Raw genomic sequence first — 110956 nt, 5'->3', positions numbered from 1 at the left:
ACCCCTTATCCTCCATATCGATCTCGGTGAGCGCTGATAGCCTTACTTTGCATCTGAACCTTTCTGGATCCTCTTTCGCTTTCTTCACAGCGGTGTTAAAATCCGCAGGAATAAGCCCAGCTTCCTCCTTAAACTTCCTCACTACAGCTTCATCGCTTGCTAAGTCACCGTAGCCAAGATCTTTCAGCACTTCAGCTGATATAGCGTCCGCCTCAGCGCCCCCCCTGTACAGCGCAACAACAGCTTCTCTCAGAGGGTAAGTATGTATCGGCGTGATTTGAGTGTTGCCGTGTCCCGATTCAATGACTACGCAGGATATTTCCTTCTCGGCTATTGCGACGGCCAAAGGCTGTGGTATCACGGTGAAAGCCTTAATGAGCCCCGTCTCCCGATCAATCCTACTGTGTATGCTGAGTAGTTTTTCGCTCATGTACTCCGGCGCTATCGCGGAGAGGGCGGCTGTGACGTAAAAGCCGTCAAAACCCTCTTTTTCTTTTAATTCCCTGAACTGCTCGAATCCTTTCTTAGTGAGCTCCGTTATAACTGCCCAGCCTCGTTCGTCGTCCCTCTTGACCTCACCGTCCGTAAGAGGGTAGACGAGATTGCGTGCTACTGCGCTCTTAGCTCCTAGGAACTTCTTCACCTCATCGCCCACTACGAGCTGCTTCTCAACACCGTACATCTTCAAGAGGTGGCTCTCTTCGAGGAACAGTCCGACGCTTTCCATTATGCGGGGTCTCCGCTCCATCAACGGTCCGTACTTGAAGTAGCGGGTACCGTAGTCTTCGCCGTACGCGGATAACGCCCTTCTCGGATCGAGCGTTGCCCCCGCCATGCCAGACCTATAATTACAATGGGGGGAGTATTTAAAGCGGATTGCATGAGATATAGGTGAAAGTAATCCTAGAGGCCTCCACCAACGATAAATCGCAACTGTGCTATTCTATCCATAACCTCGATGAATTCCCTTTCCAGCTTCACCCTAAGTTCTTCAAACTGTTCCTCTCCTATCTCACCGCGCTCGCGTCTTTTTATGAGGGATTCCAACTCTTTCTCAAGCTCAGCACGCCTCTTTTCAAGTGCTTTTAGCGCGTCACGTGGATCCTTAAAATCGGATAGAGAGATTCCCACGCAGCAAGAAGGAGACCCAATGTTAATAAACTTGCTGGCGGGCGGAATCGTTTAAAAATACCTGCTCGTATATCCTCACGCGTTATGTCAAACCTACGCATTGCTGTGAAAAGGTTGGACGGTTCAACTGTAGTAGAAGCCGAAGTTTACCGTGATTGGGCCCCACTTAACTTTGAGATCATATCCGCGATTCTCCCAGCCAAAGCTAGAGCCTATACTCTCGACTCGTACGCTGTATACTTCACATTGGGGGTCAGAGTCCTTCTCGAAGACCTCTACGTATCGGCCAAGCAAGGCGATGTCATCGTAATACCCTACACAAACAGCATCGCCGTGGTGTTAAACGACGTGGAGAAGATACGTTTCAAGTCGACCTTAATCGGTAAAGTCACCAGCCCTCTCGATAACCTCAAGGGTTTGAAGAAGGGTGAACCGGTCGTCATTGATAAACTTCCACCGAGGGCAAGGGTGTCTCAATGATCAGCGAGAAGGCCGTGTGCATAAAACTAAAGGAAATATCGGACTTGGCCAGGTTAGCCTCAGCTTTGGTGACGATGACCAGCTCCGTGTACCTCATCCACTTTAGCCATAACGGTAAGCACTACTACGGTCTTTTCGCTACTTTCAGAGATTACTACAGGTACTATGGAATACCCATCCTCTACTACGTGGAGCGGGACGAGCCACTAAAAGGCAAGTACCTGGCAATCAAGGTTGATGAAAATGGGGAGAGAGTTGAGAGCCTGACAGGGGTTAGAGCCGGATGGATATGCGTCCCTATCGTATCGCTTGATCGAAAACCGGATTTCATCGACATAGAGGTGTGAGCAGTGAGCTTCTTTGAGCATATACTATTCCTCAACTCGGTTGCATGTTTAATACTTACGACCGCTATCGTAGTAGCATTCAAGGATCGCAAGTTAAAGCAGCAACTTAGGGCATTGAGAATACTCGTCAGTTACATTACAATGACGCTCCTACTGAATCTATACATGGTGAGTATCAGTGGAACAACCATTCAGCAGATCTCATTAGTTCTTGCCGGCGCAACAGTTGTCCTACTCTGGGTAACTGTTTATAAACTTTGGGCTAAAGGGGAATAATACTCTTTGGCCCCCAAATAATGAATTAAAATAAATGTTTTGATTGGCTCTGGTTACTTCTTAGAGCTTTCTTTCGAGCACTATCTCTATCGTTGACACGATTCTTTCCTTGCCCGGTTCGCCGACTTTTTCACTGCCTATCTTGATAGCTGAGATATCGACCTGCCCCGCAAGGAACCGCGTTCTCACAATTTCGGCCGCATCAACAGCCTTCGATATTGCCCTTCCTCTGGCTTTTAGGGAGACGCGCTTAGCTCCCTGGTTGAACTGTATCACGGTCGCTAGTACGTAGTTCATTACCGACTTCTGCCCTATCAAGATGCTGCCTTCTTCGGCCATTCACCAGCACCTCTGGTTTTTGGCAGGCCCCTCCTCTACCCCATTCTTTTATCCTTTACGGAGCAGAATGAGTCGTACAAAATAAAAACCATTTTATGCTTTATTAGTTTTTTAATGTTAGAAGTTATTCTATTTTCACTTTAACTCCCGATGGTTTCTTACCCTTTTCCGCCTTCTCAACGGTTATTGTTAATACACCATTCTTGTAGCTAGCTTTCGCCGTTTCTGGACGAATCTTGGTAGGTAGTTTAACCGATTTGAAGTATTTTCGTTCACCTCTTTCAGCAGAGATTCTGATCTCCGTCTCAGTGGCCTCTACGGATATATCCTCTTTCTCTACTCCCGGAATGTCTACGATTACGCGTACAGTATCTTCTTCCTCTATCACATCCGTGAAGGGCTCGATGGCTTCCGCTATGCGGGGCCGGATGCCTGGTCTAATGTTTCCCCACTCCCTGACGCGTGGGACTCCGTCGGGGCCTATCGTAACGGAAAAGCCGTAGTAGTAAGGTCCGATCACCCTTCTTCCGCTCTTGAAGGTTTCGAAGCTCTCCTTCATCATCTCGTCTATTAGCCTGTCCATCTCCTCGAATAACCTTCTTGTCCTACGTAACCATTCATCAAATTCCGACATACCGCTCTTGCTGAAGAGTAGCCCAGCTTTAAATACTTTTTTTAAATGCAGAGAGAACACATTTAAGCGGTCAAGAGCCGAAGATTCGTGGCGGAAAGCTCGAGCGTACGCTTTAAGGCGATTGTGACAAATATCTCGATAGTGGACACGCCATGGGGGGAGAGAGTAGTCAAGGTGGATTTGACGGAGGAGCGAGAAACCCCAGGAGCTATAGTAGCGACAACAGATCAATCCGAAATTGCGCGAGAGCTGGCCCCTATCGTTTCTCAGATACTTCGCGCTATGCCGTTCTTTGGCGCGGCTGGAAAAGCGCGATTACCGCGTCTCTCCCTCTACTTGACGGAGGAGGAATGGGATCGCTTGATAGATCGACCCACGATAGGCGATCTAATGGAAGTAGAGATAGCTAAGGGAACGCTTAGGATCAGAAAGGAACCTACCTGATTTCAAGATAGCTAAGGGGGATGTCCTGGTAATCTCCGCTTAAGGTCCACCTCCTAATTACCATCGGTAGAAGCTTTAGCTTAAGCTCCATTGCGGCGATCTCGATAGGGTCTTTTAGCCCTAACTCTTCCACTGGAACTAGCGGCGGCGCCCCCAGTGACAACTGTAGAGCTCTCGCGCCTATAATTCGGGCTTTCTCATACCTAGTGAGCCAGGGGGGTCCTATCCGGATCGAAAAACCCGTTGACACATTCGGCGCGGGTAAAAAGGGGGTATAAAAACCTTAATAATTTACAATGATGGAGGGGATCTAATCAAAGCTGCTGCTAGTTTCTGATTCCTCCTCCTTCCCTTCCTTCCCTTTCTTCTCTTCGCCCTTCTTCTCTTTTGGCGGAGCAGCTGCGATGATGTCGTCAATCCTCAGGATCATTACCGCTGCTTCGGTAGCCGACTTTACAACCTGCTTCTTTACCAGCGCTGGTTCTATAACGTTCAGTTTGAACATGTCCGCGATCCTTCCGTTTAACACATCAACACCGACCCATTTCTCTCCTTCACTGTGTCGTTTCTTAAGCTCTGTAATTACGTCAACCGGTTCCATGCCTGCCGTCTGAGCCAGTATAGCGGGGATTACTTCAAGAGCCTCCGCATACTTGAGTACAGCTAGCTGCTCTTTACTAGGTAGCTTGCGAGCGAATTCTGCCAACCTGAGAGCTAGTTCAATTTCCACCGCTCCACCTCCAGCAACTATCTTGGGTTCCCTGATTACGTTCCTAACAACGCTTAAAGCATCGTGCACAGCTCGCTCAGCTTCATCTACAATATGCTCAGCGCCCCCTCTGACTAGGATGCTGACGGCTTTGGGGTTGGGGCAGCCTTCGACGAATACCATCTTCTCGTCAGCCACCTTCCTCTCCTCAACCAGCTCCGCATAGCCCAGCACGTCGGGGCTAATATCGTCAACGTTAGTCACGATTTTGCCTCCGGTGGCTCGCGCCAGCTTCTCCATATCGCTCTTCTTCACCCTCCTAACCGCTAGGATGCCAGCCTTCGCCAAGTAGTACTGAGCCAGATCGTCAATACCCTTCTGGCAAATCACCACATTCGCACCAGCAGCCTTAATCTTCTCCACCATACTCCTGAGTATTGTTGCTTCCTGCTCAAGGAACTGCCTCAGCTGGTCGGGACTCGTAACGTTAATTTTTGCCGTCCATTCCGGCTTTTCAACCTCGAGGGGGGCGTCAATAAGGGCTATCCTCGCTTTTTCGACACGCTTGGGCATGGCCGGGTGGACGACTTCCTTGTCGAGAACAATGCCTTTGATGAGAGTAGTCTCCATGAGGGACTCACCCTTCTTCTTTTCGACCTTTACGTTGTCTAACGACAGGTCGTACTTGCCGTCCTTCTCCTCCACAACCTGAAGGGCAGCATCAACAACGAGGTCGGCCAAGAAGTCGCGGTACTCAGCGACGATCTTGCTGCTCAATGCTGTGGATGCGATGTTCTTCAGCGTCTGCCTGTCGAACGGATGAGTGGTCTCACTGATTTCATCGATTACTTTCAAAGCGTACTCCATCGCCTTCTCGAAGCCCTCCACAATGATCGCGGGGTGAATCTCTTGGTCGAGTAGCTCACTGGCCCTTACAAGTAGCTGACCGGCTAGGACGACTACTGACGTAGTACCGTCGCCCACTTCATCGTCCTGCGCTTTAGCTACTTCCACGAGCATTTTTGCAGCAGGGTGCTGAACCTCCATTTCCTTCAGGATGGTCGCACCATCACCAGTTATCGTAGCGTTGCCGAAGGAGTCGATCAGCAGCTTGTCCATCCCCCTCGGCCCCAGCGATGTTGCAAGGGCTTCAGCTATAACCCGGGCTGCGTATATGTTGCTTCTTCTAGCGTCACGTCCTGTCGTTCTCTGCGAACCCTCTTTGAGGATAAGGACAGGTATCGCCTGACTCATATCACTTCGGAGCTCCCTTTTGCACTTCTATAAAAATATTTCGCTTACCGGGATACTCTACTGCACTTAGGGTTTCTCAAGAGCTGGCCTTGCCATCAAGTAAGCATCTTCGCCATCAAGGTAGTAACCTTTAATGACTTTCACAGGCGTGAAACCGAGCTTTTTGTACAAATTAATTGCGGGCGTATTAGATACCCTTACTTCAAGGTAATACTCATCAACGGAGTAGTACTTACGTAGCGCTTCCATGGCTTTTAACATCAAACTCGTCCCTATACCCTTCCGTCTCATTTCAGGAATCACAGCGATCGAAATAATATGGCCCTGCCTCCCCGAGCCGCTCTTCGTATAGAGCTTTCCCGTCTCTACACGGCACATGATGTAGCCGACAATCCTTCCCTTATGCTCCGCTACAAGGAAGGCGCGAGGGAAGTTTTCGTAATGAAGTTTAAAAAAGAATTGAGGGTAATTCTCGGGTAGATTTTCACGGTTAATTTTCATGACCTCGTCAAGATCCTTGGGAGTGAACTCCCTTAACACGAACTCCTCTTGCATGTCCCTCCACCCGATCACTCGAGTATCAGAGCATCTATTTCCTTCAACGTGTCGTAGAGTTTATTTATCGCTTCCTTTACCTCTTCCTCTTTACGAGCCCCAGTACACACAACTTTTCCGCTTGAAAAGATAAGGAGTACCACTTTCGGATCGTCCATACGATAGATTAGGCCGGGAAACTGTTCAGGCTCGTACATGCTGTTTTCAAGAAGGTTCGCCGCCTTCTCCAGATCAACGAGGGCCTTCAGGTTCGCGCTAGCGACTATGTTCTGGATTTCGATGATCGGTTCACCTTTAACGTCTATCTCATAGCTCTTCAGAAGCGATATGATGGCATTGACGGCTTTGCGTACCTCCTTCTCGGACTTAGCACCTGTGCACACCATCTTTCCGCTAGAGAAAACGAGAGTCGCTGTCTTCGGCTTATTGATCCTAAGTACTAGCCCTGGAAACTGCTCCGGAGAGTACTCGGCGTTAGGGACCCGCTCAGCAATCTTCTCGAGGTTTAAGCGTTGGTTCAAAGTGACAGAAGCTACTACATTCTCGATACGGTATGTCGGCTTTGACTCTTTGCCTCTTTCAGCCACGGCTTTAAAAGCCTTAAATACCCTCTATAAGCTTATCGTGTGACATCGTATTTGCTCACCGTTTTTACGCGTAGGCGTTGTAGCAGGCTCCTTTAGAACCCTCTCAACCCCAGTAGAAGCCTCTCAAAGGCGAGCCTCACGACGCCGATGTAAGGTATCACAACGTCCACACGCCCTTTAACCCTCTGCGCTGGAACGGGTTCCGCGTCAGGCACAAGGTTTGCATCACCCTTCGTAATAAACTCCGTCCCACGCAGGGTTTCTTGCACCTTTATTACGCGGTGGACGATTAAGCCGCTCGTAGGGCTTACGTAAACGATTACATCGCCCACGCTGGGAGCCTTAGCACCATTGACTACTATCAAGTCACCTAATCTAAGCGCCGGCTCCATGCTGTAACTGGCAACCACAGCTAGTGGAACATCTGTTGAAAATACGCGAGGAGCTACAATAAAGGCTAGAATCAAAGTCACGGCTACCAGGACGATCGTTTCTACTGCCTCTCGGACCACTCTTCGAGTTCTCACGGGAACACACCTGAGCTAGCCGCCTTAAATCTCTCTACCGCCAAGCTGCGCCACTAAATCGTTCAGTGCGTTTTTAGCCTCTTCAGTGCTTAAAGCTGGGTAAAGTACAGCGGCAGCTAAGATTCTATCTATTTTTCGGTCATGCCACACTCTACCGAGGAAGACCCTTCTACCTTTTCTCGTTAAAGCGAAGCTCACTCCACTGAACGTTATTACGCTTTCCGATTCCTCGGTGAATTTAACCTTGGGAGGCTGTTGCCTAAAGTTCTTTATAGCATCTTTCATGATCTCTTTTTCGAACCATTCTTTTAACCCCTTCTTATACCTCCCGAGCGTGAAGCTCGCTAGTCCACTGTAGCCTGCCAGCAAGTACTTCTCCTGTTCCGAATCGGTAAAAAGGCAGTAAGTAGCGGTTGAAGCAAACTTTGCGGAAACCAGTCCGAATGCTTGCGGCAGGTAGAGATCGAATAGCAGCGTGGACCAGAGAGCCCGCTCGCTAGGAGAATCGTAATGGCATCTCACAGTATAAAGTATGCTGCGAAACAGGCCTTCGTCGCCTCCACTTCGGGGGGTGAAGGTGAGTGATACGGCGCGCTCACTCTTCTCACAGTACCACACTGCAGCCATCATCGGTGCACCCCCTATCCGGAATGCCCAGAGAAGGATGCGATGCCCCTTCACACTTACTTCATCCTTGCTCACGTGCTTGAGCTCAGCCTCGATGCCTTCCTTCTTTCTCAGCTCTTCAATCTTCTTCTCCCAACTCTTCCTGTAGGCGTCGAGGAGCTCCTCTGCACTCTTCGCTTTCTCGAAGGGAACCTTCTCCAACGAAACCTCAAGCCGTACGGAATAAGCACTATCGGCAAGGCGGAAGACTTGGACAGATCGAGAACCGCCCTGAGCCGCTATATCCCACTCGGTTGGTACCATCAACTCAAAATGCCACCAGCCTACTCTCTTCATTTTCACTCCAGTGGATTGAGCCACGAGGCCTTAACCTACACTGACCTTTTTATAGCTGTGTTACTTCGTTCATCCGAGAGAAGGGTTCATTTACCCCCGCTCACGGTAGAACAGAAACCGCTGTTGCAGACGCATGAAGTAACCATGAAGCATGCGAACCGTTGCTTCCTTCAGACCGCGAATCCTCGCAATAGCCAAATAGCATATTAGAGCTAAAAGCACGTAACGTATACAATATTTTACTGCATAGTTAAGATGTTTAGTCTAAACCGGATACATATAAACAATCTCTGTGAGTGTAAGAAAAGTTTTTAGCCCTACCCTAGCGACGCTTCATGGACGTGTATGCCGATTAGAGACCCTGAGAAGCTGCAGTTAGCTCTCGATAGCAACTTCAGGGTTAAGATATGCAGAAAATGTGGAGCGAGAAACGCTTGGACAGCAGAGCGCTGTAGGCGTTGTAAGAGCAAAAACCTCCGACCTAAACGGTACAAGAAGTAGGCTTAATCTTTATCTTTTCTTTTAAGTTGTTTAAGTTGTTATTTCATATTCTCTTTGGCGTAAACGTAAATCCCGTCTAGAATGCCGGGACCGCCTTCGCGCCCGTGGGGGCTCATTCTCCGCTTACCCCTCAATTTAGTGGCTTCACGAATGTTAGCGGCTGTCTGAGCGACAGCCTCCTTATCGATACCCTCTATCACCACATCATCCCTCTCAACCCTGACTTTAACACCAGGCTCAATCCTAGTCATTATCTTACCACGGCCGCCCATAAAATTCTCTATTACAACTAAATGGTTCTTTTCATCAACTTTTACGTTCATTGGAAAATGGGAAAAAACTATCTTCATTCTATACCTGAAACCCCGCTGAACGCCTATAATCATGTTCTCGATTTTCGATGCGAGCGTGTTCACGATAGAATAAGTCTTTTTATCTGCGTTGAATGCCTCGATTACCAAGCCTTCCTCGCTTAAACTTAGGTGTAAGCTTCGAGCATGCGAAAAGTCTTTCTCGATAGACCCGAGAGGCCCTTCGACAACTACCTTTTTCCCTAGCAGCTTCACCCTCACATCCGGAGGTACCTTTACAACCCTTCTCACGTATACTTCCCTCGCCACAGTTACCACCCTTTGCTGCCAGATCAGCAAGCGCGAAATCTCCCCTACGCAAGCTTTTTAAAGCTGGCGCCATAATCATAGACGAGCAAAGGGGTAATGAGCGACATACTAGAAGACCTGTTAAAGGGGGTCATAAAGGAGGGAGAGCTCATTAAAATACGTCTTGAACGAAGAAAAGGAGGAAGCAAGCAGGTCACAGTTATCGAGGGAATCGATGAGAAGGTCTTCAACCACCGTGAGCTGGTTTCAAAACTGAAGGCTAAACTAGCTTGCGGCGGAACCGCAAAGGACGGGCGAATCGAGCTACAAGGAGACCATAGGTACAAAGTAAGAGATATCCTAATTGAAATGGGCTTTTCACAGCCCAATATAATTGTGGAAGAGTAAAGCAGGTGGATAATATTCAATTTATTTTAATTTTAAATATTCCTAAGCGATGTTCCCTCGTACCAATTGATAAAGCCTAGATATTCGCTCAATACCGTTAATTTCCTCTATTACTTCCGCCACCGGAGGGGGGACTAGATCCTTCCACTCCTTACCCTCAGCGATCGCTATCCTTATCCGTGTACCTTCAAACCGCTCTCTATCGAAAAAGGGAATGCTGATAACGCGATAACCTGCTTCCTCAAACAAAAGGCGGGTTAACGGTTCATTGCTGTAAACGTTAGTGAATCGAGGGCAGCAGGAGACAACTGTTTGAACCCACAGAGCGTGCTGGCCGTTGGTATCGGGTACTCCGCAAACTATAGTTCGACTCCACAGGCCTTGGTCCTTTAAGACCCGCGATATCATCTCTATTCGCTCGCCAAGGGTGAAGGGATTTCTGAAGCTGTGCGAGTACTGGGCGCTACCTACAGCTACTACAACCTCCTTTTCTCTCTCCAATATCCATTTTAAGGCGTAGAGGTGCCCGTAGTGAAAGGGCTGGAAGCGACCTATGAAAAGGCCTCTCTCAACCAATCTTCACCACCTCTTCGTATAGATCGCGGAGAACCGTCATATAATCTACTTCTCCCCGCTCAACCTTATCCATAAGCTCCTCAACGATTCGAGTCCTTTCAACAGAGATAAGATCCCCAAAGTTCTCGCTTAAATAGCTGTAAACCTTCAAACCGAGATCGGTCGGAACAAGCTTGTGCCTCTTCGTTTCTATCACGTACCTCCTATCGATTAGTGTTGCAATGATCTTAGCATACGTCGAAGGCCTACCGATCCCTTCCTCTTTCATCCTGGCTACTAAGTCGGCCTGACTGTAGAGCCTCAAGGTCGGTAACCTGCGGTGCTTTAAGCCGACCACCCTATATGTACCAGGCACGAGTTTAGCGAGCTTGAACGGCTGGTATATACGTGCGAACCCTGGATCCACAATTTCGACGTAAGTGGTCATCTCCTTTGTGAGAGGTCCAAGCGTAACCCTCAATCGTTCAATCTTTGCGGTACACTCAGGCATCTGGCTCGCAATGAAGCGCCTGAATATTAGATCGTAGAGCCTGTAGTGCTGCTGGGTTAACGGCCTAGCCAGCTGTATTATTCCTTGACTCACGAAAGCCCTCAATGTTTCAGCGTCGATGGGTCTCGTAGGCCTGATGCACTCGTGAGCCCCAGGTGCCCCCCAAGAGCGGGGTGTAAACAATGCCTCGCCAAAGCGTTCAACGATGTAGGACTTCGCTATGCCAATTCCAAGCGCTGAGACATGAGTACTGTCCGTTCTGTGATAAGTGATGAGACCCATCTCGAAGAGATCCTGTGCCAGTCTCATCACTTCTTCAGCTGATAAGTTGAGGACTGCTACAGCCTCCTTTAGCATAGCATCCGTCGAGAATGGGGGTGGAGGATGCAGCTTGGAGCTTTCTACGCTCAACCGCTCGATTGTAACCGTACTTTCCTTTAGTTCTTTAGCCAGCTTGCGGGCTTCGCGCCCACTAACACCGCTCTCAAAAACCAGCGTCAGGCCGTTATCGAGTTTCACCCGGAAAACTGTCATTACACTTTCTCTGACCCTCTTGTACTGCTCAATCACCCACCCTAGCACAGGTGTCTGAACCCTCCCCGCTGAGAGCCAGTGCATACCGAAGCGGTCCCATAGTTTCCGGCTCAGAGTGAAACCCAGCCAGCGATCCTCGATGCGGCGTATCAGCTGCGCCTCAACCCTCTTCATATCTATACTTCTCGGATTCTTCAAAGCCTCCTCGAATGCCCTTCTCGTGATCTCGTGGAACTCGATTCGCATTAACGAGCGCGTATAGGGCGCGAGTAGAGTATAGAGGTCCCAGGCAATCTTCTCCCCTTCAGTGTCAGGATCCGTAGCTAGGAGGACCAGGTCAACTTCGCCTGCAACCCTCTGCAGCGCTTTCACAACTTCAGCTTGATCAACAACCGTACTCTTCCCACAGCGTGGACACGCACCGCTTTTCGAGTCAGTAAATTGCGTACCGCAGGAGAGGCAACGTTTAATTGTCGTGTACACCGGGATAAAAGCTCCATCAACTCTGACCCCGTAAAAACCCTCGTCGGTGACTAGATCAAGCACATGACCCTTAGTCGCAGCCACTAACAGCTGCAAGTTTCCCGCACTAACCTCATGTACCACTATTCTTCCAACCCTCCTGCGCGAGGGTCTACCGAAGAACGAAGCTATCGTCCTAGCCTTGGTTGGAGACTCGACGACGACGAGCGCTGTTTTAGCAAGTTCCGCAATTTCCCCCTTCACCTTGCCTTCCTTGAGACGCCGGATCATCTCGCGATCCCCATCTATTTCTTTGAGAATGCTGGCTAAGTCAAGGTCTTCAAATCGCGACCACTTCGCATCCTCCACGTACCAGCTTGTCTGCCTAATTAACGCCTTAAGCAAGCTCTCATCACTAGTTACAATTACGGAGAGCCCCTTCGAAATCCCTCCTGCGTACATCCTCGACGTTCTCCCTGAAGCTTGCAAGTACGTGGGAGCATCGGGGAGAATGATGTACGGTTTACCGTTCACCATCTTTATCGACGCTAGGGAACTAGATTGAAGCTCCTTGAGCAACTCCTCACGCGAGAGAAGTTCCCTCAGCAAGCTTCTGAGCTCTAATAGGCGCTCGTAAAGAAATCCAAGAAAACCTTCAGGTTTCCTATCGTTAGCTAAAGATTCAGTAAGCAATCTATATGAAGCTTGATCCAGGTTCAAAGTGTACCTTCTGATTACAGAGGTGAGTTTATCGAGAGTATTCGCTTCCGGGCCACGTAGAACACTCCTTAAAACCTGTGCCAATTGCAGCAGCCTTAGAGGACTCGCTTCATCGATCCCAGCAGCGAAGCGGAAGTGGGGGACTTCGACGAAAATCGCGTAGCGTATCACGTGCGGTAGATCTATTCCCCGCACAAGAACGCCGTAGTAAGTGGCAAAGCCAATGAGAATGTCTATTTCTCCACGCTCGAAATTTTCAAGCTCCTTCTTACTTCTCGAAGTTAAAGCTTTAGCCCGCAGCCCCTTGCTCTCGAGAAGCTTAATCAATTCGTTAATCTGTTCTTCGGAAGTACCCGGTTGCACGTAAATCAGGCCACCTTTGCCCAGGACACCAGCTATCTCGGCAACCTTCGCGTAGAGCGTTTTTTCATTACTTACGAGCGAGTAGCTATCAACAACGTTACGAAGGAGTTCAGCTCCCGAGCCAATTTCAAAGTCGAGAAGCTCTTTGAACAGCTTCACTCTAAGGCCTCGAGGTCTTCCCGTGGCCGTTGATACGACTAGGATACCGTGCTTTGTTTGGGCTAGCATCTCTCTTAGCCTTGCCCGAGCTTTCTCCAGCTCACTTGCGCTACCCTCTGATCTTCTAGCCGTAGCTATTTTAGCGATCTTAAGAGCCTCGTTTATTGCTTGCTCGCTGAACCCTAACAACGCGAGCACTTTCTCAACGTTCTTTGAGGATTTAATGATCGCGTCGACATCATCCACGAAAATGAAATCGAATGTGGAATTCTTTATTAATTCGAAATTTTTAGATAAAAATTGAGAAGTAGTTATTAGTATATCATAATCACTCTGCTCGATCTTCTTCAAGGTATCATTTCTAGATTTACCACTACGCGACGTGTAGGCGAGCACCCTGACGTTCAACCCAAGCTTGCTGGAGTAGTCCTGGAGCCTATCGAATGTCTGTTTGACCAGTACACTTGTCGGCAAGATAAGGTAGCATCTCTTCCCTTTCGAAGCCAGATATAGTGACATCACGATCCCAAACACACTTTTCCCAATGCCCGTCGGAGCCAAAATGACAAAGGAGAGCCCTCGTAATACACGGCGGGCCCACATCTTTTGCGCGCTCCATGGCCTGCTCCCAACAGCGTTTTCGAAAAACGTCTCGAAATCGTAAACCTCTGCTTCCTCCTCCAGAATCCTCTTGAGCCCTTTACACCGTCCTAAAAGTGAAAGAGCTTCGCAAACAGTTTTCAACAGCACGAACCTGGAGGGTTTGTCTGCGCCGACTACGCCTAAAGGAGGCTCTGGAAGGCAAACCTCGCAGGGAAGACCCGCTGCCAGCCTCTCGTCGCTTATCGCGCCCCCGCAGTTAGGGCACTGTTCCCTGATAAGCATTCGAGCCATCAAACTCGGATGCGCTGACGACATCTTGGGGTTAAAAGAATTTTGCTAAAACGAAAGAGGAAAAGAGATATCGACCAGTGTGGGTTTACGCTAAGCCAGCGAGCTTCAGTAGCCGGTTCCAGTTCTCCTCGATGTCACGCTTCAGCTGTTCAAGTACCCACTTGTTTTCGGGAAGTAGGAGGTGCGAAAACCTTCCCTGGAGTTTCAAGTACTCTTCTAAAGGCTTGGGATTCTTCACGAGCACATTAATTCTGTAAGTTCCATCCTCATACTCGTACAGAGGCCATACGCGCGTCTGAACGGCTAACCTAGCAATCTCGATCGACCGGGCCGGGTCAGATCGCCAACCAGTGGGGCATGGAGTGTAGTAGTGCAGTACCGTGGGTCCTTCAATCGATGCCGCCTTCACTATTTTATTATACATGTCTACAGGGTAAGCGGGGTTGAGTGTTGCAGCATACCTGATGCCGTGGGCAATGGCTACACCTATAAGATCCTTCTTCTTTTCCAGCTTACCGGGTATCACCTTACCTGCCGGTGTTGTAGTAGTAGCAGCTCCCCGCGGCGTAGCACCGCTTCTCTGAATCCCCGTATTCATGTAGGCTTCATTATCGTAGCATATGTAAATCAGATCATGCCCCCTTTCCAACGCACCGCTGAGAGCTTGGAACCCTATGTCGAACGTACCACCATCTCCAGCGAAGACCACCACTTTGGGCCTTTTTACACCCCGCTTCTTCTCGAACGCTCTAAAGGCTGCTTCGATGCCAGAAGCTGTAGCTGCCGCGTTCTCGAAAGCGCTGTGGACCCATGGCACCCTCCAGCTCGTGTAGGGGTAGATTGTCGTTGCTACTTCTAAGCACCCTGTTGCCGTTACGACAACCTTCGGGTCGGGTACTGCTTTTAGAGCTGTTCTAACAAGTTGTGGTATCCCGCATCCTGCGCACAGCCTGTGACCGGGAGCGAAAAGCTCCTCACGTGGGAACTCCCGTAGCGCCTTAACCTGACCGCTCATCCTATCTCACCCCGAGCCAAACCTCCCTTTCTATAACCTTTCCTGTTTTAGCAACGTCCTGAGCGAGCTTAAATGCTTCCCTAACGTGCTCCGGCATTAGATCCCTCCCGCCCAATCCGTAGATAGCGTTAATGAGGAGGGGCCTTTCAGCCTCGTTAATGAACGCGGCCGCGACATCCATGAACAACTGCGCTCCTGGACTGCCGAAGCTGTAACTTCTATCCATTACTACCACTGCTTTCACCCCGCTTAGAGCTTCGACTAGCTCTCTAGCTGGGAACGGTCTATAGAGAGTCAAACTGACGACTCCAACCCTCTCGCCCTTTTCTCGCAGCTGGCGTGCAACGTAACGAGCCGTACCAGCTGAAGAGCCTAGAACTACTACTGCAACCTCAGCGTCCTCCATCCCGAAGGACTTAACGGGTGCGTACTTCCTCCCGCTAATTTTCTCGTACTCCTTGAAGACTTCAAGAATCGTCGGGTATGCATTCTTGAAAGCTTCAGCTTGCACCTTCTTAAACTCAAAGTAATAATCGAAAAGAACGAGCGGATTGAAAGTTATCGGTTTCGCGGGGTCTATGTGGAACACTGGGTCCTTCGGAGGCAGAAATTCCCTAACAGCCTCGTCGCTTAAGACGTATAGTGGCTCGAGGCCGTGACTGAGGATGAACCCATCCAAGTTGATGATCGAGGGGAAGAGAACCCGCTTGTCCTCGGAGACGCGGAAAGCCATGAGCGTCAGATCGTATGCTTCCTGGACGTTCTCAGCGAAGAACTGTATCCACCCTGTGTCACGGCAAGCGTAGGCATCGTCATGGCTGCAATGAATGTTGATCGGGGCCGAGAGAGCCCTATTAGCGAGAGCCATGACTATCGTTGTCCTGAGAGCGGAAGCGATCCAGAGCATCTCCCACATCAACGCTAAGCCTTGCGAACTAGACGCTGTAAACACGCGCGCCCCCGCGATTGAGGCACCGATGCACGCAGACAGTGCAGAGTGCTCGCTTTCAACAGGTACGTACGACGCATTCAATTCTCCGTTGTTAACGTAGTCGGCTAGCCTCTCAACAATTATGGTTTGGGGCGTAATCGGGTAGGCCGCTATCACATCAACGTCAGCCTGCTTTACAGCGTAGGCAACTGCCTCGTTACCCGTCATACCCGTTCGGCGCTGTTTCCCTACGATTACTGCTTGGGCCATTACATCACCCCTCCTCTACCATCGTGATAGCTTTTACGGGACACTCGTGAGCGCAGATACCACAACCTTTGCAATAGTTGTAATCGATCTCAACGCTATCGTCCTCCCTTCTAATTATCGCTGGTTCCGGACAGTAGAACCAGCAGAGCAGACACTTGATGCACTTGTTCGAGTCGAGTATGGGCTTAAGCGCCCGCCAGTTGCCAGTTTTGTATCGAATCGAGCTACCCCCCTCCGTTATCACGGGTGCTCCAGGCAGTTCCCTCCAGCTCAACAATCTGCTACTCAACGCGCTTCACCCCCTCAAAACACCTTTTAATAGCTTCGATGTTTCTCGCCGCTATCACAGGCTCTTTAAACCTGTCCTTTACGATCTCTAGGATGCTGTCGAGCCCAACGATGCCGGACGCCTTCACAAACGCACCCAACATGGGAGTGTTATAAAGGGGGCGCCCAAATATCTCCAGTGCAACACTGTAAGCGTCCACCGTCCAAACAGCTAGGTTAAGACTCTTAGCTCTCCTCAAGAGTTCCTCTTCCACCTTTTTCGCGTTCAGAACGAGGAGTGCTCCCTCTTTAACCCCCTCTAACACAATTTCGGGATTAAGTTGAAGTGTGGGGTCGATGACAACAACCGCATCAGGCCTGTATATTCCAAAATGCTGCTCAATGACTTCGTCGGAAATCCGAGTGAAAGCTCTGACCGGTGCTCCGCGCCTTTCCGGCCCGAACTCTGGCGCATGGTACGCGAACTTCCCCTCAAGGATTGCAGCCCGAGCCAGAATATCACTTGCAGTCACAACGCCTTGCCCTCCGCGCCCGTGCCACCTTACTTCGTACAGCACGTGTTCACCGCGTGCTTCCTCACCCCATCCCTTAAAACATTGCGTCCATAGGTCAGAGCCATACCTTTAATAATCTGCATCTGCATCTTCCTTGCGAGGAATATGGAGAGACAAACAATTCAGGAAATAGCAGACCTGATAGCTCAAACTCAGAAGGAGGTTGAAAAACTGTTTAGAGACGTCTGGGCTCGATTATCTGCCGAAGGGCTAAAGTTTGGGGTTTGGGAACCACCGGTAGACGTTGTAGAGCGCGGCGACGAATTAGTTGTGCTGGTCGATGTCCCTGGCTTTTCAAAGGAAAACATAAGAGTAAAAGTCACGGAAACTACTGTAGAGATATTCGCACAACGAACTACTGAGATCCCGATGGAGGGGAGATACATCATACGTCAACGAGTTGGAGACTCAATATACAAGAAGGTTGAACTCCCGGTAAAGGTTAGGCCAGAACAAGCAAAGGCGAAGCTAGAGAACGGCGTTCTCGAAGTACGAATCCCGAAAAGCGAGGTTGCTAAAGAGATACAGGTGCTTGTAGAGTAGAAAGTGGCTAGCGGAGAGCCAGCATACAGGAGGACCGCTGTCGGTGGTACTTTTTCGCTCTTTCACTCTGGACATAGGCACTTGATTAAAGCCGCTCTCGAGGTTAGCGACGAAGTAGTCATAGGAGTCGTCAGCGACGAATTCGCTTCGCAGCGTAGGAAGAACCACCCGGTTGAGCCCTACGAAGTTAGAGCTCTCAGAGTGCTGAGGTACTGTTTAAGGAAAGCCAGGGTGGGGCAACGGATCACGGTACTTCCATTAGACGATGCCGAAGGGCCGGCAGGCAGCGATCCCTCGATAGAAGCAATAGTAGTTACCGAAGAAACCCTAATTGGTGCACTCAAAATCAACCGCTCTAGGATAGCTAAAAAAATGAAACCCCTAATCATAAAAGTTGTTGAACCGATACTTGGAGATGATGGAAAACCAATATCTAGTACTAAACTTTGGAGTTATTATTATCAGAATCTTTATTAGTTATCTTAGAAAATTTGCTAAATAGTATCTTTTTGGAAATGATCTTCAAGAGGGCGTACCATAGTGCGACCCATCCTCCGAAAACTACTACCCCGAGGAGGGATCGAAGCCAACTAATTTCGATGAGGTAGAGTATCGAGTTTATGAGCACCAGCGTTGGAATGGAAGATGCCCAAATGGCAATGGCTAGCAAGCTCAAGAGCAGTATAGATTTCATCTCAATCACCTTGGTATCAGGAGGGAGGAGAAAGCTGCTAGAGCGCAGCTCACAGCACTTAAGGCGATCAACCTCCTTACGATTGCCCTTTCATCCAGGGGTCCATCTATAGCGAGGATCAGCCGTGTGAGAGAGATCGGGGCTTCCAAGTCACTGGACGCCGCTAGCCTGTAGTCGGGCAGTATCTTCACGGGTCTCCCCTTCATTTCACGATGCTCCTTAAAACCTCCGACAGAGATTATCACCAACGCCCCATTAAGAATGTGAGGGGTGAGCGCGATCGCAGCTATGAACTCGAGATGAATCAGAGCTGCCACAGCACCGATGTACGCGCCCACAAACAGGCTACCCGAGTCGCCGTTCAGGATTCGAGCCGGCCACTTATTGTAAGGTAGGTAGCCGAGCAAGGCCCCGATAAGGGGGGCGAGGAGGACGACTCCTTCAACGTTACCAACCACCAGCGAAGCGAAAGCCATTGTAGTAGCTGTAAGAAACGTGGTCGCGGGCATAACACCGTTAAAAACGTCAAGCATGTTCACTACGTTCGCTGGCCCAGCAGCCACAAGAGGCAGAAGCAACCAGTAGATGATAGTCAGCCTAAGGCGCCCGAGAAGTGGTACTAGGGGGCGCCCAAGCTGGACGACGTCTGGCCAAAGGATGTAAGCGGCTGCCAAAGGGACTGCCGTTAACAGAGATAGAAGCATCTTAACCTTGCCCCCTAAAACCTTGAAGTCGTCGATGAGGCCCAGTAGGAATGCTGTACTGGAGGAAGCGAGAAGAACGCAAACTCTGACAGTGCTCCCCCATTGTAAGAGTGCAAAAGCGATCAGAAAGGGGATGACGGAGGCAAAAAGCGCCACCCCCCCGGAATAGGGTACTTTCGGCTGCTCCCTCTTGTGGACGTCTGTTCTAAGGTGGCCGAGCTTCTTCATCACCCTAGCAGTAAGTGGTGTTAGGACTAAGGCGGTAAACGCGGCTGCCATCACTGTAAATGTAACCTGGGCCTCGATCACTCTAGCTCACCCAGTACAGCTGCCGCTATTATAGGGAACACTATCGTTGCATCCGCTGGAACAGTAACGTGCCGAGCTTCAGGCTTGAGCTTACCCCAACTTATCGCCTCCCTCGTCCGCGCACCGCTCAAGCTTCCATCAAACTCGGTCGCTGTAGTGATGTAGATAGCGTAGTCGAGGCCTCCTTTGAATTGAGCCCACCATATTACGTGGTGCTTGCTGATCCCCCCGCCCAGCACTATTGCACCGATCTTCTCGGATTCCATGACAAGGTCGGAGATCCTCGATAAATCGCCGAGAACATCTAGCTCCAGGGAGAAACCTCTGCTCCGACCTGTTTCACGGAAGGTGAAAAACGCTGTCCCGAAAGCCGAGTCCACAAGGCCGGGTGAGAAAACAGGCACACCCCTCTCTGCCGCAGCTGCCAGAACCGAGTTCGCATCTCCGAGCCGCTTACCGATCTCTTGCGCTAACTCGCTCGGCGTCCACCTGCTCTTCACCCTCACAAGGTCTTCGAGCATTCGATGCGTAAATTCTTCCACAACTGGCCCGTACTTATCTCTTGGCACTAAAACGTTCCCCAGCCTATGGATCCCTAGCTCCTGTAGCATGTGGTCGTCAAGCTCGAAGTCCCCACGATAATAACTGCCTAACGATCGGGCTATGTCGTGATCAAACGTTCCCCCGGTCGTTACTATTGCATCTACAAACCCCTCCCTTACCAGTGCCGCAAGCACGCCACGCAACCCGGTAGCCATCAGATTAGCCGTAAAAGCCAGGAAAACAGTACACTCCTCATCTTGGATCATTTCCCGCATGATCTCGGCGGCCCTGGCTACAAGCTGTGAACTAAAACCTCCCATCTGATCGTAAAGTTTCACCAGTTTATGGGCGAGAGGCGCTATGCTCTTCAAATCCTCCCTGCCAATATCGACCACCGCGTTTTTGAGTAAAAAGTTCCTCTCCTCCATTCACCCTCTGTACGCCGGTGCTAGTGCTGTTGTTAAAATGTTGTTGTTGACGCTCCTACGCGGAAACCACAAGTTGCAACGGAACCTTTTTCCTAATAAGGTTAAGCGGTCTTCCCTGCTTTCAACCTCTTCGCGTAGCTGAAAGGTAAGCCTCTGGAACGACGTACAGATAGAGGCGGTGCGACCTCCCCCCGTCGCGGAAGTCCTCCACCCTTCTTGGCTTCCAGCCGGTGACTTCAAAGTCGTGCGACACAATGCGTGCCCCCAGTTTGGCTTCCCTCTCCAGCTTAGGTCTTAACCTTTCGTTGACTGAAGTGAGAAGGTACATGAAGATCACGTCTGCGGGTGGAAGCTTTAGGTCGAAGAAGTTGCCATGGACAACTAGTACCTTATCTTTTACACCCTCCTTCGCAGCATTGTACGCGGCTCTATTGGCTAGATTGTCTCGAAGCTCGATTCCTACAGCCCTTGCCCCGAACTCCTTTGCCGCTACGATGAGGACACGCCCGTCCCCGCACCCGAGATCCAGAAGCAACTCGCCCGGCTTTAACTCGGCCATCCTCAGCATTTCTCTAATGACTTCGATAGGAGTCGGCACGAAAGGTACAGTTATACTGTAGCTCACAGGTTGCTCCTATAGTAGGGGGTAAAAAATTTCGTTACGGCACGCTGAGGTTTAAATCGCTCTCACCCTCTAAACTTGCGCATTCATCACTGGCCCATGAGTTATAGGTTGGCGCCGGGGCCGGGATTCGAACCCGGGCGCCCCGAAAGGGGCAACGGGTTAGCAACCCGTCGCCATGGACCAGGCTAGGCGACCCCGGCTCAAGCTGTGAGCTAGCACACTACTTTAAGCTTTTCGCGGTTGCGTGTCGAAGTCTAAATAGCATCTCAAGTGGCTAGTAAAGCGCGCAACAACGCGCAGTTAGTCACACTAGCTTTGAAGACTCTGAGGGGTGCGCGCTTGTTCGTATTTCGCTCGAACGCTCTCGTCTCTCCAGCTGCGTATTTCTGGCTGCTCCCTTCTGGGCCTACACACTGCCCACCCCTCCCGCGGCATGAAGAGAGCTAAAGGGGAAAAGGAAACAAAGAGGGGGATAAACGTTCCAGCCCCCATCACTCAGCTGTCGCGGCTACGTAGGCCTTCAGCCACGCCCCCCGGCACCAGCCCGGTTAGCATGAACGCCTCCAGCGCCTCAGCTATGCTGCTCAAACTCACTTTAAGCTCCTCCGTGCAACCGGGCAACGTGGAGAACCTGTGGCCGCACGCGCCGATGTACAGCTTCTCCCCCTTCGCCTCGAGGTGGCAGTAGTCCTCCAGCAGCCTCCCCCCACTTCCCTTCTCCATCCCGCGAAACTGGGAACCTCCTTGAAGCTCTCAAGGGGAAAGCCGTACCACTTCTCAGCCCTTGAGGGGCTTCCGCTTCAACCCCTTCAGTTCCCCAAAATCCTCTCCCCCCTTCAGCCTCGACCACTAGGCCTCCCACCCAGCCACCCCTGCAGCTCCGGGGGCTCCCAGAGTTGAAGATGCAAGAACGGCTCTAGGCCCCCGGGTTACGAGCCAGGCTGCAGCTCACAGCTGCTCCACCGCGGTTCAGCCGCGGGATGAGGTCACCCTGTGCGGGGCTGAGCCGGTGACCAGGGCCCCGGTGAGAGGGGCTCGAGCCGGTCCGATGAGGCCCAAAGGCTTAAGCACGAACCCCACCGTGAAGAATAAAATATGCAGTAGAAGAGTACCCCCATAGGGCCCGTGGCCTAGCATGGAAAGGCGCTGGCCTGCGGAGCCAGAGTGCGGGTATAGCCCCCGCATGGAGAACCCGGGTTCAAGTCCCGGCGGGCCCGCCATGCTTTTTGACTGGGTACCTGCGCACATAACCGCACCGTAGGCAGGTGACTATGATCCGTGTACCGCCGCAACCCCTTTTGACGCGCACCCTAGATGTAACGCCGGGCACGAGTGGTATGTTGCACCCCCTACAGTATTTTCTTCTCAAATCTTTTGGAATGCGAATACGAGCTTTTGATGCAATTTTTAGAGCCAATTCAACATACCTTCTAGCCAGTTGCTCGTCCTTCTTAACGATTTCATCCGCCATTTTGAGTAGGATTGCAATCCTTTGCCTCGCGATACCCCTTACTAACTGCCTATCCACAGAGTGCCGGCGCAATCAACTTAAATAACCCGTTGCTATACCTCGCTTGAGGAGCCGGGGTGGCCGAGTGGTCTAAGGCGGCGGGCTGCAGTGGGTGTCGTCTCGTCGTTACCCGCTAAGTGCGTACGCACGCGGAGTGTCACCCGGGTTCGAATCCCGGCCCCGGCTCCACATCATTATACTGAAGCATACTCCCTCGAGCGGGCTGGAGTTCATACGCCTCCCCATGGTGGCTGCCACTCGCCTTAACGCCCTTTTTGACGCGAACTCTGCACAAAGGGTGTAGGCTTACGACAGACATCCTGCTTCCACGCTGTTTCAAGGGTTCAGGTTTTGCTACTGCTGAAGAGGGGCTCCATGCGCTACGGCTCTCCATCACATTCTATGGGGTGGTTCGATTCCGAGGATACGCATACCGTTTTCCAGCGTGATTGCTACCATGTACGTTAAGGCTAGCCGCGCTTCAGCCTTCTCTCTAGGTTCCGCCTTCAAGATTGGAACCTCATCGTAGTACTTGTTGAAAGCTGAGGCTAGCTCGTTGAGGTACTGAGGCACGAGCTCAATCTTTAACTCGTCAGCAGCCTTTGCAACTACCTCCGGGAAGTAGCCAATGAGAAAGAGGAGTTTCCTCTCTTCCTCGCCGAAAGGCGCTCCATTCACAGCGGGTTTCAAGTCGCCGGCTTTCCTCAGCACGGAGCGTGCCCTCACATAGGCGTACTGGACGAAGGGCCCACTGTTCCGCTCGAAGTCAAGGACCCTCTCCCAAGTGAACGTCAGCGGCCGAGAGGGGGCTACGCTTAAGATTGCAAACTTCACTGCTCCGATTCCAACTCGCTCCGCTACCTCCTCGTCGACCTCGACACCCCTCTTAACGAGCTCCTCTCTCGCTCTTCTGACCGCTTCATCAATCAGCTCGTCCGCCGTTATGTACCTTCCCCTCCTGCCCGACATCTTAACACCGGGAAGATTTACCATCTCGTAGGCGAAGTGCAAAGTGTTCTCCGCCTCCCTTACGTACCCCATGCTGTAGAGTGCTAGCCTGACATGGGCTTGCTCTAAGCTCTGCTCAGCACCCACTACGTTTATCACTTTGTCAACCCCCCTCTTATACTTCCAGATAGTGTAAGCAATATCGCGCGTAGCGTAAAGCGTTGTTCCATCTGAACGGACAAGAGTCATCGACGAGATTGCAAAGCTTGGCGAAAGGCCGAGCCTGCGCCTCACCTCCGCATCCTCTGCCAGCCTATCAGCTTGGAAAACCAGCGCCCCTCCCTTCTCCACGACGAAGCCGGTAGCCCTCAGCTTAGCTATCACATCTCGCACGAGACCGTTCCAAGTCGTGACTTCGCTCTCCCAGTCCCAGCTGTCATAGGAGATGCCGAGCCTCTGAAGCGTCTGCCTGAAGCCCTCAAGACAAAGCTCCACGGTCTCCCTGACAAGCTTGACCGCCCACTCTTCGCCTGCTTCATACGCCCTGTTTATGTCATTGATGCGCTTAAGGGCGTCCTCCCTCTTTACGGCTTCAGCAATCAGCGTGAAGAGTTCCTCATCCTTTTCCATCAATTCTTTAGCCACCCACAACCAATCCGATAACTCGCCATCGATCCTCGCCCGCTCCTCCTCACCAACCTTCTCCCTCCGCGCCTGCAGTTCACGCACGTTAATTATCGCGTTCGTTATGGCGTAGATCAACCCAATGAAGTGATCCGGCTTCATAGCTCTCTTAACATGCCGAACCTTCTCGTAACCGTAAGCAGCGTAAGCAACCTGCAGGCCTACATCATCTATGTAGAAGTGAACCTCCACATCGTGACCTCTGGCTCGTAACAGGCGTGCCAGCGCATCACCAACTATGCAGTTCCTGAGGTGTCCAATGTGTAGAGGATGAACAGGGTTGGCGCTGGTGTGCTCGACTATGATACGGCTGGGGCTTGGGTGGGGTTTGTACCCGTACCTGCTCCCCAGGGACGATACTACCCGCCAGACGAACTGCCCGTAGGATGAGGGATCGATTTCAATGTTAACGTAACCCCCCTCTGCTTTTGCAGCCTTAACGTACTCCACGCCGCTAGATAAGTTACCAGCCAGTTTCTCGGCTAAGTCCCTAGCGCCCACGTCGCTCCGAGCTATCCGATAGACGTTGATCGTCAGATCCCCGCGCTCCGGAGGTGCTCTCTCAACTTGCACCTCTGCAACAACCCCCTCTCCCTCTAACGCGGCTTTAGCTGCTCTCGCAATCCGCTCCACCAGCACTTCGTGAGCGCTATACCTCACACAACCCCGTCGCGCCAAACCTTAAATAGTGTGCCAAACCGGCATTATAGGGCCCGTGGCCTAGCCTGGAAAGGCGCCGAAGCTGAAGAAGCTGCGCAAGCCTTCTAAGCCGGAGAGCGGGCTTGCCAACCCGCACGGAGAACCCGGGTTCGAGTCCCGGCGGGCCCGCCACGAGCTCGGCTTCTGAATTTCCTCCTCAAAAGAGATGAAAGCTCTTCCCAACCACAAGGGTCCAGTGGTTAAGCGAAAGCACCTATGCTGTTAAATCTGCTTTGTACGGTATTATTTTAGCGTTTTACGAATAATAGAAAAAACTAGAACTATATTTTCTTTAAACCTATTCATTGATAGACTTAACATATTGCAGTGATAATACAAGTGTATTACAACGAATCGTACTACAGTTTAACTCATCATCATATGATTCTTAACTTAATGATAAATGAAGAAAACTTACTTTTAGCTAACTATTTTCAGAAAAACAAGGAGAAGTTTGAAAGTGAAGTGCTCGGCGTAGCAGCGCAAAAACAAACACGACAGGATGAACGACTGTTCCACCCTGAAAAATGGAGCCCCGGCCGGGAATCGAACCCGGGTCCTCCGCCTTACTGGATAGCCGGTCTTACACTTTACCAGAGCGGCGCTCTACCAGGCTGAGCTACCGGGGCCGTTTACGGCTCCACCAGCTCGAGGTTTATAGCTTTAACGGGGGCTCAACCTTTATCTTTAGCGTAACTTACGACTTGTGGTCATGCTTCCTGAGAGGTATCGTCTTGAGAAGGGCCTTTATAGAGTGGAGGGTCCCGCTAGGGTCAAAGTGATTGAGGGTTCCGGTTTTTACGCTCTCGGTCAGGTGTTCAGTGTAGGAAGGGAGCTCGTAGTCCCCAGAGGCTATACGATTTGCATCGAAGTAGGCGAGTGGTGTACCGTAGAGATGTCTGGTGGGAGGCTAAGTCAGGCTAAACCAGATGAGGAGGTAGTTGACAAATGGAGGATGCTAGCTCAAAGCATCGCAGCACCCGGCCGAGTACTAGTTGTCGGCGAAGTCGATAGCGGAAAAACTACGTTTTCCACGTACCTGCTTAACACAGCCATCGCAAAAGGGTTGAGCGTAGCGGTAATAGACGCCGATGTGGGCCAGAATGACATCGGTTGGCCTGGTACGATAGCTTTAGCTTTACCCGAGAAGCCTGTCTCCTGGCTGGGGGAACTGGAGCCGAAGGCTTTCTACTTCATCGGAACCAACACTCCAGTGGGATGCGAGGATGCAGTGATAGTTGGTTTAACGAAGCTACTACGCGAGGCATCGGGAAGGGACCTAGTGATAGTAAACACGGATGGGTGGGTTGGCGATAAGCGTGCTTTAGCTTTCAAATGCAGAATCGTGGAGGTGGTTGAACCAACGACTCTTATAGTCATGGAGGGGACCGGCGCATCCGAGCCTATCGCTCGAATCTTTGAAGGAACAGGCATTCGGGTTGTGCGGGCACCTACCCCAGCTGCTGCTCCTGGAAAGGAGAGAGAGCTGCGCAAGTTGAGGAGAGAGCTGTCATACTTAAGTCTGATAAAGGAGTCTGCTGTTAAAACTATTAGCCTCGAGAAGGTTCGCCTCTGGGCTACGTACACGTTTAACGGTCGGCGTGACGAGAAACTAAGCTTGATGCTTTCAACTCTTCTCAGCTTCGAGGTGAACGCTGAAGTTTGTGGAAACGTAGTTGTTTTAACGACAATTGGAGAGAAAGAGTACAAAAGGTTACTGGAGCTCAAAGACCAGGTTTCCAAACTTACAAACCGAGATGTCCTTGTATCTCATCTAGGTGGATTAAAAGGATACCTAGTTGGCATTGCTAACGAAAGGCTTGAACACGTAGGTATCGGAATTATAGAGGAAGTTGATCCAACGAATAAGATAGTGAAAGTACGGACACCTTTCGACGTGAATGAAGCTAAGATACTACTGCTGGGTAAAATCCGATTATCTGAGGATGGCGTTGAACGGGAAAGAGGTATGCCACCGATCGCTTAAAGCTTGAGGGTTCGTAAAGGACTTACCACCGATCAGCTCAAAAGCCGAGTTTTGAGAGTTTTAAAGGTTTAAAAGACCCAGTTGAGGGGCGTCACGTGAGTGAGAATCTAGTAGATGCACTCATCGGTACTATGCTGGAGATCGCAGAGCAGATTTTGAAGGTTGCTCGCGCCGTTGATAGGCAACAGGTGCTTAAAATGCTCGAGATACTCTTGGAGGCGAAAAATTCAGGTGCTAAGGTCTTAATCGTAGGCGCCGGTCGTTCCGGCCTCGTAGGGAAGGCCTTCGCTATGAGGCTGATGCACCTCGGCTTTAACGTCTACGTGCTGGGCGAGACCATCACACCAGCCGTCTCGAAAGGAGACCTCGTTATAGCTATCTCCGGCTCAGGCACGACGCAGATAGTAGTAAGCGTTGCTGAAGCCGCTAAAAAGATGGGGGCCTACGTGCTCGCAGTCACCTCCTTCCCGGATTCCCCCCTGGCTAAAGTGAGTGATCATGTTGTCAGAATTCCGGGCAGGACTAAGGTATCAAAGGAGGTCGATTATTTCGCAAGGCAAGTACTCGGGATCTACGAACCCTTAGCACCGTTAGGAACTCTCTTCGAAGATGCCGCGATGGTCTTCTTCGACGGCGTCGTAGTAGCTCTCATGCGAGCCCTAGGAGTCAACGAAGATTACCTAATGGCTCGTCATGCCAATATTGAGGTGCCATGATAATAAAAAAATAAAATTGAAAATAAAAAATAAAAGAGTTATATTAACGTGGGCTTAAAGCTTGCCGAATTTCATCCTCAGTAGCCTTCTTTACGATGTACCATTCAGCGCGTCCTTTCACTCGCTCATGCTTAATAAAACCGGCATTCTCCAGGACCATGAGTGTATGATGGAGGAGAGAGTAACTGCTGGCAATTCCACGCTCGTATACGACCTTAAGAAGCTCGGGTGTAACTACCCTCCCGCCCATCTCTTCTAGCACCTTATAGATCTTTACAGCTCTCTCGATTACCTGCGGACTCCTCGGTCTTGGCACTTTACCACCACGCTTATGGAGCGGTTAGAAATATATAAAGTTTTTGTTCCCGCTACACTACGCAAAACCTCTTAGCGTAATCAGTGAGATTTTAAGCCCATACATTTATTGGAGATACTTGCCTTAATGTGTAGTAATGCACTTTAGATGAGGAACCTCTCCAGCTCGTTTAATGCCTCCTCTAGGCTGCTTACAACTGCCATAGAGTACCCGAAGCTCTCTATGTACGATCTAATGTCGGGCTCTAGGGCTCTCTCATCTAGTATCGCAACAGCCGCTCTGTCAAGCTCAGATCTAACGCTTCTACCAATCGCTTGTGCCGTTTTTACGGCGGCAGGCACCATATACACTAACCTCCAGGCTGTTTCGTTACTCTTTACCTTATGTTTAAGACTTTCTAATAGCTTCCTATTCAAAACATTTGGTTCAGGAACTGGTAACCCCGCTATCACCACCAGTTTTATCTTGCTTAGCCCACCGCTCTTAAGCTCAATACCCTCTACAAGCTTACCCCAAGCAACTGCTATTACTAGCATCTTGCTGAACCTACGGGCAGCTTCTTCAACTTCGTGCAACTTAGTTTCCTCGCGCTCAACGAGCAGAGGTCGAGCTTTAACATAAGGTCTTAAAGCCTTAGCCATATCGTATGACGGTACAACTACGAAGCATAGACCTTCGGAGAGTTTCTGGTAAAGGCCGTCAATGTACCCAGCCATCGCTTGGTACGTAGCTTCTCCACGCTCGATGTACCTGGAGGAAATCCCTTTCACCACCACTAAACCTATGTTCGCAGCCCAGGGAGACTGTAGCCTCATCTCGTCTACGCGCCAGTCCTCAAGGCCCAGCAAGTTGACGATGTACTCCCTTGGTGGCATTGTCCCACTCATCAACACTGAGCTTCGAACGTTCGAGAAGACGGGTGCCGAACCTCTGAGGAGGGATGTGCAAAGCGCGGCGAGCTTAACTTCACCGCCGTCGAATTTCGCGGTCAACGTGTAGTCAGAGCCACCTCCTTCAATCAATCGAAGAAATGCTGCAACTCTCCTTAAGGCACTCGCACGACTTAACTGCCTCTCTACCAGCTGAGCAAGCCTGAAAAGCTCGCTTGAGTTGGGGGCTACCCCCATCAAGTCTGCCGGATCCACCTCGTACTCCAATACGTTCACCTTCGCGATATTGCGTAGCTTTCTTAAGAGTGAGAGAAGTGCGTAGAGATCTTTTTCCACGTCCCTTCTCCCTAGGACACGGGCCGCCTCCCTCTTAGCCGCTCGCAACGTTCGTTCGCTCAGCTCTCTGCTGAGGATGCTCGCTAGCGAGTGTGGTAGGTTGTGAGCTTCGTCCACGATGAGGCTTACGCTGTGGAGATCAACACCCATTTCTCCTAGAAAGACTCTGCGGATTTCCGGGTCGAAAACATAGTTGTACGCGGCGACAACCAGGTCCGCCTTGCGGAGCATGCTGCGGGCGATTTCGTACGGGCAAGCCTTCAACTCGTTAGCTACTCGCACTAAGGTATCGTGGTCTAGTATGCTCACAGAGTAAGAGGCATCCCTTGCAGCGCTGTAGTAGGGGCAGAGGCCCTCTCGCACAAGCTCTGAGCAAAAGTTGAGGAACTCATCGTAAGGCAGCAGCTTGGCCCCCCTAATAAAGCACAGATCGCGCTTATTCTGGAGGAAAACAGCTGTTACCTTCATGCGTTCAGAGAGCAGAAGGAGCTCTCTTCTCGGGGCTTGGAATTGGGCTTTCGCTCTCACTGTGTAAACAACCTTCACTCCTAGCCGCGTAGCAGAAGCAAGAGCACCTGTAAGAACAGCAGCAGTCTTCCCCGCGCCAGTGGGGTAGCTTATCAGAAGATGCCTACCCTCTTCTACGCTAGCATAGACTGCCTTCGCTATTTCAGGCTGCCCGCGTCTCCAAGCAGGATAGGGCCAGATCTCGCCGAGCTCCACTAATCTATCCTTATACGAGTCTCCTCTTTAATTACTCGCAGGACAAACATTGTGCGAGTTGATTCTACACCTTCAACTCTGCCGATCTCATCGAGCACCTTAGTTAGTTCCTCCTTACTGCCAACCCGCACCTTGAGTATTGTGTAGTACTCACCCGTTACATCGTAAATGCTGTAGACGTCCGGCATCGCCTTAAGCTTTTCTAGAACACTCTCGTACCTTCTGGGATCAACCGTTAACGCGATTATAGCGACAACATCCTTACCAACTTTTTCAGGATCCACAATTGCTTGGAACCGTTTTATAACTCCTTGCTTCACCAGCTTACGAATCCTTAAATGCACCGTTGCTTCACTGATACCGAGCTCCTTCGAAATCTTTGAGTAAGGGGTCTTCGCGTTTTCTTGGAGTATCCTGAGGAGGCCTCTATCTATCTCATCCAATACTACCTGCTTCCGATCTTCAGACATGCAAATCTGCAAACATTATATGGCATTGTTAAAAAAACTTTACTGTCTCTCTCACTCAACCGCTTGTAAGAATTTTAGAGCACCATCAACAGTAGGTTGTAAGCGATAGCTTGAGCTGCTGAGGAGATCAGAAAAGCAGTAATCCCCCCCACCACAGCTTTACGAAGAGGCGTGTAACCCCGGCTCACAGCTGCAGACGTGACTACGATGCTCCACACCGTGAAAAAAGCCGTGTGGGCTAGCAGGGCCGTCTGAAGCTCCCGCATGCTGGCTAAACCCAGTGAAGCCATACTTAAGATACGATTCAATGTAAGCGCGTCGAGCTGGAGAATGATCTCTATGCGACTCAAGTCCTTCAAGTACCAGGCTTGGATGATAGCTTTCGTGAGATACTCATAGAATTTAACGCTGAGGATATAGCCCGAAAGTAGAGTGGAAGAGGCTGGAGGGCCTTCCACGATCTTCAATGCCACCCATACTCCGAGAGACCAACAGAACCACGACGCAATACCGAAACCTAGGGAGAGCACATTTAAGGCAGCAAAGTGTTCTTCGCTGGGAGGCCCAACTCTCCTGAGGCTGGATGTAACATTCACGGCTGTTATTCTGATAGTGCTGTCAAATTGTTCAACGAATGGAGTTACAGGGTTTCCTCTCGCAGCATATATGAAGACTTTTGAGAGAAGTGTAGCGTTTTGAAGGGAGAAAGCAAAGACCAGAAGAAGCATGCAGAGGAGTGGCCCGAATCCGTCGGGTCGCGCCACGATCCTACCAAACGTGCTGAAAGGATCCAGGCCTGCCCCGAAGACTCTTCGCAACACCTCTTTAACGCCGACTCCTTCAACACTCATGTGGTACTCTACCGCGAAATAAAGATAAAGCGCTCGCCCCCGATGCTCCGTGCAAAAATCTCAAGTTGCGATAGCAATAGCTGTGATGGTGCTGGCAGCAGTTTGCACCTTTAGTATCTATCAGTTGGCATGCTACGTAACTGGTAGATGCCCAGGGACCCGTGACTTCTACGTAACGTATGCAACCCTCGCTCTGTCGAGTCTGTACTTCTTAGCTATCGTATACGTTTTACTCGCTAAGGTTAAGCCTCAGAAAAGGTAACCTCGAATTTTCCAAGCGGCTTTATTTCGAAGTACTCTATCTCAGCTTTCACAGGCACAAAGACTCCATCTTTGATGTAGTAGTAGAGCACAACTCGACCAGCCTTATCGGAGACCCCTTGCTCGTTCGTCTTTTCTATCAGCATACGAGCAAGTTTTACCCAATTGTTCTTCGACTGTTCCCTAGCATCACCCTTAACCTTCGAATATAGTGAAGCGTAGAACCACCTCCGCACTTTACTAATCGCTCCACGAACGGTCGGGGTGAGAGTTGTTCTAAATACTTGAATCTGTTCAGCCATCTCGACCGCTATCCACGGAGATAGATATATTCTTAGCGCACGGAGATTACCTTCAAATACTATCACTCTTCATCGCAACACTCACCAAGTGTCGGTGAAAGTCCTGAGGTTCTGTCGCCCTAACTCTACCTTCTATCTTCCTCGACCAGACCTCCTTCGTCCCCTGCTGCGCCCCATCGCTACCTCACTGCTTGAGAGTCGAGCTGGAAAAGGAAGTAGATAATGGAATGAAAGAGCGCGCTGCTTCCTCTCACTTGGTTGTCGCGGCTACGTAGGCCTTCAGCTAGTTCTCCTCTGCTGGACTAGTGCTGTGCGCCCCTCTCCGGCCTGCGTGAGCGCAATGCCCCCCGGCACCAGCCCGGTTAGCATGAACGCCTCCAGCGCCTCAGCTATGCTGCTCAAACTCACCTTAAGCTCCTCCGTGCAGCCCCCCAACAGCGCAAATAACATGCCGCCGCACGGCGATGAGAGCGTGAGCCCCAACCGATGCACCGGCGGCTGCGTCCGAAGAGCGAGCAGAGCGTTCTAGGCGGCCGACCCCACAACCTGCCCCGGCTCGCGGCCAATAGGTCGTGGAGTGGGCTCCTCGAGGACGAAGCCAATGAGGGGGGAAATGCGCACCCGGCGCGGATCACCAGGGCTTGTTTTTCAGCCTGAGCTTGTAGGCAATCACGTTCGTTGCCAGATGTATTGGCGGGGTTATTAGAAATAGAATGACCGCAACCGAGGCTTCGATGTAACCGTAAAAGAGGCTGTAGAGTGCCAACGCTACAGCGAGGAATGCAAGCTGATCAAGTAGAGGAGCTGGAGCTCCGCTGGGCAGACCCAACCTCCGCTTAATGAAGGATCCCATAGCGTCGCCTAGCATAGTACCGAACGATAGTGGGACCGCCTCACCAACGCTGAGCAGACCATACAGCGATAGAAGATAGCCCGCTAGAAGGCCGGCAGAGACTCCAGCGATGAACCCTTCAATGCTCTTGCTATCGCCGAGAAGCCTTCGTCCATCTACAAAATGCAACCCGAAGTCTAGAGGGTGTGTGCGGCGTAGGAGTTTAGCCACGATAACTGGAGTTGCGTTGGCCACGTAGCATGGAAGCGCTAGAGCTATGATGCGCTCCACACACCCCACGCGCGCTTAACGCATTTAACGATAACGCGGTCAGGTGAAGAAGGGTAGGTTTATACGTGTAGAAAAGCTGTACTCCACGTGCTAGATCCATTCGAGGAATTTCTGAGGAGAGAGTCCGGCAAAGTCAGAGCTAGGAGAATAGGTTCCGCTACATTCATCGAGGAGGAGCGCCCAGAACGAAGGTACCACTTGCCGACAGACTTCATCGACGCGCTCTTCCTGAGGTCGGAGCCAGGCGAGCACATTACGGTGGAGAAAAGTTTGATACGGGAGATGAGATACCGACTAGAAGAATTGGAAAATGAAGTGAGACGTTTAAGAATTAGAAAACGTACTTTAGAAATTGCATTAATAGCAGCGCTGATTGCGCTCATTTTAAGTTTCATTCGTTAACCTACCTGAGCGCCGAAAGATTTTACTAGCGACGCACACTTAATAGCGCTATGGGCGACCTACAGGCGAGTGTCAAAAGGCTTGAGGAAGAGGTGAAGAACAGATTCGTGGGTAATGACGATGCGATCAGGGTGCTCACACTGAACCTGCTGCATGAGAGATCCACCGCCCTCATTAGAGCGCCAAGGGGGAGGGGCAAGTCCACCCTAATGCTGCTTTTCCTTAAAGGTTTGTTCGGTGAGGATTTCATCGTGCTCTCCGGTGCATCTGAGATCAAGCGGGGTGAAGTAGTGGCGCGGCTTCACATACCATCCCTCGAGAAAGAGGGGGTTGAGCGCGTCATTTGGTCCGCTTTTGTGCGCGCTAAGGGTAAGGGAATCGATGAGGTGAACAGGCTCAACCCTTACACTGCCTCAAACATCTACCACCTGCTTCAGTTCGGCGAGGTATGGGCTTACGGACAACGCTACGTCCTTGGTGACTTCGTGCTTTTGGCCAATGAGAACCCCGCTGATCCGACCACCTTCATCCATCCTCCGCCATTTTACGACAGGTTCGACGTGTGCGTCAACTTATCTTCGCTCCCCCTAAGTGACAAGTTTAGACTGCAGAAGCTAGTCGAGTCTTACGGTTCTCTCGTCGACACGATGCCCCAGGTAATAGACTTTGAAACGTTGAGAGAGGCTCGGCGCGAGGTAAAGGAGGTCGAGGTCGACGTCGATCTCTTGGCTACGGTCAATGTACTCATAAGAGATCTACAGGTGTGCATTAGAGGCAGGGATGTGAGCCGAGTCAAACCCCCAGCACTCTGCGAAGGCTGTCACTTCGTCCACGGGATCTGCAGCTCGATAAGAGAAGGCCCTAGCGAGAGAGCGACGCTTGTCCTGTACAACCTTCTTAAGGCTAAAGCCTGGATGGACGGAAAAGTCACAGAGGATGACGTATACCGACTCGCTCCCTACGTCCTCATCCACCGGATGGAGCTTGTTAAGCAAGAGAGAGCACCGGAGGAGTTGGTAAAGCTCTTGCGAAGGCAGAGGGAGCTTAACGAGGAGAGGCGGGCAAGAAAGCAGTGGGCGATACTCAGCAACCTCTACAAATCCTTCAATAAGGAGCTGTACAGGCTGGCTGGCGAGATCGCGGTTGAGGATCTCGTTTTCGCGGAGGAAATTATGAAGCTGGAGCAAAACTGGGTTTCATCCGGCCTCCTGCAGTATGATCAAACTCTCACTGCAAGGTTGATGCCTGATGCTACGCGCTAGCGATATCCGCGATCTCTTTGAAAGAGCCCGATCGGAGATGTACGTAACCCCCTCCCACGTAGTTATCAACGTTGGCAACCGTCGCCCCGGTATACGGGTCAAAGAGGGTGTCTTCGAAATTGATGTCCCGCGGAGTTTACTAGACGACCCTGAGGGGGGACCTATACTGCTCTGGTACTTTAGGCATGACCTAGCCCACTTGCACTACTTCCCGTACAATCTTAGGACCGTTCAAATGCTAGCTAGAGCGGCTTACGAGGAGGTCAGAAGCTGGGCACACGCGCACAACGCTGTTCGATTACTGGCCGACCTTCAGATAGACCTCTTTTACCTTCCTCTCAAATTCAGACAGCTGCCCTTCCACTTAACGTACGAGTTCTCATCGAAACCGAGGGGAATCGAGCTTCTGAGGTACGCCGCTTGCAAGCACGTATACAAGGAATTCATCCCCAATCATAGGATGGACAGAGACGTCGCTTTCTACGGCTCGTTGCTCGCCGAGATCGTTCTCAGCCCACGCTCTTACATCGCTAAGGTGAAAGCCGTCGCTACAATCTTGAAGAGGCTGCAGGCAATGGGTAAACTGGAAAGGCTTCCGAAGACGGCTGGCGAAGGAATTCCACTAAGCGAGGACTTGGAACACGATCTCCTCGCCGAGGTTAGAGAGGTCATGAGGGGGTTGGGTAAGGATGAGGCTAGGGAGCTTTTCAGGCACTGGGTCAAGGAGAGGGTAGATTTCGATAAAATAAAGCACGACGCGGAGAAAGTGCTGGAAAAAATCACGAAGCAGCAAACGGGAAAGGTAGATCAACAGCTTACGGAGGAACAAATCTCGAGAGAGTCCCTTAGGGGGGAGGGGGAGGAGCCGGAGCTGCCTTCCAAGCTCTCCAAGCCTGCAGCTAAGGTTGCAAACCTTGAAGAGTTGCTGTGGAAAGCCATGTGGTATCGGGCTAGAGCTGAAGAGTTCCTCATTACCTACGGTAGCCGTCGTAGAGGCGGCACCTGGGCGATCTACGCCTACTCGGACATGTGGAGCGTGGAGGACGACATTGAAGATCTGGATCTCGAGGCGAGCTTTGAGGAAGGTCCACTGATCCCGGAGGAAACAACGTTGAAAGATGTTAATGTTCCATCGCCCTCCGGCGAAGTGCTGATAGAAGAGCAAGCACCATCTGTGCTTGTAGTGCTCGACACCAGCAGAAGCATGCAGGGCTCGATCGATGATGCTACCGTCGCGGCGTTCGCAGCATATCTCAGCGCGAGGCGCCAGGGTGGGCGCGTATCCGTTCTGAACTTCTCTACCAGGTACCTGGTGGCCGGGTGGGATGAGCCAGAGATAGTGAAGGATCTCGTGCTTTCCTTGCCTCAGGGTGAGCTCACACTTCTTCCCCTCGCAGCCATTAACGCTCAGCTAGCCGAGTTGGAGGCGGGCGAGAGAGCGCTTGTGATTATTGTGACCGACTGCGGGTGGCAGAACCTCCGTGAAGCATTGGGCTTCCTTGAGAGAATAGCAGCTGCGGGGCACCGTGTTGTCGTACTGCACATAGAAGGGTGGAAGTACCCAAAGAGCGTTGAGGCGGTGTCGCAGGCCAGAGGCGTTACTCTGTATAGAGTTCGTGAACCATCCATGTTGAAGCACTTAGCTGCTGCTGAGGCTGAGAGAGGAGTGGCGATTGGGAGTAGAACCTAAGTTAGACCTGGGCTTGAAAGCCCAGCTTCTCAAGAGCCTCTTTTAACACTTTTGAGCGGCGCTCGTCGCCAGAAGCCTCTGCTAACTCCAGCTCTCTTCTCAGCATTTCGTGCACCCGCCTCTTTGCTTCGTCAGGAGCCTTCTCCACCAACTCTCTTAGTTTGTCCAGCTCCCCCCTAACGATTAAGTCGAGAATAAACTTGTCCAGAGAAACAACGCGCACTTTCACCCCTTCCTTCACCATTACGAAGCCCGCCTCGTAATCCACTTCTACGCTTACCTCCCCCGCTCTACGGCGCCTCAACTCCTCTAGAGCTGCCAGTGAAACCACCTTCTCCAGCCCATAGACGGAAGCAGCCTTCTCGACTTTTTCGATGGCCTTCTGCCCCTTAGCGTAAACCTCCAGAAGATCCTTGATCTCAAGGGGTAGCTCGTACTGCGTCCCGCCGATGATTATCGTAGCCTTCAACCCCTTCACCCTTCTCGTCGGCATTCTCACGTCGAGGAACCCATCGTACGTGAAAATCGGCACGACCTCACTCTCCCCGTCGGGGAACACTACCTTTGCTCCCTCATCCCACAGCCGCGCGCTCACTTCGCCCAGCACCAGGTGTGGGCCGCTCTCGAATGCCGGTGCGCTTAGGTCTTCTGCTAGCACACGCGCTGAATCTTCTACGCCTCCTGCTACCTCAAACACTCTGAATTTCAACCAGCCTCTCGAAGTCTCAAGCTCCACAACTCCGATCTCGCGCAGAAGAATTAGACCTAGATTCTCTAGAGCCCTCTTAACATCATCTTCACTAATATCGGCTGACACGCCAATCCAAGGCATTGAGGTTGAGGTTCTTCGAGAAATAATAAACGTAGCGCCTATCGACAGTTTTATCTTTGCGCGCTACTTTCTACTCGATGAGAGAAGCGCTGCTCTACGAGAAGGTAGGAGGCTCTAAAGTCCGCTGTCTACTCTGCGAGAGGCGCTGCTTGATAGAGAATGGTGCGCGCGGTTTCTGCCGAACTCGTGTTAACATCGATGGTACGCTGTACACGCTCACCTACGGTAACCTATCGGCGTTGGAGTCAAGGCCGATCGAGATTAAGCCCTTCTTCCATTTCTGGCCCGGTTCAACGTCTCTCACGTTCAGCAGCTGGAGCTGCAACTTCACGTGCCCCTGGTGCCAGAACTGGCACCTCTCCAAAGTTGAGCCGGACGTCAGCGGGGTTGAGCGGATACCTCCCGAGCGCGTGGTTGAAATAGCGTCCAGGCGCGACGAGGGCGTTTGCGTAAGCTTTAACGAGCCTACGCTGCTGTTCGAGTACAGTATCGATGTGTTTAGACTAGCAAAGGAGAGAGGCCTCTACTGCACCTACGTGAGCAACGGCTACATGACGATAGAGGCTCTAAAGATGCTGCATGAGAGCGGTCTCGACGGTTTAAAGATAGACGTGAAGGGGGGAAAAGAGGAATACCGAAAGTACAATAGCGCTGACGTTGACGTTGTATGGCGTAACGCTAGGGAGGCAAAACGGCTTGGTATTCACGTCGAGATAGTCTATTTGGTAGTTACGAACGCGACGGATCGCGAGGAGGTCGTATTGGATACCATCGAACGCCATCTCAAAGAGCTGGGGCCTGATACTCCCATCCACTTTACTCGCTACTATCCCGCCTACCACTACCATGAGCCTCCAACGAAGGTTGAGAAGTTGGAGTGGTGCTATGAGCAGGCAAAGAAGGCTGGCATCAAATTCCCCTACATTGGCAACGTGCCTGGCCACCGCTACGAAAACACGTACTGCCCCGAGTGTGGCGAATTGCTGATTAAGCGCCACGGCTATCGCGTTGTCCGGTACGCCTTGAGCGATAACAATCGATGCCCACGCTGCGGCGCCGAAGTGCCGATCGTTGGGCGATACGTTCGAAAACAGGCATTTTCGTTTTGGTGAAGGAACGAAAAGGCTATTTGCTAGAAGAGAAGCTCGGGTACGTGGCCCTGTGGAAACCCGATAGGCTCCGCTTTGGCCCAGCAGGTATCCCAAACAGAGCTAAGACGAGGAGCACGAAGCACGGTGTAATTGAGGTGAGGACCCTCGGACTCGATGCGATGGAGATCGAGTTCGTGCGAAGAATCAGCCTAACCCAAGCGGCTGCGCGAGAGGTCGAATCGATCGCTAGAAACCTAGATGTTGCTTTGACTGTACACGCCCCCTACTACATCAACCTTGCGTCGCCCGATCCGAGCAAGGCTAAAGCAAGCGCAGAGCGCATCTACCAGTCTGCAGTAGTGGGAGCTCAAGCGGGAGCGTGGAGCCTCTGCTTTCACGCTGCCTACTACATGGGCAGGGAGAGCGAATACGTATACCAGGTAGTGAGGGAAACGTTGAAGGACATCGCAAAAAGGCTACAGGATGAGGGGGTCGAAATCTGGCTTAGGCCCGAAACAACGGGTGCACCCACGGAGTTCGGCTCGCTGGAGGAGCTGATCAGGCTCTCCAGCGAGCTGGAGATGGTCCTCCCCGTAGTTGACTTCGCTCATTTACACGCGAGGAGCAACGGCCTCTTCAACAGTTACGACGAATTCTGCCGCATCTTGACTGCCTTAGAGGATGGCCTCGGGAAGGAAGCGCTCCACAACATGCACATGCACGTGTCAGGGATCGAATACGGTGAAAGGGGGGAGATCCGACACCTCAATCTGCGGGAATCCGACTTTAACTACGAGAGTCTGATGGTTGCGCTGAAAGAGTTTGGAGTCAAAGGAGTCTTGATATGTGAGAGCCCTAACTTGGAGGAGGACGCTCTGCTCCTGAAGGAGACGTACGGGAAGATCTCCACCAAGTGACGCTGAGACTAGGTGTATAAGCTTCGATGCCTCCCTTTAAGACTGCCAGAAGCTCCGAAGGGTTAACCACGGGACCGGGGAAGAGGTGATGATCGTCGGTGGCTAACCTGGGGCATGCCAGATTCACGTAAAGGCTACTACCCCCAAAGTTCTCGAGCGCCTCTCGAGACACGTCGTCAAACGCAACAACGTCTACTTTGTAGCCTTTAGACTTTAGAACCTCCCATAGGATACGGAACTGCCTAGCTGTTAGCCGTTGACCAGGCTTCAGCGAGACAACGAGTGTGGCGTTCCTAGCCTCAAGGGCCAAGCTTAAGTGAGAGAGCCTTAAAGCAATCACTTTCTTGACCTCCCTATCAACATCGCGAATTGAACTAGCATAGGGATCAACGGCATACGTCTTTACGCCGGTGGCCAACGCCACGCCAATCGCATGAAAAACGCCTCCTGCAATCACGAGGAAGGCGTCAACCGCCTTGCTCAGATTTTCGGCCGCCCTTTGATCGCAACCCACGATGAGGCCCTCCTGCATAAACGGATCAGGGCTGCGAGAGGTTAGAGCCCTGAGACCTTGCTCGCCGAGTTTGCGAACCACGCTCGAGAGAGCGTGCACGTGTTGCACGCTGGCTACAACGCCCACCGTCCTAATCCCTTCCTCAACCAGCTTAGAAGCTGCCTTAGCGGCTACCTCCTCAAGATCGATGAGAGACCTACCTGGTACGAACAGAACACTCCGAGGGGGCTTGAATCGCACTGGACCATGGTGTCCGATGTGCACCAACGCTTCACATCCAGCGCGCTTCACCTCATTTAGAGCTACGTCGCAACCTCCCCAGCAGTGGCTGGCTGAAAGCACCACATCGAAACCTTTGGAGGCGAGCGATTCCGCTAGCCTTCGGGCGCAAGCCTTCAGTCCGTCGGGTGCCTGCAGTAGGAGGCTCCTGTAACCGAAGCGCCTCGCCCATTCAATGACACGCTGCTCCTCAAGGTCGTAAGCACATTGCATGGCTGCCCTCAAGACACCGGCCTCCAGACTAGCCCCAGCTCGTCAGCGAAGGCGTACGCCTCCTCGAGTTCCCTTGGGCTCGGCCTCCGTGCAATTTCTCTATACTTCTCCGGGTAGAAGGCAACCAGGTGTTCGGGCCTATACTGATCCATGATGTTCACCAGTGCTCGCGGGCAGTTCTCGCTGATCCACTTGAGGACGGGTTTCGTGCAACACTCCACGTGGTTTGGTAAGACCAGGTGGCGTATGATCATGTCCCCGCTATCGTGGGCCATCTTGTGGTTCCGGGAAACGACTTCAAAGTACCTGGGCACCTTTGAGAGCCTCAACGCGCACTCATCATTACCGTACTTGAAGTCGGGAAGCCATATGTCTATGATGTCCAGCAGCAGCTGAAGAGCTTCTACAGACATGTACATGTTCGAATTCCAGAGGAGCGGTACGTTGACGTCCATGTACTTTAGAGAAGACAGGATCACGTGCAACTGCTGATCTGGGTTCCCACCAACGTAATTGATGTTGCGGGCCCCCTCCCTGCGCAGCTTGGTGGCAATCGCGGCGAGCTCTCGGGGGCCAACAGGTACGCCATTCAAGGGGTTTGTGGAGATATCCCAGTTCTGGCAGAAAACGCACTTGAAGCTACAGCCAGTGAAGAAAATTGTTCCGGAGGGCACGAGAGGGGCTTCCTCTCCCATGTGGAGGAAAGCCGAAGCAACCCTCACTTCGCTCGTGAGGCCGCAGACTCCTTTCTCACCTTGAGTTCTGTCGACACCGCACCTCCACTCGCACAACCTGCAAGCCTTGATCAGCTCTGAGGCTATGTCGGCCTTCAGATCTATCAGGCTGTACTCGGGAGCAGGAATCTTCGACAAGGCGTTTACGTCCTCCTCCACCCTCTCGTACAGCTCTCTCTCCTCCTCAACCTTCTCCCTGTGAACGCGCCACATTTCCTCAAGTCCGACATTCTTCTCCAGCTCCACAGGGACGCGCTTCGCTACCCTGTATCGGGCGGGCCTTCGGTCGGACATCACCCCGTAGTAGTGCGAGAGCCTCTTTTTCACCTCCTCGTTCTCCCACACCACCAAGGCGTCAGGGCGTAGGGTCAGCAATCGCCACATCAACTTAAAGTGCAATCACGAAGCTTTTAAGCAATTGCTTCTATGCCCTGCGCGTGAACGGATCTAGAATAAACTTCCCCCTGATATTGATCAACTTCAAGTGCTACCGTGAGGCGAGCGGCAAGCGCGGCCTCGAGCTAGCGCGGGTCGCCGAGCAGATAAGTAGGGAGACGGGCGTCTGCATAGCTGTAGCACCCCAGCTCACGGACCTCGCCTTCGTCGCATCCCAGGTTGAGATACCAGTCTTCTCTCAGCACGTAGACGATGTGGAACCGGGTAGCCACACGGGGCATGTGACGCTCGAGGCGATTAAAGACGCCGGTGCGGTAGGCACACTCATCAACCATTCCGAGCGGCGTGTGCGCGCTGATCAAATCGACGTCGTGGTTAAAAAAGCGCGTACGTTGAATCTAACCACCGTCGTGTGCACTAACACCCCCGAAGTTACAGCCGCAATGGCCGCGCTGGGCCCAGACATGGTAGCCATCGAACCGCCCGAGCTCATCGGCACGGGAATCCCCGTATCCAGAGCTAAACCCGAAGTAGTCACGAGCTCCGTTGAGCTCGTGAGACGCGTTAACCCCCAAGTCCGAGTGCTTTGCGGAGCTGGTATCACAACCGGCGAAGACGTAGCTGCCGCCCTGAGACTAGGCACTGTGGGCGTCCTCTTAGCGTCAGGCGTCGTGAAAGCGAAAGATTGGAGGAAGGCCATATTCGACTTGATCGAGCCCATAATCAAAAAGTGAGCCGCAACAGCTTTAAGCCGAATTACCTTTATCTTTCAGGGCCCGTGGCCTAGCATGGAAAGGCGTCGGCCTCCGGAGCCGAAGAACCCGGGTTCAAGTCCCGGCGGGCCCGCCAACAAGAATCATCTGTTTTGCGAAAACTAATCAGTTAATCTATTTCTACGTACTTAGTTTAAACGAGCAGAGTCGCCTAACAGCTTCAGGATCTCTGTGTGAAAAGAAGGCGCTTTCCTTTCTATCTAATGTCCTGATCTTCTCAAAATCCTCTTTATCCAATTCAAAGTCAAAAACGCTTATGTTTTCTATCATTCTTTCCTTACGAACAGTTTTGGGAATAGCTACAATTCCTCTTTGTATCAACCATCTTAGAATGATTTGAGCAACTGTTTTACCATGTTTTTTAGCTATTGATAGCAGAACCTCATTTTGAAAGATGTTGTACCTACCCTCAGCGAAGGGGGCCCAGGCCTCAGGTTGAATTTTCCATTTCCTCATAAACTCGACCGCCTCCTCCTGTTGATGGAAGGGGTGTATCTCAACCTGGTTCACAGCCGGGATCACTTCGTGATGACAGATTAGATCCATCAAGCGATCCGGGTAGAAGTTGCTGACGCCTATCGCCCTGATCAACCCCTCGCGGTAGAGCTCCTCCATCGCTCGCCAAGCACAGTGCACATCCCCGAAGGGTTGGTGGATCAGGTACAAGTCGATGTAATCGAGCTGAAGCCGCTTGAGGGATCGTTCGAAAGCCCTTTTCGCTTTCTCATAGCCGGCATCTTGTATCCACAGTTTCGTGGTGATAAAGAGGTCCTCCCTCCTAACGAGGCCTTCATCAATCGCTCTCCTTACGGCTCTCCCGACAGCTTCCTCGTTCATGTAAGCGGCTGCCGTATCGATCAACCTGTAGCCCACCTTGATCGCCTCATAGACACACTGTTCGCATTGAACCGGGTCGATTATCTGAAACGTCCCATAGCCGAGTATGGGCATCTCAACCCCATTGTTCAAAACGACTTTCGGGACGTTAACCATGTCTGCTCCACTCCAAGCTAATGACATTATGCCTATAAATTATACCTCTTTTATTTACCAAACCTTGGTGCTTGAATAATGGGATTTTCGGATTTCTCTGGGGTAACTCATTCAAGTATGCTTGCCGCGAAAAGTTGAAGGGGAGGAAGGGCGCATCGCGTCCAGATGCTAGAGACCCTAGCTGCCAGTTACGGTTTCTCTCCTGCGGCTGTTAAAAGACTGGCTGAGCTGTACTCAGATAGGGTAGAGAGTATACTAGCGTCGCTTAGAACACCTGCTAGGCGCTACTTTCTTAGGGTCAACACTCTGAAGGCCACCCCAGCGGAAGTCGTCGAGGAGTTGAGACGTCAAGGGTTTGAGGCGCATGTTTTTGAGGCTTTAAGCGACGCGATCTTTCTACCCGTAAAGGGACCTTTCTACGTTAGGCGGCTTGAGAAAACCGTTGTGGCTAAGAAGGAGGCCGCGGAGTCCGTCTACCAGGGGGCGCACCTCTATGCTCCGGGAGTTCTAAGTGCAAAAGGCGTGAAGGAGGGGGAGCGGGTCAACGTTGTCAGCCCTCGCGGGGACCTCGTAGCGGAGGGCGTAGCGGAGATGGATGGCGAGGAAATGGTGGCCCGCAAGCAAGGCCTAGCGGTTCGGGTAGAAGTCTCGGTATTCAAAGTACCGTCGATAAGGGAGTTGGACGTCTACAGGCGAGGCCTCGTTTACGATCAGAGCCTCCCGGCCATCGTCGCCGGGCACGTCTTAGACCCGAAGCCAGACTGGCTCGTTGTCGACATGTGCGCTTCACCGGGCGGTAAAGCTACGCACGCTGCGCAACTGATGGGGGGTAGTGGCCGCGTCGTTGCCGTCGATAGGTCGAGGAGTAAGGTCGCGAAGATCGAGGAGAACGCTAGGAGGTTGGGTCTAGGTAACATCGAGGTTAGAGTTGCGGATTCCAGGTACTTGGACGTTGACGCGGAGGATCTTGTAGGCTCAGATGCCGTGATACTGGACCCTCCCTGCAGCGCTCTTGGCGTTAGGCCGACCCTCTACTACGAGAGAGGTGAGAGGGAGTTTCAAACGCTCAGCGAGTACCAGCGCCAATTCCTCAGGGTAGCTGCAAGGCTGCTGAGAAAGGGTGGCCTTCTGCTGTACTCCACTTGCACTTTAACGCTGGAGGAGAACGAGTTGAACGTGCTTTGGGCTGTGAAGGAGCTGGGGTTCAAGCTGCGGAGCCAACCTGTGTTCCTGGGCTCGTCCGGCTTTGCCGGGCTCGGATCTCTAGTGCAGCGGTTTGAGCCCGACATTCACGATTCGCCCGGTTTCTTCATAGCGCTCCTGGAAAAAGTATGATGGTGCGGGGGCCGGGATTCGAACCCGGGCAGGCCTACGCCAGCGGAGCCTAAGTCCGCCCCCTTTGTCCTAGCTCGGGCACCCCCGCCGTGTTGGGGTTAGCGTACCAGTTTTAAAAATCATGCTGAACTATTGTTCAGTCAAATGCCTTCCGTTCATGGCTCACCGTAACTCTGCTTCATCATTAGATCTCGGGCGCTCCGGTACCGCTTACACTCTTCAGAAGGGTTTAATAACCTATTTCATTGCAGGGGCCTCATGAGCGAGTTGAGGTTACCTGTATGTTCGTCGTGCAGGAGACCAATAGCGCCGTACAGCCGAGGTGTCAGGTTTCGCTGCCCTAACTGCGGGGAAGTCGATATCTGGCGCTGCGAGAAGTGCAGGAAGCTCGTAATACAATACGTGTGCCCTAAGTGCGGCTTCGTCGGCCCTTAGGTGACTAGTATGGCCCGCGTAGTGGCTGTTGTGAGGGTTCTACCGGCAGACGCTGAAGCACCTCCAGAGCAAATCGTAGAGCTCGTCAGGAGTCGCCTCCCCCAGGACACGTACGAGGTCCTTAGGAGTAGGACTGAGCCCATAGCTTTCGGCATCACCGCGATATACCTGTGGATCGCCATGCCTGAGAATCTTGAGGGGGGCACGTACGATCTGGAGAGCAGGCTGTCCAACATGCCAGAGATCAGCCAGTTCGACGTGATTACCGTCTCCAGGCTTCTCGAATAACACCTTACGGTTTGGAGTTAAGCAAAAAAGTAGAACGAAGGGGATAAGGCGCTCCGTTCTCCGGGCTCGCTCGAGAGCTGCGGCTATGTAGGCCTTCAGCCAGCCTCCCTTCAGCCGGTCTAGAACTGTGCACCCCCCTCCCGCGCGCTTGATGGAGGATCCACTCCCCAGCCCGGTCTGGGCCAACCGGGCTGGGAATCCCCCTCCGGGCCGCGCTCCGGCAACGGGACACTGAGAGGAGAGGGTGTAGGCCACCTAAGGCTGTCGACGAGCGGTGGCGGCCGACCCCATGACGCCCGCCGGCCATCCACGGCTAGAAGCCGGAGGGCCGAAGAGCCGGTCCCTCGAGGAAAACTATGAAGAAGGAGGATGTGCGCCCGGCGCGGTAGCTATAAGATTACGACAAGCGGCTCACCCTGTTTAACGGTCGCTCCCTCCTTGACTAGCACGTCCTTAACGATGCCGCTCCTGCCGGCTCTAACCTCCACTCTGGTCTTCATCGCTTCCATCACAGCTATTAGGGTCCCCTGTTTAACCTCATCACCAGGCTTCACTCTAACCTCGACCACACGCCCCGTTATTGGCGCGGGTACTCCCCCCTCGACCATCTTTGCCGCGGGGATCTCCGTAGTAACGCGCTTTACAACGCCAGTCTGGAAAGCCTGGAGCAGAGCCTCAATATCACCCGGTTCGGCGAGCTCTACTTCAACCTCGTAGAGCTCCCCGTCTAAAACCACTCTAAACTTCCTTCTCATGTCGACCCCTTTCGAGCGTGCACCAAATCTCCGAAGGAGCGTCCAACCTGGCTGCAATAACCCAGCTTGAGATCCTCTCCCCGCGAGCCGCTGCGTTAACCCTAGCTTTATTGCGCTTCAAGCTTAGCAGCATCACGCAGGCTGCTAGCACCGCTAGCCTCTTTTCGGGCTCTATCTCCTCCGTCACGCCTTACACCGGTGGTATCCCGTGCTTCTTGGGCGGACTGGGCTTCCTCTCCCGCTTGGACAAGAGGTAATTAAGCGTTTGAGCTAGCACCCTTCTCGTTTCGCTGGGCATGATGACGTCGTCAACATAACCCCTGCCCGCCGCAAAGTAGGGCGTGGTGACCTTCCTCCTGTACTCTCTAACGAAGTTCCTCACTAACTCATCCCGTTCCTCGGGTTTTGCTGCCGCGATTGCGTCCCTGTAGATGATCTCTACTGCGCCCTCTGGCCCCATAACCGCGATCTCCGCTGTTGGCCAGGCGTAAACGACGTCCGCTCCCAAATGCTTACTGCCAAGCGCGATGTAGGCGCCCCCGTACGCCTTCCTCATGATTACGGTGATCTTCGGAACAGTGGAGCTGGCGTAAGCGTATATTATCTTCGCACCGTGGCGGATGACCCCTCCATGCTCCTGCACGGTTCCCGGTAGGAAGCCTGGAACGTCCATCAGCGTTATGATTGGGATGTTGAACGCGTCGCAGAACATTACGAAGCGAGCGATCTTATCGGAACTGTTGATGTCCAAAGCTCCGGCCATGAAGGCTGGCTGATTGGCCACAACTCCAACAACGTGGCCGGCGAGCCGCGCGAAACCGACAACAGCGTTTGGCGCAAAGTGTTCGTGCACCTCGAGGAATGTCCCCCGGTCGAAGACCGTTGAGATTATCTCCTTCACGTCGTACGGTTCCTCCGGATCATCGGGGACAATGCTGTTCAACGTCTCGTCCTCCCGGTATGGGTCATCGCTCGTATCGACAAACGGCGGGTCCTCAACGTTGTTCGAGGGTAGGTAACTCAGGAGCCTTTTTATCAGCCTTATCGCCTCCTCGTCGCTATCCACAACGAAGTGGGCTACGCCACTCTTCGTCGCGTGAACGTCGGGTCCCCCCAGCTCCTCGAACGTGACGTCCTCCCCGGTTGCGGCTTTAACGACTTTAGGCCCGGTGATGAACATATAGCTGGTCTTCCTCACCATCACTATGAAATCGGCGAGAGCGGGCGAGTATACTGCACCGCCAGCGCAGGGACCCATGATGGCCACGATCTGCGGTACCACTCCGCTAGCCAGCACGTTCCTGTAGAATATCTCGCCGTAACCCTTCAGCGAATCAACGCCCTCCTGGATCCGCGCGCCCCCTGAGTCGTTGAGGCCTACTATCGGTACACCCAGCTTCATCGCCATCTCGATTAAGGCGGCTATCTTCAGAGCGTGCATCTCACCTACGCTACCACCCATGAAAGTGAAATCCTGCGCGTACACTGCCACTTTGCGCCCCTCGACCTCGCCTATCCCAGTTACAACCCCGTCCCCGTAAGCTACCCTCTCGGACATCCCAAACTCTGTCGCCCTATGCTTGACGAAGCGCCCCAGCTCTACGAAGCTCCCCTTATCCAGCAACAGTTCTATCCTCTCCCAGGCAGTAAGCTTGCCCGCTTTATGCTGGGCAGCGATCCTCTCAGCGCCGCCACCAAGCTTGGCGAGCTCCCTTAGACGCTGCAACTCCTCAAATCTGTCAGCGGGCATACCCTCAGGTTCCCTTCGCTACACCTCTTTAACCCACATCTCGTAGACCGTGTTTCCGATCTTAACTCTCACCAGCCTCGCGCCGCTCCTAGCCATCTCGCAAGCGTAGCGGAGGTGGCGGAGCACACGCTGCACCGCCTTATCGCAGGGTTCACCGTTGTTCAGGCAGGCTTGAACGAGCGATTGCGGTATGAATCTAGCTATGATATCACCGTCGATCTCCGAGACGCGCTTGACAACGAGCCTTAACCCAGCCTTAAGCTGCGAGGCCAACGCGCGCAAACCGCTGAAGGATACATAGACTGGAGCCTCCACCGCTTCCACAACCATGCTGCACCCAGCATACAGGGGTAGCGCCCTCCAAGGCTTACAGACCCTACCTCCCGCACGAATGACGGCATTGCCTGTGACAGCGGCTAGCGTCGGGGTTCGAGCTCTTACTTCGAGTCGCCCCTCCACTCGGATAGCCGGGTGGAAGATGGGGTTATCGACTAAAGCGTTGGAAGCCGCCCAGAGGAACTTCTCCTTCCCTTCCGCTTCCTGGACTATTCGAGCATCGAAGGCGTTTAACACCTCTAGACCCTGATCCTCGAGCCTCTCAACGGCTTCGAAGGCGGTGATGCTAGACTGCATCCAGATACTACGATCCTAAGACTTTAAAAGGAATTCTAATCGGCAATGGACTAACCCAGATTAGGAGAGGTCCTCCCTCCTGATCCCGTAAAGGCTGCCATCGTGAGGTTCCAGCTGGTACCAGTACGCAACGCTGCTGTAGTCAGCTTCAACCTCGTTGAACTCACCGTGGGGCGCGTAAACCTCTATGCTTTCCCTGAATGGAATGGGGTCCAGCACGTGAAACCTGTAGGCTGCTATTTCGCCCTTCTCCTCGTCCTTGTGGATCAGCCCGTGGAAGGGGGCTGTAAAAGGCCCACCGGAAAAGTACCAGCCTGAAAGGAAGTAGTCCTCAGTACCCGTTGAAACGTAGCTGGGTTCCCCATCAGCGATTATCGCAATATTTCCCTCGAGGTAGCCTAGACCACCGATTATCGGGGGTTTCAAGCTCAAGCTCCTCATGTAAAGGTACGTTCCAACGTAGTGCCCCCTCCCTCTACCCTTTAACACGCAGTATGGTTCGCCAGCCTTAACCTCCTTTTCCCTTCTCCAAAGCGCGTGGAAGCGCGGTCGATTGCTCGTATCTACTCCAACGTAGTAACCGATGATGAAATAGAAGGATTGGATCTCTTCGTTGCCTAGGTTTTCAACCTCTACACGGGCCCTGCTGAAAGGCATCGGAAAGAAGCAGAATAGGCCGCCGCTACTGAGGCCGACTAGCGCGGAGTAGGCGCTCGAGGCTAGACTGGGCTTGGGGCTAAACGCCCGGTGGCCCTGAAGGAAGAAGTCTCCAATGGGCGCCTCAACGCTCGGTACAGGCTCGCCGTCCCAGTACGCCCTCAGAATCGTGTGTCTGAGAAACCTCCGATCGGATGCGCTCACTGTTATCCAAATGCTAGCTATGATCCCCGGTTCATCGCTGGTGAACATCGTCAACTTCTGGCCAGGCTCGATACTGTAATAATCCAAGCGGGACTCAGATTCGACACTCTTCAGCACCCCCTTCCTTTTCCAATGGTCTAACCAATCTAGTGGGATTCTCGGGAGCAAGAACTTCCTTTCCTCCTCAGTCAATTTATGGGTGCTTGAAACGAATCTCATTCTATAATCTTTCAGATTAATTAGGTTTTCAAGCATCGGTGTACCTACGCTTACCTGCTAATAATTGTGCGCATTTATTCCGGCTTCAACCGTCCCCAGCTCCTCGCGGTTTGAGGTCAGTATTACTCTAGCTTTGCCTAAACCGTCTACGCGCTGGAGAGGTATCTCTACGATCATGCTAGAGCCTTCAACCTTCACATCATCGAGGTAAGCAACAGCCACGATATTCTCTTCGCAGTCGTAGAGCTCAACGTATAGAGAAAGGTCTGGGCACGGTTGAGGGACGCGTATTTCTATTTTTAGAAACCACTTACTACCCGATTTGCGGTAGACTGAAAGGTTAGTAAGCTCGAAAGAAGAAAGGTTGCATTCCCTTCTTTGAGGCACTGGCTTGGCTGTTTACTCCTTCCTTTCAAGTACTATTTCGATCGCTGAGACGAGGCGCTCCTTGCCTGGTTCACCTACCTTCTCGCTGGAAATCTTTACGTTAGCGATAGTCACTCGATCGCCCATAAACCTTTTTATCACTTCAGCTGCGTCAACAGCCTTCGAAATGGCTCGTCCTCTGGCCTTCAGTATGACCCTCTTGCTGCCCAGCGTAAACTGCGTCACTGCAGCTAGTACGTAGTTGGCGACAGCTTTCTGACCGATGAGTATCGTTCCCTCGGCCGTTGCCATTTTAATCCACCTTTGGGCAAACCCCCTTTCACCTAACTCTATTAAAATTCTTTCCTTGGGGCTTCAACGGGCGCACCCCGCTTTGTCGTAGCGAGGCCGCTTCCCAAAGCTAGGGGAGAGCCTTAACCGCGACTCGATCCCCGGTGGCCAGTCCGTAACGGGTTGCAGCGTTACCCTTGTTGACCGCCAGTTCTAGGTGATCTTCGCTATTGATCAGCAGCAGAGTCTCGCCCTCTGCCACGTAACCGTAAGTGGGTAGGAAGGGAGCCACGATTTCCAACGATCCCTTCAGCTCTATCCTGCACATGGTTCCGTAAGTGAGACCGGCTCTTTCGACGTCGTTTGCAGTGGCGTTAAGAACAACGTTGCCGAAATCGTCAATGTACATCACTTCGCACGCTAAGTACCCTGCTCTAACCTCAGGGTGGGCAAACGATGGTACATTCAACCCGTCCTCGATCAGAGGGCCTACCTCTTCGAAGGGGAGCCCGCAGGCTAGGTAAGCGGCCACTGGTGCGAAGATGTCGCGGCCGTGGAACGTACGGGAGACCTTATCCCTCGTCAATCGGGGGTTCTCGATGAGCCTAACCTCCTGCACGCCGTCTTCGAGGGCTGCTGGAGCTAGTAGGCCGTTGTCAGGCCCGATGAAGATGTAGCTGTTTGTCTTAATTGCGATGCTGCGCCTCTGCGTCCCCACACCTGGATCCACGACTGCTACGTGGATCGTGCCCGGGGGGAAGTACTTGTACGCGGCTTTTAGGAGGAAAGCACCAGCTCTCACATCAAACTTAGGTACGCAGTGCGTTATGTCGATGATCACCGCATGTGGGGCTATTGACAGGATTACACCCTTCATTGACCCAACATAGTGATCACGAGCCCCGAAATCTGTAAGCAGAGTAATTACAGGATTTTTAAGCATGTACAGATTATTCGATTTTAGGTTTTTATTTCTTCACTGATAAGAGTACGGCTTGAGAGAGCGAAAGAAAGTTTAATAATGCCGAGCCCGCAAAACCTCCGTGAAACGCCAGGACCGGCTGCTCTTCATACCTGGACCCGTGATGGTGGAGGAAGACGTCCTTTTGGAGTCCGCGAAACCTGTCGTAAACCACCGGGGAGAACGCTTCCACGAGATCTTTGAAGAGGTTGTCGAACGCTTAAGGAAGGTTTTGCGCACCGAGAACGAGGTAGTGATCTTTACGGCTTCAGGTTCGGGAGCGGTCGAAGCGTTAGCTTCGAATTTCGGCCCCCGTCGAAAAGCCGTCGTGATTAACGCGGGGGAGTTCGGCGCAAGATTCTCGGAGGCTTTAAAGACGTATGGCGCAAACGTTGTTGAGGTTACAGCCCAACTGGGTGATGCCCCCAGCCTCGAGCAAGTTGCTGAGAGGATCCAGATTGAGAAGCCCGACATCGTGGCGTTCGTCTACAACGATACCTCTCCCGGCATCAGGTTGAGCTATATCCGTGAGCTGTGCAAGGTGGCAAAGGAGCACGGCGCGCTAACCTTAGTTGACGCCGTTTCGGCTGCGGGCGGTGACGAGCTCGACATCGATTCGTGGGGGATCGATGGTTTGGCAGCTGCTTCGCAAAAGTGTCTCGCAGCCCCTCCCGGGCTTTCCTTTGTAGTTTTGAGCGAAGAGGCGAAGGAGAAGATCGTAAGGCCGCCGGTGACCGTCTACTTCGACCTGCGGAGGTACATCGAGTTTAACCGTAGATCCGAGACACCATTTACGCCCGCGGTGACGCTCTTCACCGCTCTGAGTAAGGCGTTGGAAAGGATACTCAGGTTCGGGGTCGATGAATGGGTGAAAATGCACGTTGAGAGATCCGTCGTGCTTTACAACGCTATTCAGAAGCTTGGCCTCAGGCCTTTCGTGAGGGAAATTTACAGGTCTCGTACCGTGCTCTCTTTCGCAACGCCGGATGGCGTGAGCGCGAGTGAGCTTCGAAGACGGCTTGCAGAGGCTTACGGCATCGAGGTTGCGAGCGGCATGGGTGCACTGAAGGATCGCATAATAAGGCTCGGCGTCATGGGCCCGATTAAGCACGCCGATATCCTCGCCTTAGTTACGGCTCTAGGCCTCGAGCTGGAGCGCTTGGGCGTACAAGGTGACTTGGACGGAGCCTTAAGGGAGGTAGCTAGGCTGAAAGTTTACAGCTAGAAGCCCTACAGTGGCTTCCATGTGCCGGATAAGTACCGTCGCACCGCGGGATCTGGTGCCGCACCCGATAGATGGTGGTAGGGCTTACGCTCTTGCTTTCGAAGTGTATTGCGAAGAAGGTATCGCTAAGCTGCTCAGCATGAGTGAAGCGACGCCTGGTTTACGCATCATCCTCTTCAATCCGGATGCTGTAGTTGGCCCCGTTCACGTGATTACCGCTGTCGATTACGCTGTAACGAGTTTTCGCTTAGGTCTCAACACCGCTAGGAGCTTGCATATCGAAGCGTTCCTCTACGCAGCAGCTACGAGGGAAATCTCGAAGGCTCTAGAGCTCTTTCAACCGGACGCGAACGAAAAGCGGGCGGTAGCGGTTCTTGTAGCGGATAGCGCGGAGGCCTGCATCAAGGGTGTTGTAGCTCTGTGTGAGCGCGTTAAAGCGAGCGTAAGCCCCATTGGTTACAGCGAAAAGGCTGCACGGTTGCTCGCGCAGAAGCTGAGGATCGAAGAGAAGGAGATCCGGGCTACGTACTCGACCGACTTTGCGAGCGCGGTTGAAAAATGCCTATTATCAAGGATGGCACTCGAGTTTCTATCCCGCTAACCCTCCCCTTCAGTCTCCGCGCGGGCAGCCCTTCTAAGACGCTGGACGGAGACTATATGCTTGGGCTCGACGATGGCGATACCTGCTACATCCCTTATTACCTCCACGAGAACGATCTTGTCGGGGTGCTCGAGATCCACTTTATTCGGAATGTTAGGTGCGATCGCCGATATCACCTCGTCTCGGGTTAACGCGGATAGCCTGATGCGTGCTTCGATACGGTACCTGTCGTTAAGGTTGAGCTTTTTAGCAGCTAAGTTAAGAGCTTCCCGCTTAATCTCCTCCAGATCCACCTGTGTGCAAACCTCTATCGGCTCGATCTTCAGCAGAAAACGGAAGTACCACGGCTCACTATTGATTCTACTAGCAACTTCCTCAACCACTTTGAATGGATCCAGTTTCGTGTACAGAACAACTAGCCCGGGAAGGCCTGTGGGGCTTGCCTTAACTTCAATATCTCCTAGATCCCTGAGAAAGTACCAGAGCTCGCTTAATAAATCGTTCTCTCTTCTACGGTAAGTTGAAGCTAAAAGGTTAAACTTTTTTAACATTGCTTTAGAGTTCTAGCTCTTCAGCTCCAAGCTCGATAGCAGCTCTCTCTTCAACTCTTTCAACCACTCCGTCTCGAATCCACACGATCCTGTCGCTAACGTCGATCATCTTCAGGTCGTGTGTCGCAGTGATGACCGTTACCCCCCGTTCCACGTTCAGCTCCTTGAGTAGCTGCACGATCCTCAGGCCGGTCTGCAGGTCGAGGTTGCCGGTGGGCTCGTCGGCGAGTATGATTGCGGGGTCGTTGGCGAGGGCTCTAGCGATTGCAACCCTCTGCTGCTGACCACCACTCAACTCCGTCGGCCGGTGGTAAAGCCGATCCCCAAGCCCAACGCGCTCAAGCAGTTTTTTCGCCTTCTCTTCCCTCTCCTTCCTAGGAACGCCGGCGAAGATCATTGGTACCATCACATTATCTAGCGCAGTTAGTACGGGGATTAGGTTGAAAGTCTGGAAGATGTAACCAACACGGTGGCATCTAACCCAGGCTAATTGCTTTGGAGTTAGTGAAGCTAAGTCTCGACCGTCCAGGAGCACTCTACCCTTTGTGGGTTTATCAAGGCCTCCGATCATGTTGAATAAGGTCGTCTTCCCGGAGCCGGAGGGCCCCAGGATTGACACGTACTCGCCATACCTTATTTTCAGGTTTACGCCGCGTAACGCTCTTACAACCTCTCCCCGCAGCATGTAGTACTTGTGTAGATCCTCGGTCACAACTACGTGCTCAGGTTTCTCAGCCATACTTGCTCGTGGAGTCTTCCAGGCTCTGCTATTAAAATGTGTTGCAAATATGTTGGATGTGTGCTTACCGTAATGCTTAATAGAGAGCTTCTGGGGGAGAAGGAGCCGCGTAGGTGAGGAGTAGGGATGGAGTTTTGCCCAAAGTGTGGCTCTATCTTAGTTCCTCTGGTTTCAGAGGGGAAGTCCTACTTAGTATGCAGAAAATGTGGGTACAAGAGGGAGGCTACGGCTAAGCGAGGCTACGTTGTAAGGGAGGAAGTGGGTAAAGACAAGAGGGAGAAGCTCGTGGTTATAGAGGGCGTGAAGGAGAGGGAGAAGGAAAAGGTGGAGGAGGAAAGAGAGCTGCTGAAAGAGTACTACGAGATCTTCCTGGAGTCCATGGAGAGCGGGGAGACTGAGTAGAGCGAAGTAGTTATCTCCGAGCTCTATCAGCGGGTTTCAGCATGCGCGTAGCGGTGGTTGAACGTAACCTCTGCAGAGTCAGCAAGTGCGGCCAGGAGTGTGTCCGCTTTTGCCCCATCAATAGGTCTGGTGCTAAGTGCGTCTGGATCGATGAAAACTTGAAGCGCGCTGTTATCGATGAAAAGCTCTGCGTAGGATGTGGTATATGCGTAAGAAAGTGCCCTTTCAGCGCCATACACATTGTTAACCTCCCTGAGAAATTGCGCGAGGAGCTTGTACACAGGTACGGCCCAAGCGGCTTCGAACTCTTTCGACTTCCCATACCTAAGCAAGGATCGGTAGTAGGTATTATTGGAAGCAACGGTGTTGGAAAGTCGACATCGCTCAAGATACTGTCTGGTGAGATCAAGCCCAATTTGGGTAGGCTTGAGGGCGTTGATTGGGATGAGATCATCCGCTACTTCAGGGGATCGGAGCTTCAGACGTACTTCCAGAAGCTGGCCAACGGGCAGTTTATCGCCGTACGTAAGCCTCAGGAGATCGACGTTATACCGAAGTACGTGAAGGGCACCGTTAGGGACGTTCTAAAGCGTGTAGACGAAAACGGTGTAATGGATCAGATCGTTGAGTCTTTAGCGCTCCAGAAGGTGCTCGATAGAACGGTCAGCCAATTGAGCGGCGGCGAGTTGCAGAAGCTAGCCATAGCGGCCGCCATGTGCCGCAACGCTGACGTTTACGTATTCGATGAACCTTCGAGCTACCTCGACGTGAGAGAGAGGTTGAGGGTTGCTCGCACCATACGAGAGTTGGCCAGGAGGGGGAAGTACGTTTTAGTGGTTGAACACGACTTGGCTTTGCTTGACTACATGTCTGATTACGTCCACGTGCTTTATGGAGAGCCGGGAGCCTATGGAATTGTTAGCTTACCGAGGAGCGTGAGGACCGGCATCAATGTGTTCCTAAGGGGGGTCCTGAAAGAGGAGAACATACGATTCAGGGATCATGAAATCAGGTTCCACGTTAAGCCGCCAGAGCGTGTGACCCGCCCCGGGGCAATAGTCGCTAGTTGGAGCACGCTGATCAAGCGCCTTGACGGTTTTGAGCTGGAGGTCGAGGCTGGTGAAATCTACGCGGGAGAAATTGTCGGGGTTGTGGGTCCAAACGGCATCGGGAAGACAACTTTCGTGAGGATGCTTGTTGGAGAGTTAAAACCGGACAATGGTTGGGTCGAGATAAAGCCCGGCTCGAGGTTGAGCTACAAGCCCCAGATGGTACCCCGCGAATCGATGGTGGGCACTGTACGGGAGGTTCTCGAGAAGGCCGGCGTCGACCTCAGCGCGAGCATCACCTGGAGTGAGCTGATCCAGCCCCTCGGTCTACATAAACTCATGGAGAGGGATGTGGAGGAGCTAAGTGGTGGCGAGCTTCAGCGAGTTGCGATCGCTGCTGCTTTGGGCAGAGAGGCCGACATCTACCTGCTTGACGAGCCCATGGCCTACCTGGATGTTGAGCAACGCTACGCGGTTGCACGCGTAGTTAGGCGGTTAACCCAAGAGCGCGGTGTCGCCACTATAGTCGTAGAGCACGACCTCATGATACAGGACTTCATAGCCGATTCCCTCATGGTTTTTAGGGGTGAGCCGAGCTTAAAGGGTGAGGCTTCTTCCCCACTAAGCTTGCGCAACGGCTTCAACGCCCTCCTCAGAGAGCTGGGCGTGACGTTCAGGAGAGATCCAGACACTCTACGCCCCAGGGTCAATAAAGAGGACTCGAGGCTGGACAGGTACTTGAAAAGTCTCGGCGAGTACTATTATACGGCCATTCTCGCCGAGGAAAGCGAGTAGAGAGCCCCTTCAAGTTAACGCACGGTAACCGACGCCTTCCGCTGCAACTCTCACGCCCACCTTCTCGTGCGAAACGGTGAATTTAGTACGGGTGAGCTGTTCGCAAAGCCATATAGCCGTTTCAGCATGACTACTGAGCTCGTTTGATACCACTGTTGATCGACCTTCTGCTAGTGCCATATAGATTACAATGTTATCCAAAGCATGAGCGTCAATGGGAGCCCCACTGCGCAGAACGCTGATGAGCTTCTCAGCCGCTTCGCGCCCCACAACTTCCGCCCTCTTCCCTTTCTCCCCCAGCGCGTCTGCCCCCACAACACCGTTCTCGTACTCCGCCCAAAGGACTATCCCGCTGCCTGGACCGATCGCAGGAGTTTCCACGTCAATAACGATCTCGCCAAGGTAATCCCCGAAGCCAGCGAGCCTTAGCGCATCTCGAGCCGAGGCTGCCTGCCTTTCGGCAACGTGCCGCGGCAGGTTAGCGGCGTACGAGATGCCCCTAATTTCCTTCAGTTCTCCCGCCCTCTCGATCTCAACTGGCTTTAGCGGGTAAGAGGGAAATACATTAACCTCCACAATCCCTCCCCCTTGCGGGTAAAAACCTCTGCGTACCACCTTCAATTCAACCCTTAAGCCGAACTTTCTCAATAGGGGTATGAGGACATGCTCGAAATAGTTGATCGGAGGGGACCAGCTAACGTCCGTCCCCCCTCTCACGCGTAAGGCCACCATATCGGTTGCGGCCGCTAGCACGGGAAGCGCGGCTTGAAGTAGTAGCGAAATACTACCCGCAGTGCCGATATCCACTTCAAGCTTGCCTCCTCTTGGCCTTCCTCTAGGCTTTACGACTATCTCCATCGACCCGATGAACAATCCTTCAACGTTCGCACCCACGAGCTGCGCGATCGTTCTAACCGCCGCCAGGTGCTGGGGTCTTAAGCCGGGAGGAGATCTCTTCGCACGGATGTTCACGACTCTCACGTCTATACCCATGAGCGACGCGAGAGCCACGCTGTAACGCAGCAACTGGCCTCCACCTTCGCCGTATGAACCATCAATGACTATCATACCTGTCACCCCTACCTGCCTTCAAGCGCCTTTTTTACTGCCACTACGCGCTGTAGCGCTGTTGCAGCCGTAAGAGCGAGCAAGAGGAAGGTCAATGTTCTCGCCACACCAACGTGGAAGGATGCAGAGAAGAGTATGATGGCTTTAAAGATCGTCCTTTCCCCTCTTTCCATTAATCCCACCCCAGCCAGGTTCACACCTAGGCTTTCAGCCCTTGCTCTCGTGTAGCTCACAACGAACTCCGCCGTCAAGAGCGCGAGCGCGTAGGGATAATCCACTATATTCGCCGCCGCGAGCGCGCACGTATAGAGGGAGTCGCTCACCCGATCCGCAGTTGAGTCAAGGAATGCGCCGAACGTGCTTTGCATCCCCTTCTTCTTGGCTATGTACCCGTCGAGCCCGTCTAGAGACGCTGAGGCAAGCAGCACTACAGCAACGAGGGAGGGGGAGGCTCCTAAGTATGCCATGGCAGGAACAATAGGAGAGAGGGCTAGCGCGGTTATCGTTATCGTGTTCGGCTTCAGGGGGATCTTCGCAACCCCCAATGCATCTAGCAACTTTTCAAGGCTTCCTCGAGCCTTATTAAACATTAGTACTCCCTTTCCTAGCTTGGAGGAGGATGATAGCTTGAGCCAGATCCCCGCCAGTTTCCCTTAGGGCACTCCTGGCCTCATCCATCGAGACTCCCGCTTGTTCTGCCACCAGCTTCACGTCCTCTTCCGAGAACTCCAGGATCACTTGCTCCTCTCGAGGCTTTTCCACCTCGCGTCCCGCTACCTGGTACATTCGTTCACCCTGCACTTCGATAAGCGTCACCGTAGGGTCTTCGATTACGATTTCCTTGTCGGTTAGGACGAAGATGACCCTCTCGCAAGCTAGCTGGTTAACTTTCATCCCCAGTTTTCTCATCATACGTTCGAGCTCCCTCGGCGATACTCTCCGCAACTCTCTTCACCCCCTCCTCGATGAGAGTCTTCAGATTAATTATGTTTTCCTCAGCTATGTGGCAACTGATCAGCCCCCCAAGATCGATTGCACGAGCGACGCGATCAAGCAGCAGGGAATCGCTGGTAGCCACTACGTATTCATCGCTACAGGAGATGAGGAAACTGTCGGCTTTGCTGCTCGTGATCGACGAGCCCTTCAGATTAAAGTTCCTCATTAGTTCCTGAGTTAACCGAGATAGTTCACCACTTCTGCTGACTTGGGCGTCGAACACGATGAACACTTCGTGGGCTCCCAACCTCGCGATGTAGTGTAGCACGATAGAGAGCGCGGATGCGAGTAGAGGACTCACTCTCACTTTTCTAACGGTGGCAGAGAGATCCCTGACAAAACCGTCCGTAGCTAGGATCAAGCTATCGCCTACGAGCGCGGATTGAACTGTGGAGAGAACGTTGAAACCGTCGATGGCTAGGCTTGAGGGGTTCTGAAGAAGCTTTGAAGCCCGTTCGCGAGATGTGCTTCTGTCAAAAACCCCGCGGTAGAGAGTGAGCCTCTCTAGCCTGCTTAAGTTCCACCGCGCGGTTACCATGTTTAGTGCAGCATCCCGGTTGTACCCTCTTTCGAGGAGATAAAGGAAATCAACACCGGCTTCTAAAAGCCTTCTCGTTAAGTGAATTCTAATGGGGCTGGGCTTTGAGTAGTAGCGCATCTCTCAAAGCTGAGCAAAACGCTAGCGGCTCCTCCACCTTGCCTGACACCAGATCGGGTGCTCCACCTCCCCTCCCATTCACCCTGCGGAGGAGTTCCTCATTCAGTTTTCTGGCGTCTAAACCTTCTCCCACTAACTCATCGCTGACCTTTATAGCGTAGCTGCCTTTCCTGTTGACAACTCCCACGACGGCACGTTTTAGGTTCTTGGCGACTCGGAGCGCGAACTCTTTTACGTCATTCTCTTCCACTAGGATGGCAACGAAATTGAAGCCCGCTATCTGCTCCGCCTGCGACGCGATTCTTGCCGCTTCAGCGTCTAGAAGCCTACCCTTTAGCTCCTTGAGCTCTTTAGCCAGCGCGTCGCGCTCCTTCAAAAGCTCACTCACCGAGTCTACAACCCTGCTCTGCTCAGTTCCCAGAATATCAGCGATCTTGCTTAAGCTTTCTTCGAGCTGTTGAGCGTACTCAACCGCTGCGCTACCCACTTTGAAGATGAGACGTGATACCCCATCCTGGATCCTCTCCGCCTTAATGATCTTTATGAATCCGACTTCCCCTGTGCTCGAGCAATGAACCCCTCCGCAGGCCTCTACGTCCCAACCCTCGATCTCAACGATCCTTAGCCTAGCGCCCGGTACCACACCACCTTGGTAGAGGGTGAAGCCGTACTTCATCTCTGCCTTAGAGCGGTCCTCGAAGAACGCTCGCACAGGCCTGTTCTCCATAACTACTAGATTCGCTAGGCGTTCGATCTGCTTCAATTCCTCCGGTGTAATCTTCTTGTGGTGGGTTATATCCAACCTGCTCTGCTCTATACCTTTTTGTGCGCCTGCCTGCCAGACGTGTTTTCCGAGAACCCTTCTAGCAGCACCCAGGACTATATGCGTGGCAGTATGGTTGCGCATGAGCGCAAACCTCCTCTCAGCGTTGACTAGGCCCTTCACCTTAGCACCGGTCGGGGGTACTGGCCCCTCGCATTCGTGAATCACAATGCCTCTCACGTCAAGCACTCTAACGACATGGCACATGCCATCCTCCCAGCTTAAAATCCCAAGGTCGTGAGGCTGCCCCCCACCCTCCGGGTAGAAGGCCGTTCGATCTAAAATGACCCTATTACCCTCAGATCGCAGCACAATAGCGTCGAACTGTAGCATTCGGGGATCAATGTAATAGAGCTTCTCGGTCGGCTTGAGCCCCTCGATCAATTTATCTAGCTCCACTCCTACTCGCTCCTCCAGCCGCTTCGCCTCCTGGTGCTTCGATACTAGCGTGAGGTAGAAGTCGACTGGCACGTTGACCACCAAGCCGTGCGTCGAGAGCTCCTCCGCAACAATTTCCGGGGGTAGGCCGTGGGACTCGTACAGCTCGGCGAGCAGATTCGCTGGAAGTTCGCTGCGACCCTTAGCTTTCAATTCCCTGGCAAGCCTGGCCAGCGTTCGTTTGCCTTGCTGAAGAGTTTCTAAGAATCTTTTCTCCTCATAGCTCACGATATCAATGATTTCATCTTCGATCTCGCGGTATTCAGGAAAGTCTAAACTCCAGTGTCTAATCTGTCGCGCTACAATCTCGGCGAGAGGCTTTTCGATCCTTAATTTCCATAAATGCCGAAGCGCTCTACGTATCAGCAGTCTTGCCAGGTAGCCGGCGCCAACGTTTGAGGGTACTACACCGTCACCGATCATCCAGAGGATCGTGCGGGTGTGATCAACCAGGGCGAAGAGATCGTGGTACGGGCTTATCGCGCCTTTGAGCTCCTCCAGGCTTACCTCGAGGCTTTCTGCGATCTGTTCTAACTGACGCTGAGCCTCTAAAGGTCTTTTAAAGTCCAACTTACCGGACTTCCTAGCAACCGCTAGAGCAATCTTCGGGTCTAGGGGCTTAAGGCCCGCCTCCCTCATCAATTGATCTATGATGCTCGGGAATACCGCGTCGTAAACCGTTGGTGTTCCCTTTAGGAGCCAGAGAAGGCGCTCCAGGCCGTAGCCGGTATCTACGATCCTGTTCGGCATGGGTACGAACTTCTCTCCTACAACGCGGTAGTGCATGAAGACTAGTGTTGCAACTTCCAACCCTTTGACTAGCACCTCGTAGTCTTCACCGGCGTTACCCCCACCGCTCCACCAATCGAACTTGAACGATATTTGCTCGGGCGGTATCTTGAATACCTCGGTCAAGACCCTGAACGCGTAGCGGACAGTTTCGTCGGCCCAGTATACAGTTTTATCGCCTATGTTAAACGCGTGATGGGCCATCATCTCGAACCCTGTCAAGTGACGACCGCTTCTACCGACGTTTTCAAGGTCCGTCAACCTTATACTGGGTTGCGATATTACGAGCGGATTAGCTGGTGGTTCTACGATCCCCTCGGTTACCCACGGTTGAAAGTCGTAGATCGAAGCTCCGACCAAGTACACATCGTCTCTCCATCTCGCTACCACAGGATATCGACTAATCCGAGCGTGCCCCTCCTTCTCGAAGAAGGTTAGAAAAGCTTCTCTAACGTTTCTGGGCTCATTGAACAATGAGACAAGACCTTCGCCGACGAACTCGTAATCGGTGCACGGCTGATCCCCGCAGACATCTTGCTCAGGATTTAGTGTCCAGAAACTTTTCCCGCATAACTTACACTTCTTCAGAAGAAAGCCGTTCTCCTTGAAGAATGGCAGATGCAGGAACTCTTCCTCTCCCATGCTGCTCAGGGTTGTAGCTTGAACAAAAATAACCTTTTGCTTGCTTACGCGAAATTGGGGTTCTGCTGCTTAAGGAGGTTGTAAAGGGCTGAAGCCTGCAGATAAGCCTTGGATAAACTGCGCTCGATCACTCCTGGCAGCGGAAGCGCTTGCGCTACCGCTAATGCGTCAGCCTGTGCAACAGCCCTTGAAATCAACACGTGGATGACTTCTGGGAGAGGCAAGTAGGCGTTGATGGCTAGGTTGATCGCCTCCTGTTGAGCTTCAGCAAGCAATTTGGAGTAGTACTCCGGTTCAAACGATACCTCGCCGGGCTCGACTATGCGCCCATCGATGCTGATCATTTTTATCGGGATGGTTATCTCGATTGGTTTGATGTTGAGTTTGCCTAGTAGCTCAGCTAGCTCCGGGGTGATGATATCACCCTTCCTAGCGACAATGGTGTCGGAGACTACCCAAATTGTTCCTTCCATAACTCTGATCGGAATCTTGAGCTTGCCAAAGAGGCTCATTGAAGGGCCTGGTGCTATTCCCGTATTTCCTGAGGGCACGACGATATCGCTTGTGGCTATATCGTTAGGCATGGCTTTACGCGTCATTTTATACTCCTTAAGCAGGAAGAGTGCGAGAGAGAAGGGGTTTTCGTTGGTGAAAATCACGGCGTTCTGACCAGTTAATTTGGTAACTAGCTTATCGGGTGTTCCTCTTCTAAGATTCTGCAAAGCTTTCAGGAAAACTTTGTTCTTAATTACCTTTAAGACAGCCCCGCGCTCCATGAGTTTGCGGCGTAGCATGTGCAGCGCTGATGCGGGGATTCCCGTCACATCTATTACGAGGTAGAAGTTATACTTTGAAAGGAGCTCAGAGTAGTTCTGTAACTTCGCAACCTTACTGGGCGGACTAGCCCTTACCCTTAAACTGGTTAGCGCTCTCATACTACCGCCACCTCAACAGGGGGGCCCATAGTTAACTTCAAGTAGACCTTCTCGATGTTATAAGGTTTGAATCTGCTCAGTAAAAAGGTCAGCACAGCAGCAGCATTTTCTGCTACTTCCTTAGGGCTCTGAATCTCGCTACCTATCCTACACGCGATTTGGGGTTGATCTCTCAGTTTAATTCGCACCGACTTCTTCGCTCGATCAATAGCAGCTGCTAGATCGGTGCCGGGTAGGATTGGCTGCGGCATCTTTGCTCGCGGACCAAGGTAGCGTCCCAAGAGTCTACCTACCAGCGGCATTAAGTCAGCTTGCGCCAAGAATACGTCATACTTTTTAGCGAGCTTCTTAGCCTCCTTTTTGCTCGCGGCAATCTTCTCAAGATCCGCTCTAGAGAGTACGATGTCGGCGCCCGCTTCTTTGGCCCTGAGCATTAGATCCCCCTCCGCGATCACCGCGACCGTGGACAGCTTATTGGGCGGTGGATGCGGGAGGGTGATCAGTTCGACAAACCTGTTCTCGCTCTGCTTCACATCGACGTCTCGAAGCTTCACTATTATTTCGTAGCTCTGCACAAACCTGCGCGGCTTTGCCTTAGATTTTGCTTCTTCAACCGATTTTACCAACGCATCGATTTTCACGCTCACCGCATCCCACCTCCAAGCTCGAATTTCCTCAGTATCTCGTCGTATACCCCTCTCTCGAGCTCCTTTAACACCTCCTTAGGTGTTTTACCTTCGATCTTGACCCCCATGCTCTGACATGTCCCTATTACGCACTTAACGGCCGCTTTCAGAGTTTTAGCACCGATATCGGACCTCTTCATCATCGCTATCTTCACTACCGATTCAAAGGAAAGGTTACCTATGTATTCGCGTGCCGGTTGCCCGGACCCCTTCTCCGCCTTCAACTCCTTTATTATCAGTGCGGCAGTGGTGGGAGTTCCAACTGAAACATCAAAGCTCTTCTTCTCAACATCGACTCGTACTGTAACTGGTACTCTCATTCCACTGAAGTCTTTAGTCAGCTCGTTGATCCTCCTGACAACCTCTAAGACGTTGATTCCAAGAGGCCCGAGCGCTGGGCCTATCGGTGGACCTGCAGTAGCCTTTCCACCTTCAACCAGGAACTGGAATGTCTTCGTCGATGCAGACACCTCGTGACACCTCGCCGTGAGCTGGCTTAAAAGCCGTTTAAAAACCTACTTTAAGGGTAGGAACATCGAAGACCGTGTTGCTTTAAGGCCGGGTTCTCCATGTTCAACCTTTTTACACGTTGGAGCAAACTCCCCCAGATAGTGCCCGATCATCTCCGGCCTGATCTCTACCGGTACAAACTCCTTCCCGTTGTAGACGTGCAGCGTCAGGCCAACCATCTCGGGGAGCACTATCATGTCCCTTAGATGGGTCTTTATCACTGGTTGCTTCTTGACCTTCCCTTCCTCCATCATCTGCTTAACCCTCCTTATCTTCTCCAGCAGTTTCCTATGCTCCTTCCCTAAGCCCCGGCGAAGCGTTCTCCGTTGCCTCGCTGGGAGTACTTCCGCCAGTCTGTCGAGAGGCATTGCGGCCAATTGTTCGAGCGTGTACCCCCTGTAGAGGAACCCTCCCGATGAGCTCATTTAACCTCGGGGGGCTACAACTTCAAGTAATAAAAGCATCGCGATGCGATAAGTTACTTGGAGGATTGAGTACCACCTCTCTTCCGCCCCGTCCTCCTCGGAGCAATATGCCCCACCTTCTGCCCAGGTGGCGCTGTTCTTGGAACCGGCGTGAGACCCTTGGGGTGATGGCCTCCGCCTGCGGGGTGCGCGTACGCACCCATCGCTTTACCTCTGACTCTCGGATACTTGAATGATTTAGCTTTCGACAAGTGATACATTTTCCCAGCCTTTAGCATGGGCTTCTCAACTCTACCGCCTCCGGCGACGATGCCGATCGTTGCTCTGCATTGAGAACTAACCTCTTTGACCTTACCTGATGGTAGTTGCAGGAGGGTCTTTCCATCCCTGTGTGCCAGAACTACAGCATAAGTGCCGGATGAGCGCGCAAGCTTACCTCCATCACCAGGCCTTATCTCAACATTGCAAACTAGGGTCCCTTCCGGAATACTAGCAAGCGGAAGGATGTTACCTAAGCTAATCGGGGCTTTCGCCCCATAGTATATCTTTTGCCCCACGGATAGCCCTTCGGGAGCTACCATCAGCATTTCAACACCATCCTCGAACTTCACTCGGGCTAGGGGGCACCCCCTCCCCGGATCGTGAAGCAGCTCCGTCACTACCCCAGTTATGACCGTGTTGGAGATAGACTCCGGATCGTACACCCTGTACTCAGCCGGCCCTTCATGCTTCCAACCCGGATTCCTAAACACACTACTTCCACGACCCCTTCGTTGAACGAGCAAACGCTTGCCCATACTAGATCACCTTAGAGCACACCCAGCCTACTGAGCACATCCATTGCGTTGTACCCCTCTGCGAGCTTTACATATGCTTTTTTCTCGCCTGTTGGAGTAATGAGAGTGTTTACCTTCGCCACCTTCACGCCGTACATTTTCTCAACAGCCTTCTTTATCTGAGGTTTCGAAGCGGTCCTGAGGACGATAAAGGTCATTACGTTGTGGCGCTCCGCTAGCATCAGAGATTTCTCTGTCACGTGCAATCTAACTATAACGCCATCGGGTTCCATACGGTTACACCCTTGAAGCGTTCAGCAAGAATTTTAAGTGATGAAAGCGTGTAAAGAGTTAACCTCCCCGGGTGTCCACCGGGAGCCAGCTGAGCTACGTTGACTAGCCTGGCCGTTGCGACCTCTACTCCAGGGAGGTTCCGCGCAGCCCATACTATACCATCGTTCTCAGCCACAATAATCAACAGGCTTTTAGGCACTTTATAACGCCTCCCCCTCATCTTACCCTTTCCAGCCCTAATCCTTGTCCCATCTGCCGCTCTTTCAACATCGTCCCATAGACCTAGAGCTTCCAGCACCTTTCTTAAATCGCTAGTCCGTGTTAAACGTTGGAAATCATCGACCACGACTGGGGGGATTTGCTTTACACGATCCACGCGATGACCCCTGGCCCGCACGAACTCTAAGTTCGCCGTGGCCGCGAGAGCTGAAACGGTCGCTAACCTCTTTTCCTTCTCGTTTATAAACTCACGAATCTTCTTTTCCACCCTGGGTGGATGAGCCCTCCTACCTTTTACAGCCTGTGGGACTCTAGCTGCTCTGCTACTGCCCTTCACCCTGGGAACCCTAGCTACGCCGTGACCAACACCCCAGCTCTCCGCTGTAGTCCTTAAGCCAGCTAAGGGGTCAGTGCCTTTCGGCTGCAGCTTTGATGTCATTAGTGCTAGCACGGCTCTCCTGATGAGATCGACTCTTACAGGGGTGTCAAAAACTGCTGGGAGCTCTATGCTTCCCACGATGTTGCCCTCCAAGTCGAAAACGTTGACTAACCTAGCCACTACCCTCACCTCCTAAGGGTTGCGTACTTACATAGACCAGTTTCGGCGGCTCCCTCTTCTCCCTTCTAGGCCTCACAGCGAACCTCAGTTTTACAAGCCTCTTGGGCGGACCCGGTATAGTCCCCTCCACTATCAGGTATGTGCTCCTGACAAGCCCGTAATGAGGCCATCCGCCAACTGGATTGATATTTTCGGTTTGAGGATCAGCAATCTTCAGTATACGCTTGTTGTACTCTGTTCTTTGATGAAAACCTAGCTGGCCGGCAAACGGCGTTGTAAACATTATAGCTGGAGCTTGAGGACCCACTGTACCAATCCTCCTGCTACCCTTCCTATGCTTATGCCAACGGGGGAGGATTTTCACTCCGAACCTCTTAACAACCCCCCCGAAACCTTTACCCTTCGTTACTGCCAGCACGTCAACGTACTGTCCTGGCTCAAACACCTCTGTAACGTTCACTTCCTTCCCCAGTACGCTCAGCGCGTACTCCAGCGCTTCGTTAGGTTTTCCGCCTACTTTGATTTCGAAAACCTCTGGCTTTTTCTTACCAAGTCCAGATTTCTTCGGCTGTGTAGCAACTATCACTCTCACCTCAGCGATCTTGCTCTTCATTTCTACGAGCTTCTTCATCTGCTCATCAAAGGAGTCCTTCTTGGGGATCGTAAAGACTCGCTCTAGAGTTTTAGGGATACTTTTAGCCCAGACCTCAGCAATACTCTTAAGCCCGTAGGGCGTTCGCTCGTAGGCTCTGACTGCTAACACGATTAATGGTGGAGCTTCGATCACCGTGGCAACTTTTGCGACTTCTTGTCCGTAAAGAGGACTATTGGGGTTATCCTCAATTTTCACTACGTGTAAGGTGCCCACCTTGTAGCCAGCAAAGCCCAGAAGCTTGGCCTTTCCGACATCAACCCACGTTCTTACACGAGCCACTATACTGCGAGCTCTCTTCCGCGGGTAGTAAGCCATGCTCCCTCGTCGTGGTTTATGATCCTTAACCACTCTAACCCCCCTAGTTGCAGCTGCACGCGCAGTCGCCTAAGAGATTTTTAAACCTACCGTGAACCCTTCGGCGGCTCAGTCAAGCAAAAAGTCGAGGATAGCTAGGGTGATCGGTATCGCCTCCTCCGTTCTTATAGTGAATGTGCCCTGATTAGGCACAAGGTTGACGATAAAGTCAAATGATTCTTTGGGATCCCAACCCTCTTCAAGAGCTATATCGAGCAGCCCCCGCTCCCTTTCACCAAAGAACACAGCAATTCCACCCTTACGCTTAGCTTCCCTTACCAGTTCTTCCGCAACATTTCTCACAGGATCGCCTAATCTCGACGTTGCCACTTTCACATAACCCTCGCACGCTAACACCGCTGCACGCAGATTGGGTGCTGTAGATACTTCGTACCCCCAATAGAAAGGCACTTCCTGCCTATGAACCAGCCGGGGTTCATCATCGATTATTACCGTTACTCTCTCGCGAGGTCTCGCTCTCCCCCGCACCAATACCGGTTCCTTCAAACCTACATCTACCAACACAGCATCCGTAAACGTTCTTAGAACAACCCCCTCCCTATACTCGCATACAAAGCCGCGGCCCTTAGGTGATGGGGGGTGGTGAGGGCTCTGGAGTGGGGGGATGACACCACAGTACCTCAACGTGCTCTTCAGCGGTATCAGCTTTTGCCTCAAGTAGGGTGGAGTTTCAGCGTATCTCAGGACATCTACCACGAACTCGTTGTCAACTCCGAACACCAATACTTCCTCCACCCGGAAAATTGAAAGATAGCGGGCAATTAGACCTAATCGTAGCGTGGCCAGCTTACGATCTTCACCCACGAAAAGCGATGAAGGGATGGCGACTCTACGTTTCACTGCCGGGCTGGGAGGCGGCCTTCTCGTTACACCCCCCTCTACTCTTGTAAACGACACCGAGTCTGGTCTCAAAGAGGGGACGTCTTAAACTCTGCCACTGTTCGGTACCAGAGCCGAAGGAATGCTTGAAGAGAGATTATATTTTTACTTAGGTTCGCTGAAAGGCATTGAGCCCCATGCGTCACTGTGCGCCTTCACTTCTGCTTCTTCTCCTTCTCCCTAGCGCTGCTTCTTGAGCTTTGAGACTCGGTCTCCTTCTTTTCCACATCGAAGAATATGGATGTCCTCTGCCTTCCTCCCATGCCCGCTCGCGGAAGCGAAGACCGGGTACCCCAATTTATGTTTTGCGACCGTTGTATCTACTCTACGGCTACCCAGTAAGCTACTTTACCTCGCTTAACCTCTCTCACCTTACCTTCTTTTAAGAGTAGCCTCAGTACGTAGAACGCTTGAGAGTGCGTAAGCCCCAGCTCTCTGACGAGGGTTGAAGTGGGGGTTTCTCCATGGGTTTTTAAGAATTCTATGACCTTATGCTTCCGATCAGCAACCTGTGCTGTAGATCGCCTCGGCATTGCAAGAACCTTCTCTGTAACACGTTAAAAACTATTTCCTAACACCCACCACTATCTGATGGTAGAACGATTATCTAACGCTTTAAGGGCTGAATGGTTAATTGAGTTAAAACTGGTCCCAAGCTCACGGGCTAGTGCTTTCCTCTGCGGGTTGTAACCTTGACTCTACAGACTGCTACCTTGCACCTAGTAGCTTGCTTAGGGTTGGGTGCATCTCCAGCAGCTGCTCCCTTGTTAGTAGTTGCTGGTACTGGAGGATGATTCCCACCGCGAGCAGTAAACCTATCCCCGTACCAATCGTACCTAGAATGTCGCTTATGACTGCTAATGCTCCTACAATGGCTCCACTGAGGATCGTGAGAGCCCAGATGTAAGGGCTTAGAAGATGCTCGAGAACTTTAGCCGAAGATCTAAACCCTGGGACATGTAGCTCGGCTTTAGCGAACTCCTCCGCTTGACCTTTAGGATCCATTCCAGTTGCTGCAACCCATACGAGAGAGAAGGCCACCGAAAGCCCGATCAACATGGTGGCGTATACAGCCACGTGGATTGGGTCGTTTATCACGGACATTAAACCCCGCGGCGCAGTCATGTAGTAGATCAACGATGGTTTTAGTGGCTGCATGGTCGTAGCATTGTACATCACGAACCAGTTCAGCCATGGGTTTGAGTTATCCGGGTTAAAGCGAGTCCATGCAGCTCTGCCTATGATGAGGATGTTGGCCATAAGAGCAGAAACGAGAATTATCGGAAGGTTGGAAACGTAGAGGAACTTCAAGGGTATTCGCGCCCTGATACCTCCGTATCGGGGGGCCGAGATAGGTATCTCCACCCTCATGCTCTCAAGGTAGGTAAGTGCGAGCACGAAGCCGACCATTGATATCAGGCCGATCAAGTCTGGGAAGCCGCTCCTACGAAAGCACACCTCATGCAGCAACGTAGAATTCCCAGTAGTCGCATACACGATGCTTGCGTGGATAAGTGAGGGGATGAAGCCCACGTATAAGCCATCCTTCATTGGACCAACGGGAGAGAAAATCTCCCAGAATACCTGCTGAGCCACTCCGGCCAGTATGAAGAGGCTAACCGCGCTACCGATGCCCCAACCCTTCTCAAGCATGTCATCCATGAGCAGAATCAACACGCTAACAGCCATCAATTGGCCTAGAACCACCATCTGAGCTGCAGGGGAGAGGGGTCCGTAAACCCCTCCCCATATGAAGGCTAAAGCCTCCGCCAAGGCGAAGAGGATTGTAAGAAGCTTCTGAACGCCAGCGAAGATCCTCCTACCCTCCCTTGTCGTAAGATCTAGCTCAATTATCCCGCTGCCCACGAGCAACTGCCAAACTATACCGGCTGTCACGAGGGGGCCGATGCCCAGCTCCAGAAGCGTACCACGTCTAGAGGCCATGATGATTTGAACGAGCCACATCGGTTGATACCCCTGTTCCGTCCAGTGTATTCCGTAAAGAGGCACTTGGCCTAGCGCTAAGTAGAGCAGTAGGACAAGAGCTGTCCAGAACATTCTTTCGCCTAGCCTAAGCCTCCTGGGCGGCTTGGGGACCTCAGGTATAATCTTGAATAACGCTAGCAACGTCCCCGTCACGCTCAAAGGGCTTCACCCTTCTTCGTTAGGAAGGAGCCTCCGGCAGCTTTAAGCTTGCGAATCGCACCTTCGGTGGCTTCAATCCCCACTACCACCAGCTTTCTGGTCACCCTACCGCGACCACCCAACTTGTTGTAGCCTAGCTGCGTTATGTCGATGTGTACAGTATCGCCTTCCACCCGGGCCACCCCCCGCTTGATCAGCTCCTCCACTCTCTCATCAAGCTCGCCCACATTTAACACTCTTTTCTCAGGAATTAGTGAAGGATGACGAGTGAAGCCGTGTTTCCCGTACCAGTCTCGGGCGTACACCATTACCCAACTCCACTTGTGCTTATGGTATCCTACCCTGCCTCGTCCACCTTTCCTACCGCTTCTTCTGTGCTGGGCTACTCTTCCCCAGCCGCAAGTTCTTGATCCACGGTAGTACCTGGATTTCTTCTCCCTCCGCACCACCACTTACGATGCCACCGACAGCCTGTTAATTACGTTATTATAAAAATGACGTGCAAGCCGATGGCCGCAGAGTTTTTAATAGATCGCGCGAACGGTGAGGCAGGGATGAGGCAGCTCGCATCTGATCCATGATGTAAACCTTCGATTGCTGAAACGAGCCCGTAGCGAAGAACTTAATTATGCGGGTTCGCCAGGTTCTGCGAGGGGGTTGAAATTGGGCGAAAGCGAGTACATTCAGTGCGTATGTGGAAGGGTTATAAAGGATCCATCGGAGTATAAGGTCGTATACATAAAGAAAGAAAACAGAGAACTCGACATCCTCTGCCCTAATGACACGTGCTACCTGAGAGAGCTAGGATTTATTCAGTTTACCTTAGAGGATGATAAGCCTAAGATACAGAAAGCTACTTTCTATTCACCCTTCGTTACATGGAACGTCGCTAGGATGGGTAAGGAAAGAGCGAACGATCTACTACGACAGCATCTTCAAACCCTAATAAAAAGACACATCGATTGGCGCAAAATCGTTGAAGAAACGAAGAAGCAGATAGAGAGGGAAAAGGCAGCAGCTGCTGCAGCTGCTAGCAGTCCTCCACCGGAAGCGTAAGTTAGGCTTTTTACGTCCGTTCATAGGGTAAGTTTTTAAGCTGAATCCCCGCGGAGGCGCAACTATGGGCAGCAAAGCTGTATCGAGTCAACCGCGCAAGGTGAGAAAACGGCAATTGTACAGGGCACCGCTTCACATCAAATCCAAGCAGCTCGTAGCCCCCCTATCGGAGGAGCTCAGAAAGGAATACGGTGTTAAAAGAGTACGGGTTCGAACTGGCGATACTGTGCTTATCGTTAGGGGCAGCTTCAGGGGGCACGAAGGTAAAGTTGTTAAAGTTCTCGTAAAGAAAGGAAGAATCTTCGTAGAAGGCGCAACGCGTGTACGATCGGATGGCAGAGAGATCTACGTCCCTATTCACCCCTCAAAGGTTGTCGTAACCAAGCTTGATCTCTCAGACGAGTCTAGAAAGAAAGTTCTGCAAAGGAAAAGCGGTAAGATAGAGGAGGTGACCGCTAAATGAGTGAAAGTAAGGGTTCCCTAAGGCATTTACGCCGCAGTACAGCTCCCCGCCACTGGCCCATCACCCGGAAAGGGTTCGTATGGGCTATTAAGCCCTCACCTGGGCCCCACCCAGCCTCCCTTTCCATTCCCATCTCAGTGATCCTACGCGACGTTCTCGGTTACGCATACACGCTTAGGGAGGCGCGACGAATACTCTCTGAGAGAAAGGTATACGTAGATTGGAAAGTAGTCACCGACTACAAGTACCCCGTCGGCGTCATGGACGTTATTTACCTCAAGGGGGTTGAGGAGTACTACAGGGTTCTCCCACACCCCTCAAAATTCTTCATGCTTCACTCGATAAGTGAGCGAGAGAGCGAGATCAAGCTATTGAGAGTCAAGAGGAAGACTACGGTGAAGGGCGGCAACATCCAGTTGACCTTCCACGACGGTAGAACGTATCTTTTATCGAAGGATAGGGAGGCGGACCTTTACAAAACTGTAAGAACGTTAGATACCATTGTTTTCAACCTAAAATCGAAAAGCATCATGCAGCACATACCTATCAGTGAAGGTTTCATTGCTTATGTAATAAACGGTAGGAACGTCGGTTTTGTTGGTCGCATAGAGACAATTCAGCAGACGGCGTTTAAGCGGGCACGAGCGTTAGCCGAACTACGCAGCCTTGACGGCAACGATGTCATTAGAACAATCCTCGACTATGTTTTCACGATTGGCGCAGAAAAACCAGTCATCTCGCTACCAACTTCTGAGGAGATAAACGCGTGGGAAGAGAGATTAAGCCAAAGAGAGCAGCTATAGCGGTTAACGAAACCTAGAAAGGAAAGGGAAAACGAGATCCCTTAAAGGGTATCAGCGAGTCAAGGAGACCCTCGTAGCCTTGAAAAACAATTTCTCATGACATGTGCCAAACGCCACCAAACACTTTTAAAATGCTCCAGTTGCAACCGCTAGCCGTGCCTGAAGTGCCGTACTTGGAGAGCGACCACCCCATGAGGAAGGTGTTCATAGGCAAAGTAGTGGTTCACATCGCTGTGGGCGAATCGGGTGTGCGGCTGGCAAACGCGGGGAAGATTCTTGAAATGCTGACTGGTCAGAAACCCACATTTAGACCGGCTCGCAAAACGATAAAGGAGTTCGGCATCAAACGGGGTGAGAACATAGCGTGCATGGTTACGCTTAGGGGAGTAAAAGCCTACGAGTTCCTCAAGCGTGCCTTAGCAGCAGTCAACTATACGATCAAGGAATCGAGCATCGACGAGCATGGAAACTTCTCTTTCGGCATCAGGGAGCATATTCAAATCCCGGGTGTCAAATACGATCCCGCTGTCGGAATTTTCGGCATGGATGTCATTGTAGCTCTAGAGAGGCCCGGTTACCGTGTATCGCGAAGACGACGTAAAAAATCGAGAGTAGGGAAGAACCATTACGTCACAAAGAGGGAGGCCATAGAGTTCATAACCAAGGTTCTCGGTGCCAAGGTGGTTTAATATGGCTAAGCTTCGGCCTCCAAGAAAGAGGAAGTTTGGTAAAGGATCGATGAGGTGCAGGCGCTGCGGCACTCACGAAGCAATCATAAGGAAGTACGATCTTTACCTTTGCAGAAGATGTTTCAGAGAGGTTGCTCAAGAACTCGGTTTTAAAAAGTTCAGCTAGGTGTTAACCATGGTCGTCGTAGACGTCCTCGCAAACGCGATGACAACGATAAAGAACAATGAAGCTCGTGGTAAAAGTGAGTGCATAATCTACCCAAGCTCAAAACTGACGATTGCCGTGCTGAGCGTGATGAAGCAGTACGGTTACATTGGCGACTTCGAATACATAGAGGATGGAAGAGGAGGGAAAATACGGGTAACCCTCATAGGTAGAATCAACGACTGTGGCGTTGTTAAACCGCGTTTTCCGGCTAAAAAGACCGATTTCACTAAATGGCGTGAAAAGCTCCTGCCCTCGAGAGATGCTGGAATACTGATACTATCGACCTCACAAGGCGTAATGAGCGACAGAGACGCAGAAGCGAAAGGTTTAGGAGGGATTCTTTTGGCCTACGTGTACTGAAGCACGGGGGTGCCAATGATGCCTGGGAAACTTAACCGTCTTCTCAAATTGCGCCAAGAGATGAATCGACGACGACCACGGTTTGTCAGGATGAACAGTTGGATGCTAAAACGGCTTGATGACTCATGGCGTAGCCCACGCCACAGCTTGGATAACAAAATCCGTTTAGAGCGTAAAGGCTTTCCCCCGCGTGTGAAGATCGGGTACAGGGGTCCAAGCGAGGTTAGAGGGCTGCATCCGAGCGGCTTAACTGAAGTTTTGGTATCTACACCCTCCCAGCTAAAGGAGCTAAATCCACATCTGCACATCGTCAGGATAGCATCATCAGTGGGTAAGAAAAAGAGGGCAGAAATCATCAGACTCGCACAAGAGAAAGGCTTGAAGATTGCTAACCCGTAATTTGCGCGCAGTAGCGAAGGGATTGCATTTTTAAACGTTTGGCGGAGGGCATGTGGTGAAAGCCGATGAGCACTGCAGCAACCCGAACAGTAAAAAGATTAGCGGCTAGCATATTGAAGGTAGGCGTATCTAGGATTCGCATAAAGCCAGATGCGCTTGATAAAGTGGAGACCGCAATCACGAGGGAGGATGTAAAGCGTCTAATTAAGGATGGGGTGATCTACAAGATTCCTCCTTCAACACCGAGCAGAGGTAGATGGAGGAAGGTTCACGCTCAACGTAAGAAGGGAAGGGGCAGGGGTCCAGGCAGTAAAAAAGGTCCACGCATAGATGAAAAGAGAGTTTGGATATCAAGGGTACGCGCTCAGAGAAGGTTCCTCAAACTGCTTAAGGAGAGGGGATTGATCGACTCGTCAACGTATAGGCGCCTCAGATCTTTAGTGAAGGGTGGAACCTTCTCCAGCGTACGCCATTTAAAGACCTACCTGAAGGAGCAGGGGATATTAACAAAGAGCTGATGGGAGCGCGGTATGGCTAGAAGTGGTAGATATAAAGTTCCTTTCAGGAGACGGCGTGAGGGTGTAACCAACTACTACAAGCGAAGACGGCTAATACTGTCTGGGAAGCCAAGGTTAGTTGTAAGAAGGACTAACAGGTACATTATAGCGCAGATAGTGAAAGCAGAACCCCACGGCGATGTAACGCTTGTGTCAGCTCACTCAGGAGAGCTCAAGAAATACGGATGGAAGGGAGGTACTAAGAACACGCCCTCGGCGTACCTGCTTGGGCTTTTGATCGGCTTTAAAGCCCTTAGAGCTGGCATCACTGAGGCAATCCTGGACATAGGTTTGCACCGCACCGTACCCGGCTCGCGCGTCTTTACCGTGGCAAAAGGGGCGGTTGATGCTGGCTTAAGCATCCCGATCGGGGATGAGGTCTTACCTAGCGATGAGCGCGTGCGGGGTGAGCACATAGCCAATTATGCTTCCACACTCTCAGAGAAGAGCCATATTTTCTCTAGGTACATTGAAAGAGGATTGAACCCCTCGGATCTCCCGAAGCATTTCGATGAAGTTAAAGAAGCTATCAAGGCAGCTTGGTCGATGGTAACAACCCCCTCAAAGTAGCTCTGCAGATCATATCATACGTTTTATTAACTCGTTGATTGCGGAACCTCTATATCCCAGCTCGCCGCCCTCGCTTACATGTTTCTTCAAGCTACCCTTAAAGCCTCCCTTGGGAGGGTGAAGCCGAAAGACTGGCTTTAAATCCGGTATTTCGTTTATCTCAACCCTTCCCTCAAGCAACGCATCAGCTAGCTCCTCGATGCTGCCGAAACCTGCACTTTTCAGATACTCGTCAGTCAGAGCCTTGTTACCGCGAAGCCTAGCTCTCTTTTTCAACAGCTCGACCAGAGTATCCTTCTCGATCTCTCCATAAGTAACGGCGTACTCGATTTTCTTCAACATCCCTCTTACGCTAGGCGTATCACGCAGAAGCACACAATGGTGTACTCTGTGGAGCCTGAGAAGCTCTAGAGTTTTACGCTCGTCTGGGTTTCTGTCAGGGATCCCCCTAACTCTGACTACAGCTATCAAGGCCATAGTTATCACACGTTTAAAGCGTATGTTTGCTTGAGAGCCTCGAAAACTGCCTTGGCCATGTTATGGGTGGTTCGTGTTTCCCCCTTGGTGCGAGTCCAAACATCCTGTATCCCGGCTAACCTGAGGACTATCTTTGCGCTTTCCGCAGCTACTAGACCCACGCCCTTGGGGGCGGGAAGTAGTACCACCTCAACGCTTCCACTCTTCCCCCTAACCTTTACGGGGACGCTGTGAGCCTCACCGCACAGGCAGTACCAGCTGCCGCAACCTCTTCTGACGGGAATTATGTTCAGCTTTGCCCGTATGATGGCCTTCTCAATCGCTAGCCGTATCTGGCGCGATTTCCCCATCCCCAATCCCACATAACCGTCCTCGTTCCCCACGACCACTGTAGCTTGGAATTGGCTTACCTCGCCCGCGTCCGTTTGTCGTTGCACCAGATTTATTGATGCTATTTCGTGCTTAAGCCCTGGGAGCAGCGCATCAACGATCTCCACTTCTCTAATCGGCAGGTTCATCTCGAAGAGCTGGTCTATGCTCGTTATCTTACCCTCTTTCACCAGCACTCCGGCTACCGTACGGGGGGTCCATTCCTGGAGCGAGGACACACCCATGGCTGCAGCAACGACTTTTTAAAGCTTTGTGGAACGATGCCAAAGATGCCGTTCGCTACGGTGCGCGCAGGGTAGATGGAGGATGGTTAAAGAAGTTCTGGAGGCTCTTCAACAGCTAGACCAGCGAGACCTCAGGGTTCTCAACGCAGTTGAACGAGGCATGGCTAAGTTCCAATACGTTCCCCTCGAAGAAATAAGCAGATTCACGGGCTTGGACCTGGACGAAACGCTAATCGTTACTAAGAAGCTGAATGCCTTAGGTCTTCTGCGGAGATGGATTGGCAGCTACACCGGTTACGTGCTAACTACAAGAGGCTACGATTGCCTTGCACTGGACGCTCTAGCAAAAAGGGGGACTCTGAAGAGCATCTCGGCTTCACCCATTGGGCGGGGGAAAGAAGCCGATGTTTACCAGGGTATCACAACAGCCGGTCGACCAGTTGCCGTCAAATTCCACCGTGTTGGAAGGACCTCGTTTAGAGGGACGAGACGTTACAGGACATACGTCGGTGATCGACATCACATCTCGTGGTTGTACCAATCTAGACTTGCGGCCAAGAATGAGTTCGAAGCCTTAAAGATACTTTACGAAGCTGGAGTTTCTGTCCCCGAACCGATAGATTGGAACAGGCACATAGTGGTGTGCGAGTATATAGAGGGTGTTGAACTCAGTGAAGTACCACCGCTACCCGACCCCAAGAAATTTCTGGAGGAACTGCTCAGCCAAATCGAGAAAGCATACTCAGCAGGAATAATTCATGCGGATTTGAGCGAATACAACATCATAGTTTCGCATAGAGGTCCCGTAATTTTCGATTGGCCACAGTGGGTTTCAAGAAATCATCCCTCAGCGCATTACTATTTGAGAAGAGATCTAGAAAATTTACTAAAGTTTTTTAAAAGAAAGTATGACATATCATATAACTTAGAAGAATTTTTACAAAAATTAAATTGAAAAAGTTAAAATAGATTAAAATCGCCGTCATTTTGCGTAGGAGTCTCACCCCGCTGCTCGTTTTTGCTCATGCCGTAAAGATGCTAAGGAAAGTTCATTCAAAAAGGCTTAAAACCATGAGGGGTGTAGTCTCACATTATCGAGGGGGTCAAGCCTGTTTAGGAAGATAATCGGTATTGACTTGCTACCGGGCGAATCCCCCGCAGCTCTGCATGAGCCTTTTGTAGCGTATGTTCTGCTCTACGATGGTAACGTTAAAGAGAGAGGTGTCGCTAAACTGCGCGAGATTTTCGCTCTTATCGAAAGGGAGCGCGTAGAGGCGATAGCTGTCGACAATGTTTACGAGCTCGCACCTTCCATCAGCGAGCTCCAGAGCATGATGGGTTCGTTAACGCACTCGCCACGACTTGTGCAAGTGACGATGATAGGTGAGCGCGCTTACCCGCTAGCATCAATTGCTGCTTCTCTTGGATTAGCTGGCAACAAACTAAGCCCGCAGCAGGCTGCGGAGGTGGCAGCGAGGCTGTGTTACATGGGGATTGGCTCAGAGCTCCAGTTGTTCGAAAGCGATGAAACACGCGTCGTTATCTCCAAGGGGCGAACCCCAGTCCAGGGCGGGATGAGCGTTGAACGATACAAGAGAAGCATTGAGAGTAGACTCCTAAAGAAAACTAGGGAGGTGCAAGAATTGTTAAGGGAGAGAGGTCTCGATTATGATCTTTTCATCACCAGAACTGCTTACGGCGTAGAAAGGAGCGTGTTTGTTATTTACGCACCGCGGGAACGGATATATGGAATTGTGAGGCCAGTCAAAGATCACGATATCCAGGTTGTAATCGAGCCGGTTGCGCGGCGCGACCCGTTTTTTGTGCCTCTGACAAGCCATGCTCAACGCCAACGGAAATCATCTGAGTACCTGATAGTGGGGGTTGATCCCGGGGTTTCAACTGGCGTCGCAGCCCTAACCCTTGACGGAAGGTTAAAGCTCCTGATTTCTGGTAAAGAGCTCAGTAGAGGACAGGTAGCTAGGACATTGCTTGAAGTTGGAACGCCGCTTGTCATCTGCACGGATGTTTCGCCGCCCCCCGGCTACGTGAAAAAGTTGGCAGCAATGCTCAGCGCGGTTCTCATCTATCCACCGCGCCCGCTATCGATAGAAGATAAGCGGAATCTGGTGAGCGAATTCGCGACCTCCGTAGAACATTGCGTAAAAGTGAGGGACTCGCACCAGCGGGACGCGCTCGCCGCAGCCCTATTTGCTATGCGACACTTCAAACCGAAGTTTTCAGAAGCCAGGGAAAAAGTGGAAAGGTTAGGATTGAGCATCCCGCTGGATGAAGTATTTGCTCTTGTTGTAAAAGGGGTCCCGATCTGGGATGCTATTAGGCAGGTTTCAAAGGAGTATTTGGTTCCCACCCAAAGGCCATCACTACCGGTTACTCCGCAGGCTGCTACCCAACCTGTTGAATTAACGCGAGAAAAAGTCGATGAGCTGTACAAAAGGGTGCGCGAGCTTGAGGAGGAAAAGAAAATGATTCTCAACAGGCTAAAGGAGCTAGAAACGCAGCTGGAAAGACTCCTGCAGATTCAAAGTTTTGAGGTTAGAAGGGATAGGGAAGTTGAAGCTTTAAGGAGCAGATTGGAAAATCTTCTAAGGGACTATAACCTGATTCAGCAGCAAGTGGAAGACCTGAAAAAGGAGAAAGAAACCCTTCAAACGTTTCTAATGAAAGCTGCAGTAGGCGAAATCGTGCTAGCGCCAAGGTTCAGTAGCCCCCACACGATGTTGGAGCACGCAATCACGGGTGGGGTTGTAGTGTTTGGCGCGATATCTCCTTCAGACCTCCCACTCGTGAGAGAAAAAGTAAGGAAGCTCGCTCTCAGAGCCGTGATATCCGAACAACGCCTACCCGAACAATTGATCGAAACCCTTGCCTGCGATGGCGTTGTTGCCTTCTCGCGCGATGAGGTTAAACCCCTTGCTGTAATTGGTGATGTTTACGTACTCGATAAGAAGTACCTGGAGGATCAGATTGAATGCAAACTTAAAAGCTTAGATAATAGGACTAGAAGATTGATGAAGGATTTAGTAAAAAATATTATTGAAAGTTATAAGATTGAAAGAACTAAAGCTTTGATTCAAACTGAAAAAAGTTAGCAAAAAGTTAGCTTTGCACTAAAATGGAACTAACTTACCTTCTATGAAATCGTAAAGTAACTTATTCACCCTATTCAGTTCTTCTCTAGCAATTCCTTCAGCTTCTCTTTTAACTGCTTTGAAGTCCTCTTCCCTCTCGACAACGATGCCTAGGTACGTTATCAGAGGATCGTTTATAGGTCTACCTATCTGGCTCAAAAGCTTTACATACGCCTCATCAGCATCAGTCTCCTCCACGATTCTTCGGGCTATAATTTGAGCTAGAACGTTATACAACTTCCCCACATGGTTAATGGGGTTCTTTCCCGCTGCTGCCTCCATTGACATTGGACGCATCGGTGTGATAAGTCCATTTGCCCTGTTGCCACGGCCAGTAGCACCATCGTCACCGTGCTCGGCTGAGGTACCTGTTACCACGAGGTAATACCCACTCTCATCTTCCGCGCTTGGATCATCTCCCGTGTTAATGTAAACCCTAACCTCCTTGCTTGTGATCTTAGCAGCGAGATCCTCGATTCTACGTTTAACCTCCTCCTTGGCACTTAGATACTCATACCTGTTCGCGATGTGGCGTGAGACGAAGGCTACGGCCACAGTTAGATCTATTCGAGTACCGACCCGGACCGCCATCACCTTCACGTCTTCTCCCACCATCGGTAGTTCGCTCTTCACTTTGAGCGAGTTGAGGAAGCGTTCAACCTCTAGGACAAGCCTTTCTGTTTCGCTTAACGGGGCGAAACCTACGCCCAATGAGGTATCGTTGGCGCCAGGGTACTCTTTCCGTCGCTTGAATATGGACACTAAGTCAGCTGACCCCTTTCCAACTTTGTAGTCAATGATTACATGCTCGTCGGGGTTCAAGTAGCGAAAGTTGCTTTTCAGCCACGTTCTCGAAGCGTTTAGTAGTATCGGCCCTATAGGTACGATTTCTACTGCACCACTTTCTGTTTTTACCTCAGTAGTAGCGCGCCCCGCGATCGTTACGTAAATCGGTGCTAAAACTTCGCCCCCGCCGAATTTCGGCCTCGCTTGCCCTCCCACTACTAGAACCTTGTCTACGTTGTGGTGCAGCACCTCGCCAAACCTTCTGAGATACTCCTTGCACAACGCGACACTAGCGGCTTCGGCAATCGCATCAGCGATGTAGTCAGGGTGGCCCAGACCTTTTCTTTCAACAAACTCTATATTCCTCTTTTCCATTGGAAGACCTTCGAATCGCTCGACTACGATGTTCTCCAATGCCATCGCTCGGCCCTCGATCAAACCTTATTTAAAGTGAATTGTCCTATGAATTTACGCATTTATCGATAGCTTAAAGGGTGATGCCAACCTCTCGCGTGAAGATGTACACGACGTTGCTTCCGCGTATGAAGATTCTTCCATACTTCACGAGCGGAGTTCCATCCTCGTTCACTTGCATCGCTTCACCCAGTATGATGTTCATTGATCGGTCAAAATCCTCTATCACACCCTTGTATTCGCTACTGTCCTTAAGCTTGACGTAAACCTCAGTGTTGCGCTCCTTCAGCCTCTCTAATAGATCCAGGGGGGACTTCGCGCTCATGCCTAGCACCGGGGCGATTGTGCGCTCCAAACAGCCTTTTTAAACTTTTGAGTGCGTTGCAGCTATATGATGAAGGGGGAGGACAGACCCCTAGTATGCGAGGGCTGCGGACGCGCGAAACCGCTCGCAAAAATCGCAGGAAAATACTACTGCTACGAATGCGGGCGCAGAATCGTACAGGAACACATACAGGAGCAGCTGAAGGAGCTGGAAAGGAAAGGCATCATTCGATTCGATGTTAAGCCAAAAGGGTGATTAATCCCCGCCCTTATGCCTTGTTGCTTCGTGACGCTTCTTCAGTTCTCTCTCGCGCTGTTTACGCGCCCACTTGTAGTTGTGCGTATAGCGGTATTTGGTGCTGAGTAACCCGCGCACCTTCCTGCCAGCCATTGTCTTTCCCTTAAAAACGCGCCCCCTGTCAGGCTTGACAGTAACAACCTTCGGGAGCTTAACAGTGGTTAGCTGTACCTCGCCTGAGGCTAGTGCTTTTAACCAGCTGGCTAACCTCTGGACGTTTTCCTCATGCAGGGATTTCCTACGCTTATCAACGTAGATACCGAGCAGTCGCGCCTCATGCACAGTGAGGCCGACAGCTTTAACCTCTGCTTCAGAGTAGCCCTTACCCACTCGTTCTCTTCTCGGTGGGACACCCCCGTGTTGCCTGAGCAGTGGGGCTTTGACTATCGGCGGAGGAGGTCCTTGCGCACTACTCACGAAGCCCCTTTGGCAGTGCGCCTTTTAACACTTTTCGCCTCTATCGCCTTTAGCGCTATCGAACGGGCACGGAGAGCTAGCAAGCCTCCAACAATAAGCCCCGTGAAGAGGCCGAGAACGCCCGTTACGAGCAAAAGTCTCTGCGCCGACTCCAACGAGCGCTCAGATAGCGCGCTTCGGCTTGCTAGAAGCAGAGCGAGGGATAGCGTACATGCTACAAAATAGGCTATTAGGGGCCAGAGGAGCATGTAGATACTTTCACCGATAATTCTGGGAAGCAGCCATAGCATTAGGGGCGGAATCAGGGCATTAATTACGAACAGTGGAGTAGCCCTTCGAAGCGTTTGTTCAGCCGACCTTAGTATCTGGGTGCTCCGCAGCATGTGATGCTTGTCACCACATCCGATTTAACTATTATTTTAAAAACCGGCGGTAGAGTAAGACAATGGAGGCTATCCCGTATGCCACATTTGTCCCATAAAGGTAGTTCTTTGCTCTACTCCATCTGCCCAAGGTTACTAGGTAGACTCTTACCAAGTTCAGAACTACGAGTAAAATTAGGATTCCTATGACTAGCGGCTCGGCAGGAAGAACTTGACCTATGCTGTACGCGAACATCAATCCGTTGGGATCGAGGGTTAGCTTAAAGTAACGTAGCCATGAAGACGTCAAAGGTGTGTAGTAAGTCAAGAAAGTTATCACGGCTACTATGATTGCTACGATCACCATCAAGATCACATTCACGGGCGGTAATGTGCTAACTTTCTGTAATCTCAAGCTCCAGTCAGTGAAGCGGGAAAGTGAAGCATAATCTCCCTGAAGAGTCGCAGCTCTAGCTAGAAGCAGAAGTAACGGCATGCCCAGCGAAAGCGGTAGGAGGGTCGCACTGCTTACGCTACCAACAAGCTTGCAGTCCCAGAGGGTCAACACTACAAGGGTTAGTATCAATGAAGGGTGTAGGACCAGGTTCATCAACGGCTCTACGTTCTGTAGCGAGAGTACTTTTTCACTAAAAATTGTTAACGAAATCCAGGCGAGCTGAAGGAGCTCCGGCATAAGAGGGTGGGCGGGATGGAGGACTACAAACGTCCCACCTTCCAGCCTAATCACGACGAAGATCGTGAGCAGAAGCATTACGACGGTGTTCAAGAGAAGATAGATAGCGTAGACAGTTCCAACAACGATATAACCCAGGAGGAGGAGCAGAATACCCAGCATGCTCACGGCTAAGCTGGCCATCTTTTTTGGATACAATGTAGCCCCTCTTACAACGTACAAGAGGATAACCGCTGCAGCAGTTGATACCACCAAGCCCAGCTGAACGCCGGTTCTTATGCTGAACAGCATCTCGATGGTGGGTTCGCTGAAAACGGCTAAAATGTGCTGGAGGAGCAAGTGCGTTGAAAGCGTTATAGAGGTCGAAGCAGGGAGGATCAGTGCCTGTAGAAGCGTGAACGCCCACGGCACTACTCTAGGAGAAAAGGGACCGTTGCCTAAATCAGCCCAAGCCAGGAGCGCCCCTAGCGGTGCTCCGATAGCGTACTCCTTCAAGTTGACTCTTGACGGGAGGGAGATCGACGTGGGAAGTGCTTCGACACCCAACCAAAGCGGGGAAAACAACCTCACAAAACCCTCGGTTAACAGCATTTGACCTAGTGACAGGACAAGGGATAGGCCGAGTAGCACAATCATGCTTTGATCGAATACGCTCTGGGGATAGCTTAACGAGGTCAGCAGCTGTGGCAACGATGCACTGGGTGTACCCATCATTCTTAGCGCTGTTGCTGCGATGCGTAGGGCAGCGGCCGTCATGGCAGATGTTACACTGAGAGCTAATGCCGACGCCCAGTACTCGCTACGCGGCTTTACTGCGTGGGCGAAAACTATCAAGATGGAAAACACAACCGGTTGAACGATTACCGGCAGGTTACCCACGTCGGGATTGGCAGGCGAGACAAAATCTCCGAGAATAAGGCCTATGCCCGATCCAAGCGTTAGAGCAGCGGCAACCACGAACGCTCCTCTCATCGCAATCACTCAACGCTACTACCATTTTCAACTCTGTTCAAGAACCTGCCGTGCGAAGCCCGCATTAGAACGTGCATGCGCACCGTACAACCGCTCCCGCCCCTTGTGCAGTAGTCTCTCAATGCGTGCTGACGCATCCTCCACTCTTCTGGCGAAAGAAAAACGCAACGCACACCTGTGCTGGTCAGACAGTAGTAGGGACACCCAAAGCTCCTGTGCATCGTGGAGCCCCTCTCCCAAGTCTATTATGTGTAGCGTGCAGGAAACTATGCTCGGTTATGGTAATTTACATATTTCTTTATCTTTATAAATGTATCCTGAAGACTCTCTGGGATAACTTTAGTATTTGAGATAACTGGCATAAAATTAGTATCACCTAACCAACGGGGCACCACGTGAACATGGAGGTGGGATTCTAGCCCTGCGCCGGCAACCCGCCCCAGATTGACACCGATGTTGAAGCCGTCCGGATTTAAAGCCCTCTTGAGTATATCAACGCTCTCCCTAAGAACTTCAACCAATTCGTGGAGCTCATCTTTAGTGAGAGACGAGAAGTCCGGTACGTGACGCGCTGGCGCAACCAGTAAATGGCCAGTGTTGTACGGGTACTTGTTCATCACGACAATCGTTCTAGGTGTCTTAAAGAGAACGAGGTGCTCATTGGGGTCGGCTGCGGTGAAAGCTTTACAGATAAAGCATTCCGCGTCCTTCTCTATTTTAGCGTACTCGATGTACTTCATCCGCCAGGGCGCCCAGAGGATATCCATATTGGTGGGAGTGAGTGCGCGCCGATTTTAATTTGATGCTAACTAAGGCCCGAACCCTTAGAACCGCACTGGCGGACTAAAACCAAATTTTATAAATGATGGTGATGCTACGGGCGGCGTTATGAGCGAGCGGATTTCGCGAGAAGCTCGTAGCAAATGGGAGGCGAAGAAGTGGTTCAGAGTGCTAGCACCCAGTGCATTTGGGTTTGCCGAGATAGCTCTCGTACCGGCGAAGGATGCTTCCGCGCTAATCGGTCGCACGGTGGAGATTAGCTTCTTCGATATTACGAAAGACGTCTCGCAGCTTCCGACAAAGCTGAAATTTCAGATAGTGAGTGTGAATGGCGATACAGCGTACACGCAGCTTAAGCAGATAGAGTTGACCAGGGACTACATAAGGAGCTTGGTTAGACGGGGGACCTCAAGGATTGACGCAGTGGTGGACGTTGAAACGGCCGACGGCGTTCGACTCAGAGTGATGGGCTTAGCGGTGACTCAAAGAAGGGTGAAAACCTCGCAGAAGAAAACTATAAGGAAGGTGATGTTTGACTTGATAGCCGGTAAGGCATCGTCCATGAAGTTTGACGAATTCATCCAGGAGATCGTCCTAGGTAAGCTAGCTACCGAAATCGAGGTAGCCGCGAAGAAGATCTACCCCCTCCGGAAGGCTGAAATACGGAAAGTGAAAGTTCTAACCAGACCCTTCGAGATAGCAGAATTGGTGCAAACCTTAAGCGCTGTTAGCCAATAAGGAGAGAACTTCTATGAGATCACTTACTGCGAGGCGTCTTGCTTCATCTACCTTAGGGGCCATTCCGCTCTTAAAGAGGCAAAGCGCGTAGTAGCCGGTAGAGATTCTCTCTACGAGAAGGGGTAGGACATCGGTGAACCTCACGATTATCATGCCCCGCTCGTCGATGAAAACATCGTCGGACACACGGTGTAACCCCTCTACATTAATCTCTCGGAGGTCGCGAAAAAGCACTACGCCATATACGGTGGGGGTCTCAAGGCCTTTTGATATCGCAAGCCCCTCAAGTAAGCTGATCATCCTCCTAACAACACGATTCAGCCGGCGCTCTTCCCGCTCCTCTATCCCCACATGGTGTAATCCGCTTCTCCACTAACTAATTTTATTCATTTGACGTACGTTACGAGCTTAATCTTGGCAAGTACAGACTCTAGATTTCCTGTCAATTCCCCCTGCTTCGCCAGGAACCACAGGGGGCTTTCCCTATTCACAGCGTACTTAACGCCGTGCGCTGTCTTCGAAAGCCTTCTAACTAGCCCCTGTGCGTGAAGCTGCTCTATTACTTCCTTTATTAGCGTGAGAACAACTGGGTGCGTCGGTAGACCTGCTTCACTAGCTATCTTCTTAGCGTTGAAGGTGAGCATGGACCCCTTCGTTGCGGAGATCATGTTAGCCAGCGTTTCGACGACTATCTTCTGGAGGCGAGCATAATCCCTATAGATCTCGGGGTTAAAGCGATGCGCATTCACGATAGATCCGCTTAACTCGAGGTTATAGCGGCGCCAGCCAGCTCTAGTGATGTAACGCTAATGATGATTGGCATATTTTATGCGTAAACCCACCATTAAGACACTACTCTACCCCTCAACTCCTCTGCTCAATGCAGGGGGGTGGAGGGGCCTCGAATCAACCTATTCGCTAGAGTGTAGGCCACAGCGAATGAAAACCTTTAAAAAGGTTTTCTGCAGTCGACGCTGAAGCTGATGGAGGAGGAGAGGCTATTCATAGCCGATACGTCATCAATAGTTAGCGGAGCTCTCCGCAAAGCCCTCGAGGAGGGAGGGATAAAGGGCAAGCTAATCTTACACTCGCTGCTAGTATCGCACTTTGAGCGCCTTGCTCGAGAGGGGGCTTACCGAGGCTTCGTCGGGCTTAGGGAGATTAAGCGTATTAGGGAGATCTGTGAAAGGCTATCGATAGACGTAGAGTACGTGAGAGACCTTCCAGAAGGTTTACGTTGGTCGCGCGAAATCGACGTTGACGAGGTCGTTCGCGAACTAGCATTGGACCTGAACGCTACGTTGGTCACAGCAGATCAGATATCTATGGAAGCGGCACGGGCGGCGGGCGTCAGCGTAGTGCTCCTAGAGCCCCAGAAGAGGACTCGTTTTATCCTGGATGAATTTTTCAGCGACGACACCCTTTCCGTACATTTAAAGGAGGGGGCGAAGCCCTACGCTAAGGTTGGGCGTCCGGGTAAGTGGCACTTCACCCCGCTCAGAGACGAGCCTCTAACGCGCGAGGAGCTGGAGGCAATTGCGAACGAGATAGTAGAGCGAGCTAAGGGCAACAGCAACGCCTTCATCGAGAGCGAGCACCCCGGTTCTACCATAGTCCAAATAGAGAAGTATAGGATAGTCATTACCAGGCCGCCGCTCTCTGATGGTATGGAAATCACAGCCGTACGACCGATAGCCAAGCTCTCACTCGAAGATTACAATTTGCCGCCGAAGCTGCTCGTCAGGCTGGAAAGGCAGGCGGAAGGAATACTCATCGCAGGGGCACCCGGCATGGGGAAGACCACTTTTGCTCAAGCGCTAGCTGAATTTTACCGATCTCGGGGGAAGGTGATCAAAACGATCGAGTCGCCCCGAGATATGCAGCTTCCCGCCGATGTAACTCAGTACTCAAAGGCTTATGCGACCTCTGAAGAGCTCCACGACGTCCTGCTCCTCTCGAGACCCGACTATACGTTCTTCGACGAGATGAGGGATACGAAGGACTTCGAGCTTTACGCTGACCTGAGACTAGCTGGCGTCGGAATGGTAGGCGTCGTTCACGCTACAAGCCCAATAGATGCTATACAGCGGTTCATTGGTCGAGTGGAGCTCGGGATGATACCATCAATTATCGACACTGTAATATTCATCGAAAATGGAGAAGTGAAGAAAGTGTACGAACTCGAAACGCTGGTCAAAGTGCCGTATGGGCTAAGGGAAGAGGATCTAGCGCGGCCAGTAGTGGTGGTGAAGGATTTCATGACGGGTGAAGCGGAGTACGAACTCTACGTGTTCGGTGAAAGGACTTTCGTTGTACCGATTAAGAGGGAGAAACGGACCGATGAGGTCGCTAAGTCGCGCATCATCACCATGCTCAGAAAGTACCTCCCCGACGCCGATTTTGAAGTCAAGGTTGAGGAACGCCGTGTAGTCCTTCTAGTGGATGAAGAGTATTACAACTACGTTGTCGGTAAGCCGCGCAAGAAGCTTGAACGCATGGCCCGAAGGCTTGGACTGGAGCTCGAGATAATACCGCGCTTCGCTTAAACATTAGACCGGTTAGAGCGGAATAAATCCATCAAGCACTGCATGTATGAACGTTATACATGTTTCTGTGAAGTATGGCGTGGATCCCAAGCTTAGCCACGCAATGCCTTGCGACTTCAACCATCTCTCTGTTTGCGCATCAACGCCTCTATGATCGCCTAAGATGAAGGCTAACCCCTTCTCTAATCTCAGCCTTGAGACGTCTAACCCCAGCTCGTGTAGGTAGTACACCTTTTCTTTCCCGTACACCCTAAGCAATGACAAAACGAGATCCTCGAACGTAAAGTCGTAGACAACTACGCCTCTCATAGGAGTCCCGAAAACCGCTTGGCGCACAAGCATGCCAAACTCTGCCTCGCTCTCGAACCTCACGCCCAAATTCTCACCATCAAGCTCGAGCACGAAAGGTCTAGATCGTCCTTCGAGTACCGCATAGAACACCGTATCCTTGCGAACACCCCCCCTAACGATTAGGGCAGCTATAGCCGATCTAGCAACCACATCGAGGCGCCCGTATGAGGAGAGAGCGTTAATGTTCATCGACTTATCAACATAGGCTTGAGATGCCTTTACAATGAAAACCCTTTTCTTCTTCAAGCCTCTATCAATTCCGCTAAGAATAGCTTCTTGTTGAAGAGACATTTAGCTTAATGGAACTTTCTTTTTCCTTTCATCTTCGGGCCGTATCTTTATGATGCCTCTAAAGATGGCGCACCGTATGCACAAGTTCCTCGTGACCTCGTACGTCGGTATGATCGCTCCCTTGCTGCGCAGCTCATTCGCCAGCTGAGGGTCTATTGGAGCGTACTTCTTTGTTACCTTCACGATTTTCGAGCGAGGTACAAGCGCTCCGCATTCGTCGCACTGAACCAGAGGTTCCTTCCCCTTGTCCCCCTTGTGCCTACCTCTGCTTTTCCTTTTCTTCGGCATCCTTCCTCGCAGGAAGCCCTACAGTTCCACTATATAAAGCGATCTAACCCTAATTCTACGAAACACTCAAAAAGTCATTACTCACAGCCCCCTTCGTGGCTCACATACCCAAGGTACTGGTCATAGGTAGATGCGTGCGGTGCGGGAAGAAGCTTTACAGGGGTGATGAAATGTACAAGTGCTCAAAATGCGAAATACTGTACTGCCCCATCTGCCACAAGAAGCTGCACGGCAAGTGCCAGATCTGCCTTACGCCTCTTGAACCTGCTTAGATTTAAGGAGCGGGCGGATTAGATACTCGGAGAGAGGGCAAACGTTGTGACAGATTCCGCATTTTGTGCACTTTGAAGCATCGACCTTTAACCGCCCTTCCTCCAGCTTCACTGCGCTAGTGGGGCACCAAAGCACGCATGAGCCGCAGTTTAAGCACAGGAAAGCTCTCGCCACAGAAGAAGCGATCTTCCAGACGTCGGCCTCACCCTCGATTTCGACCGTAAGCCTATCGTGTACCTGAAGAACTTTGATTAACGCATTGCCGAGCGCGAAACCGGATGATGAGTATTCAACCTCGCCTATCGTTGAAAGCAAGCCCAGTAGAGTGGCTAAGTCCGCGCTCGCATTGGGCTTCCTGATTTCAACAGTGAACCCCCCTTCCCTAACTTTAACTGCAATCGGCTTCGCGCGTTCTGCTCGCGTTTCACTCCCGGCTAGGCGAATTATATCACCTGGTGGATTAACCCATCGCCAAAGACCCAGCTTTACCCAATCATCACCGTACCCGCAGACCTTAGCATACTCATCGAGTACCTTTTCCCAAGATTCCCAGAGTTCTGGCTTCACCTTCTTCAGCCGATCGATCTCTCCTAACTCAATTGCGGGGCAAAGCCAGCAGCCAAGCCTATCGAACCCCTTGAAGTAGAGGATATTCACCCTGAGTTTTTCCTTGAAGATGTAGAGCCAGACATCGAGAGCCGACCAATCGTGTATGGGAGCCGCTACCAGGGTCGTGGGTATCCACTTGTTCCTGTAAACTCTCGGGCTCAGAGCTCTCGCGGCAGATTCGTAGCGCCGCTGACCCACTATGCTTAGCACTTCTCCCCCTAAACGTTCTTTGATTGCGCGCGCTGTCGGCACCAGCTTGCAGACCTTACAGCACCACCTGTAGTCGCGTGCGGGTGGGCCCATCACGTCGAGCGCACTCCAGAAGGCTTTACCTGCATCGGCTAGCAAAAGCTCTGCCCCCACACGCTTGGCGAAGCTCTTTACGTACTCGACAGTCTCTGGCAGCTCTAAGCCTGTGTCGTTGAAGAGTAATGGAACTTTCCCGAAGGCCTTCTCAGCCAGTCTATACGCGACGAGACTGTCCTTGCCTCCAGAGAAGCTGACGATCGGTTTGAGGCCGGTCTTTGATGCCACGCCGCGCAAGAAATCGACTGCTTCCTGCTCGAGGAGAGAGAGGCGGGACTCGTTTGCCTTGACAGCGTCAAGCCACGTGGGGTTGGAACCGTTCCACTGGTAACGTTTTGCTTTCCAACTTTTTAAAACCCTGATCCAACCCCTTTCCGTTAGTACCCCGACGCCTTCAACACCCGAACGCGTCGCTAATGCTATGAATCGCCTCTCTCGTCTCGAGGGAAGATTCGCTTCAATGATCTTATCCCTATGAATCTCGTAGTTTCTGACTAAAGTCGGTAAATCAACAATAGCGTAATACCCCATCCTCTCTTTAACGAGAGCTGAGACGCCAACGTAGATCGGCTTGAACCTCCACTTTTTCTCCACCACATCGTAAAACCTGTGACCAAGTACGTAACCGTCGACCACCACTTCTTCCGCAACGTCAGGGTAGGGAATCTTGTTAAGCAGAACTATCCTGCGCCTGGGGTAGGGGATCGAACCCAGCTCGCTACGTATCAGCTCCCATAAATGAACGTAGTCGACCCCCAAGGCGGGTCGAGCATCGGCTGGCGGCGTCACCTTAACTGGTCGACCCTCATGCTTGCAGAGGCCGCAGAAGCGTGTTAAAAGGGGTACGTTGCAGTTATCGCACCAGAATATTCTGGCTCCTACGCGTGCTAGGATTCGGTGGGCGCGAGCCCCTAGCCCATGTTTCAGGCGGTCAGTTGGGAGCACAAGGGCCTTCTTTCACCCGTCAATCGCGCGAAACCCTCTTCATTCCAACTTTACAGCTGCTTGAGTCCGCTTATTAAATTTGCGATTTCGGCCTGCTGCAGCACTTTGAAGACTTGGTCCTTCACAGTTATGATACCCATCTCCACTTTCGCGGGAGTTATCCCACCCTCCACCGTCTTATCTAGCACCTTAAGAGCTAGGAGAGTTGCCTCATCAAGCGTCATCCGCCCATCGTACGATTGCTCGAGGATTTCCATAGCTGCTTGAGAGTTGGCTCCCACTGCTGCTGCCTTGTAGCTCATGTAGCTGCCGCCAGGGTCGGTCATGATGAGGTGAACACCCCTCCTGTCGACGCCGGCTATAAGGAAGGCTACGCCGAAAGGCCTAACCCCCCCATGCTGGGTGTAAACCTGCTTTATATCGCAGATCCTTTTAGCCAGTAGCTCAACAGGTATTTTCTCACCATAAGTGAGCCTGTAAATCTGCGCGTAGACCCTCGCATCGTCTATCAAGACTCTAGCGTCACCGAAGAGGCCCGAGAAGGCGAGGCCTATGTGGTCGTCCACTCTCTTTATTTTCTCAGCACTCTCGGCGAGCAGGGATGGTTGGCGCTTCTCGGCGGCCAGAATAACACCTTCGGCCGTCTTAATACCGATAGTTATCGACCCCTTCCGAACAGCTTCGTGCGCGTACTCAACTTGGAACAGTCTACCATCAGGGGAGAAGAGGGCTACAGCTCTATCGTACCCGACTCCTGGTGGCGTGAACACGTGACCACCACAGTGAGGGGGGAGTATGTGCTTAAAAAGCTTGACAGTACCGCTCCCACCCCCTCGAACTCCTGATTCATTGAAGCAACCGTTCGAACTTAGGAAGGATCCACGTGTAAGCGTAGCGGACTAGGATCTCAAGCGATTCACAATCGAGCTCTGAATTTCTCTAGCCTTCTTCAATGTACCCGTCACCTTCAATACTTTAACTATAGGTTCTGGATAAACGGCAACAGCGGCTCTAAAAAGAGGTAAACCTTCTCTCTTCACCCTCACTATCGCCAACTTCTTGTCTTCTTTTACCTCTATCACGCTCACTCCGACTTCCGCCAACCCTCGTAACCCCCAAAGCTCCATCACGGCTCGTGTGAGAACTTCTTCAAGATTCTGAAGCCTGTTTGTGGCAACGATTAAATACCTGTAAGTGCCTTTCACTGAAAGCCACCAGTGGACTCCTTCCCGATAATCTTTACACCGCGCACTGGGATGATGCCTGCCAGCTTCTCGCGGTTTTCGGTAACTAGATCTAAAGCGTTTTTTGACAGTGCATCCAACGCGTACTCGTACGGTACGCCCATAGTGTGAAGTAAGGCTGCCATCGACCTAGCGTCGCGTAGGCTTCTTACTTCCGTTGCGCCCGAAGAGAACAACAGCGAGATATCGGGCCTCCGCCCCCTAGTGAGCTTCCCTAGAACTGCCAAGTAGTAAGAAAGGGTACTAGCTCTCACTCGCACATCACCCTCCTGGAGAGGTGCTAAGAGTAGTTCCACTCGTTTTCCGTATTCCTTCATATACATTAGATCCCCCTTGAGTAAGCGAGCTCCGGGAACGAGAGTGAGGATATCCACGCGAGTATCTCTGCACGCGAAAGCTGTGAGCTGCCTATTCATGGCGTGAACGGTTATTAGTTCGACGCGCGTACGCCACCTTCTCAAGATTTTCTTCGCGAGACTCTCCTTCATTGGCACATCGATGCTCAGTCTCGTAACAACATCTAAACCCTCTTCCCTCCCCCGCTCCCTCAACTGCTCGAACATCTTCATTGCGGCTTCGGGCGACTTCAGGAAAAGTTGAGCGCTGATCGAGGCTCCTACGCCGGAGAAACCTAGCTCACGCATGTAGCTTAGAGTTTCCGGGGTTAGTAGATCGGCAGAAACAAGCAAATCGTAGAACTTCCTCATACCTGCCTCAGTACGTCAAGCCCCCTACTTCGAACCTCGTTTAAGACGTGGCGGGATAGCTTCACCTTCACCTTTATCACGTCGTCACCATCGTAAACTCTCATCCTACCAAGGTAGGCGTTCTGCTTATCAAATCTCACGTGGAGGTTCCCAGAGGAGTCTATGCGCTGTTCCAGAGTGGCTTCAACTCTCCTTAAATCTTCGTGAGGGAGTTTCTCTAGAATCGCTTTAAGCAGCGTACTCGCTAGTTCAGGCTCGTCCACCACTAGCTTTAACACGTATATTACGTTCCCATAGAAGCCCTGAAGCATCGACACTTTGATCTCTTCCTCTACTACGTGTCGCAGATCGCTGGGAAAGAGGTTCAAGAGGGCAGTCCTTACCTTGTCTAAGCTCTCAGTTGCGTGGCAGAACACCGTTGCCTCAAGATGAAGTGCTCCCTTGCTCATCCTGCTTCTGCTGGCCATACATTTTCCGTATTTTTTCGAGAACTTTTTCCACTTTACTCTTGTAATCCACCTTTTTCGTGAAGCCACACACCCAGTTTCTCTCCGGGTCGTTCTGAACGGATGGGTGGTGGGGGTCTACCATGACAACTTCGTACCACTTGTACATGCCGTCCTCACCCACCCAGTAGGAACCGAGGACAACCAGGTTTGGATACTTCCTTGCAGCTCTCTCTTCGGCGATCAACTGCGCGCTTTTATGCGGCGAGTAACCGTGCACACCCATCCTTTTCGGCCTCCTGCCGGAACGGGGGCGAGGCCTATTGAGCCCTCCCTTCCTTACCCGCACCCTAACGATGACGAAGCCTTGCTTCGCTTTATAGCCCAGAGCCCTCGCCCTATTGATACGGGTCGGTTTATCAACTCTCACTACCGTCGGCTGCCTCCTCCATTCAAGAAGCCTCTTCTTGTACACCTCTGCTAGCGGCCCCTTCGTTGGTCGCTTCCAAAGCTCTGCAACGTACTTGTAGTACCCCATAGCTCTCCTGAAACCTTCCCGAGACCACTTTTTAAACCCGATGATGCCCCGAAGCGCTCCGTAACCCCCGCTGTTATTCACCCTTGAGAGCGGTAATCAGCCGCTCAGCCAGCAAGCGGGATACCCTTGCACCAGCTTCCCTAGTCTGAGCCCCAATGTGCGGGGTCGCAATCACCTTAGGGTGCTTGATCAACCCCCACTCCCAATCCTCGCGCGGCGGCTCATTGTAGTGCACATCGAGGGCAGCACCCTCCAGTATGCCTTCGTTTAACGCTCTAAGGAGTGCCTTCCCGTCCACGACCCATGCTCTGGACGTGTTAATCAAAAACGACCCTCTGGGCATCAAGCGTAGATTCCCTTCGTTCAGTAGACAGTGCGTTTCAGCCGTGTAGGGGACGTGCAGTGTCACTAGCTCACAGGTTTTCAATAGCTTCTCTAGATCTGTAGCGGGTTCAGCGCCTATGCCCGCCGCTTCGCGCATCAGCAGCTCCCTATTCCTCCTATACACGACAACGTGAGCCCCCAAAGCAACCATTTTTCGCGCTACCAGCGAGCCTATTGTCCCTAGGCCGATGACGCCGACTCTCATGCCCGATAGTTCTCGACCGATGAAGCCCCCCTTCTCCCACCTCCCGGATTTCAAGCTTTCAACGGCCTGCGGGATCGACCGTAGGAGGGAGAAGGCTAGGCCTATCGTTAGTTCGGCTACGGCGTTTGCAACAGCTTCCGGGACGTTGATTACCTTGATACCTCTTCTGGTGGCTGCCTCAACATCGATGTTGTCCAAGCCCGCGCCGGCACGTGCGATCACTTTTAGTGCGTCGGCAGCCATTATGACGTCGGCTGTGACCCTTGTCGCACTCCTAACGACAATCGCATCATAGCCCCTAACGACCTCCTTTAGAACTTCTGGAGGAGGTGTGCGAACTTGGACGACTTCTAAGCCGTGTTTCTTCAGTTCGGCGATGAAATCGGCGGGCATGGGGTCTGTTATGAGCACTTTCACGGATACAGCCCCTCGCTGCCGTCTAAAACAGTAACGCTACAGGTTTGCGAAGAGCCCTTGCTGCCACCTTACAAAGCTGGAGTAGGCACCTGAGATAAGCGTCCATGCGAGGACGATTATCAGCGCACAGCTAGCTGCCACGGCGATGTAGTCTCTCTTCTTCAGCTTCAGTTCTATGTATGGTTGCACCTCCTTCACAGCTCCAAACCCGCGGGCTTCGAGCGCTTCCGCTACCATGAGACTGCGCCGCAGCTCGTAAATTATGAGTGGCACGAGAAGATAGGTGTAGTTTCGTATGCGCTCTTTCAACCCTCCCTTCTCCAGCTCTAGACCCCTACACTTTAAAGCATCGGATATTGTCTGGAGATCCCTAGCTAGGGAGGGGACAAAGCGCAGTGACATGGTGAACATTATGCTGTACTCACGTGGGACCCCCGAAAGCTCTAGCGCTGCAGCCAGCTCGTCGGCAGTCGTCGTGAGGAAGAAGATCGAGAAGGCAGTTGTCAAGCAGAGGAACCGCAGGGTCATTGTTGTTGAAGTGAAGAGCTTGTGGGAGGGTAGCGTTAGGTAGTTTAGCGTGAAAATCATCGCGAGGAGCAAGGAGAGGCCCTTAAGGGCTTGAACCCACTCCTTGAGTGATCGGCCTAACTTCAGCAGGAAAGCTTCAATCAACAGGAGCACGACTAGTGAGAGCACATCGTTGAGAGCGAGAGAAGTTGCGCTCAGTGCTAGGAGCATGACGAACTTCGCGCGCGGGTCGAGCGCGTGTAGTGGCGTATTCTTGCGCCTGAATCTGAAGATGTCGAGAACCTGGCTCAACGCTTACCACCGCAGTGATTTAACAGCATCAGCACTTCCGCGTACAAGCTTCCTGGTAGTAAGGGGGTTTTCTGAAACTTTATCCCCTTACCCATTAGCTCGGAAGCTGCAGCGGGGATCTGGGGCATAAGTAGACGGGCTGACTTTAAAGCTTCAGAGTCCGTCAGTACCTCCCACGCGGGACCCTCTCGTATGATTTTGCCGTCTGCCATGAGCGCAACGCGGTCGGCCACCTGAATTGCGAACTCAACATCATGCGTCACTAGTACCACACCCTTGCCTTGGCGCTTCAGGCCGAGTATCAGTCTCGAGATCTTCGTCTTGTTGTAGTAGTCCTGTCCCGCTGTGGGCTCGTCGAGTACGAGCACGTCCGGTTCGTAGCAGAGCACGGCAGCGAGCGCGAGACGCTTCCTCTCCCCCACGCTTAGGCTGTAGGGCGATTTATCGCGGTAGCGCTCCAAATCGAACGCCTTCAGCACTCGCTCGCTGATCTCGCGCGCCCTGTCAAGCGTGTAACCCATGTTTCGCAGAGTAAACAGGATCTCCTCTTCTACACTTTCCGCGAAAAGCTGATGATCAGGGTTTTGGAAGACCAAACCTACTCGCCTAGCCAACTGGGCTACAGAGGCTTCCCTCGTGTCCACGCCGAAAACGAGGACCCTTCCTCGCTGCGGCTTCAGCAAGCCTGTGAAGTGCTTCACCAGAGTTGTTTTACCTGCACCGTTCTCTCCCATTAACGCGAGAACCTCGCCTGTCCGCAGGAGCAGTGATACTCCCTTCAAGACAGGCTGCGAATCGTAGGCGAAGTAGACGTTCTCTACTCTTATCGCCTCCATCTCCTTATCACCTCGACAACCTCCTTTGAGAGGTCCTCGGGCGTCAGGGGTGGGTAGCCCTGCACCAATCCTCTCCTCTTTAACAGCTCGTGGGCCAAAACGACTGGTGGTGCTCCCACAAGCCCTAGAACCTTGTCCACAGCAGCATGAGGCTCGTCGTCGACCACTATCTCCCCCCTAACCATGGCGATCAAGCGTGTGGCAAACTTCAGCGCGAGCTCCATCCTGTGCTCAACAACTATGGCTACAATCTTCCTCTCGTCCACAAGCCTTCTTACCAGTGAGAGTATCTCGAGCGCGCTCAGAGGGTCTAGGTTGGCCGTGGGCTCATCCATCGCTAGGACTTCGGGCTCCAATACCATTACAGAGGCGATAGCCACCTTCTGCTGCTGGCCCCCACTTAGCTCGTAAGGCGCCTTATCTCTCAGCTCCTCTAAACCGAAGAGCCTTAGTGCCTCTTCAACTCTCCTTTTTATCTCACTCCTGGGCAACCCCATGTTCTCCAGGCCAAAAGCGATCTCCCTCTCAACGCTAGATAGGAACAGCTGGTTCTCCGGATCCTGAAAGACCATCCCTACATGCCTAGCGAGGATGTGTGTTGGTGTCCGCTTCACATCGAGGCCGGCAACGCGAGCTTCCCCCCGAAACTCGCCCTCGTAGAAGTGGGGTATCAGTCCGTTCAGCACTCTAAGAAGGGTGCTCTTCCCGCAGCCCGAGGGCCCCACTAGAACTATGAATTCTCCTCTATCGGCGGAGAGCGTAACCCCTCTCAATGCGTACTCGTCACTCCCTTGGTACCTGAAGTAGACATCGTTCAGCTCTATGACAGCCACACTGCTGCCCTCGAATAAGCTCCGCTTATAAAACTAAAGTGCTCAGCGGCCGGCAAAAATCTTTACGACCATCCTGTTCTGCAGTACAGCGTCAGCGCCTAGCCTCCTCTTTGTCCTCACATCCAGCGCTGCTATGAACTTGTCGCCGAGATCAGTGTGGATAGCATAAGCTAAGTCCCTTGCTGTCGACCCCCTTCTCATCAGGTATACCTCTGGAAGAACCCTGCCCTCACTATCCGTTAGCGTCTGCTCGTCGGCGACGGGGAATACGGCTACGCGGCCGAGAACGTTGAAGACCGTGGTGTTGAGCACCTCCTGAACACCCGTTGAGCCCCATACTTTCAGGACGTTCTTCCTTATGTACTCGAGGGCCGCTTCCTGCTTAGCCGTCAGCTTCCCGATCACCTCGAAATCCCTGTCTCCAGGGAGGTACCTTATTAGCCCCGCTGCCGCAGCCCTTCTGAGCGCCAGCTCCGACTCGGCTGACGTAGGTATGACCACGTAGCGATTCTTAAGAGCCTCCCTCATCCTCTCGATGTTAGATGCCGCAACCGCTAAATCGGCTTTGTTGGCTGCGATCACCATCGGTTTAGCTCTCACCCTCATCTCGCGGATAAAAGTGATCAGGTCATCTCTCGTCCACGAAGTGGGTTTCTTGCTGTGCAGCCCGGCGTGCTCTATCGCCTCCACTATCGAGGCTCGGCTCACCTCTAAACCGCTCAACCTCTTGTAGAGCTCATCCTCCACCTTTGACCCTGTAGCTTCAATAGTCATGGCAAACCTCCTCCAATCCTTCTCGAGCATGTCGAGAATCCACATGTCGAGCTCGCGCTCGAGGAACTGGACGTCCTCGAGAGGATCGTGGCTACCCGGCTCAACGGGCCTACCCTCGCTGTCAGTCGACCCGGCTGCATCAACCACGTGGATTAACGCATCGGCTCTCCTCAGGTGATCGAGGAACCTGTTCCCCAAACCACGGCCCTGCCACGCGTCTGGCACGAGGCCGGCCACGTCTAGCAGCTCAACCGGCGCAAAGCGCCAACCGTTAACGCAGAAGGAGCCAACGGGATTATCGATTACACCGAACTCCTTGCACACGCACTCGAACCTCACGTAACCGATGCCCACGTTCGGTTCAATAGTGGTGAATGGGTAGGGAGCGATTTTGACACTTTGAAGCGTGGCCGCCGCAAAGAACGTGCTTTTCCCAGTGTTAGGCTTCCCCACGATACCGAGCTGTACGCTGGGTCTTGCCATCCATAGGCTTAGGTTTTTACCGCAATTTATCAGTTTGGTGGGTCTCAACGACAATTGTGATCTTCGGCGAGGATTTAGCAGCCTGCCTGGCAGCCCACGAGATCCGAAAAATCAACAGACGGGAAGAGGTTATAATCGTCCGGTCAAGCAGGAGCATTGGATACTCACGCCGGCTGCTGCCCTACTACGCCGCTGGTCTCGTGGAGAGAGCGGAGTTGATTCCGGGAGAGCTGCTAGAGATCGCAGACCTGGTGACCATTGCCTCGAGCGAGGCCATATCATACGACGATGGTTACCTAACGGTGGATGGCAGGCAGATCGCTAAGCCGGCTGTGCTGGTGTCCGCCTGGCCGCTGCTCAATCGTAGAGGAGCAGTCAACCTTCTTAAGCCTGAAGACGCGGAAGCCCTCCGAGATGCTTTACAGGCTGCGAAGGAAGCATTCGTCACTGGTGGCGTCGCTGCGCTACCCGTAGTAGACGCTCTTGCCACGGCCGGGTGGAAGGTTTCGCTAACGTGGAACTGCGAAGAGTTCGATAGCGACGTAGAGTCCGTACTGATCAACGAGCTCCAAAAGGGTGGAAACGTGAGACTCGTCTCCGAGCCTCCCTCTGATGCTCCTGTGCTGATCAACTTTGGCGGCGGCGATCCACCCAGCCTACCGCTCGGGAGAGTAACGGCGGAAGGCTTCATACCTGTCGATTCTAGCTGTAGAGTTGTGGGATCAGACTTGCATGCTATTGGTTTAGCTACGGAGGTTGTTGAGCCCGAAGGCTTTAAGCACCGTGTCGCGTGCGAAGAGGAGGTGCTACTACAGGCTATGAACTTCGCTGCGTTTGAGGTGAAGGCTCCCTTCCCTCTGTTGAGGCGTTACTTCGTCGCTAGATTCGGAGGCCGCGTTTACGCGTCTTTCGGACTCACCATGGGTGAGGCCGAAAGTGTAGGCTACGACGCAGCAGCAACGAGAATTAGGGGGTGGGGCCGCTGCAGCGACGTTTTACTGAAGGCTATCGCCTCCCGCGAGGGCCACGTTTTGGGACTGCAAGTAGCTATCAATGAGGAATTCGCTTGGATTCTAGGTTTACTCTACTTCATCGTACTATCGAGAGCGAAGCTCCACGAAGTCTCCCGAGCGATTAGCCCCATCGAGTTGCAAAACCCATCTTTCGAAGGCATATTCGATAAGGCGTTCAAGGCTCTCCTGAGGAAGGCGATACTGCGGAGCTTAGCCAGAACCTCGCAGCGCCTGACAGGCGAGTTAAATCCCTGATCGATCCCCGATAATTTGAAGCCACGGGTTGTCCTTGACGAAGCTGGGTAGTTCTGTGAAGCCCTCGTGATCCCATTGCGCCGTACCTGCAGAGGATAGGGTGGCTAAAAGCCTGTTCAAGGTTTCGTTCAGCCTGTCTATGGATGCTTTCAACTCGTATATCGCCTCGAGTAGTGCCTCGGCATCTTCCATCGTTTTCACCGAAGCCCTACCACCGCTAGTCGAGGGATCTTCTGTTGAGGAAGGTAAGCGCCCGTACAGCTTCCTGTACTTGTAGAGTGCCTTGTAGACGGTTTTGATGGAGACTCCAAGTTCGCTAGCGAGCTCCTTAGCCTTAGGCGGAGGATACCTGGACGAATACCTCGCCACGATCAGGCTTTCCGTCCTCGTTAAACCTTCCACAAAGACTATGGGGAGCGACGGTATTTGGGCTCCGCGAAAAACCTCGAAACTTTCGCAGCGTTCAGTTAAGCATCGCGCAAGCGTCGCTCTACCAGAGAACAAAGATAAATTGGCCGTGCAACTTAAGCCATTGAATGGGGCGTTCGATCGTCATCGCGGCCTTTAGCGACGTTCATGGACCTAGACACCTGCAGTACCTGAAGAATTCGATTGCGGCCATCGAGCAAGCAGACTTGGTGCTAGTTGCTGGCGATATCGTAGATAAAGGTGCTCCTCAGCATTGCCGTCTCGTCATGGATGTTGTTCGTTCCGTCTATAGGGGGCCTGTATACGCTATCTTCGGTAACGAGGAGTACGATGAGATTGAAAAAGAGCTGAGAAGCATTTGCTCCGAAGTATTATGGCTTAAGGACGAGTTGGTCAGCCTTGAAGTAAAGGGCTTCTCATTCTCCATCATCGGCACGCGCGGCGTTTTAGACGAACCGACTGCTTGGCAAAGGAGGAACATACCGAACATCAAGGCCATCTACGAGCAGCGTCTCAAGACAATCGTCAACTTGCTCGTCGAGGCTAAGAAGAGAGCCCGCTACACCATCCTGCTTACACACTATGCCCCTATCTGCTCAACGCTGAATGGCGAACGCCCGAGCATTTGGACCCAGATGGGATCGCGACGGTTAACAGAAGCGATCCTACGCTACCAGCCGGAGCTGGTAATTCACGGGCACGCTCACAATAGCACGAGTACTTTTACGCAGATCGGCATAACTAAAGTCTACAATGTGGCTCTTCCCACCGTTAAAGGGGTCACTTCGATAGAGCTGCCTACTAAGATTGGCTTAGAAGAGTTCTTCTGAACCTGTACTAAACTTAATGTAAAACAACCGTTTGCTTCTCCTTCGATTTCTTCTTTCCTTTCTTTTGCCGGCTCCTTTCGAGGAGCTCCTTCGGTAAGATCTCCTGTTCTAGCACCTCGACTATAGGTATCACGATGTATTTGCTATCGTTAACGTAACTTTCACTTACTTGAACTTCCCCGGTGAACCTGTTGAACAACAGGTATTTCCCTGCAATCACGCCCTCGGTTTCGCAGTAGTATATCGATACAGCATCGTAAGCTGGGAAAGGCACATAGAGAACGCTTCTGGCATCAACGTTTACTCGATGTACGATGAAAAGCTGCGCAGCAACAGCTACGTTAACCAAATCTTCGACACTCTTTACCTTCACGAGGTACGGCTTAGCCACGGTCGACCCCTGCCGCTTAGTGTACACTATGCCTTCATTGTACATCTATAAAGTTAGCGCATACTCCGGAAGCCGTCACCCTGCGCAGCAAAACTCAGAATAACTCTTTAAAGGTTTTCGAAAGACTCGGAGAGTATGAGTGGTGAGGTAGTCCCCGCTAACGAAAAACAGAAGCAGTTCCTGGCCGCACTTGAGAGCCGTGACGTCGACGTTGTGGGAGCTTTTGGGCCGAGCGGGACTGGAAAGAGCTTCATAACCTGCTTATTCGCCATAAAAGCGATCAGTGAGGGTAAGTACTCGCGCTTCGTCATAGTGCGCCCTCTCGTCGATGTGAGCAGCGGGAAGAGGTACACAGCCATTGAGCTCGGCAACCTCTTCTTCGATCTGGCGGCTTCATACTTGTACGATCTAGTGGGCGGCATATACGGCAGCGAGCATGTTAGGAGGCTACTCAATGAGGGGAAGATACTTTTAGCGGACCCCAGCTTCCTGTTTGGTAGAACTTTCGATAATACGTTGCTCTTCCTTGACGACGCTCAACACGTGCCGCCAGAAGTGGTGCACGAGGCTCTACTGAGGTTAGGCAACTCGTCCAAGCTTGTGATCGCCGGGGATCCGGTCTTCCAAGCGTGGAGCGCCTCCAATGGAGCAGCCGTGGCTCGTGAGCTGCTGTTGGGACTCGATAGAACCTTTGTGGTGGACTTTGGCATCCATGACATCGTGAGACCTGGAGCTAAAAGGGCGTTCAAGCTTGCGTTAGAGGCTCGCGTCAGGGCGAGGGCGTTGAGCGAGGAGGAGAAAAAACTGCTCAGTCTGGCTTACACCCATGCACCCGACGCACAACTGGTGAGCGTCGTGGATCTAAGGCCCTTCAAGGAGAAGTACTCGATCAAGACATCGCCGGACGCTATTCTGATATCGAAGGAGGGTTACCTGGGCCGCCTGATAGGCAAGGGTGGTGAGCGCATCGAAAGGATCGAAAAGGAGAGCGGCTTATCACTACGGGGTGTAGAACTTACGCTCGACCTTAAACAGCTGATCACTGCGATACACCCAGTCGGGTGGATTAGAAGGTACATAGGTGGGGTTGACATCATCGCGACAAACTTGGAAGTGGAAGTAGACTCGGAAAACCTTGGTGCGTTTGTCGGGCAGAAGGGCGCTTTCATCAGATTCCTCGATGAAACTTTCCATAATCTTTTGGGTATAGGAGTTAAAGTAAAGAGCGTTGAATTAGAGAAAAAGGAAACTAGAAAGAAAAAAGAGAGAAAATAAAGATCAGTTATGAAGTTTCACAAGGTAATCGTCGCTGAAAAACCCGGTGTTGCCCGAGCCTTCGCGGTATACTTAGCCGAAGGTCGACCATCGATAACGGAGATCTCGGGGACCCGTGTTTACACGTTCAAGCGGGATGGCCGTATTTGGGCTTCAATAGGTATTCGCGGTCACTTGATGGACTTCGATTTCCCACCCGAGTACAACAAGTGGCACAGCGTGGACCCCCTTGAGTTGTTCAAGCTGAAACCGGTTATGACGCTCAGAGAGGGGATGCTGAAGTACGTTAAAGCCTTGCAACAGCTGGCCAAGCAGACGACCACCGTGGTTCTAGCCCTCGATGCGGACACTGAGGGAGAAGCTATAGCCTTCGAGGTCATGGAGGTGATGAGAAGAGCTAACCCGAGCCTGCGGTTTGAGAGAGCCTGGTTTGCAGCTGTTACGAAGGAGGATCTCCTCAATGCGATTATGCAACCCCGCCAACCTAACCCCCGCTGGGCCAACAAGGTTTTCGCGCGCATGGTGCTAGATTTAACGATCGGAGCGGCCTTCACACGCCTGCTGACGCTAGCCGTGGAGAAGCAGAACGGAGGTCTCCCTCGTGGGCGTTTCATAAGTTACGGGCCTTGCCAGACGCCGGTGCTCTACCTAGTCGTCAAGCGGGCGATTGAAAGGGAGCAATTCAAAAAGAAAAAGTACTATCAAATCGTCGCTACCGTAAAGATCTCAGAACACAAGCTTAGAGTTAAGAGCGAGAGGAAGTTCGATAGTAGAGAGGAGGCTCAGGCAGCAGCTTCTCAACTCCTTAAGAAACCGATAGGAGTCGTAGTGGAGGCCGCGTACAAGGAGAGGGTAATCGAGCCTCCCGAGCCCCTAGCCACGGTAGAGATGGAGCGAAGGGCTAGTAGGTTCCTGAACATTCGTCCCAAGCGCGCGATGGACATAGCTGAGGACCTCTACCAGGAGGGGTTGATCTCCTACCCGCGCACTGACACCACGATATACCCTCCAACCCTCAACCTTCGGGCCATAGCTTCGTTGTTCACGACTCACGAGGATCTGGGACCCTTTGTACGCAGCGTTATTCTCTCAAAACCTACACTTAGAGTGAGGCAGGGTAGAGAGGATGATGGCGCGCACCCGCCCATCTATCCGCTCCGATACGTTAAGCGAGAGGAGGTGGTGAAGCGCTTCGGCGAAGAGGGATTCAAGCTCTACGACCTGGTCGTTAGGCACTTCCTAGCCACCCTTAGCCCTCCCATGAGGATTGAAGATCAGCTCATCGCAGTCGAAGTGGGCGGCATAAAACTGACAGCCGAGGGCTTAAGGATCCTAGACCCGGGCTACACTATAGTGTACCCCTTCGAAAGACCCCGTGAAACTGTTCTCCCGCGCCTTGAGAAGGGGCTTCGAGTCGATCTCATCGAAGCGAAGATCGCCGAGCTGGAGACCAAACCACCCCCCTACTTGAGCGAAGCTGAGCTTCTTCGACTGATGAAGCGCTACGGTATTGGTACCGATGCAACGATGCAGGAGCACATACACACGAACATCGAGAGGAAGTACTTCGAGGTTGTAAGAAAGCAGTGCATACCCACCCCACTCGGTAAAGCGCTAATCCTCGCACTATCCGAGGTCGCGCCTGAGACCGTGCTACCGGAGGTGCGCGGTAGAATGGAGGCCGAGCTCAGTAAGATAGCTGAAGGTACAGCCGATCCAGATCGAGTCATTGAAAGTGTGAAAGCGGAGTTCATGAGGCACTTCATAAAACTGAGGGAGTCTGAGCACAAGATAACCCCCATACTGCTGCAAGGGGTGAACGCTGTCTACGGCTCACGCTCAAAGCCTAAGGGAAGCTAAAATCTCGATAAATCTCGCAAGGGAGACGCCGCTCACCTCCAGCGCTTCAAGAATCCCCCTGCCCGCGGCTACATTGGCTAGCGCAACGCGCTCGCGGGGATCCCTGTACACGCCCCTCGCTAAAGCCTCCCGAGATGCTGTTGCAGCTGTCTTTGTCAACCACTCCTTTGAAACCGGTTTCTCCAGTCTCTCCAGCACTTCAAACTCGATCACTGTGACCCAGTCGTCATCCTTCACGAATGGGTAGATGCGGCGGAGGTCGCGAAGCATCTCGTGGTAGCTCGAGAAGCCGTCCATGCTGGCCAATGACTCACTCCTCAGCTCGCGGAAGCGGAGATGCTTGAAGCCCTTAATGCGGGCCCTAGCGTATATCAAGCCCCGGCACTCAATGAAAACGTGGTGCCTCGTCGGCTTCACCAAACCCCATCGAATAGTGATCGTCTTGCCATTCGCGAAAACCTTCTCTAGGTACACCTTTTTGAAGGATAGGCTTTCGTTAAGTTGCCTGACCACCGTCGGCATCGCCGTCGCGCTCAAATACTCTCGGTCTAATGGTTTAAATGTTCTACCCGCACTTTACCAGCGTGAGTATCGTCGTTGCGCATGGGGACCTAGATGGGCTGGCATCAGCGGCCGTCGTAATGGCTGCTCTTAGGAGGAAAGGAGAGAAGGTGAGCCTGGAGATCGCTCAACCCTACACGCTCGCCAGAACGTTGCTCAAGTTGAGCGCTGTGAAGCCTCGCATGATAGTGATCGTGGACTTGGGCGTGGACAGCGCAGCATGGCCCACGCTCGAGAGCGCTGTGAAGGCTCTAGTGGAGCAGAAATGCAGGATCCTGTGGATCGACCACCACCCCGCTACAGTCAAGCGCGCTTTCGAGCTGACAACACTCGGCGTCTCGCTGCTGTACACGAGCAATGGTAGTGCTTCAACGATCGTGAGGGAAGCATTTGCAGACGCGACGGATGACCCAGCCTTCTACTCCAAACTGGCAAAGCTCGGCGAGATTGGCGACGGTGTCGCTGAAGGCGACGCGGAGCTGGCAGTGTTAGCTGACTCGCTCTCTGCCGCCTTGAGCGCGCCATCGGTGAAGGACGAGTACAAGAAGGCTATCGTCAATATGTGGGTGAAGGAGAAGAGGCTTGTCAACGACGATGTAGCGCTGCTGGCTGAGGAATCAGAAAAGATCCTCACTGAAAAACTCAAGAAGGTTAACGAAAATATTGTTCTTGAAACCAAGAAAGGTTTAGTGATCGACGCGAGGGATGTGAAGCTCGCGGGTCTCGCCGGCCGCCTCGCCGCCAGCATAGCCCAAGCAAAACGCAAGGTAACAGTGCTGCTCTTCGCACCCAGCGAGCAGAGTGTCGTCGCAACATGTAGAGTCCCACGCGACCTCGACTTTGACGCACTCAAAGAGCTCATTCCCGCGGCTGTCGAGCACGGTGGAGGGGGAGGAGGGCATCCTAAAGCTGCCGCGCTACGCGTACCAGCTGCTGCGGGTGATGCATTACTGCAGAGGATCTGCGAGATAATTAGAAGAGAGCTTGATTGACTATTAAGTTTAAATAATCTAACTGAATTATAAGCAATTCAATATCAAACACGTTACTCGGAAAACCCTGCCGAGCCAGAGTACTGCACAAGGTGGGCTGAAACACTAGTGGATTGGACTCGAGTTTTTGAGGTGGTGCCGGGGCCGGGATTTGAACCCGGGTTCTCCGGGCGGGACTTCCGCTAACCGGATATCCTATCCCGGGCCCGGATTATGAGTCCGGCGCCCTCGACCAGGCTAGGCGACCCCGGCTAGGGAGAGAAGTTGCACAGGCCCACTTAAACTCTTCGCTAGCCTAGAAAACGGCGCGTAGGAGCACTCATAGCCAAACATCAGACGAATACGGCAGCGTACAGATGGCGCTGGAAGGCGCGAAAGCCTTAAAGCGTTCCCAGCGGCAATCCCTTGAGAGCGGCCGTAGTCTAGTCTGGTAGGACGCCGGCCTGCCACGCCGGAGAGCGGGGACACCGCACGGAGGACCCGGGTTCGAATCCCGGCGGCCGCACCATCGGTTTCCCTTAGCAAAAAAGTTTAAGCAGCGCCCTATTCGTTCGCCCACGTCTGGGAAATCCCACCTAGGCTTCTAATCTTGCTCCCTCCTGGCTTATGGTAGCTACGATTACTCGCTCCGATAGTCTAGAGAGCGCTTGTGCGACTTTTCCCGCGTCCTCGCTCCAGGCTAGCGCGAGTACCATTCCTCCACCTCCCGCGCCCGTTATCTTGGCTCCGAGGGCTCCGGCTTGGCGGGCAGCGTACACCAACTCCTCTAGCTTCACGTTCGAAACTCCGATCGCGCTGAGGAGCCCGTGGTTGATGTTCATCAGCTCGCCCAGCGTGGGGTAGTCGCCGCGCTCTATCGCCACCTTAGCCGCTTCCGCGAGGTTTGCCGCCGCTTCGTAGACGTGGTCTAGGATGCTAGCGTGCCTGGCTTTAAGCGCGAGAACCTTGGAGACGAGCTCGCCAGTGGACCGCTGTATGCCGCTGTCCGCCAGTATGATGCGGACGGGGCTTAGATCCGCCTTAAGCTTGGTGAAACCCTGCCCCCTCTTGTAGTAGATGACGCCGCCGTAGGTTGAGACCGTGTTGTCTATGCCGCTGGGCCTCCCGTGGACTAGCGTCTCGGCCGCATAGGCTACCCTAGATATCTCGTCGGGGGGTAGGGAGATCCCGAGCAGTGCGGCAACAGCCGTAACGGTCGCTACCGCTACTGCCGCCGACGAGCCCATGCCCGATGAGGGCGGAATGCCCGACTCCACTCGCAGCCTAAGGCCGATGTTGCAGCCAGCGAGCTTCAGGACCTCACTGGCTGCCACGTACACCGGGTAGAGGGGGCCGCTGGCCGCCTTGCCTGTCTCGAATACCTGCCTCCCCAGCTCTCTGGAGTCCACTTCAACGATCCCACTAGTGCTCAACCTCTCAGCCTCAACTGTTGCGCGCACATCGACAGCCGCAGCGATCGCGGGGCAGCCGGCTACGACGAAGTGCTCGCCGACGAGTATAGTCTTTGCCGGGGCGCTGGCTTTAACCAACGAGATCACCGAGCACTTCCGCGAGGCGCTTCAGGGTCGCGTTGTACTCGGGCTTCTTATACAGGAGCACAGCCGCTAGGGTTTTGACAGTCATATCGTTGGTGCAGGCATCCCCCTCCTTCGGGCACTTCTCCATAGCCTTCTCGTAAGCTTCGATCCAGAGGACGTGTACCTTCCTTATGAGCTCCGCCAGCTCGGGTATCTTGTCCCTTAAGTGGGGCGCCATAGCCGCCAGATTGGCGGCCGCAGCTTTAGCGCGCTCCTCAACGATTGAGGCGTAGTCCTCGCTGCCGGGGATCAAGCCTTCCGCCAGCTCGTAGGAGACGATGAACCTGCGGGCTGTAGCCCTGTACCACTTGACTAGGAGGTTACCCCTCTTGCTCACCTTCACCACCTTAACGAGACCTCCCTGCTCGAGAACGGAGAGGTGGTGGGTGATTGATGAAACGTTCTTACCGAGAACCTTCGCCAGCTGCTGGGGTGTCATCTCGGCGTACCTGAGCAGGGAGAGAATCCTCCTTCTGGTGTCGTCCGCGAGGAGCTTAGCTACCGCTGGGTCTCTGATGACGACTACCTCGCCAGCGGACATTAGGCTCCGCTTCAACTTGTAGTTTTTAAACCTGCGTACAAAGTTGCGCGTTAACCTTTACTACAGCATTGGGGAGTTTCCATGGGGAATGCCGCTAGCCTGCAAAGTGTACGAGTTGAAGGGCACAACGCTAGACCGCATCATCGAGGCGCTCGAGGAGGGCTCCCCGGGAGTCGCCGCCCGGAGGACGGGCACGGGTGCTGTAGGCTCCGTGGAGCTAGCCGAGGGTTTGAAAGTCCCCTTCGAGATCTACAACTTCCGGGGGAAACCCTTCCTCATAGTGTTTGCCGGTAGAAGAAGGGCTGCAAAGGCCGCGAGGATGCTATCGCGCTTAGCCAACGTGGAAGTCCTGGAAGTCACCTTGCGCCCTGAAAAGGTTCTAGACGCCTTCGCTGGCAGCGTGATCAAGCTTGTGGTCTTCGACATGGTAAGGGTTCCAGGGCTCCGCAGGGTCGTTCTTTCGGGAGCGGCGGTCTCCGACAGCGAGCTCTACAAGGAATTCGCCGCGACAAGCGAGATCCGATACGTCCTCTTCCAGACGAGTGAGGGTCTGGTGCTCGGAGTCAGCAACTCCTGTACAATCGTTGCCTTGTCCAAGATCTCGGCGGAGGACATCTCATCCACGGTGAAAGAATACCTGCTACCCCTCATCTCACCGCTAGCATGACGACCTACTTCATCGGCTTCTTCGCCCCATTAACGAGGTTCGACCGCTTCATACCACCGGATTTTACTCCGCTACCCGTCGAGCAGAGGCACTTAACGCTCCTCTATTTAGGCTATCTGCCCGACCCCATAGGAGCATGTATCAGGTTCTCGAGCGTACGGCATACAAAGCTTAGACTGGAATTCCAAGGGCTTCAAGCATTCCCGAACGAGACCAAGCCGCGGTACCTAGCTGCAGTCCCCACGCTCGATAGCCAGCTGCTGCTCGCTAGGCTACGCGACGGGCTGTCCCAGCTCTTTCCTAACTGCGAGGAGCGGTACGGGACGTTCAGACCGCATGTTTCGATTGCTCATACGCGGAAAAAGGCCAGCATTGATCTGTATGAGGCAGTACTGAAGGCTGTTAAAGCCAGCCGGACGATGAGCGAGAGTATCATCGTCGATAAGCTCTGCCTGATGTCCGCTAGGGAGGGTGTCGTTAGGGCGGTGTGCTGCATCGATCTCTGTTAGCCCTGAAGCGCGCGGAACCCCTCCTCGTCTAGTAAGTGCTGCAGCTCCTTATTCTTTTTGAAGTAGTTGACGGCGAAGCTACACACAGGAACAATCTTGTAGCCGTTCTCTCTAGCCCAGTTCACCGCGTAATCGGTTAAGCGGGTCGCAATCCCTCTTCCCCTGAACTCGGGCGGAGTGTAAGTCTTCGTTATGTACATCTTGCCCTCCCTTATTTCATAGCCTAAGAAGGCAAAGGTTCCGGGCGCCAATCGTATGAGGAATTTTCCCAGCTCCGGCCTGTGTATAACCTCGTACTCGTAGCTCACAGGCGGCAAGGGCACAGCAGATTATTTAAATTGCCTGCTTAAGGGTCACGCGGGCCCGTGGCCCAGCGGTGGGGCGCCCGCCTTACAAGCTTCGGGTTGCAGCTGAGCGGGTCAATCGGACTAGGAGCGCGGGAGGTCCCGGGTTCGAATCCCGGCGGGCCCACCAAGCGGATTTTGTAGGCACCCACTCAGAAGGATCTGTTTTAACGGTTTATCGTCCGACTTTTACAACTCCACTCTCTTTATCTGGGAAAGTACTTTCTCACGAAGCTTTTGCGGTGGTTCCACTTCTACCAATATTTTTCCTTGCTCCATCACTTTGACCAGGAGGGGTTGCATGGGACGCCCGCAGCGAGGGCAATTGGGTGCCCCCTCGCTCTCGAGCACGACAAGGTCAATGAGGCACTCCCAGCACCTATAGGCCTGCTTTTTCCCACTATACTTACCTCTTTTCGCTATCGGTACCCACTTCTCTCCAACCTTTACAGACACGATGTCTAGTGCGTAATCTATGTAAGGTGCATTGGCTATAGCTGAGCCCACCCCGAAGACGTCGGCTCCCGCTTCGGCGAGGGCTGGGATGCTGTACTCGTTAAGCCCGCCTGAAACAACAATTTTTACGTTGGTATAGCCGGCAGCCTTTAGCTTCCATTTAACCTCCCTCACGATGGAAGTCATATTGCCCCTTCTGCTCCCCGGGGTGTCGAGGCGCACCCCCCAAAGCTTATCGCCCAAGAGATCGGCTGCCTTCAGCGCCTCCTCCGTCTCGTCCCAGAATGTGTCAGCTAGCACGACTCTAGGGACTCTGGGATCCACGTGCTTATCGAAAGCGAGCCAAGCCTGCGTGTGGTCCCCCCTCACGGCCCGGAACACGATCATGAGACTGTGGGGCATCGTCCCTGACGGGGGTATACCGATAAGCTCTGCACCCTTTACGCATGAAACCCCATCGCAGCCCCCAATGTAGGCGTAGTAGTCTACACACGGAGCTATGGCGGGGTGCGTTCGGCGGGCGCCGAACGATAGGACGATCTTGTCCCCGGCAGCCTTCTTCACTCTCGCGGCCTTCGTGGCGATCCCTGATGCTGCCGCGAGGAAACCAAGGAGAGCAGTCTCATAGAGGGCGAATTCCCCGTACGGCCCCTCTACGACCATGACCGGCATCCTAACCCCTCTGTAATCCACCGGCCTCAGTAGCGTAGCCTCCGGTACCGAGTAGACATTAACGCGTTTACCCTCGAGAAGTCGGAGAACCTCAATTGACCCGGCGTACACTACCCACTTATAGTCTTCTGGGATCGCGCTGATCGTCACTTCAGCTGCAACTTCCACTTTGTCCAAGCCTTCGCCAGTTAGGATCTGGAGTGTCCTCTCAAAGTACACGTCGGTCGTCTTTCCGCTCTTTATTTCATCTGGTAGCGCGT

133 protein-coding genes and 10 tRNA genes (2 of these 143 only partly in view) are annotated in these 110956 nt (G+C 52.3%); 50 read left to right on the top strand and 93 right to left on the bottom strand.

All coding sequences use genetic code 11. From position 1 onward, the window contains the following. Together QXF46_01010 and QXF46_01005 are read right to left on the bottom strand one after the other, a co-directional pair. Window positions 1–835 carry the 5' portion of a hypothetical protein gene (locus QXF46_01010; GenBank protein ID MEM0225442.1) on the bottom strand. 458 nt of this gene lie to the left of the window's left edge, so 835 of the gene's 1293 nt are visible here — the first part of the coding sequence; the start codon lies at window positions 833–835; its stop codon lies off the left edge, out of view. 68 nt (window positions 836–903) lie between these two features. Further along, complete coding sequence (locus QXF46_01005; GenBank protein MEM0225441.1) at window positions 904–1131, bottom strand: hypothetical protein; 228 nt, start codon at window positions 1129–1131, stop codon at window positions 904–906. 84 nt (window positions 1132–1215) lie between these two features. Here QXF46_01005 and QXF46_01000 point away from each other — a divergent pair, with 84 nt between their 5' ends. Both QXF46_01000 and QXF46_00995 read left to right on the top strand, forming a co-directional pair. Beyond that, window positions 1216–1611: a hypothetical protein gene (locus tag QXF46_01000; GenBank protein MEM0225440.1), complete on the top strand. Its 396-nt coding sequence runs from the start codon at window positions 1216–1218 to the stop codon at window positions 1609–1611. Next, window positions 1608–1958 (top strand): cren protein, encoded by a 351-nt coding sequence (locus QXF46_00995; GenBank protein MEM0225439.1) that lies wholly within the window; start codon window positions 1608–1610, stop codon window positions 1956–1958. Before QXF46_01000 ends, QXF46_00995 begins: the two co-directional genes overlap by 4 nt. A 336-nt stretch (window positions 1959–2294) precedes the next feature. On the opposite strand, the gene albA (QXF46_00990) is transcribed toward QXF46_00995, so the two are convergent. Then, window positions 2295–2573 (bottom strand): DNA-binding protein Alba, encoded by a 279-nt coding sequence (gene albA / locus QXF46_00990; GenBank protein ID MEM0225438.1) that lies wholly within the window; start codon window positions 2571–2573, stop codon window positions 2295–2297. 124 nt (window positions 2574–2697) lie between these two features. Next, on the bottom strand, window positions 2698–3207 hold the full coding sequence (gene hsp20 / locus QXF46_00985; GenBank protein ID MEM0225437.1) for an archaeal heat shock protein Hsp20: 510 nt from the start codon (window positions 3205–3207) through the stop codon (window positions 2698–2700). An 87-nt stretch (window positions 3208–3294) separates the two neighbouring features. Here hsp20 and QXF46_00980 point away from each other — a divergent pair, with 87 nt between their 5' ends. Next, window positions 3295–3651 (top strand): arcadin 1, encoded by a 357-nt coding sequence (locus QXF46_00980; protein ID MEM0225436.1) that lies wholly within the window; start codon window positions 3295–3297, stop codon window positions 3649–3651. On the opposite strand, the gene QXF46_00975 is transcribed toward QXF46_00980, so the two are convergent. The 6 genes from QXF46_00975 to QXF46_00950 form a co-directional block, all read right to left on the bottom strand. Then, window positions 3644–3901, bottom strand: coding sequence for a DNA-directed RNA polymerase subunit K (locus QXF46_00975; GenBank protein MEM0225435.1), 258 nt, complete (start codon window positions 3899–3901; stop codon window positions 3644–3646). The genes QXF46_00980 and QXF46_00975 overlap by 8 nt on opposite strands. Window positions 3902–3961: 60 nt before the next feature. Beyond that, on the bottom strand, window positions 3962–5614 hold the full coding sequence (gene thsA / locus QXF46_00970) for a thermosome subunit alpha (GenBank protein ID MEM0225434.1): 1653 nt from the start codon (window positions 5612–5614) through the stop codon (window positions 3962–3964). A 66-nt stretch (window positions 5615–5680) separates the two neighbouring features. Continuing rightward, window positions 5681–6169, bottom strand: coding sequence for a ribosomal protein S18-alanine N-acetyltransferase (rimI, locus tag QXF46_00965; protein ID MEM0225433.1), 489 nt, complete (start codon window positions 6167–6169; stop codon window positions 5681–5683). Window positions 6170–6183: 14 nt separating this feature from the next. Then, window positions 6184–6756: a TATA-box-binding protein gene (locus QXF46_00960; protein ID MEM0225432.1), complete on the bottom strand. Its 573-nt coding sequence runs from the start codon at window positions 6754–6756 to the stop codon at window positions 6184–6186. A gap of 92 nt (window positions 6757–6848) precedes the next feature. Next, the gene (locus QXF46_00955) at window positions 6849–7283 is read right to left on the bottom strand and encodes a signal peptidase I (protein MEM0225431.1); all 435 of its coding nucleotides are present in this window, start codon (window positions 7281–7283) and stop codon (window positions 6849–6851) included. Between the two features lie 24 nt (window positions 7284–7307). Beyond that, window positions 7308–8270 carry a hypothetical protein gene (locus QXF46_00950; GenBank protein ID MEM0225430.1) on the bottom strand — a complete coding sequence of 321 codons (963 nt, stop codon included), beginning with the start codon at window positions 8268–8270 and terminating at the stop codon, window positions 7308–7310. Between the two features lie 321 nt (window positions 8271–8591). On the opposite strand from QXF46_00950, the gene QXF46_00945 reads away from it, so the two are divergent. Continuing rightward, complete coding sequence (locus tag QXF46_00945; GenBank protein MEM0225429.1) at window positions 8592–8747, top strand: 50S ribosomal protein L40e; 156 nt, start codon at window positions 8592–8594, stop codon at window positions 8745–8747. 38 nt (window positions 8748–8785) lie between these two features. Here QXF46_00945 and QXF46_00940 read toward each other — a convergent pair whose 3' ends face one another. Beyond that, on the bottom strand, window positions 8786–9367 hold the full coding sequence (locus tag QXF46_00940; GenBank protein ID MEM0225428.1) for a 50S ribosomal protein L6: 582 nt from the start codon (window positions 9365–9367) through the stop codon (window positions 8786–8788). Window positions 9368–9463: 96 nt separating this feature from the next. Here QXF46_00940 and yciH point away from each other — a divergent pair, with 96 nt between their 5' ends. Then, window positions 9464–9754: a stress response translation initiation inhibitor YciH gene (yciH, locus tag QXF46_00935; GenBank protein MEM0225427.1), complete on the top strand. Its 291-nt coding sequence runs from the start codon at window positions 9464–9466 to the stop codon at window positions 9752–9754. 42 nt (window positions 9755–9796) lie between these two features. Here the strand turns inward: yciH and QXF46_00930 are convergent, their stop codons facing one another. From QXF46_00930 to QXF46_00905, 6 genes are all read right to left on the bottom strand, one after another. Continuing rightward, entirely contained in the window at window positions 9797–10330 is a 534-nt protein-coding gene (locus tag QXF46_00930; protein MEM0225426.1) for a nicotinamide-nucleotide adenylyltransferase, read from the bottom strand. Next, a complete protein-coding gene (gene rgy / locus QXF46_00925; protein ID MEM0225425.1) occupies window positions 10323–13952 on the bottom strand; it encodes a reverse gyrase in 3630 nt (1209 codons plus the stop codon). The genes QXF46_00930 and rgy overlap by 8 nt, the downstream gene beginning before the upstream one ends. Window positions 13953–14037: 85 nt before the next feature. Continuing rightward, window positions 14038–14967, bottom strand: a complete 930-nt coding sequence (locus QXF46_00920) for a thiamine pyrophosphate-dependent enzyme (GenBank protein ID MEM0225424.1) — start codon at window positions 14965–14967, stop codon at window positions 14038–14040. A 1-nt stretch (window position 14968) separates the two neighbouring features. Beyond that, window positions 14969–16168, bottom strand: a complete 1200-nt coding sequence (locus tag QXF46_00915) for a transketolase C-terminal domain-containing protein (protein MEM0225423.1) — start codon at window positions 16166–16168, stop codon at window positions 14969–14971. 4 nt (window positions 16169–16172) lie between these two features. Beyond that, the gene (gene porD, locus QXF46_00910) at window positions 16173–16457 is read right to left on the bottom strand and encodes a pyruvate synthase subunit PorD (GenBank protein ID MEM0225422.1); all 285 of its coding nucleotides are present in this window, start codon (window positions 16455–16457) and stop codon (window positions 16173–16175) included. Further along, window positions 16450–17013 (bottom strand): 2-oxoacid:acceptor oxidoreductase family protein, encoded by a 564-nt coding sequence (locus tag QXF46_00905; protein MEM0225421.1) that lies wholly within the window; start codon window positions 17011–17013, stop codon window positions 16450–16452. The genes porD and QXF46_00905 overlap by 8 nt, the downstream gene beginning before the upstream one ends. 102 nt (window positions 17014–17115) lie before the next feature. On the opposite strand from QXF46_00905, the gene QXF46_00900 reads away from it, so the two are divergent. Both QXF46_00900 and QXF46_00895 read left to right on the top strand, forming a co-directional pair. After that, entirely contained in the window at window positions 17116–17553 is a 438-nt protein-coding gene (locus QXF46_00900; protein MEM0225420.1) for an Hsp20/alpha crystallin family protein, read from the top strand. 3 nt (window positions 17554–17556) lie between these two features. Next, on the top strand, window positions 17557–18030 hold the full coding sequence (locus QXF46_00895) for a pantetheine-phosphate adenylyltransferase (GenBank protein ID MEM0225419.1): 474 nt from the start codon (window positions 17557–17559) through the stop codon (window positions 18028–18030). A 222-nt stretch (window positions 18031–18252) separates the two neighbouring features. Here the strand turns inward: QXF46_00895 and QXF46_00890 are convergent, their stop codons facing one another. The 5 genes from QXF46_00890 to QXF46_00870 form a co-directional block, all read right to left on the bottom strand. Beyond that, window positions 18253–19260, bottom strand: coding sequence for a hypothetical protein (locus tag QXF46_00890; protein ID MEM0225418.1), 1008 nt, complete (start codon window positions 19258–19260; stop codon window positions 18253–18255). Further along, the gene (locus QXF46_00885) at window positions 19257–20231 is read right to left on the bottom strand and encodes a deoxyhypusine synthase (protein MEM0225417.1); all 975 of its coding nucleotides are present in this window, start codon (window positions 20229–20231) and stop codon (window positions 19257–19259) included. The genes QXF46_00890 and QXF46_00885 overlap by 4 nt, the downstream gene beginning before the upstream one ends. A 121-nt stretch (window positions 20232–20352) precedes the next feature. Continuing rightward, window positions 20353–20856, bottom strand: coding sequence for a class I SAM-dependent methyltransferase (locus tag QXF46_00880; protein MEM0225416.1), 504 nt, complete (start codon window positions 20854–20856; stop codon window positions 20353–20355). Window positions 20857–20965: 109 nt separating this feature from the next. Continuing rightward, window positions 20966–21056 (bottom strand) — tRNA-Ser (locus tag QXF46_00875). A 295-nt stretch (window positions 21057–21351) separates the two neighbouring features. Continuing rightward, a complete protein-coding gene (locus tag QXF46_00870) occupies window positions 21352–21579 on the bottom strand; it encodes a hypothetical protein (protein ID MEM0225415.1) in 228 nt (75 codons plus the stop codon). 396 nt (window positions 21580–21975) lie between these two features. Here QXF46_00870 and QXF46_00865 point away from each other — a divergent pair. After that, window positions 21976–22076 (top strand) — tRNA-Arg (locus tag QXF46_00865). A 361-nt stretch (window positions 22077–22437) separates the two neighbouring features. Beyond that, a tRNA-Cys gene (locus QXF46_00860) sits at window positions 22438–22555 on the top strand. Between the two features lie 204 nt (window positions 22556–22759). On the opposite strand, the gene QXF46_00855 is transcribed toward QXF46_00860, so the two are convergent. Next, window positions 22760–24658, bottom strand: a complete 1899-nt coding sequence (locus QXF46_00855; protein MEM0225414.1) for an arginine--tRNA ligase — start codon at window positions 24656–24658, stop codon at window positions 22760–22762. Between the two features lie 49 nt (window positions 24659–24707). On the opposite strand from QXF46_00855, the gene QXF46_00850 reads away from it, so the two are divergent. Further along, a tRNA-Arg gene (locus tag QXF46_00850) sits at window positions 24708–24829 on the top strand. A gap of 396 nt (window positions 24830–25225) precedes the next feature. Here QXF46_00850 and QXF46_00845 read toward each other — a convergent pair. Beyond that, a tRNA-Thr gene (locus tag QXF46_00845) sits at window positions 25226–25326 on the bottom strand. A gap of 83 nt (window positions 25327–25409) precedes the next feature. On the opposite strand from QXF46_00845, the gene QXF46_00840 reads away from it, so the two are divergent. Together QXF46_00840 and hxlB are read left to right on the top strand one after the other, a co-directional pair. Continuing rightward, window positions 25410–26684, top strand: coding sequence for a Clp1/GlmU family protein (locus QXF46_00840; protein ID MEM0225413.1), 1275 nt, complete (start codon window positions 25410–25412; stop codon window positions 26682–26684). A gap of 95 nt (window positions 26685–26779) precedes the next feature. Next, window positions 26780–27400 carry a 6-phospho-3-hexuloisomerase gene (hxlB, locus tag QXF46_00835; GenBank protein MEM0225412.1) on the top strand — a complete coding sequence of 207 codons (621 nt, stop codon included), beginning with the start codon at window positions 26780–26782 and terminating at the stop codon, window positions 27398–27400. A 43-nt stretch (window positions 27401–27443) separates the two neighbouring features. Here hxlB and QXF46_00830 read toward each other — a convergent pair whose 3' ends face one another. From QXF46_00830 to QXF46_00800, 7 genes are all read right to left on the bottom strand, one after another. Continuing rightward, window positions 27444–27716 carry a hypothetical protein gene (locus tag QXF46_00830; protein ID MEM0225411.1) on the bottom strand — a complete coding sequence of 91 codons (273 nt, stop codon included), beginning with the start codon at window positions 27714–27716 and terminating at the stop codon, window positions 27444–27446. A 143-nt stretch (window positions 27717–27859) separates the two neighbouring features. Further along, complete coding sequence (locus QXF46_00825; GenBank protein ID MEM0225410.1) at window positions 27860–29665, bottom strand: ATP-dependent DNA helicase; 1806 nt, start codon at window positions 29663–29665, stop codon at window positions 27860–27862. Beyond that, window positions 29665–30135, bottom strand: coding sequence for an Lrp/AsnC family transcriptional regulator (locus tag QXF46_00820; protein ID MEM0225409.1), 471 nt, complete (start codon window positions 30133–30135; stop codon window positions 29665–29667). The genes QXF46_00825 and QXF46_00820 overlap by 1 nt, the downstream gene beginning before the upstream one ends. Window positions 30136–30209: 74 nt before the next feature. After that, complete coding sequence (locus QXF46_00815) at window positions 30210–30986, bottom strand: hypothetical protein (GenBank protein MEM0225408.1); 777 nt, start codon at window positions 30984–30986, stop codon at window positions 30210–30212. A 242-nt stretch (window positions 30987–31228) separates the two neighbouring features. Beyond that, window positions 31229–31549 carry a hypothetical protein gene (locus QXF46_00810; protein MEM0225407.1) on the bottom strand — a complete coding sequence of 107 codons (321 nt, stop codon included), beginning with the start codon at window positions 31547–31549 and terminating at the stop codon, window positions 31229–31231. Window positions 31550–31828: 279 nt separating this feature from the next. Beyond that, window positions 31829–32032, bottom strand: coding sequence for a hypothetical protein (locus tag QXF46_00805; GenBank protein ID MEM0225406.1), 204 nt, complete (start codon window positions 32030–32032; stop codon window positions 31829–31831). 148 nt (window positions 32033–32180) lie between these two features. After that, window positions 32181–32672 carry a CDP-2,3-bis-(O-geranylgeranyl)-sn-glycerol synthase gene (locus tag QXF46_00800; protein ID MEM0225405.1) on the bottom strand — a complete coding sequence of 164 codons (492 nt, stop codon included), beginning with the start codon at window positions 32670–32672 and terminating at the stop codon, window positions 32181–32183. 87 nt (window positions 32673–32759) lie between these two features. On the opposite strand from QXF46_00800, the gene QXF46_00795 reads away from it, so the two are divergent. From QXF46_00795 to QXF46_00785, 3 genes are read left to right on the top strand one after another with little or no spacing between them, the layout of a single operon-like run. Then, window positions 32760–33074 (top strand): hypothetical protein, encoded by a 315-nt coding sequence (locus QXF46_00795; GenBank protein ID MEM0225404.1) that lies wholly within the window; start codon window positions 32760–32762, stop codon window positions 33072–33074. Window positions 33075–33124: 50 nt separating this feature from the next. Continuing rightward, a complete protein-coding gene (locus QXF46_00790; GenBank protein MEM0225403.1) occupies window positions 33125–34336 on the top strand; it encodes a MoxR family ATPase in 1212 nt (403 codons plus the stop codon). Continuing rightward, a complete protein-coding gene (locus QXF46_00785) occupies window positions 34323–36026 on the top strand; it encodes a vWA domain-containing protein (protein ID MEM0225402.1) in 1704 nt (567 codons plus the stop codon). The genes QXF46_00790 and QXF46_00785 overlap by 14 nt, the downstream gene beginning before the upstream one ends. Before the next feature lies 1 nt (window position 36027). Here the strand turns inward: QXF46_00785 and QXF46_00780 are convergent, their stop codons facing one another. Next, a complete protein-coding gene (locus QXF46_00780; GenBank protein MEM0225401.1) occupies window positions 36028–36858 on the bottom strand; it encodes a hypothetical protein in 831 nt (276 codons plus the stop codon). Window positions 36859–36935: 77 nt separating this feature from the next. Here QXF46_00780 and amrS point away from each other — a divergent pair, with 77 nt between their 5' ends. Then, window positions 36936–37970: an AmmeMemoRadiSam system radical SAM enzyme gene (amrS, locus tag QXF46_00775; protein MEM0225400.1), complete on the top strand. Its 1035-nt coding sequence runs from the start codon at window positions 36936–36938 to the stop codon at window positions 37968–37970. A 41-nt stretch (window positions 37971–38011) separates the two neighbouring features. Next, window positions 38012–38866: a TIM barrel protein gene (locus QXF46_00770; GenBank protein ID MEM0225399.1), complete on the top strand. Its 855-nt coding sequence runs from the start codon at window positions 38012–38014 to the stop codon at window positions 38864–38866. On the opposite strand, the gene dph2 is transcribed toward QXF46_00770, so the two are convergent. Continuing rightward, entirely contained in the window at window positions 38805–39872 is a 1068-nt protein-coding gene (gene dph2, locus QXF46_00765) for a diphthamide biosynthesis enzyme Dph2 (GenBank protein ID MEM0225398.1), read from the bottom strand. The two genes, QXF46_00770 and dph2, sit on opposite strands and share 62 nt — an antisense overlap. Window positions 39873–39880: 8 nt before the next feature. Beyond that, window positions 39881–40990, bottom strand: coding sequence for a radical SAM protein (locus QXF46_00760; GenBank protein ID MEM0225397.1), 1110 nt, complete (start codon window positions 40988–40990; stop codon window positions 39881–39883). Between the two features lie 53 nt (window positions 40991–41043). Here QXF46_00760 and tpiA point away from each other — a divergent pair, with 53 nt between their 5' ends. Next, window positions 41044–41736, top strand: coding sequence for a triose-phosphate isomerase (tpiA, locus tag QXF46_00755; protein MEM0225396.1), 693 nt, complete (start codon window positions 41044–41046; stop codon window positions 41734–41736). Between the two features lie 38 nt (window positions 41737–41774). Continuing rightward, window positions 41775–41851: transfer RNA gene (locus tag QXF46_00750), tRNA-Arg, on the top strand. 44 nt (window positions 41852–41895) lie between these two features. Here the strand turns inward: QXF46_00750 and QXF46_00745 are convergent. Then, complete coding sequence (locus QXF46_00745; protein MEM0225395.1) at window positions 41896–42768, bottom strand: aldo/keto reductase; 873 nt, start codon at window positions 42766–42768, stop codon at window positions 41896–41898. Between the two features lie 165 nt (window positions 42769–42933). Between QXF46_00745 and QXF46_00740 the strand changes: the two genes are divergently transcribed. Further along, window positions 42934–44103 (top strand): PUA domain-containing protein, encoded by a 1170-nt coding sequence (locus QXF46_00740; GenBank protein ID MEM0225394.1) that lies wholly within the window; start codon window positions 42934–42936, stop codon window positions 44101–44103. Here QXF46_00740 and QXF46_00735 read toward each other — a convergent pair. Further along, window positions 44104–44191 (bottom strand) — tRNA-Leu (locus QXF46_00735). It abuts the gene before it with no gap. 170 nt (window positions 44192–44361) lie between these two features. Between QXF46_00735 and QXF46_00730 the strand changes: the two genes are divergently transcribed. Beyond that, window positions 44362–44538 carry a zinc finger domain-containing protein gene (locus tag QXF46_00730; protein MEM0225393.1) on the top strand — a complete coding sequence of 59 codons (177 nt, stop codon included), beginning with the start codon at window positions 44362–44364 and terminating at the stop codon, window positions 44536–44538. Window positions 44539–44547: 9 nt separating this feature from the next. Next, window positions 44548–44826, top strand: coding sequence for an elongation factor 1-beta (locus QXF46_00725; GenBank protein MEM0225392.1), 279 nt, complete (start codon window positions 44548–44550; stop codon window positions 44824–44826). 389 nt (window positions 44827–45215) lie between these two features. On the opposite strand, the gene QXF46_00720 is transcribed toward QXF46_00725, so the two are convergent. The 8 genes from QXF46_00720 to QXF46_00685 all read right to left on the bottom strand — a co-directional run bounded on the left by QXF46_00720 (window position 45216) and on the right by QXF46_00685 (window position 50644). Then, a complete protein-coding gene (locus QXF46_00720; GenBank protein MEM0225391.1) occupies window positions 45216–45581 on the bottom strand; it encodes a biotin/lipoyl-containing protein in 366 nt (121 codons plus the stop codon). Continuing rightward, the gene (locus QXF46_00715; GenBank protein MEM0225390.1) at window positions 45565–45768 is read right to left on the bottom strand and encodes a hypothetical protein; all 204 of its coding nucleotides are present in this window, start codon (window positions 45766–45768) and stop codon (window positions 45565–45567) included. Before QXF46_00715 ends, QXF46_00720 begins: the two co-directional genes overlap by 17 nt. A 3-nt stretch (window positions 45769–45771) precedes the next feature. Continuing rightward, window positions 45772–47331 carry an acyl-CoA carboxylase subunit beta gene (locus tag QXF46_00710; protein ID MEM0225389.1) on the bottom strand — a complete coding sequence of 520 codons (1560 nt, stop codon included), beginning with the start codon at window positions 47329–47331 and terminating at the stop codon, window positions 45772–45774. A gap of 18 nt (window positions 47332–47349) precedes the next feature. Further along, on the bottom strand, window positions 47350–47964 hold the full coding sequence (locus QXF46_00705) for a hypothetical protein (protein ID MEM0225388.1): 615 nt from the start codon (window positions 47962–47964) through the stop codon (window positions 47350–47352). Between the two features lie 60 nt (window positions 47965–48024). After that, on the bottom strand, window positions 48025–49017 hold the full coding sequence (locus QXF46_00700; protein MEM0225387.1) for a glycoside hydrolase family 172 protein: 993 nt from the start codon (window positions 49015–49017) through the stop codon (window positions 48025–48027). A gap of 84 nt (window positions 49018–49101) precedes the next feature. Beyond that, window positions 49102–49266, bottom strand: coding sequence for a hypothetical protein (locus QXF46_00695; protein ID MEM0225386.1), 165 nt, complete (start codon window positions 49264–49266; stop codon window positions 49102–49104). Between the two features lie 177 nt (window positions 49267–49443). Further along, window positions 49444–49722, bottom strand: coding sequence for a DNA-binding protein Alba (gene albA / locus QXF46_00690; protein ID MEM0225385.1), 279 nt, complete (start codon window positions 49720–49722; stop codon window positions 49444–49446). A 109-nt stretch (window positions 49723–49831) separates the two neighbouring features. Then, window positions 49832–50644 (bottom strand): S-adenosyl-l-methionine hydroxide adenosyltransferase family protein, encoded by an 813-nt coding sequence (locus tag QXF46_00685; protein MEM0225384.1) that lies wholly within the window; start codon window positions 50642–50644, stop codon window positions 49832–49834. Window positions 50645–50744: 100 nt separating this feature from the next. Between QXF46_00685 and QXF46_00680 the strand changes: the two genes are divergently transcribed. Both QXF46_00680 and cgi121 read left to right on the top strand, forming a co-directional pair. Continuing rightward, window positions 50745–51887, top strand: a complete 1143-nt coding sequence (locus tag QXF46_00680) for an alanine--glyoxylate aminotransferase family protein (GenBank protein MEM0225383.1) — start codon at window positions 50745–50747, stop codon at window positions 51885–51887. A 19-nt stretch (window positions 51888–51906) separates the two neighbouring features. Then, window positions 51907–52488 carry a KEOPS complex subunit Cgi121 gene (gene cgi121, locus QXF46_00675; protein MEM0225382.1) on the top strand — a complete coding sequence of 194 codons (582 nt, stop codon included), beginning with the start codon at window positions 51907–51909 and terminating at the stop codon, window positions 52486–52488. On the opposite strand, the gene QXF46_00670 is transcribed toward cgi121, so the two are convergent. Beyond that, the gene (locus tag QXF46_00670) at window positions 52485–53039 is read right to left on the bottom strand and encodes a THUMP domain-containing protein (GenBank protein ID MEM0225381.1); all 555 of its coding nucleotides are present in this window, start codon (window positions 53037–53039) and stop codon (window positions 52485–52487) included. The genes cgi121 and QXF46_00670 overlap by 4 nt on opposite strands. A gap of 4 nt (window positions 53040–53043) precedes the next feature. Further along, complete coding sequence (locus QXF46_00665) at window positions 53044–53778, bottom strand: ABC transporter ATP-binding protein (GenBank protein ID MEM0225380.1); 735 nt, start codon at window positions 53776–53778, stop codon at window positions 53044–53046. 126 nt (window positions 53779–53904) lie between these two features. Here QXF46_00665 and QXF46_00660 point away from each other — a divergent pair, with 126 nt between their 5' ends. Together QXF46_00660 and QXF46_00655 are read left to right on the top strand one after the other, a co-directional pair. Continuing rightward, window positions 53905–54180, top strand: a complete 276-nt coding sequence (locus QXF46_00660; protein ID MEM0225379.1) for a hypothetical protein — start codon at window positions 53905–53907, stop codon at window positions 54178–54180. 41 nt (window positions 54181–54221) lie between these two features. Further along, window positions 54222–56024 carry a ribosome biogenesis/translation initiation ATPase RLI gene (locus QXF46_00655; protein ID MEM0225378.1) on the top strand — a complete coding sequence of 601 codons (1803 nt, stop codon included), beginning with the start codon at window positions 54222–54224 and terminating at the stop codon, window positions 56022–56024. 9 nt (window positions 56025–56033) lie between these two features. Here QXF46_00655 and rtcA read toward each other — a convergent pair whose 3' ends face one another. From rtcA to QXF46_00570, 17 genes are all read right to left on the bottom strand, one after another. Further along, the gene (rtcA, locus tag QXF46_00650; GenBank protein MEM0225377.1) at window positions 56034–57092 is read right to left on the bottom strand and encodes an RNA 3'-terminal phosphate cyclase; all 1059 of its coding nucleotides are present in this window, start codon (window positions 57090–57092) and stop codon (window positions 56034–56036) included. Window positions 57093–57103: 11 nt separating this feature from the next. After that, window positions 57104–57649: a CDP-alcohol phosphatidyltransferase family protein gene (locus QXF46_00645; GenBank protein ID MEM0225376.1), complete on the bottom strand. Its 546-nt coding sequence runs from the start codon at window positions 57647–57649 to the stop codon at window positions 57104–57106. Window positions 57650–57674: 25 nt separating this feature from the next. Continuing rightward, window positions 57675–57986 carry a nascent polypeptide-associated complex protein gene (locus tag QXF46_00640; protein MEM0225375.1) on the bottom strand — a complete coding sequence of 104 codons (312 nt, stop codon included), beginning with the start codon at window positions 57984–57986 and terminating at the stop codon, window positions 57675–57677. Next, on the bottom strand, window positions 57976–58746 hold the full coding sequence (locus QXF46_00635) for a DUF434 domain-containing protein (GenBank protein ID MEM0225374.1): 771 nt from the start codon (window positions 58744–58746) through the stop codon (window positions 57976–57978). Before QXF46_00635 ends, QXF46_00640 begins: the two co-directional genes overlap by 11 nt. Then, window positions 58715–61438 (bottom strand): alanine--tRNA ligase, encoded by a 2724-nt coding sequence (gene alaS, locus QXF46_00630; GenBank protein ID MEM0225373.1) that lies wholly within the window; start codon window positions 61436–61438, stop codon window positions 58715–58717. Before alaS ends, QXF46_00635 begins: the two co-directional genes overlap by 32 nt. Before the next feature lie 44 nt (window positions 61439–61482). After that, window positions 61483–62373 (bottom strand): 50S ribosomal protein L10, encoded by an 891-nt coding sequence (gene rplJ / locus QXF46_00625; protein MEM0225372.1) that lies wholly within the window; start codon window positions 62371–62373, stop codon window positions 61483–61485. Then, complete coding sequence (locus QXF46_00620; GenBank protein ID MEM0225371.1) at window positions 62370–63020, bottom strand: 50S ribosomal protein L1; 651 nt, start codon at window positions 63018–63020, stop codon at window positions 62370–62372. Before QXF46_00620 ends, rplJ begins: the two co-directional genes overlap by 4 nt. Then, entirely contained in the window at window positions 63017–63529 is a 513-nt protein-coding gene (locus QXF46_00615; protein MEM0225370.1) for a 50S ribosomal protein L11, read from the bottom strand. The genes QXF46_00620 and QXF46_00615 overlap by 4 nt, the downstream gene beginning before the upstream one ends. A gap of 45 nt (window positions 63530–63574) precedes the next feature. Continuing rightward, a complete protein-coding gene (locus QXF46_00610) occupies window positions 63575–63994 on the bottom strand; it encodes a 30S ribosomal protein S19 (protein MEM0225369.1) in 420 nt (139 codons plus the stop codon). A 53-nt stretch (window positions 63995–64047) separates the two neighbouring features. After that, on the bottom strand, window positions 64048–64791 hold the full coding sequence (locus QXF46_00605; protein ID MEM0225368.1) for a 50S ribosomal protein L2: 744 nt from the start codon (window positions 64789–64791) through the stop codon (window positions 64048–64050). Window positions 64792–64802: 11 nt separating this feature from the next. After that, window positions 64803–65063: a 50S ribosomal protein L23 gene (locus QXF46_00600; protein MEM0225367.1), complete on the bottom strand. Its 261-nt coding sequence runs from the start codon at window positions 65061–65063 to the stop codon at window positions 64803–64805. Continuing rightward, entirely contained in the window at window positions 65042–65842 is an 801-nt protein-coding gene (gene rpl4p, locus QXF46_00595) for a 50S ribosomal protein L4 (GenBank protein MEM0225366.1), read from the bottom strand. The genes QXF46_00600 and rpl4p overlap by 22 nt, the downstream gene beginning before the upstream one ends. Further along, a complete protein-coding gene (locus QXF46_00590) occupies window positions 65835–66845 on the bottom strand; it encodes a 50S ribosomal protein L3 (protein ID MEM0225365.1) in 1011 nt (336 codons plus the stop codon). Before QXF46_00590 ends, rpl4p begins: the two co-directional genes overlap by 8 nt. A 75-nt stretch (window positions 66846–66920) precedes the next feature. After that, on the bottom strand, window positions 66921–67769 hold the full coding sequence (locus tag QXF46_00585) for an RNA methyltransferase (protein MEM0225364.1): 849 nt from the start codon (window positions 67767–67769) through the stop codon (window positions 66921–66923). 302 nt (window positions 67770–68071) lie between these two features. Next, entirely contained in the window at window positions 68072–68284 is a 213-nt protein-coding gene (locus QXF46_00580; protein MEM0225363.1) for a FaeA/PapI family transcriptional regulator, read from the bottom strand. A gap of 175 nt (window positions 68285–68459) precedes the next feature. Then, window positions 68460–69890 (bottom strand): preprotein translocase subunit SecY, encoded by a 1431-nt coding sequence (gene secY / locus QXF46_00575; GenBank protein MEM0225362.1) that lies wholly within the window; start codon window positions 69888–69890, stop codon window positions 68460–68462. A gap of 2 nt (window positions 69891–69892) precedes the next feature. Beyond that, window positions 69893–70342 (bottom strand): uL15 family ribosomal protein, encoded by a 450-nt coding sequence (locus QXF46_00570; GenBank protein MEM0225361.1) that lies wholly within the window; start codon window positions 70340–70342, stop codon window positions 69893–69895. 217 nt (window positions 70343–70559) lie between these two features. Between QXF46_00570 and QXF46_00565 the strand changes: the two genes are divergently transcribed. The 9 genes from QXF46_00565 to QXF46_00525 all read left to right on the top strand — a co-directional run bounded on the left by QXF46_00565 (window position 70560) and on the right by QXF46_00525 (window position 75001). After that, window positions 70560–70952, top strand: coding sequence for a hypothetical protein (locus QXF46_00565; protein ID MEM0225360.1), 393 nt, complete (start codon window positions 70560–70562; stop codon window positions 70950–70952). Between the two features lie 64 nt (window positions 70953–71016). Beyond that, complete coding sequence (gene rplX, locus QXF46_00560) at window positions 71017–71415, top strand: 50S ribosomal protein L24 (protein ID MEM0225359.1); 399 nt, start codon at window positions 71017–71019, stop codon at window positions 71413–71415. Then, window positions 71412–72218, top strand: coding sequence for a 30S ribosomal protein S4e (locus QXF46_00555; GenBank protein ID MEM0225358.1), 807 nt, complete (start codon window positions 71412–71414; stop codon window positions 72216–72218). The genes rplX and QXF46_00555 overlap by 4 nt, the downstream gene beginning before the upstream one ends. 155 nt (window positions 72219–72373) lie before the next feature. Then, entirely contained in the window at window positions 72374–72907 is a 534-nt protein-coding gene (locus tag QXF46_00550) for a 50S ribosomal protein L5 (GenBank protein MEM0225357.1), read from the top strand. A 1-nt stretch (window position 72908) separates the two neighbouring features. Beyond that, on the top strand, window positions 72909–73073 hold the full coding sequence (locus tag QXF46_00545; protein ID MEM0225356.1) for a 30S ribosomal protein S14: 165 nt from the start codon (window positions 72909–72911) through the stop codon (window positions 73071–73073). Window positions 73074–73082: 9 nt separating this feature from the next. Then, window positions 73083–73475, top strand: a complete 393-nt coding sequence (locus QXF46_00540) for a 30S ribosomal protein S8 (GenBank protein ID MEM0225355.1) — start codon at window positions 73083–73085, stop codon at window positions 73473–73475. 15 nt (window positions 73476–73490) lie between these two features. Further along, window positions 73491–73874: a 50S ribosomal protein L32e gene (locus tag QXF46_00535; protein MEM0225354.1), complete on the top strand. Its 384-nt coding sequence runs from the start codon at window positions 73491–73493 to the stop codon at window positions 73872–73874. 65 nt (window positions 73875–73939) lie between these two features. Continuing rightward, window positions 73940–74392: a 50S ribosomal protein L19e gene (locus QXF46_00530; protein ID MEM0225353.1), complete on the top strand. Its 453-nt coding sequence runs from the start codon at window positions 73940–73942 to the stop codon at window positions 74390–74392. A gap of 12 nt (window positions 74393–74404) precedes the next feature. Then, window positions 74405–75001, top strand: a complete 597-nt coding sequence (locus QXF46_00525; GenBank protein MEM0225352.1) for a 50S ribosomal protein L18 — start codon at window positions 74405–74407, stop codon at window positions 74999–75001. Window positions 75002–75010: 9 nt separating this feature from the next. Here the strand turns inward: QXF46_00525 and QXF46_00520 are convergent, their stop codons facing one another. Both QXF46_00520 and QXF46_00515 read right to left on the bottom strand, forming a co-directional pair. Continuing rightward, window positions 75011–75478 carry a 50S ribosomal protein L30 gene (locus tag QXF46_00520; GenBank protein ID MEM0225351.1) on the bottom strand — a complete coding sequence of 156 codons (468 nt, stop codon included), beginning with the start codon at window positions 75476–75478 and terminating at the stop codon, window positions 75011–75013. 5 nt (window positions 75479–75483) lie between these two features. Continuing rightward, complete coding sequence (locus QXF46_00515; GenBank protein ID MEM0225350.1) at window positions 75484–76086, bottom strand: 30S ribosomal protein S5; 603 nt, start codon at window positions 76084–76086, stop codon at window positions 75484–75486. Between the two features lie 88 nt (window positions 76087–76174). Here QXF46_00515 and QXF46_00510 point away from each other — a divergent pair, with 88 nt between their 5' ends. Both QXF46_00510 and QXF46_00505 read left to right on the top strand, forming a co-directional pair. Further along, window positions 76175–77047 (top strand): serine/threonine-protein kinase RIO2, encoded by an 873-nt coding sequence (locus QXF46_00510; GenBank protein ID MEM0225349.1) that lies wholly within the window; start codon window positions 76175–76177, stop codon window positions 77045–77047. Window positions 77048–77558: 511 nt separating this feature from the next. Then, entirely contained in the window at window positions 77559–79205 is a 1647-nt protein-coding gene (locus QXF46_00505; GenBank protein ID MEM0225348.1) for a DUF460 domain-containing protein, read from the top strand. 18 nt (window positions 79206–79223) lie between these two features. Here the strand turns inward: QXF46_00505 and QXF46_00500 are convergent, their stop codons facing one another. Beyond that, window positions 79224–80450 (bottom strand): methionine adenosyltransferase, encoded by a 1227-nt coding sequence (locus QXF46_00500; protein MEM0225347.1) that lies wholly within the window; start codon window positions 80448–80450, stop codon window positions 79224–79226. A gap of 67 nt (window positions 80451–80517) precedes the next feature. Continuing rightward, the gene (locus QXF46_00495; GenBank protein ID MEM0225346.1) at window positions 80518–80769 is read right to left on the bottom strand and encodes an LSM domain-containing protein; all 252 of its coding nucleotides are present in this window, start codon (window positions 80767–80769) and stop codon (window positions 80518–80520) included. A 66-nt stretch (window positions 80770–80835) separates the two neighbouring features. Between QXF46_00495 and QXF46_00490 the strand changes: the two genes are divergently transcribed. Then, a complete protein-coding gene (locus QXF46_00490; GenBank protein MEM0225345.1) occupies window positions 80836–81024 on the top strand; it encodes a hypothetical protein in 189 nt (62 codons plus the stop codon). On the opposite strand, the gene QXF46_00485 is transcribed toward QXF46_00490, so the two are convergent. The 3 genes from QXF46_00485 to QXF46_00475 form a co-directional block, all read right to left on the bottom strand. Beyond that, window positions 81025–81483: a ribosomal protein L13e gene (locus QXF46_00485; protein MEM0225344.1), complete on the bottom strand. Its 459-nt coding sequence runs from the start codon at window positions 81481–81483 to the stop codon at window positions 81025–81027. Between the two features lie 414 nt (window positions 81484–81897). Next, window positions 81898–83511 carry a hypothetical protein gene (locus QXF46_00480; protein ID MEM0225343.1) on the bottom strand — a complete coding sequence of 538 codons (1614 nt, stop codon included), beginning with the start codon at window positions 83509–83511 and terminating at the stop codon, window positions 81898–81900. A 266-nt stretch (window positions 83512–83777) separates the two neighbouring features. Further along, window positions 83778–84251, bottom strand: a complete 474-nt coding sequence (locus QXF46_00475; protein ID MEM0225342.1) for an HIT domain-containing protein — start codon at window positions 84249–84251, stop codon at window positions 83778–83780. A 148-nt stretch (window positions 84252–84399) separates the two neighbouring features. Between QXF46_00475 and QXF46_00470 the strand changes: the two genes are divergently transcribed. Beyond that, window positions 84400–85029, top strand: coding sequence for a 30S ribosomal protein S3ae (locus QXF46_00470; protein ID MEM0225341.1), 630 nt, complete (start codon window positions 84400–84402; stop codon window positions 85027–85029). Here QXF46_00470 and QXF46_00465 read toward each other — a convergent pair. Together QXF46_00465 and QXF46_00460 are read right to left on the bottom strand one after the other, a co-directional pair. Next, the gene (locus tag QXF46_00465; GenBank protein MEM0225340.1) at window positions 85009–85380 is read right to left on the bottom strand and encodes a hypothetical protein; all 372 of its coding nucleotides are present in this window, start codon (window positions 85378–85380) and stop codon (window positions 85009–85011) included. The genes QXF46_00470 and QXF46_00465 overlap by 21 nt on opposite strands. A 35-nt stretch (window positions 85381–85415) precedes the next feature. Continuing rightward, the gene (locus QXF46_00460) at window positions 85416–85778 is read right to left on the bottom strand and encodes a hypothetical protein (GenBank protein ID MEM0225339.1); all 363 of its coding nucleotides are present in this window, start codon (window positions 85776–85778) and stop codon (window positions 85416–85418) included. 234 nt (window positions 85779–86012) lie between these two features. On the opposite strand from QXF46_00460, the gene QXF46_00455 reads away from it, so the two are divergent. Next, window positions 86013–87575, top strand: coding sequence for a PINc/VapC family ATPase (locus QXF46_00455; protein MEM0225338.1), 1563 nt, complete (start codon window positions 86013–86015; stop codon window positions 87573–87575). A 12-nt stretch (window positions 87576–87587) separates the two neighbouring features. Here QXF46_00455 and QXF46_00450 read toward each other — a convergent pair whose 3' ends face one another. Beyond that, a complete protein-coding gene (locus QXF46_00450) occupies window positions 87588–88217 on the bottom strand; it encodes a hypothetical protein (GenBank protein MEM0225337.1) in 630 nt (209 codons plus the stop codon). After that, the gene (locus tag QXF46_00445; protein ID MEM0225336.1) at window positions 88218–88505 is read right to left on the bottom strand and encodes a 30S ribosomal protein S26e; all 288 of its coding nucleotides are present in this window, start codon (window positions 88503–88505) and stop codon (window positions 88218–88220) included. It abuts the gene before it with no gap. 95 nt (window positions 88506–88600) lie between these two features. Here QXF46_00445 and QXF46_00440 point away from each other — a divergent pair, with 95 nt between their 5' ends. Further along, window positions 88601–88777: a hypothetical protein gene (locus tag QXF46_00440; GenBank protein ID MEM0225335.1), complete on the top strand. Its 177-nt coding sequence runs from the start codon at window positions 88601–88603 to the stop codon at window positions 88775–88777. On the opposite strand, the gene QXF46_00435 is transcribed toward QXF46_00440, so the two are convergent. From QXF46_00435 to QXF46_00385, 11 genes are all read right to left on the bottom strand, one after another. Next, complete coding sequence (locus QXF46_00435; protein MEM0225334.1) at window positions 88755–90638, bottom strand: phosphoadenosine phosphosulfate reductase family protein; 1884 nt, start codon at window positions 90636–90638, stop codon at window positions 88755–88757. The two genes, QXF46_00440 and QXF46_00435, sit on opposite strands and share 23 nt — an antisense overlap. A 50-nt stretch (window positions 90639–90688) precedes the next feature. Next, complete coding sequence (psmA, locus tag QXF46_00430; GenBank protein ID MEM0225333.1) at window positions 90689–91408, bottom strand: archaeal proteasome endopeptidase complex subunit alpha; 720 nt, start codon at window positions 91406–91408, stop codon at window positions 90689–90691. Between the two features lie 129 nt (window positions 91409–91537). Continuing rightward, window positions 91538–91843, bottom strand: coding sequence for an Rpp14/Pop5 family protein (locus QXF46_00425; GenBank protein ID MEM0225332.1), 306 nt, complete (start codon window positions 91841–91843; stop codon window positions 91538–91540). Further along, window positions 91840–92589 carry an RNase P subunit p30 family protein gene (locus QXF46_00420; GenBank protein ID MEM0225331.1) on the bottom strand — a complete coding sequence of 250 codons (750 nt, stop codon included), beginning with the start codon at window positions 92587–92589 and terminating at the stop codon, window positions 91840–91842. Before QXF46_00420 ends, QXF46_00425 begins: the two co-directional genes overlap by 4 nt. Then, entirely contained in the window at window positions 92586–93038 is a 453-nt protein-coding gene (locus QXF46_00415) for an RNA-binding domain-containing protein (GenBank protein ID MEM0225330.1), read from the bottom strand. The genes QXF46_00420 and QXF46_00415 overlap by 4 nt, the downstream gene beginning before the upstream one ends. After that, complete coding sequence (locus QXF46_00410; protein ID MEM0225329.1) at window positions 93013–93573, bottom strand: 50S ribosomal protein L15e; 561 nt, start codon at window positions 93571–93573, stop codon at window positions 93013–93015. The genes QXF46_00415 and QXF46_00410 overlap by 26 nt, the downstream gene beginning before the upstream one ends. 73 nt (window positions 93574–93646) lie before the next feature. Beyond that, window positions 93647–94579 (bottom strand): hydroxyacid dehydrogenase, encoded by a 933-nt coding sequence (locus tag QXF46_00405; GenBank protein ID MEM0225328.1) that lies wholly within the window; start codon window positions 94577–94579, stop codon window positions 93647–93649. A 36-nt stretch (window positions 94580–94615) separates the two neighbouring features. Further along, window positions 94616–95398: an energy-coupling factor transporter transmembrane component T gene (locus QXF46_00400; GenBank protein ID MEM0225327.1), complete on the bottom strand. Its 783-nt coding sequence runs from the start codon at window positions 95396–95398 to the stop codon at window positions 94616–94618. Continuing rightward, window positions 95395–96234, bottom strand: coding sequence for an ABC transporter ATP-binding protein (locus QXF46_00395; protein MEM0225326.1), 840 nt, complete (start codon window positions 96232–96234; stop codon window positions 95395–95397). The genes QXF46_00400 and QXF46_00395 overlap by 4 nt, the downstream gene beginning before the upstream one ends. Beyond that, complete coding sequence (locus QXF46_00390) at window positions 96222–97067, bottom strand: ABC transporter ATP-binding protein (protein MEM0225325.1); 846 nt, start codon at window positions 97065–97067, stop codon at window positions 96222–96224. Before QXF46_00390 ends, QXF46_00395 begins: the two co-directional genes overlap by 13 nt. Before the next feature lie 42 nt (window positions 97068–97109). Continuing rightward, window positions 97110–98324, bottom strand: a complete 1215-nt coding sequence (locus tag QXF46_00385) for a redox-regulated ATPase YchF (protein MEM0225324.1) — start codon at window positions 98322–98324, stop codon at window positions 97110–97112. A 56-nt stretch (window positions 98325–98380) separates the two neighbouring features. Here QXF46_00385 and QXF46_00380 point away from each other — a divergent pair, with 56 nt between their 5' ends. Further along, complete coding sequence (locus QXF46_00380) at window positions 98381–99592, top strand: FAD/NAD(P)-binding oxidoreductase (GenBank protein MEM0225323.1); 1212 nt, start codon at window positions 98381–98383, stop codon at window positions 99590–99592. On the opposite strand, the gene QXF46_00375 is transcribed toward QXF46_00380, so the two are convergent. Beyond that, entirely contained in the window at window positions 99581–99994 is a 414-nt protein-coding gene (locus QXF46_00375; GenBank protein ID MEM0225322.1) for a hypothetical protein, read from the bottom strand. The genes QXF46_00380 and QXF46_00375 overlap by 12 nt on opposite strands. A gap of 134 nt (window positions 99995–100128) precedes the next feature. Here QXF46_00375 and QXF46_00370 point away from each other — a divergent pair, with 134 nt between their 5' ends. Next, on the top strand, window positions 100129–100851 hold the full coding sequence (locus QXF46_00370) for a metallophosphoesterase (protein MEM0225321.1): 723 nt from the start codon (window positions 100129–100131) through the stop codon (window positions 100849–100851). A gap of 13 nt (window positions 100852–100864) precedes the next feature. On the opposite strand, the gene QXF46_00365 is transcribed toward QXF46_00370, so the two are convergent. Further along, window positions 100865–101242, bottom strand: a complete 378-nt coding sequence (locus QXF46_00365; protein MEM0225320.1) for a hypothetical protein — start codon at window positions 101240–101242, stop codon at window positions 100865–100867. Window positions 101243–101377: 135 nt separating this feature from the next. Here QXF46_00365 and QXF46_00360 point away from each other — a divergent pair, with 135 nt between their 5' ends. Together QXF46_00360 and QXF46_00355 are read left to right on the top strand one after the other, a co-directional pair. Further along, window positions 101378–102517 (top strand): PhoH family protein, encoded by a 1140-nt coding sequence (locus tag QXF46_00360; GenBank protein MEM0225319.1) that lies wholly within the window; start codon window positions 101378–101380, stop codon window positions 102515–102517. Between the two features lie 9 nt (window positions 102518–102526). After that, a complete protein-coding gene (locus tag QXF46_00355; protein MEM0225318.1) occupies window positions 102527–104377 on the top strand; it encodes a type IA DNA topoisomerase in 1851 nt (616 codons plus the stop codon). Here the strand turns inward: QXF46_00355 and QXF46_00350 are convergent. Continuing rightward, window positions 104357–104899 carry an ASCH domain-containing protein gene (locus QXF46_00350; protein MEM0225317.1) on the bottom strand — a complete coding sequence of 181 codons (543 nt, stop codon included), beginning with the start codon at window positions 104897–104899 and terminating at the stop codon, window positions 104357–104359. The genes QXF46_00355 and QXF46_00350 overlap by 21 nt on opposite strands. Before the next feature lie 62 nt (window positions 104900–104961). Between QXF46_00350 and QXF46_00345 the strand changes: the two genes are divergently transcribed. Then, entirely contained in the window at window positions 104962–105930 is a 969-nt protein-coding gene (locus QXF46_00345) for a DHHA1 domain-containing protein (protein MEM0225316.1), read from the top strand. Between the two features lie 133 nt (window positions 105931–106063). Here QXF46_00345 and QXF46_00340 read toward each other — a convergent pair. Continuing rightward, window positions 106064–106182, bottom strand: a tRNA-Met gene (locus QXF46_00340). 159 nt (window positions 106183–106341) lie between these two features. Here QXF46_00340 and QXF46_00335 point away from each other — a divergent pair. Next, window positions 106342–106438, top strand: a tRNA-Gly gene (locus QXF46_00335). Between the two features lie 67 nt (window positions 106439–106505). Here QXF46_00335 and mvk read toward each other — a convergent pair. Continuing rightward, a complete protein-coding gene (gene mvk / locus QXF46_00330; GenBank protein ID MEM0225315.1) occupies window positions 106506–107459 on the bottom strand; it encodes a mevalonate kinase in 954 nt (317 codons plus the stop codon). Continuing rightward, window positions 107452–108048 carry a winged helix-turn-helix domain-containing protein gene (locus QXF46_00325; protein MEM0225314.1) on the bottom strand — a complete coding sequence of 199 codons (597 nt, stop codon included), beginning with the start codon at window positions 108046–108048 and terminating at the stop codon, window positions 107452–107454. Before QXF46_00325 ends, mvk begins: the two co-directional genes overlap by 8 nt. An 88-nt stretch (window positions 108049–108136) precedes the next feature. Here QXF46_00325 and QXF46_00320 point away from each other — a divergent pair, with 88 nt between their 5' ends. Together QXF46_00320 and QXF46_00315 are read left to right on the top strand one after the other, a co-directional pair. Continuing rightward, window positions 108137–108715: a hypothetical protein gene (locus QXF46_00320; protein ID MEM0225313.1), complete on the top strand. Its 579-nt coding sequence runs from the start codon at window positions 108137–108139 to the stop codon at window positions 108713–108715. Then, window positions 108712–109224, top strand: coding sequence for a 2'-5' RNA ligase family protein (locus QXF46_00315; GenBank protein MEM0225312.1), 513 nt, complete (start codon window positions 108712–108714; stop codon window positions 109222–109224). Before QXF46_00320 ends, QXF46_00315 begins: the two co-directional genes overlap by 4 nt. Here QXF46_00315 and QXF46_00310 read toward each other — a convergent pair. After that, window positions 109221–109532: a GNAT family N-acetyltransferase gene (locus QXF46_00310; protein ID MEM0225311.1), complete on the bottom strand. Its 312-nt coding sequence runs from the start codon at window positions 109530–109532 to the stop codon at window positions 109221–109223. The two genes, QXF46_00315 and QXF46_00310, sit on opposite strands and share 4 nt — an antisense overlap. Window positions 109533–109583: 51 nt before the next feature. Here QXF46_00310 and QXF46_00305 point away from each other — a divergent pair. Beyond that, window positions 109584–109698: transfer RNA gene (locus QXF46_00305), tRNA-Val, on the top strand. Window positions 109699–109757: 59 nt separating this feature from the next. On the opposite strand, the gene QXF46_00300 is transcribed toward QXF46_00305, so the two are convergent. Then, window positions 109758–110956, bottom strand: the 3' portion of a protein-coding gene (locus tag QXF46_00300) for a nicotinate phosphoribosyltransferase (protein ID MEM0225310.1). The gene runs 13 nt beyond the window's last position; only the last 1199 of its 1212 coding nucleotides appear in the window; its start codon lies off the right edge, out of view — the gene reads right to left on this strand; the stop codon is at window positions 109758–109760.

Source organism: Thermofilaceae archaeon (genome assembly GCA_038731975.1).
GTDB lineage: Archaea > Thermoproteota > Thermoprotei > Thermofilales > Thermofilaceae > JANXEW01.
This window is presented reverse-complemented; position numbering and strand designations above follow the sequence as displayed.

Coding starts and splice junctions, on each gene's coding strand:
- QXF46_00885 (MEM0225417.1), bottom strand. CDS start 20,231: ATGGAGGAGAGGAACTTTTTACTCAAAAACGCGGTGGTCGATATTGGC.
- QXF46_00870 (MEM0225415.1), bottom strand. CDS start 21,579: ATGGAGAAGGGAAGTGGGGGGAGGCTGCTGGAGGACTACTGCCACCTC.
- QXF46_00415 (MEM0225330.1), bottom strand. CDS start 93,038: ATGAGCAAGGGAGCACTTCATCTTGAGGCAACGGTGTTCTGCCACGCA.
- QXF46_00635 (MEM0225374.1), bottom strand. CDS start 58,746: ATGCGCTACTACTCAAAGCCCAGCCCCATTAGAATTCACTTAACGAGA.
- QXF46_00810 (MEM0225407.1), bottom strand. CDS start 31,549: ATGGCTGAACAGATTCAAGTATTTAGAACAACTCTCACCCCGACCGTT.
- QXF46_00710 (MEM0225389.1), bottom strand. CDS start 47,331: ATGCCCGCTGACAGATTTGAGGAGTTGCAGCGTCTAAGGGAGCTCGCC.
- QXF46_00580 (MEM0225363.1), bottom strand. CDS start 68,284: ATGCCGAGGCGATCTACAGCACAGGTTGCTGATCGGAAGCATAAGGTC.
- QXF46_00660 (MEM0225379.1), top strand. CDS start 53,905: ATGGAGTTTTGCCCAAAGTGTGGCTCTATCTTAGTTCCTCTGGTTTCA.
- QXF46_01000 (MEM0225440.1), top strand. CDS start 1,216: ATGTCAAACCTACGCATTGCTGTGAAAAGGTTGGACGGTTCAACTGTA.
- dph2 (MEM0225398.1), bottom strand. CDS start 39,872: ATGCAATGTGCTTACGACCTTGAGGAGCAGCGTGTCATTGAATGGGCG.
- QXF46_00745 (MEM0225395.1), bottom strand. CDS start 42,768: ATGGTTAACGTCCCGAAAGTCGTTTTGAACAATGGGGTTGAGATGCCC.
- QXF46_00545 (MEM0225356.1), top strand. CDS start 72,909: ATGGCTAAGCTTCGGCCTCCAAGAAAGAGGAAGTTTGGTAAAGGATCG.
- QXF46_00500 (MEM0225347.1), bottom strand. CDS start 80,450: ATGGCATTGGAGAACATCGTAGTCGAGCGATTCGAAGGTCTTCCAATG.
- QXF46_00455 (MEM0225338.1), top strand. CDS start 86,013: ATGGAGGAGGAGAGGCTATTCATAGCCGATACGTCATCAATAGTTAGC.
- QXF46_00315 (MEM0225312.1), top strand. CDS start 108,712: ATGACGACCTACTTCATCGGCTTCTTCGCCCCATTAACGAGGTTCGAC.
- albA (MEM0225438.1), bottom strand. CDS start 2,573: ATGGCCGAAGAAGGCAGCATCTTGATAGGGCAGAAGTCGGTAATGAAC.
- QXF46_00395 (MEM0225326.1), bottom strand. CDS start 96,234: ATGGAGGCGATAAGAGTAGAGAACGTCTACTTCGCCTACGATTCGCAG.
- QXF46_00760 (MEM0225397.1), bottom strand. CDS start 40,990: ATGTGGCGATTGCTGACCCTACGCCCTGACGCCTTGGTGGTGTGGGAG.
- QXF46_00670 (MEM0225381.1), bottom strand. CDS start 53,039: ATGTTAAAAAAGTTTAACCTTTTAGCTTCAACTTACCGTAGAAGAGAG.
- rtcA (MEM0225377.1), bottom strand. CDS start 57,092: ATGATAGTCATTGATGGTTCATACGGCGAAGGTGGAGGCCAGTTGCTG.
- QXF46_00740 (MEM0225394.1), top strand. CDS start 42,934: ATGCTAGAGACCCTAGCTGCCAGTTACGGTTTCTCTCCTGCGGCTGTT.
- QXF46_00705 (MEM0225388.1), bottom strand. CDS start 47,964: ATGCAGTCTAGCATCACCGCCTTCGAAGCCGTTGAGAGGCTCGAGGAT.
- QXF46_00540 (MEM0225355.1), top strand. CDS start 73,083: ATGGTCGTCGTAGACGTCCTCGCAAACGCGATGACAACGATAAAGAAC.
- QXF46_00995 (MEM0225439.1), top strand. CDS start 1,608: ATGATCAGCGAGAAGGCCGTGTGCATAAAACTAAAGGAAATATCGGAC.
- QXF46_00725 (MEM0225392.1), top strand. CDS start 44,548: ATGGCCCGCGTAGTGGCTGTTGTGAGGGTTCTACCGGCAGACGCTGAA.
- QXF46_00945 (MEM0225429.1), top strand. CDS start 8,592: ATGCCGATTAGAGACCCTGAGAAGCTGCAGTTAGCTCTCGATAGCAAC.
- QXF46_00480 (MEM0225343.1), bottom strand. CDS start 83,511: ATGAGAGGAGCGTTCGTGGTTGCCGCTGCTCTAACGCTTGGATCGGGC.
- QXF46_00350 (MEM0225317.1), bottom strand. CDS start 104,899: ATGCCGACGGTGGTCAGGCAACTTAACGAAAGCCTATCCTTCAAAAAG.
- albA (MEM0225385.1), bottom strand. CDS start 49,722: ATGGCAACGGCCGAGGGAACGATACTCATCGGTCAGAAAGCTGTCGCC.
- cgi121 (MEM0225382.1), top strand. CDS start 51,907: ATGTGCCGGATAAGTACCGTCGCACCGCGGGATCTGGTGCCGCACCCG.
- QXF46_00820 (MEM0225409.1), bottom strand. CDS start 30,135: ATGTCTGAAGATCGGAAGCAGGTAGTATTGGATGAGATAGATAGAGGC.
- QXF46_00530 (MEM0225353.1), top strand. CDS start 73,940: ATGAGCACTGCAGCAACCCGAACAGTAAAAAGATTAGCGGCTAGCATA.
- QXF46_00535 (MEM0225354.1), top strand. CDS start 73,491: ATGATGCCTGGGAAACTTAACCGTCTTCTCAAATTGCGCCAAGAGATG.
- QXF46_00320 (MEM0225313.1), top strand. CDS start 108,137: ATGCCGCTAGCCTGCAAAGTGTACGAGTTGAAGGGCACAACGCTAGAC.
- amrS (MEM0225400.1), top strand. CDS start 36,936: ATGAGAGAAGCGCTGCTCTACGAGAAGGTAGGAGGCTCTAAAGTCCGC.
- QXF46_00815 (MEM0225408.1), bottom strand. CDS start 30,986: ATGAGTGTTGAAGGAGTCGGCGTTAAAGAGGTGTTGCGAAGAGTCTTC.
- yciH (MEM0225427.1), top strand. CDS start 9,464: ATGAGCGACATACTAGAAGACCTGTTAAAGGGGGTCATAAAGGAGGGA.
- QXF46_00370 (MEM0225321.1), top strand. CDS start 100,129: ATGGGGCGTTCGATCGTCATCGCGGCCTTTAGCGACGTTCATGGACCT.
- rplJ (MEM0225372.1), bottom strand. CDS start 62,373: ATGAGAGCGCTAACCAGTTTAAGGGTAAGGGCTAGTCCGCCCAGTAAG.
- QXF46_00915 (MEM0225423.1), bottom strand. CDS start 16,168: ATGGCCCAAGCAGTAATCGTAGGGAAACAGCGCCGAACGGGTATGACG.
- QXF46_00470 (MEM0225341.1), top strand. CDS start 84,400: ATGAGCGAGCGGATTTCGCGAGAAGCTCGTAGCAAATGGGAGGCGAAG.
- rgy (MEM0225425.1), bottom strand. CDS start 13,952: ATGGCTCGAATGCTTATCAGGGAACAGTGCCCTAACTGCGGGGGCGCG.
- QXF46_00655 (MEM0225378.1), top strand. CDS start 54,222: ATGCGCGTAGCGGTGGTTGAACGTAACCTCTGCAGAGTCAGCAAGTGC.
- QXF46_00900 (MEM0225420.1), top strand. CDS start 17,116: ATGGAGAGACAAACAATTCAGGAAATAGCAGACCTGATAGCTCAAACT.
- thsA (MEM0225434.1), bottom strand. CDS start 5,614: ATGAGTCAGGCGATACCTGTCCTTATCCTCAAAGAGGGTTCGCAGAGA.
- QXF46_00450 (MEM0225337.1), bottom strand. CDS start 88,217: ATGTCTCTTCAACAAGAAGCTATTCTTAGCGGAATTGATAGAGGCTTG.
- QXF46_00520 (MEM0225351.1), bottom strand. CDS start 75,478: ATGGCCTTGATAGCTGTAGTCAGAGTTAGGGGGATCCCTGACAGAAAC.
- QXF46_00325 (MEM0225314.1), bottom strand. CDS start 108,048: ATGTCCGCTGGCGAGGTAGTCGTCATCAGAGACCCAGCGGTAGCTAAG.
- QXF46_00385 (MEM0225324.1), bottom strand. CDS start 98,324: ATGGCAAGACCCAGCGTACAGCTCGGTATCGTGGGGAAGCCTAACACT.
- rplX (MEM0225359.1), top strand. CDS start 71,017: ATGGGCAGCAAAGCTGTATCGAGTCAACCGCGCAAGGTGAGAAAACGG.
- QXF46_00785 (MEM0225402.1), top strand. CDS start 34,323: ATGCTACGCGCTAGCGATATCCGCGATCTCTTTGAAAGAGCCCGATCG.
- QXF46_00445 (MEM0225336.1), bottom strand. CDS start 88,505: ATGCCGAAGAAAAGGAAAAGCAGAGGTAGGCACAAGGGGGACAAGGGG.
- QXF46_00920 (MEM0225424.1), bottom strand. CDS start 14,967: ATGAGCGGTCAGGTTAAGGCGCTACGGGAGTTCCCACGTGAGGAGCTT.
- QXF46_00640 (MEM0225375.1), bottom strand. CDS start 57,986: ATGAAAGTTAACCAGCTAGCTTGCGAGAGGGTCATCTTCGTCCTAACC.
- QXF46_00730 (MEM0225393.1), top strand. CDS start 44,362: ATGAGCGAGTTGAGGTTACCTGTATGTTCGTCGTGCAGGAGACCAATA.
- QXF46_00355 (MEM0225318.1), top strand. CDS start 102,527: ATGAAGTTTCACAAGGTAATCGTCGCTGAAAAACCCGGTGTTGCCCGA.
- QXF46_00665 (MEM0225380.1), bottom strand. CDS start 53,778: ATGGCTGAGAAACCTGAGCACGTAGTTGTGACCGAGGATCTACACAAG.
- QXF46_00555 (MEM0225358.1), top strand. CDS start 71,412: ATGAGTGAAAGTAAGGGTTCCCTAAGGCATTTACGCCGCAGTACAGCT.
- QXF46_00790 (MEM0225403.1), top strand. CDS start 33,125: ATGGGCGACCTACAGGCGAGTGTCAAAAGGCTTGAGGAAGAGGTGAAG.
- QXF46_00780 (MEM0225401.1), bottom strand. CDS start 36,858: ATGCCTTGGATTGGCGTGTCAGCCGATATTAGTGAAGATGATGTTAAG.
- QXF46_00600 (MEM0225367.1), bottom strand. CDS start 65,063: ATGGAACCCGATGGCGTTATAGTTAGATTGCACGTGACAGAGAAATCT.
- QXF46_00495 (MEM0225346.1), bottom strand. CDS start 80,769: ATGAGCGCGAAGTCCCCCCTGGATCTATTAGAGAGGCTGAAGGAGCGC.
- QXF46_00605 (MEM0225368.1), bottom strand. CDS start 64,791: ATGGGCAAGCGTTTGCTCGTTCAACGAAGGGGTCGTGGAAGTAGTGTG.
- QXF46_00840 (MEM0225413.1), top strand. CDS start 25,410: ATGCTTCCTGAGAGGTATCGTCTTGAGAAGGGCCTTTATAGAGTGGAG.
- QXF46_00610 (MEM0225369.1), bottom strand. CDS start 63,994: ATGAGCTCATCGGGAGGGTTCCTCTACAGGGGGTACACGCTCGAACAA.
- QXF46_00510 (MEM0225349.1), top strand. CDS start 76,175: ATGGTTAAAGAAGTTCTGGAGGCTCTTCAACAGCTAGACCAGCGAGAC.
- QXF46_00410 (MEM0225329.1), bottom strand. CDS start 93,573: ATGGGGTACTACAAGTACGTTGCAGAGCTTTGGAAGCGACCAACGAAG.
- QXF46_00490 (MEM0225345.1), top strand. CDS start 80,836: ATGATGAAGGGGGAGGACAGACCCCTAGTATGCGAGGGCTGCGGACGC.
- hsp20 (MEM0225437.1), bottom strand. CDS start 3,207: ATGTCGGAATTTGATGAATGGTTACGTAGGACAAGAAGGTTATTCGAG.
- QXF46_00420 (MEM0225331.1), bottom strand. CDS start 92,589: ATGAGGAAGTTCTACGATTTGCTTGTTTCTGCCGATCTACTAACCCCG.
- QXF46_00360 (MEM0225319.1), top strand. CDS start 101,378: ATGAGTGGTGAGGTAGTCCCCGCTAACGAAAAACAGAAGCAGTTCCTG.
- QXF46_00685 (MEM0225384.1), bottom strand. CDS start 50,644: ATGCTTAAAAATCCTGTAATTACTCTGCTTACAGATTTCGGGGCTCGT.
- rimI (MEM0225433.1), bottom strand. CDS start 6,169: ATGCAAGAGGAGTTCGTGTTAAGGGAGTTCACTCCCAAGGATCTTGAC.
- QXF46_00475 (MEM0225342.1), bottom strand. CDS start 84,251: ATGAAGTACATCGAGTACGCTAAAATAGAGAAGGACGCGGAATGCTTT.
- QXF46_00525 (MEM0225352.1), top strand. CDS start 74,405: ATGGCTAGAAGTGGTAGATATAAAGTTCCTTTCAGGAGACGGCGTGAG.
- alaS (MEM0225373.1), bottom strand. CDS start 61,438: ATGGGAGAGGAAGAGTTCCTGCATCTGCCATTCTTCAAGGAGAACGGC.
- QXF46_00720 (MEM0225391.1), bottom strand. CDS start 45,581: ATGAGAAGGAAGTTTAGAGTGGTTTTAGACGGGGAGCTCTACGAGGTT.